Annotated in this window: 101 protein-coding genes, 2 pseudogenes and 1 riboswitch (1 of these 104 running past the window's edge); of the genes and pseudogenes, 32 read left to right on the forward strand and 71 right to left on the reverse strand. The window is 36.6% G+C overall.

The annotated features are described in order from the left end of the window. Window positions 1–359: 359 nt before the first annotated feature. Window positions 360–1,112, reverse strand: a complete 753-nt coding sequence (gene map / locus JUJ52_RS00005; RefSeq protein ID WP_121604844.1) for a type I methionyl aminopeptidase — start codon at window positions 1,110–1,112, stop codon at window positions 360–362. 138 nt (window positions 1,113–1,250) lie between these two features. Here map and JUJ52_RS00010 point away from each other — a divergent pair, with 138 nt between their 5' ends. Beyond that, the gene (locus JUJ52_RS00010) at window positions 1,251–1,976 is read left to right on the forward strand and encodes an ABC transporter ATP-binding protein (protein WP_026680554.1); all 726 of its coding nucleotides are present in this window, start codon (window positions 1,251–1,253) and stop codon (window positions 1,974–1,976) included. Then, on the forward strand, window positions 1,969–3,606 hold the full coding sequence (locus JUJ52_RS00015) for a putative ABC transporter permease subunit (protein WP_205388395.1): 1,638 nt from the start codon (window positions 1,969–1,971) through the stop codon (window positions 3,604–3,606). Before JUJ52_RS00010 ends, JUJ52_RS00015 begins: the two co-directional genes overlap by 8 nt. 160 nt (window positions 3,607–3,766) lie before the next feature. Here JUJ52_RS00015 and JUJ52_RS00020 read toward each other — a convergent pair whose 3' ends face one another. The 8 genes from JUJ52_RS00020 to JUJ52_RS00055 form a co-directional block, all read right to left on the reverse strand. Beyond that, entirely contained in the window at window positions 3,767–3,901 is a 135-nt protein-coding gene (locus tag JUJ52_RS00020) for a YjcZ family sporulation protein (RefSeq protein WP_080668644.1), read from the reverse strand. 88 nt (window positions 3,902–3,989) lie between these two features. Then, on the reverse strand, window positions 3,990–4,748 hold the full coding sequence (locus tag JUJ52_RS00025) for a (S)-benzoin forming benzil reductase (RefSeq protein ID WP_121604842.1): 759 nt from the start codon (window positions 4,746–4,748) through the stop codon (window positions 3,990–3,992). A 74-nt stretch (window positions 4,749–4,822) separates the two neighbouring features. Beyond that, window positions 4,823–6,190 carry a dipeptidase gene (locus tag JUJ52_RS00030; RefSeq protein ID WP_166530912.1) on the reverse strand — a complete coding sequence of 456 codons (1,368 nt, stop codon included), beginning with the start codon at window positions 6,188–6,190 and terminating at the stop codon, window positions 4,823–4,825. A gap of 200 nt (window positions 6,191–6,390) precedes the next feature. Beyond that, entirely contained in the window at window positions 6,391–7,524 is a 1,134-nt protein-coding gene (locus JUJ52_RS00035) for a bifunctional cystathionine gamma-lyase/homocysteine desulfhydrase (protein ID WP_205388394.1), read from the reverse strand. A gap of 61 nt (window positions 7,525–7,585) precedes the next feature. Continuing rightward, complete coding sequence (locus JUJ52_RS00040; protein WP_121604841.1) at window positions 7,586–8,506, reverse strand: PLP-dependent cysteine synthase family protein; 921 nt, start codon at window positions 8,504–8,506, stop codon at window positions 7,586–7,588. A 15-nt stretch (window positions 8,507–8,521) separates the two neighbouring features. Next, window positions 8,522–8,983 carry an S-ribosylhomocysteine lyase gene (locus JUJ52_RS00045; RefSeq protein ID WP_121604840.1) on the reverse strand — a complete coding sequence of 154 codons (462 nt, stop codon included), beginning with the start codon at window positions 8,981–8,983 and terminating at the stop codon, window positions 8,522–8,524. A 13-nt stretch (window positions 8,984–8,996) separates the two neighbouring features. Next, window positions 8,997–9,635, reverse strand: coding sequence for a class I SAM-dependent DNA methyltransferase (locus JUJ52_RS00050; protein ID WP_121604839.1), 639 nt, complete (start codon window positions 9,633–9,635; stop codon window positions 8,997–8,999). Window positions 9,636–9,772: 137 nt separating this feature from the next. Further along, window positions 9,773–10,360 carry a YhcN/YlaJ family sporulation lipoprotein gene (locus tag JUJ52_RS00055; RefSeq protein ID WP_026679650.1) on the reverse strand — a complete coding sequence of 196 codons (588 nt, stop codon included), beginning with the start codon at window positions 10,358–10,360 and terminating at the stop codon, window positions 9,773–9,775. Between the two features lie 161 nt (window positions 10,361–10,521). Here JUJ52_RS00055 and JUJ52_RS00060 point away from each other — a divergent pair, with 161 nt between their 5' ends. Beyond that, the gene (locus tag JUJ52_RS00060; RefSeq protein ID WP_026679649.1) at window positions 10,522–10,758 is read left to right on the forward strand and encodes a YhdB family protein; all 237 of its coding nucleotides are present in this window, start codon (window positions 10,522–10,524) and stop codon (window positions 10,756–10,758) included. A gap of 125 nt (window positions 10,759–10,883) precedes the next feature. Here the strand turns inward: JUJ52_RS00060 and JUJ52_RS00065 are convergent, their stop codons facing one another. From JUJ52_RS00065 to JUJ52_RS00090, 6 genes are all read right to left on the reverse strand, one after another. Continuing rightward, on the reverse strand, window positions 10,884–12,092 hold the full coding sequence (locus tag JUJ52_RS00065) for an anti-sigma factor domain-containing protein (RefSeq protein WP_026679648.1): 1,209 nt from the start codon (window positions 12,090–12,092) through the stop codon (window positions 10,884–10,886). Further along, window positions 12,089–12,817 (reverse strand): RNA polymerase sigma factor SigI, encoded by a 729-nt coding sequence (gene sigI / locus JUJ52_RS00070; protein WP_205388393.1) that lies wholly within the window; start codon window positions 12,815–12,817, stop codon window positions 12,089–12,091. The genes JUJ52_RS00065 and sigI overlap by 4 nt, the downstream gene beginning before the upstream one ends. Window positions 12,818–13,531: 714 nt before the next feature. Continuing rightward, window positions 13,532–14,005: a thioesterase family protein gene (locus JUJ52_RS00075; protein WP_026682758.1), complete on the reverse strand. Its 474-nt coding sequence runs from the start codon at window positions 14,003–14,005 to the stop codon at window positions 13,532–13,534. A gap of 16 nt (window positions 14,006–14,021) precedes the next feature. Next, window positions 14,022–15,005, reverse strand: a complete 984-nt coding sequence (locus tag JUJ52_RS00080; RefSeq protein WP_205388392.1) for a 3-hydroxyacyl-CoA dehydrogenase NAD-binding domain-containing protein — start codon at window positions 15,003–15,005, stop codon at window positions 14,022–14,024. A gap of 6 nt (window positions 15,006–15,011) precedes the next feature. Further along, a complete protein-coding gene (locus tag JUJ52_RS00085) occupies window positions 15,012–15,905 on the reverse strand; it encodes a beta-keto acid cleavage family enzyme (protein WP_121604836.1) in 894 nt (297 codons plus the stop codon). Next, complete coding sequence (locus tag JUJ52_RS00090) at window positions 15,898–16,458, reverse strand: GbsR/MarR family transcriptional regulator (protein WP_205388391.1); 561 nt, start codon at window positions 16,456–16,458, stop codon at window positions 15,898–15,900. Before JUJ52_RS00090 ends, JUJ52_RS00085 begins: the two co-directional genes overlap by 8 nt. Window positions 16,459–16,707: 249 nt before the next feature. On the opposite strand from JUJ52_RS00090, the gene JUJ52_RS00095 reads away from it, so the two are divergent. Beyond that, the gene (locus JUJ52_RS00095) at window positions 16,708–18,300 is read left to right on the forward strand and encodes a BCCT family transporter (protein ID WP_026682761.1); all 1,593 of its coding nucleotides are present in this window, start codon (window positions 16,708–16,710) and stop codon (window positions 18,298–18,300) included. A gap of 461 nt (window positions 18,301–18,761) precedes the next feature. Here JUJ52_RS00095 and JUJ52_RS00100 read toward each other — a convergent pair whose 3' ends face one another. The 4 genes from JUJ52_RS00100 to JUJ52_RS00115 all read right to left on the reverse strand — a co-directional run bounded on the left by JUJ52_RS00100 (window position 18,762) and on the right by JUJ52_RS00115 (window position 24,170). Further along, window positions 18,762–19,487 (reverse strand): PRC-barrel domain-containing protein, encoded by a 726-nt coding sequence (locus JUJ52_RS00100; protein ID WP_205388390.1) that lies wholly within the window; start codon window positions 19,485–19,487, stop codon window positions 18,762–18,764. A gap of 65 nt (window positions 19,488–19,552) precedes the next feature. Continuing rightward, window positions 19,553–20,368 carry a S1 family peptidase gene (locus JUJ52_RS00105; RefSeq protein ID WP_121604834.1) on the reverse strand — a complete coding sequence of 272 codons (816 nt, stop codon included), beginning with the start codon at window positions 20,366–20,368 and terminating at the stop codon, window positions 19,553–19,555. Window positions 20,369–20,391: 23 nt separating this feature from the next. Next, window positions 20,392–22,422, reverse strand: coding sequence for an ABC transporter ATP-binding protein (locus JUJ52_RS00110; protein WP_026682763.1), 2,031 nt, complete (start codon window positions 22,420–22,422; stop codon window positions 20,392–20,394). Beyond that, window positions 22,422–24,170, reverse strand: a complete 1,749-nt coding sequence (locus JUJ52_RS00115) for an ABC transporter ATP-binding protein (RefSeq protein WP_121604832.1) — start codon at window positions 24,168–24,170, stop codon at window positions 22,422–22,424. Before JUJ52_RS00115 ends, JUJ52_RS00110 begins: the two co-directional genes overlap by 1 nt. Window positions 24,171–24,851: 681 nt before the next feature. On the opposite strand from JUJ52_RS00115, the gene JUJ52_RS00120 reads away from it, so the two are divergent. From JUJ52_RS00120 to JUJ52_RS00130, 3 genes are read left to right on the forward strand one after another with little or no spacing between them, the layout of a single operon-like run. Then, window positions 24,852–26,354, forward strand: coding sequence for a spore germination protein (locus JUJ52_RS00120; RefSeq protein WP_026682765.1), 1,503 nt, complete (start codon window positions 24,852–24,854; stop codon window positions 26,352–26,354). A gap of 8 nt (window positions 26,355–26,362) precedes the next feature. After that, complete coding sequence (locus JUJ52_RS00125) at window positions 26,363–27,484, forward strand: GerAB/ArcD/ProY family transporter (protein WP_121604830.1); 1,122 nt, start codon at window positions 26,363–26,365, stop codon at window positions 27,482–27,484. After that, a complete protein-coding gene (locus JUJ52_RS00130) occupies window positions 27,474–28,613 on the forward strand; it encodes a Ger(x)C family spore germination protein (RefSeq protein ID WP_080668752.1) in 1,140 nt (379 codons plus the stop codon). Before JUJ52_RS00125 ends, JUJ52_RS00130 begins: the two co-directional genes overlap by 11 nt. A gap of 81 nt (window positions 28,614–28,694) precedes the next feature. On the opposite strand, the gene JUJ52_RS00135 is transcribed toward JUJ52_RS00130, so the two are convergent. Beyond that, the gene (locus JUJ52_RS00135; RefSeq protein WP_026682767.1) at window positions 28,695–29,771 is read right to left on the reverse strand and encodes an undecaprenyldiphospho-muramoylpentapeptide beta-N-acetylglucosaminyltransferase; all 1,077 of its coding nucleotides are present in this window, start codon (window positions 29,769–29,771) and stop codon (window positions 28,695–28,697) included. Between the two features lie 104 nt (window positions 29,772–29,875). On the opposite strand from JUJ52_RS00135, the gene JUJ52_RS00140 reads away from it, so the two are divergent. After that, window positions 29,876–31,237: an MATE family efflux transporter gene (locus tag JUJ52_RS00140; RefSeq protein ID WP_205388389.1), complete on the forward strand. Its 1,362-nt coding sequence runs from the start codon at window positions 29,876–29,878 to the stop codon at window positions 31,235–31,237. Window positions 31,238–31,530: 293 nt separating this feature from the next. Here the strand turns inward: JUJ52_RS00140 and JUJ52_RS00145 are convergent, their stop codons facing one another. From JUJ52_RS00145 to JUJ52_RS00170, 6 genes are all read right to left on the reverse strand, one after another. Beyond that, window positions 31,531–32,718 (reverse strand): NupC/NupG family nucleoside CNT transporter, encoded by a 1,188-nt coding sequence (locus JUJ52_RS00145; protein ID WP_121604828.1) that lies wholly within the window; start codon window positions 32,716–32,718, stop codon window positions 31,531–31,533. 421 nt (window positions 32,719–33,139) lie between these two features. Next, on the reverse strand, window positions 33,140–33,337 hold the full coding sequence (locus tag JUJ52_RS00150) for a hypothetical protein (RefSeq protein ID WP_121603754.1): 198 nt from the start codon (window positions 33,335–33,337) through the stop codon (window positions 33,140–33,142). A gap of 532 nt (window positions 33,338–33,869) precedes the next feature. Further along, a complete protein-coding gene (gene dacB, locus JUJ52_RS00155) occupies window positions 33,870–35,351 on the reverse strand; it encodes a D-alanyl-D-alanine carboxypeptidase/D-alanyl-D-alanine endopeptidase (RefSeq protein WP_205388488.1) in 1,482 nt (493 codons plus the stop codon). A gap of 162 nt (window positions 35,352–35,513) precedes the next feature. Then, window positions 35,514–37,142 (reverse strand): YndJ family protein, encoded by a 1,629-nt coding sequence (locus JUJ52_RS00160; RefSeq protein WP_226983505.1) that lies wholly within the window; start codon window positions 37,140–37,142, stop codon window positions 35,514–35,516. After that, the gene (locus JUJ52_RS00165; RefSeq protein WP_026682152.1) at window positions 37,129–37,743 is read right to left on the reverse strand and encodes a DUF4166 domain-containing protein; all 615 of its coding nucleotides are present in this window, start codon (window positions 37,741–37,743) and stop codon (window positions 37,129–37,131) included. The genes JUJ52_RS00160 and JUJ52_RS00165 overlap by 14 nt, the downstream gene beginning before the upstream one ends. A gap of 13 nt (window positions 37,744–37,756) precedes the next feature. Continuing rightward, window positions 37,757–38,659: a DoxX-like family protein gene (locus JUJ52_RS00170; protein WP_205388486.1), complete on the reverse strand. Its 903-nt coding sequence runs from the start codon at window positions 38,657–38,659 to the stop codon at window positions 37,757–37,759. A gap of 181 nt (window positions 38,660–38,840) precedes the next feature. Here JUJ52_RS00170 and JUJ52_RS00175 point away from each other — a divergent pair, with 181 nt between their 5' ends. Next, a complete protein-coding gene (locus JUJ52_RS00175; RefSeq protein WP_166529961.1) occupies window positions 38,841–40,091 on the forward strand; it encodes a DNA polymerase IV in 1,251 nt (416 codons plus the stop codon). A gap of 65 nt (window positions 40,092–40,156) precedes the next feature. Here the strand turns inward: JUJ52_RS00175 and JUJ52_RS00180 are convergent, their stop codons facing one another. The 9 genes from JUJ52_RS00180 to yhfZ form a co-directional block, all read right to left on the reverse strand. After that, complete coding sequence (locus tag JUJ52_RS00180; RefSeq protein ID WP_121605008.1) at window positions 40,157–41,089, reverse strand: aldo/keto reductase; 933 nt, start codon at window positions 41,087–41,089, stop codon at window positions 40,157–40,159. A gap of 472 nt (window positions 41,090–41,561) precedes the next feature. After that, a complete protein-coding gene (locus JUJ52_RS00185; RefSeq protein WP_205388485.1) occupies window positions 41,562–42,764 on the reverse strand; it encodes a phosphopentomutase in 1,203 nt (400 codons plus the stop codon). 2 nt (window positions 42,765–42,766) lie between these two features. Next, the gene (locus JUJ52_RS00190) at window positions 42,767–43,927 is read right to left on the reverse strand and encodes an alanine racemase (protein ID WP_205388484.1); all 1,161 of its coding nucleotides are present in this window, start codon (window positions 43,925–43,927) and stop codon (window positions 42,767–42,769) included. Window positions 43,928–43,952: 25 nt separating this feature from the next. After that, complete coding sequence (locus JUJ52_RS00195; protein ID WP_205388483.1) at window positions 43,953–45,077, reverse strand: aminotransferase class V-fold PLP-dependent enzyme; 1,125 nt, start codon at window positions 45,075–45,077, stop codon at window positions 43,953–43,955. Between the two features lies 1 nt (window position 45,078). After that, window positions 45,079–45,993, reverse strand: a complete 915-nt coding sequence (locus JUJ52_RS00200; RefSeq protein WP_026682159.1) for a phosphotriesterase family protein — start codon at window positions 45,991–45,993, stop codon at window positions 45,079–45,081. Between the two features lie 28 nt (window positions 45,994–46,021). After that, window positions 46,022–47,311 (reverse strand): YhfT family protein, encoded by a 1,290-nt coding sequence (locus JUJ52_RS00205; protein WP_121605005.1) that lies wholly within the window; start codon window positions 47,309–47,311, stop codon window positions 46,022–46,024. A gap of 24 nt (window positions 47,312–47,335) precedes the next feature. Next, window positions 47,336–47,695 (reverse strand): DUF2620 domain-containing protein, encoded by a 360-nt coding sequence (locus JUJ52_RS00210; protein WP_205388482.1) that lies wholly within the window; start codon window positions 47,693–47,695, stop codon window positions 47,336–47,338. After that, window positions 47,692–48,072: a PRD domain-containing protein gene (locus JUJ52_RS00215; RefSeq protein WP_026682161.1), complete on the reverse strand. Its 381-nt coding sequence runs from the start codon at window positions 48,070–48,072 to the stop codon at window positions 47,692–47,694. The genes JUJ52_RS00210 and JUJ52_RS00215 overlap by 4 nt, the downstream gene beginning before the upstream one ends. A 61-nt stretch (window positions 48,073–48,133) precedes the next feature. Beyond that, the gene (yhfZ, locus tag JUJ52_RS00220; RefSeq protein ID WP_034679368.1) at window positions 48,134–49,066 is read right to left on the reverse strand and encodes a GntR family transcriptional regulator YhfZ; all 933 of its coding nucleotides are present in this window, start codon (window positions 49,064–49,066) and stop codon (window positions 48,134–48,136) included. 255 nt (window positions 49,067–49,321) lie between these two features. Between yhfZ and JUJ52_RS00225 the strand changes: the two genes are divergently transcribed. Together JUJ52_RS00225 and dpsA are read left to right on the forward strand one after the other, a co-directional pair. After that, on the forward strand, window positions 49,322–50,890 hold the full coding sequence (locus JUJ52_RS00225) for a glycosyltransferase (RefSeq protein ID WP_121605004.1): 1,569 nt from the start codon (window positions 49,322–49,324) through the stop codon (window positions 50,888–50,890). Window positions 50,891–51,370: 480 nt separating this feature from the next. Next, complete coding sequence (gene dpsA, locus JUJ52_RS00230) at window positions 51,371–52,249, forward strand: dipicolinate synthase subunit DpsA (protein ID WP_026682164.1); 879 nt, start codon at window positions 51,371–51,373, stop codon at window positions 52,247–52,249. A 409-nt stretch (window positions 52,250–52,658) separates the two neighbouring features. Here the strand turns inward: dpsA and JUJ52_RS00235 are convergent, their stop codons facing one another. Together JUJ52_RS00235 and JUJ52_RS00240 are read right to left on the reverse strand one after the other, a co-directional pair. Next, window positions 52,659–53,030 (reverse strand): YuzC family spore coat inner layer protein, encoded by a 372-nt coding sequence (locus JUJ52_RS00235; RefSeq protein ID WP_121605003.1) that lies wholly within the window; start codon window positions 53,028–53,030, stop codon window positions 52,659–52,661. Between the two features lie 479 nt (window positions 53,031–53,509). Then, window positions 53,510–54,262 carry an SDR family NAD(P)-dependent oxidoreductase gene (locus JUJ52_RS00240; RefSeq protein WP_026682166.1) on the reverse strand — a complete coding sequence of 251 codons (753 nt, stop codon included), beginning with the start codon at window positions 54,260–54,262 and terminating at the stop codon, window positions 53,510–53,512. Window positions 54,263–54,922: 660 nt separating this feature from the next. Here JUJ52_RS00240 and JUJ52_RS00245 point away from each other — a divergent pair. After that, a complete protein-coding gene (locus tag JUJ52_RS00245) occupies window positions 54,923–55,576 on the forward strand; it encodes a TetR/AcrR family transcriptional regulator (RefSeq protein ID WP_026682167.1) in 654 nt (217 codons plus the stop codon). A gap of 155 nt (window positions 55,577–55,731) precedes the next feature. Here JUJ52_RS00245 and JUJ52_RS00250 read toward each other — a convergent pair whose 3' ends face one another. Beyond that, window positions 55,732–56,796: an isocitrate/isopropylmalate dehydrogenase family protein gene (locus JUJ52_RS00250; RefSeq protein ID WP_205388480.1), complete on the reverse strand. Its 1,065-nt coding sequence runs from the start codon at window positions 56,794–56,796 to the stop codon at window positions 55,732–55,734. 373 nt (window positions 56,797–57,169) lie between these two features. Between JUJ52_RS00250 and JUJ52_RS00255 the strand changes: the two genes are divergently transcribed. Continuing rightward, window positions 57,170–57,439, forward strand: a complete 270-nt coding sequence (locus JUJ52_RS00255; protein WP_026682169.1) for a hypothetical protein — start codon at window positions 57,170–57,172, stop codon at window positions 57,437–57,439. 175 nt (window positions 57,440–57,614) lie between these two features. Here JUJ52_RS00255 and JUJ52_RS00260 read toward each other — a convergent pair whose 3' ends face one another. Next, the gene (locus JUJ52_RS00260; protein WP_166529955.1) at window positions 57,615–58,322 is read right to left on the reverse strand and encodes a class I SAM-dependent methyltransferase; all 708 of its coding nucleotides are present in this window, start codon (window positions 58,320–58,322) and stop codon (window positions 57,615–57,617) included. 130 nt (window positions 58,323–58,452) lie between these two features. Here JUJ52_RS00260 and JUJ52_RS00265 point away from each other — a divergent pair, with 130 nt between their 5' ends. Next, the gene (locus tag JUJ52_RS00265; RefSeq protein WP_026682171.1) at window positions 58,453–59,244 is read left to right on the forward strand and encodes a DUF2268 domain-containing putative Zn-dependent protease; all 792 of its coding nucleotides are present in this window, start codon (window positions 58,453–58,455) and stop codon (window positions 59,242–59,244) included. A gap of 29 nt (window positions 59,245–59,273) precedes the next feature. On the opposite strand, the gene essA is transcribed toward JUJ52_RS00265, so the two are convergent. From essA to JUJ52_RS00300, 7 genes are all read right to left on the reverse strand, one after another. Continuing rightward, window positions 59,274–59,723 (reverse strand): type VII secretion protein EssA, encoded by a 450-nt coding sequence (essA, locus tag JUJ52_RS00270; protein WP_026682172.1) that lies wholly within the window; start codon window positions 59,721–59,723, stop codon window positions 59,274–59,276. Beyond that, on the reverse strand, window positions 59,704–62,535 hold the full coding sequence (gene esaA / locus JUJ52_RS00275) for a type VII secretion protein EsaA (RefSeq protein WP_026682173.1): 2,832 nt from the start codon (window positions 62,533–62,535) through the stop codon (window positions 59,704–59,706). The genes essA and esaA overlap by 20 nt, the downstream gene beginning before the upstream one ends. After that, a complete protein-coding gene (gene essC, locus JUJ52_RS00280; RefSeq protein WP_121605001.1) occupies window positions 62,536–66,939 on the reverse strand; it encodes a type VII secretion protein EssC in 4,404 nt (1,467 codons plus the stop codon). It lies immediately after the preceding gene. 27 nt (window positions 66,940–66,966) lie between these two features. Then, on the reverse strand, window positions 66,967–68,190 hold the full coding sequence (gene essB / locus JUJ52_RS00285; protein ID WP_121605000.1) for a type VII secretion protein EssB: 1,224 nt from the start codon (window positions 68,188–68,190) through the stop codon (window positions 66,967–66,969). Between the two features lie 39 nt (window positions 68,191–68,229). Further along, the gene (gene yukD / locus JUJ52_RS00290) at window positions 68,230–68,469 is read right to left on the reverse strand and encodes an ESX secretion system protein YukD (protein WP_121604999.1); all 240 of its coding nucleotides are present in this window, start codon (window positions 68,467–68,469) and stop codon (window positions 68,230–68,232) included. Between the two features lie 133 nt (window positions 68,470–68,602). Continuing rightward, on the reverse strand, window positions 68,603–68,896 hold the full coding sequence (locus tag JUJ52_RS00295) for a WXG100 family type VII secretion target (protein WP_026682177.1): 294 nt from the start codon (window positions 68,894–68,896) through the stop codon (window positions 68,603–68,605). Between the two features lie 315 nt (window positions 68,897–69,211). Beyond that, window positions 69,212–69,466 carry a hypothetical protein gene (locus JUJ52_RS00300; RefSeq protein ID WP_026682178.1) on the reverse strand — a complete coding sequence of 85 codons (255 nt, stop codon included), beginning with the start codon at window positions 69,464–69,466 and terminating at the stop codon, window positions 69,212–69,214. 209 nt (window positions 69,467–69,675) lie between these two features. On the opposite strand from JUJ52_RS00300, the gene JUJ52_RS00305 reads away from it, so the two are divergent. Next, on the forward strand, window positions 69,676–69,777 hold the full coding sequence (locus JUJ52_RS00305; protein ID WP_080668726.1) for a YjcZ family sporulation protein: 102 nt from the start codon (window positions 69,676–69,678) through the stop codon (window positions 69,775–69,777). 31 nt (window positions 69,778–69,808) lie between these two features. Then, window positions 69,809–69,958, forward strand: a complete 150-nt coding sequence (locus tag JUJ52_RS00310) for a YjcZ family sporulation protein (RefSeq protein ID WP_034679373.1) — start codon at window positions 69,809–69,811, stop codon at window positions 69,956–69,958. Between the two features lie 129 nt (window positions 69,959–70,087). Here the strand turns inward: JUJ52_RS00310 and JUJ52_RS00315 are convergent, their stop codons facing one another. The 4 genes from JUJ52_RS00315 to JUJ52_RS00330 form a co-directional block, all read right to left on the reverse strand. Further along, window positions 70,088–72,814: a UPF0182 family membrane protein gene (locus JUJ52_RS00315; RefSeq protein ID WP_205388479.1), complete on the reverse strand. Its 2,727-nt coding sequence runs from the start codon at window positions 72,812–72,814 to the stop codon at window positions 70,088–70,090. Between the two features lie 139 nt (window positions 72,815–72,953). Next, window positions 72,954–73,436, reverse strand: coding sequence for an SRPBCC family protein (locus JUJ52_RS00320; protein ID WP_205388478.1), 483 nt, complete (start codon window positions 73,434–73,436; stop codon window positions 72,954–72,956). A 10-nt stretch (window positions 73,437–73,446) separates the two neighbouring features. Then, window positions 73,447–73,782 carry an ArsR/SmtB family transcription factor gene (locus JUJ52_RS00325; protein WP_026682180.1) on the reverse strand — a complete coding sequence of 112 codons (336 nt, stop codon included), beginning with the start codon at window positions 73,780–73,782 and terminating at the stop codon, window positions 73,447–73,449. Between the two features lie 13 nt (window positions 73,783–73,795). After that, window positions 73,796–74,194 (reverse strand): VOC family protein, encoded by a 399-nt coding sequence (locus JUJ52_RS00330; protein WP_026682181.1) that lies wholly within the window; start codon window positions 74,192–74,194, stop codon window positions 73,796–73,798. 197 nt (window positions 74,195–74,391) lie between these two features. On the opposite strand from JUJ52_RS00330, the gene spoIIP reads away from it, so the two are divergent. From spoIIP to JUJ52_RS00345, 3 genes are all read left to right on the forward strand, one after another. Next, window positions 74,392–75,519 carry a stage II sporulation protein P gene (spoIIP, locus tag JUJ52_RS00335; protein ID WP_026682182.1) on the forward strand — a complete coding sequence of 376 codons (1,128 nt, stop codon included), beginning with the start codon at window positions 74,392–74,394 and terminating at the stop codon, window positions 75,517–75,519. Between the two features lie 294 nt (window positions 75,520–75,813). Beyond that, window positions 75,814–76,359, forward strand: a complete 546-nt coding sequence (locus JUJ52_RS00340) for an NfeD family protein (RefSeq protein ID WP_205388477.1) — start codon at window positions 75,814–75,816, stop codon at window positions 76,357–76,359. A 59-nt stretch (window positions 76,360–76,418) separates the two neighbouring features. Beyond that, entirely contained in the window at window positions 76,419–77,966 is a 1,548-nt protein-coding gene (locus tag JUJ52_RS00345) for a flotillin lipid rafts scaffold protein FloT (protein WP_121604993.1), read from the forward strand. A gap of 368 nt (window positions 77,967–78,334) precedes the next feature. Here the strand turns inward: JUJ52_RS00345 and JUJ52_RS00350 are convergent, their stop codons facing one another. The 5 genes from JUJ52_RS00350 to JUJ52_RS00370 form a co-directional block, all read right to left on the reverse strand. Beyond that, window positions 78,335–79,048, reverse strand: coding sequence for a class I SAM-dependent methyltransferase (locus JUJ52_RS00350; protein ID WP_026682185.1), 714 nt, complete (start codon window positions 79,046–79,048; stop codon window positions 78,335–78,337). 78 nt (window positions 79,049–79,126) lie between these two features. Then, window positions 79,127–79,684 carry a histidine phosphatase family protein gene (locus JUJ52_RS00355; protein ID WP_121604991.1) on the reverse strand — a complete coding sequence of 186 codons (558 nt, stop codon included), beginning with the start codon at window positions 79,682–79,684 and terminating at the stop codon, window positions 79,127–79,129. Between the two features lie 17 nt (window positions 79,685–79,701). Continuing rightward, window positions 79,702–80,283, reverse strand: a complete 582-nt coding sequence (locus tag JUJ52_RS00360) for a hypothetical protein (protein WP_121604990.1) — start codon at window positions 80,281–80,283, stop codon at window positions 79,702–79,704. 672 nt (window positions 80,284–80,955) lie between these two features. Then, entirely contained in the window at window positions 80,956–81,738 is a 783-nt protein-coding gene (locus JUJ52_RS00365) for a FixH family protein (protein WP_026682187.1), read from the reverse strand. Between the two features lie 32 nt (window positions 81,739–81,770). Then, entirely contained in the window at window positions 81,771–82,358 is a 588-nt protein-coding gene (locus tag JUJ52_RS00370) for a DeoR family transcriptional regulator (protein ID WP_026682188.1), read from the reverse strand. Between the two features lie 251 nt (window positions 82,359–82,609). On the opposite strand from JUJ52_RS00370, the gene JUJ52_RS00375 reads away from it, so the two are divergent. The 5 genes from JUJ52_RS00375 (at window position 82,610) to JUJ52_RS00395 (ending at window position 88,262) form a co-directional block, all read left to right on the forward strand. Further along, entirely contained in the window at window positions 82,610–83,407 is a 798-nt protein-coding gene (locus tag JUJ52_RS00375) for a cytochrome c oxidase assembly protein (RefSeq protein ID WP_121604989.1), read from the forward strand. A gap of 162 nt (window positions 83,408–83,569) precedes the next feature. After that, window positions 83,570–84,436, forward strand: coding sequence for an SDR family oxidoreductase (locus JUJ52_RS00380; protein ID WP_205388476.1), 867 nt, complete (start codon window positions 83,570–83,572; stop codon window positions 84,434–84,436). A gap of 319 nt (window positions 84,437–84,755) precedes the next feature. Next, a complete protein-coding gene (locus JUJ52_RS00385) occupies window positions 84,756–85,688 on the forward strand; it encodes a GerAB/ArcD/ProY family transporter (protein ID WP_205388475.1) in 933 nt (310 codons plus the stop codon). Next, complete coding sequence (locus tag JUJ52_RS00390) at window positions 85,675–87,132, forward strand: spore germination protein (RefSeq protein WP_205388474.1); 1,458 nt, start codon at window positions 85,675–85,677, stop codon at window positions 87,130–87,132. The genes JUJ52_RS00385 and JUJ52_RS00390 overlap by 14 nt, the downstream gene beginning before the upstream one ends. Then, a complete protein-coding gene (locus JUJ52_RS00395) occupies window positions 87,132–88,262 on the forward strand; it encodes a Ger(x)C family spore germination protein (protein WP_121604985.1) in 1,131 nt (376 codons plus the stop codon). The genes JUJ52_RS00390 and JUJ52_RS00395 overlap by 1 nt, the downstream gene beginning before the upstream one ends. A 167-nt stretch (window positions 88,263–88,429) precedes the next feature. Here JUJ52_RS00395 and JUJ52_RS00400 read toward each other — a convergent pair whose 3' ends face one another. Next, window positions 88,430–89,203: an aminoglycoside adenylyltransferase domain-containing protein gene (locus JUJ52_RS00400; RefSeq protein ID WP_205388473.1), complete on the reverse strand. Its 774-nt coding sequence runs from the start codon at window positions 89,201–89,203 to the stop codon at window positions 88,430–88,432. Window positions 89,204–89,302: 99 nt separating this feature from the next. Between JUJ52_RS00400 and JUJ52_RS00405 the strand changes: the two genes are divergently transcribed. Next, window positions 89,303–89,848, forward strand: coding sequence for a GNAT family N-acetyltransferase (locus JUJ52_RS00405; protein WP_026682195.1), 546 nt, complete (start codon window positions 89,303–89,305; stop codon window positions 89,846–89,848). Between the two features lie 164 nt (window positions 89,849–90,012). On the opposite strand, the gene JUJ52_RS00410 is transcribed toward JUJ52_RS00405, so the two are convergent. Then, window positions 90,013–90,786 (reverse strand): class I SAM-dependent methyltransferase, encoded by a 774-nt coding sequence (locus tag JUJ52_RS00410; protein WP_205388472.1) that lies wholly within the window; start codon window positions 90,784–90,786, stop codon window positions 90,013–90,015. 405 nt (window positions 90,787–91,191) lie between these two features. On the opposite strand from JUJ52_RS00410, the pseudogene JUJ52_RS00415 reads away from it, so the two are divergent. Next, window positions 91,192–92,707, forward strand: a pseudogene (locus JUJ52_RS00415) (multicopper oxidase family protein). Window positions 92,708–92,930: 223 nt separating this feature from the next. Here the strand turns inward: JUJ52_RS00415 and JUJ52_RS00420 are convergent. The 3 genes from JUJ52_RS00420 to JUJ52_RS00430 form a co-directional block, all read right to left on the reverse strand. Next, the gene (locus JUJ52_RS00420; protein ID WP_051388383.1) at window positions 92,931–93,614 is read right to left on the reverse strand and encodes a hypothetical protein; all 684 of its coding nucleotides are present in this window, start codon (window positions 93,612–93,614) and stop codon (window positions 92,931–92,933) included. Between the two features lie 83 nt (window positions 93,615–93,697). Continuing rightward, window positions 93,698–95,071, reverse strand: a complete 1,374-nt coding sequence (locus tag JUJ52_RS00425; RefSeq protein ID WP_226983504.1) for an alkaline phosphatase — start codon at window positions 95,069–95,071, stop codon at window positions 93,698–93,700. Between the two features lie 228 nt (window positions 95,072–95,299). Continuing rightward, window positions 95,300–96,553, reverse strand: a complete 1,254-nt coding sequence (locus JUJ52_RS00430; protein WP_121604982.1) for a YeeE/YedE family protein — start codon at window positions 96,551–96,553, stop codon at window positions 95,300–95,302. 369 nt (window positions 96,554–96,922) lie between these two features. Here JUJ52_RS00430 and JUJ52_RS00435 point away from each other — a divergent pair, with 369 nt between their 5' ends. The 3 genes from JUJ52_RS00435 to JUJ52_RS00445 all read left to right on the forward strand — a co-directional run bounded on the left by JUJ52_RS00435 (window position 96,923) and on the right by JUJ52_RS00445 (window position 99,231). Continuing rightward, window positions 96,923–97,060 carry a hypothetical protein gene (locus JUJ52_RS00435; protein WP_162986396.1) on the forward strand — a complete coding sequence of 46 codons (138 nt, stop codon included), beginning with the start codon at window positions 96,923–96,925 and terminating at the stop codon, window positions 97,058–97,060. 522 nt (window positions 97,061–97,582) lie between these two features. Then, on the forward strand, window positions 97,583–98,632 hold the full coding sequence (locus JUJ52_RS00440) for a C45 family autoproteolytic acyltransferase/hydrolase (RefSeq protein ID WP_026682200.1): 1,050 nt from the start codon (window positions 97,583–97,585) through the stop codon (window positions 98,630–98,632). Window positions 98,633–98,712: 80 nt separating this feature from the next. Then, entirely contained in the window at window positions 98,713–99,231 is a 519-nt protein-coding gene (locus JUJ52_RS00445; protein WP_205388470.1) for a spore coat protein, read from the forward strand. A 105-nt stretch (window positions 99,232–99,336) separates the two neighbouring features. Here JUJ52_RS00445 and JUJ52_RS00450 read toward each other — a convergent pair whose 3' ends face one another. The 10 genes and pseudogenes from JUJ52_RS00450 to JUJ52_RS00495 all read right to left on the reverse strand — a co-directional run bounded on the left by JUJ52_RS00450 (window position 99,337) and on the right by JUJ52_RS00495 (window position 110,382). Next, window positions 99,337–100,629: an alpha-L-fucosidase gene (locus JUJ52_RS00450; protein WP_205388469.1), complete on the reverse strand. Its 1,293-nt coding sequence runs from the start codon at window positions 100,627–100,629 to the stop codon at window positions 99,337–99,339. Window positions 100,630–100,641: 12 nt separating this feature from the next. Continuing rightward, a complete protein-coding gene (locus tag JUJ52_RS00455) occupies window positions 100,642–101,331 on the reverse strand; it encodes a copper homeostasis protein CutC (RefSeq protein ID WP_205388468.1) in 690 nt (229 codons plus the stop codon). After that, window positions 101,328–102,694, reverse strand: a pseudogene (locus tag JUJ52_RS23655) (leucyl aminopeptidase family protein). Before JUJ52_RS23655 ends, JUJ52_RS00455 begins: the two are co-directional and overlap by 4 nt. A 77-nt stretch (window positions 102,695–102,771) precedes the next feature. After that, the gene (locus tag JUJ52_RS00465; RefSeq protein WP_026682204.1) at window positions 102,772–103,743 is read right to left on the reverse strand and encodes an ABC transporter ATP-binding protein; all 972 of its coding nucleotides are present in this window, start codon (window positions 103,741–103,743) and stop codon (window positions 102,772–102,774) included. Continuing rightward, window positions 103,743–104,729: an ABC transporter ATP-binding protein gene (locus JUJ52_RS00470; protein WP_205388466.1), complete on the reverse strand. Its 987-nt coding sequence runs from the start codon at window positions 104,727–104,729 to the stop codon at window positions 103,743–103,745. Before JUJ52_RS00470 ends, JUJ52_RS00465 begins: the two co-directional genes overlap by 1 nt. A gap of 16 nt (window positions 104,730–104,745) precedes the next feature. Then, on the reverse strand, window positions 104,746–105,633 hold the full coding sequence (locus JUJ52_RS00475; RefSeq protein ID WP_034679379.1) for an ABC transporter permease: 888 nt from the start codon (window positions 105,631–105,633) through the stop codon (window positions 104,746–104,748). A gap of 23 nt (window positions 105,634–105,656) precedes the next feature. Then, the gene (locus tag JUJ52_RS00480; RefSeq protein WP_166529947.1) at window positions 105,657–106,577 is read right to left on the reverse strand and encodes an ABC transporter permease subunit; all 921 of its coding nucleotides are present in this window, start codon (window positions 106,575–106,577) and stop codon (window positions 105,657–105,659) included. A gap of 55 nt (window positions 106,578–106,632) precedes the next feature. Continuing rightward, the gene (locus tag JUJ52_RS00485; RefSeq protein WP_205388465.1) at window positions 106,633–108,198 is read right to left on the reverse strand and encodes a glutathione ABC transporter substrate-binding protein; all 1,566 of its coding nucleotides are present in this window, start codon (window positions 108,196–108,198) and stop codon (window positions 106,633–106,635) included. A gap of 15 nt (window positions 108,199–108,213) precedes the next feature. After that, window positions 108,214–109,209: an asparaginase gene (locus tag JUJ52_RS00490; protein ID WP_034679381.1), complete on the reverse strand. Its 996-nt coding sequence runs from the start codon at window positions 109,207–109,209 to the stop codon at window positions 108,214–108,216. Between the two features lie 3 nt (window positions 109,210–109,212). Beyond that, window positions 109,213–110,382 (reverse strand): ROK family transcriptional regulator, encoded by a 1,170-nt coding sequence (locus JUJ52_RS00495; protein WP_026682210.1) that lies wholly within the window; start codon window positions 110,380–110,382, stop codon window positions 109,213–109,215. A gap of 342 nt (window positions 110,383–110,724) precedes the next feature. Beyond that, window positions 110,725–110,828, forward strand: a riboswitch (SAM riboswitch). A 75-nt stretch (window positions 110,829–110,903) separates the two neighbouring features. Here JUJ52_RS00495 and JUJ52_RS00500 point away from each other — a divergent pair. From JUJ52_RS00500 to pabB, 3 genes are read left to right on the forward strand one after another with little or no spacing between them, the layout of a single operon-like run. Then, complete coding sequence (locus tag JUJ52_RS00500; RefSeq protein WP_026682211.1) at window positions 110,904–112,019, forward strand: methionine biosynthesis PLP-dependent protein; 1,116 nt, start codon at window positions 110,904–110,906, stop codon at window positions 112,017–112,019. Window positions 112,020–112,072: 53 nt separating this feature from the next. Beyond that, entirely contained in the window at window positions 112,073–112,684 is a 612-nt protein-coding gene (locus JUJ52_RS00505) for an anthranilate synthase component II (protein WP_026682212.1), read from the forward strand. Continuing rightward, window positions 112,650–114,401, forward strand: coding sequence for an aminodeoxychorismate synthase component I (gene pabB, locus JUJ52_RS00510; protein WP_026682213.1), 1,752 nt, complete (start codon window positions 112,650–112,652; stop codon window positions 114,399–114,401). The genes JUJ52_RS00505 and pabB overlap by 35 nt, the downstream gene beginning before the upstream one ends. A gap of 155 nt (window positions 114,402–114,556) precedes the next feature. Here pabB and JUJ52_RS00515 read toward each other — a convergent pair whose 3' ends face one another. Continuing rightward, window positions 114,557–115,343, reverse strand: partial view of a ZIP family metal transporter gene (locus JUJ52_RS00515; protein WP_246484555.1) — the 3' portion only. 26 nt of this gene lie beyond the right edge of the window; 787 of the gene's 813 nt are visible here — the last part of the coding sequence; its start codon lies beyond the right edge, outside the window; its stop codon occupies window positions 114,557–114,559.

A 115,343-nucleotide genomic window follows, 5' to 3' on the forward strand; every position in this document is an offset into this window, starting at 1 on the left:
CTTCTAATTTATTTGTTTTACTACTTGCGTTTGCTGCTCACTCTTATATGTCAGGAACTTCAAACGTGTCCATCTATGGATCTGATTTTCATATGGTCACCATAGAAAATCACTAACCACTTCATTTATCTATAGGTACAGTATCTTCGCATACATTATTGGTGTATCTATCCTATAAAATAAAACTTCAATCCGAGGAGTGTTTTGTTTATCCTCCACTGATTGTTGGTAACTAGGATGTGCCTTAAAGGCCTTGAATTCAATCGGGCATTTACTGGCAGTTGATCCCCATTTATCCATATTGATTTCACTTTATTGCTGGAAATGAGGGTCTTACTGCGGGATAAAAATATAGCACCTTATTTGTCTTGATCTGTAAGCACTAATGGACCATCCTTCGTAATAACAATCGTATGTTCGTATTGTGCTGATCGACCTTCATCAATCGTTCTTGCTGTCCAATTATTACTGTCCATTTGACTATGCCAGCTACCTTCATTAATCATTGGTTCAATCGTAATTACCATACCCTCTTTTAATCTTAATCCTTTATTTGGTAAGCCAAAGTGGGGAATATGTGGGTCTTCATGAAGGGTTGGACCAATACCATGACCAGTAAAGTCGCGAACAACGGAGAAACCTTCGCCTTCTGCATATTGCTGAATAGCGTGGCCGATATCACCTATTCTGTTACCTGCTTGTGCTTGTTCAATACCTTTATCCATGGATTTTTTTGTAACATCCATCAATCGAAGCCCTTTTTCGTCGACATTTCCAACTGCATATGTCCACGCTGAATCAGCAAGACCACCATTTAAATTTACTACCATATCAATTGTTACTATGTCACCATCTTTTAATTTCTCTTCACGTGGGAATCCGTGGCAAATTTCATCGTTTATCGATGCACATATCGCGTAAGGATAACCATTAAACCCTTTTTGTTCAGGAGTCGCACCATGTTTTTTTAAAAATGACTCCGTGAAGTTATTAATTTCCATTGTTGTAATTCCGGGTTTGATTAATTTAGCAATTTCCTTATGACACTTAACAAGAATGTCTCCAGCTGCTTGCATTTTTTCAATTTCACGTTTACTTTTTCTTGTTATCATGAAATACTTCCTCTCTTCTTACAAAATCTCCATAAATTATATGTTAAAATAACCCTATCGTTCATGAATGAACATATCCAACATAAAGTGTACCATAGTTTATTCTATTCATAAAAGCAATTAGAAATGAGGGTAACAATGATAGAAATAACAAATGTTCAAAAAGGTTTTCCAGGAAATAGTCGAGCAATTGAGGATTTAAGTTTGACTATTCCAGATGGAAAAATTGTTGGTTTCCTTGGACCTAATGGTGCTGGAAAGTCAACTACAATTAAAATGATGACTGGAATTTTACCTATTGACAAAGGAAGTATCACTTTAAATGGGATACCAATTGATAAAAATTCCATCGAAGCGAAGAAAACTTTTGGCTATGTACCAGATCAGCCAGATATGTTTTTACGCTTAAAAGGAATTGAATATTTGAATTTTATCGGTGATATTTATAATGTCCCACAAACTATTCGTCAAGAGAGAATTGATACATTGACAAAACAATTTCAAATTCATACGTCACTTCAAGATTATATCCAAACATATTCACATGGAATGAGACAAAAAATAATCGTAACAGGTGTCTTACTGCATGATCCATCTATTTGGATATTGGATGAACCACTGACAGGACTCGACCCAAAATCGGCATATACATTAAAAGATATGATGCGTCAGCATGCGGATAAAGGTAACACTGTGTTTTTTTCAAGTCATGGTCTGGAAGTAGTGGAACAATTATGTGATATGGTTGCTATTATTAATAAAGGAAAACTCCTTTTCTACGGTGACATGAAGCAACTCCATGAAGAATACCAAACAGATCAGTCGTTAGAAGCTGTGTTCTTGGAGTTAACGAATGATGAATAAGACATGGCTTCTAGTAAAGATAATCTTAAAAATGCAATATTCAAAAGCAGGAGCAAACCATTCACAAATATGGCTGTTGGTTCCAATCATTCTTTTTTCTATCCCATTCTTATATTTATATATTACCATTACGAATGCTACCGTATCAGCATTATATCAGACACTACAATCAGTAGGTCAGGAATCGGTCATTTTAGGTCTCTTATTCATAGGTCTTCATACGATCCTATTTATCATGAGCTTAGTAACTATTCTAAATGCATTTTTCTTTACAGAAGACATTAAGTCCTTTATTCCTTTTCCATTTCAGCCATACCAATTGATATTAGGAAAGTCTGCTAATCCGTTTATATATTTATACATTACTTCTGGCTTTCTGTTCATTCCTTGGTTTTATGCGTATGGAAATGTTAGTGAAGCACCTATACATTACTACCTTCAAGGGGTACCTATTTTCTTACTCGTGCCAATGGTTCCATTTACGCTTGCAGCCATCATCTTAATGGTAGCAATGCGATTTATAAACATTTCTAAAAACAAGGATCGCTCTAAAGTTATTACAGGGATACTTACATTGGCGTTTATAATCTTTATCAATGTGATTGTCCGTTTAAATACAGATTCTCAGGCAATGCTTCAACGTTTAACTTATTTGTTAAAGGAAAAAGACGGGCTACTTATTAAGATAACGAATTACTATCCACCTGCTTTTTTACAAACAAAAGCTTTAACAGATGCTAGTACATGGGAGGGATTTATCTACTTTCTCATGACAGTTGTTCTTGCAGTTGGTTGCTTTATGCTCTTTTTATGGATCGGTCAACGTTTTTATATAAAAGGGATGCTAGGATCTGGTGGAGTAGGAAGAAAGCTAACACTTCCCAAGAAAAAATCAGCAAAAAATGTAAAGAAGCAAGCTGTATGGCTATCCTATATTAAAACAGAATTACGAATCATATTTCGTACACCTACCTTTTTAATGCAATGCGTTATTCAGAGCTTATTTGGTCCAGTCTTTCTTCTCATTATATTTATTATGGACTCAGGAACACAAGGTCTTGCTACTCTCATGAACAATTTTTCAGAAAAACAGTCCATTCTAGTATTATTTCTGGCATCTGTTGTTCTAATTGGTTCTAATGCGACTGCGATCTCATCAGTATCAAGGGATGGAAAAAATTGGTTTGTTCAATTTTACTTTCCCCTTTCTATGAAACAGATATTACTTTATAAAATTTCAACTGCTTGGATCATCAACTTAATTACCATTACACTACTTTTAATTGTAGGTATAGGATTATTACAGTTACCCTTAACTTACAGTCTCATCTGGTTATTATTAATGCTGGTCGCTAACTGGTTTACAAGCATGTTAGGAACTTATTTGGATTTTATACAACCAAAATTAAATTGGACAGATGAACAAGAGGTTTTCAAATCTCGGTTAATCGGTTTAACAGCTATATGTATTACATTTGGTATTTTTGGCGCACTTGTGTTAATTTTATGGAACACATCAATTCTAAGCTTCATTCTTACAGTGTTTAGCTTATTATTAGGGCTAATCATTGCAATAATTACAATTGGAATACTTTTCCGTTTAAAGTTACGTCAAACCAATTCATTGTAGTAAAGTAAACAATCTACAAAGTGGATTTTGTTTATCCCCCACTGATGGTTAGTACCACAAGGGTATGACCTAAAAGGCCCTGGAGCCAATTGGACATTTACTGCCAGTTATATGCGGGATAACATAAGTATCCGCCCGTTAAACGGGCGGATACTTATGTTTAGCAGCAGCCGTAACCACCGTAGCCGCCATAGCCACCACCATCTGTATAAGCAGTTCCAATTATAATCAATAATATGAACAATACGACTAATAGCGCAAATCCTCCGCCATATGCAGATCCGCCTTCACTCATTTCATTCGCCTCCTCTTTCACAAGATAATCCATTTTATGCGAAAAAGTGAAATATGGAAGGGGATTTAGGCGATATGGGCGTCTAACTTTAAAGAAAATCACCGATGTTATAAATCTTTCCATTTTCTATCTGATTTTTTTCCAAGATTAATTCCACCAGAATCGCTGCTACGTTCTTGGTACTTCTTAACTGGTTATTTTGTTTGAAGGCTACAAATCTTTCAATATCTGCAAATTCATCCTTCGAGCTCGAACGTATCGATTCTTGCATTTCTGTATCCATTATACCTGGACTAAAAGCAACTATTTTATTTTTACTACCTAGTTGTTCTTGCTCTAGAGCAACAGTTCGTGTATACATGTTTATGCTTGCCTTGGAACTACAATAAGCACTCCATCCATATGTTGGCCTTTCTGCAGCTCCTGATGTCACTGTCAGCCCAATCATGGGAATTCCATTATTGTTTGCATAATCTATAAGAGAATTGGTTAAAGCCATTGGTGCAATCGCATTTACATGGAAGTGGTAGGATAAGTTATTCGCAGCTATCTGGTTCGCTTGATTAACAGGCTGAACAACTGCTGCATTATTTACCAAATAAAGCTCCGTAATACTCCGATGAAGTAAATACTCCTTTAGCTGCGTATTCATCTGCTCCAGTTCATTTATGTTTCCAAGATCACCGTGTAGTTGCGTATAAGTGCTATGATTTTTTTGTGCTACGTTTACTAGAGCTTGAGATGGACTACGAGAAATACCAATAACATGAACCCCATGCTCTAAAAGTAGTCTTGCAATATCCTCACCTAATCCCCGTGATGTTCCCGTCACAATAGCATATTTCATGAATACTCCTCCCTTCCACCATTTCTAGCACATGAAGTGTAAGTAATTCATACGAAACTCCGCTTATACTATTTTTAATATCCCACTTCATTCCAGTAATACATAAGGGTTTCCATTCCTTTATCGAAGCTATCTATTGGAAAACTTTCATTCGGTGAATGAAGTCGATCATCTGGAGTTCCAAATCCTAACAATACAATTGGAAAATTATAGATATCCTCCAGCCATTCTACAACTGGAATTGAGCCTCCCATTCTTACATATATAGTCTCCTTACCGAATGCTTTTGTATAGGCAGTTGCTGCTTTTTTAATTAGCGGATGGTTCGGTTCAACTTTGTACGCCTTTGCAGAGAGCTTTTCTTTTGTTACTTCTACCGTCACTCCTGTTGGGGCCACTTTATTGATATGATCTTCAAGTAGATTCTGTATTCTAACAGGATCTTGTCCAGGTACTAAACGGCAGGTTATTTTCGCAACCGCTGTAGAAGGAATAATCGTTTTCGTACCCTCTCCTTGATATCCACCATAAATTCCATTTATTTCTAATGTTGGTCTTCCCATTGTATGTTCTTTTGCTGTATAACCTTTTTCAGAAATAGTCTGATCAACACCTGTTGCATTCGTATAATCTTCACCAGGAACCTTCTCAATAAGCTCTCTCTCTTCTGACGTTAATGGCTCCACATCATCATAAAAACCTTTCACGGTAACGACTTCTTCTTTATCCTTCATAGAAGAGAGGATATGACTCAAAGCCATAATTGGGTTACGTATGGCTCCGCCATACATTCCCGAGTGTAAATCATGATCAGGACCGGTAACTGTTATTTCAATCCCAGTAAACCCTTTTAATCCATATAGAATAGTTGGTTGGTTTTTAGCTACCATACCTGAATCAGATATTACGGCAAAATCTGCATTAAACTGTTCCTTCTTCTTATGAAGAACTTCATACAAACTCTCACTTCCAATTTCCTCTTCTCCTTCAATACAAACCTTTACATTTAAAGGTAGTTTACCTTCTGTTTTCATATATGCTTCAAATACTGCTAAATGCATAAACACTTGTCCTTTATCGTCGCTTGAACCACGTGCATATAATCTTTCATTCCGTACTTCAGGTTTAAAAGGATCACTATCCCACAATTCAAGGGGATCTGCAGGCTGTACATCATAGTGACCATAAAAAAGAACAGTTGGGGCATTTGGACCAGCTCCATTATATTCAGCGTAAACAAGTGGATGTCCAGCCGTTGCTTGTTTCTCAGCATTTTCAAAACCAATATCTTTTAGATATGTAACAATAAAGTCCGCTGCTTTTTCGATGTCATCTTTATGCGCACTATCTGTACTCACACTTGGAATAGCAAGAAAATCGGTTAGTTTAGCAAGTAGCCTTTCACGGTTATCTTTTAAATAATTCAAAGCCTGTTCACTCATATTTGTTCCTCCATTTGGTAATTTTCTTTATATTTATTTTAGCACATGGAGAGAAGCAACATCCATGAAACGCGAAAGTTTTTCAATAACGAGAAGAATAAAAAGCTCAACACGTCCATATTTATCCACATCGGCTAATTTTATAATTTACTAGACTACAAAAAAGGACGCTGTCCAAGAATGAACGGCATCCCTATGTTCTATTGTAATGCTTGCTCTATATCTTCCAATAAGTCATTAGCGTCTTCAATTCCTACAGAAAGACGAATTAAACCATCTGATATTCCCAACTCAAGTCTTCGCTCTCTAGGAATCGAGGCATGTGTCATTTGGGCTGGAACAGAAACTAAGCTTTCCACCGCACCAAGGCTTTCAGCTAATGTAAAGAACTTAATTCGTTCAATCACTTGCTCAGCCTTTTCCCTACTTCCTACATCAAAGGATATCATACCACCAAAACCACTCGCTTGTTTTTTAGCAATTGCATGACCTGGGTGATTCAGCAAACCCGGATAGTAGATAGCTACTACTTGAGAGTGGCCTTGCAAATAAGCAGCAAGTTTATTTGTATTTGCTTCAATCGCTTCCATACGTAGCGCCATTGTTTTGATACCTCGTAACAGTAACCAGGAATCCTGAGGTCCTAAAACAGCACCAACTGAATTTTGGATGTAATGCGTTCGCTTTGCTAATTCATCGGAATTTACAACGACCAAGCCTGCGACAACATCACTATGTCCCCCTATATATTTCGTAGCACTATGAATTACAATATCTGCACCAAGATCTAAAGGTAATTGCCAATAAGGTGTAGCAAAGGTATTATCAACAATTAATAAAAGATTGTATTTAGAAGCTATTTCAGCCATTTTCTTAAGGTCGGACACTTTTAATAATGGATTCGTCGGTGTTTCAATATACAATGCCTTTGTATTATCCTGAATAGCAGCCTCTACTAGCTCTGGATCGCTCGTATCAATAAATGTATGCTCTAAATGGAATCGATTCAACACATTTGTCATCACTCGATATGAACCACCATACACATCATCCGTCATTAATATGTGGTCTTCCGCTTGAAACAGCATCATTACTGAGGTTATTGCAGCCATTCCTGAGCCAAAAGCAAATCCAGACACACCATTCTCTAAGTCAGCAATTACGGTCTCTAACGCATGTCTAGTGGGATTTCCTGTGCGAGAATATTCGTAACCTCGATGCTTCCCAATCTCATCCTGCTGATAGGTACTCACCTGATAAATTGGAACGGACACCGCTCCAGTTCGTTCATCACCAGTGATCCCCCCATGAATCATTTTTGTCTTTTTTCGCATCGCTATTCTCCTTTACTCTATTCAATCATTCCCCAAGCTTCTGTATGAGGTAAATACATCATTATGATGAAGTATAAATTCCTTTACTTAAATAACGGTCACTTCCATCTGGAAATACGGTTACGATGGTAGAACCTGGTGTCGCCCGTTGTGCCTCCTGAATTGCTGCAAACATTACAGATCCAGATGAACTCCCCACGAGTAATCCCTCCTTTTTAGCTAATTTTGCTACATATTCAAAGGCATGATCATCTGATACGGTATATATTTCGTCAATTAACGTTTTATCCATATAATTTGGAAAGAATTCCATACCAATTCCCTCCGTTCGATGAGATCCAGTCTTCCCCCCAGCAATTATCGATCCTTCTGGTTCAACAATTACTGCTCTTACATTTGGATTCTTCTCTTTAAAATATTTTGAAGAGCCAATAAACGTTCCCGCTGAACCTGCTCCAGCGATAAATGTATCCATATTACCATCTAAATCATTCCAGATTTCCGGTGCTAAAGTTTGATAATAAGTGATCGGGTTAGCAGGATTAGAAAATTGCTGTGGTGAAAAACTATTCGGTATTTCCTTCAACAACGCTCGTGATTTAGCAATAGCACCTTTCATGCCTAGCTCCCTAGGAGTAGTAATAACTGTTGCACCGAGCGCTTGCATAATCGTCTGCTTTTCTTGGCTAAAGTGTTCTGGAACACATAATATTACTGAAAAACCATGTGATATAGCAGCAATCGCTAATCCAATTCCTGTATTACCCGCAGTAGGTTCAATAATGGTATCACCTGGATTCAGAAGCCTTTTGTTCATGGCCTCTTTAATTAATATCTGTCCTAATCGATCCTTTACACTTCCACCTGGATTAAAAAATTCTAACTTTGCAAATAAACGGACCCCACTTGGTAGTGAGAACTGCGTAATTTCAAGTAACGGCGTATTGCCAATTAAGCCTTGAATTGAACGATAAACTGCCATTCATCTCTCCTGCCTTTAAAAAACTTGATGCCACTCATCTCGATGTTCTAACATCTCCTTAGCAATTTCTTTTGCGCCCTCTAAGCTGTGATTCGCCGCCCACCCACATTGTACTTCATTACATGCCGGTACTTCATCAGCTTTTAAGACATCTTGCAATGTTTTCTCAATGGTGTCTAACACCTCATCGTAATTATCGTGGTTCATAATTGCTAAATAAAATCCAGTTTGACAGCCCATCGGACCGATATCAAGAACATTATCCATATGGTTTCGTATATTTTCTGCCATTAAGTGTTCAATGGAGTGTAAACCATCCATTTCCATATGTGCTTTGTTAGGTTGTTTAAATCGAATATCGTATTTATACACTTTATCCCCATTTGTGCCTTCTGTCACTCCTACTAATCGCACATAGGGTGCTTTTACTTTTGTATGATCTAAATTAAAGCTTTCTACATTCATTTTTTTAGTCATGATACCCGCTCCTTTAATTCTTTTTTGCTAAGAGTAACCAAACGAAATCATTCATTTGATGAAATGCTATATTAAAATTATACAGGGTGAATATATTTTTTAAAACTGTTATCGTCGGGTAATACTCACGTTGTAAGTCATCTGCTAAGTCCAGATACCCTTGTCGTTTTGCTTGCTCAATCATCAGTTCCTTCGCTTGATCAGATTGAAATATCGTGTCCCCAAATACAATCCTCCCATCCTTCGGTAGCATTTGTGAAAAGTTAGAAATTGCTACTTCCTTTTCCTTGTCTGTTAGATGATGAAAGGCGTAAGTACTGACAATCGTATTTATACTTTCAGAAATGGCTGGAAAACTTAGAAAATCCCCATCAAGAATTTCTACATCTCCAAGTTTTTCTTTTGCAATTTCTCGCATTGCCAAGGATGGTTCCACCCCAATAAACGAATGTCCTGCCTCTATTAGCTTTTTGGATAAATTACCAGTTCCAACTCCAAATTCAAGAACATTCCCTTCTGAATGTTCAACAACTTCATCTAAAATTTTATCGTAATTGGAAAAAACTGCAGCATATTGCTGATCTACACCAGCTACGCTTAAATCATAGGTGTTTGCCCAATCATCAAATATCGATAAGAACTCTCTTCCCATTTATATTCAACTCCAACCGAGGAATAATTCATAGTAAAACACTATGTATAGTATGAATATATGTAATAGTATACATGATGTGACATATTTTTAAAAGAAAAACGAGTGACTCCTTAAAGAATCACTCGTTTAATGAATTATTGATTTTCTGGAAATAACCTTTCAATCATGTTTCCAAATTGGTCAAAGAACCCTTCTATTGGTTCACCATTATCAACATCATCTGCATAATTTTGTGTTAGGTTAAGAAAATCAGGATTCGTAGAGACATATACATTGTCAATATCTCCGTCAACCGATTGTACAATTTTCTTGATTTTGGACTTTACTTCATCCGTAACTTCATTGCCATTATCTTCATTATTATTTGTGTTGGTATTTTCCATATTTGGGTTATCATTAGCATCTAGTCCTGCAGCTACATAAGCATTATTATCCGTCGTTACGACATATGCGCGATCAATTTCGGCAATTTCATCTGTTATTTTATCAGCAGCCTCTTTTGAGATATCATAACGGTCATTGTTATTCGTTTCTTGATCACGTTCTGAGGTTCTTCTCATCTCATAATCACGTTCACCAGCCATGCCATCACCAGCATTATTATATCTAGTCTGCTCTACATTATCCTCAGCTGCATCTTGATTATTATTATCATCCGTATTTGCACAACCCATCAACACAATACTAAGTACTGCAAAAAGAGTGAAAAACTTTGATTTCATTTAAATACCCTCCTTTGTTTTGTTCTTAGTATGAATCGACGAAGATTTATTATACTTTTTTTTACTACCTTTATCTGGCAGACACACCATTTTTGTTTCAGACAATATATATATTATGCGGGGACACTATGACTAACCCTTACAATTTAAGGAGGGGTAAAATGGACATTCCTGATTACGATAAAGCGTTGTACTACACACTTTGGGGACAATGGGATGATTTACTCGTACTCATGGTACGTACAAAGGATGATTTACTTTCAAAAAAAATTCAGCGATTTCTACATGCTTACCATTATTCAATAGACGAACGTAAAATTATGAATTCCCATGATAACCTGCTTTATTATTTAGACCATGCCATGAAGCATGAGCCATCCATTGCCATGGAACTATAATTTTGTTTCAAAGTGATTACTATGTTAAGCGCGCATAAAAAGAGCTGTCAAATATTTCATGTATCTCATACGTGCATGATATGTGACAGCTCTCTTTTTTTATTTTTCGAACCAAATGCTCCTATTTAATCGTCACCATAACGCTCTTCTCTATCTTGATGTTTTTCATTTTTATGATAATGCTGACCGCTTCTACCCCTTTCTTCATAATCCTCTTCTTTGTAGTCGTTTTCATCTTCATCCTTATCCCGGTGATGATGCCATTCATCATCATCCCAATTACGGTGATTATTCTGATGCTTATCCCTAGGATCATTGTTATTTTTTCGTTGTTTGGACTTGTTTTTTTGTTTATTCTGGTTATGTTTTTTTGGATCCTTCTTATCTTTTTTTTCGTACTTCATTCTTTTTTTGTCTTTGTTATGATTAGCATTATTTTTCTCAACAGATGTTTTCTTTTTTTCGTGTTGTTCAGGGACAGCTCTCTGTTTACTAATATCAGGTGTTATTGGTGCCTGTTCCTTAGAAGTGTTGTTACTTTTAGATGAATTCGTTTCCCCTGAATCTTCAGTAGTGGACTCTGAATGATCGTTTTCCTTTGAATTATAAAATGAATTAATTATAGCTTTATCTTGATCATTCATCATTTTTTCTGAATTAGACGTATCGACCACTTCATCTTTATCTTGGATAGCTTGAGCCATTATTTCATTCATGGATTTATTGGTTTTCTCCGCTTCTTCTCTAATTTTTTCTGGTACGAAAAAGGTTGCAATTTTCCAATCGGAATCACCTTCAGGGAAATAGCCGTCTAAACTGTCCAAAATAGATGTATCTGGATCCTTTAGGCTTACACCTACCAACATATTCTTTTGATTATTTATTAAACCTGTTTCCTCACTTTTATCCATAATCATATGTATAACTTCATCGAGGTTTTTATTTTCATAATTAGTTAATTTATCTAATATTAGTTCAGCATCATCATTAACTGGTCTTATTGATTGAACCAGCATATTTTCAGTTACCTCTAGCTCTATACTAGGGTTAATATCAATACTTACATAAGCATATGTTTTACTCTTCTCCATAACAAAATAAAAAGGTAGCACAAATAAAAGCATGACACTTACTAGAGCAAGCAAACGAAGCGAAGCATTCATTTTATTCCCACCAAAAGAGAACAGTAATCCCTTTTTCGCCTTCATTGGTTTAAATGACACTTCGGTACCTAATTCAGCATTTTTTACCGGTACTGCTTTATAGAAAGCCCCTTCTTCTGTTAATACAATCATATACTTGCGATGCTGTTCCATGATGATCCCTTTTTTCACTGACCCACCCCCTTCAAATAATCTTTAAGGTATAGATAGTCCTCCGTAAGTACAATAAATATAGCTAGAATGTATTTTCTATTACGTTCTAACGTCTTTTTACTGACATCTACTTTTTTAACTAAATCCTTAATTGGCAGCTTCCGTTTGGCTAATACATACTCCTTCATTTGTTGATCCTCATACAAGATTCTTGCGGTACGAATCGCTGACTCACGCGCATCTCTATGCTTAGGAGATACTTCTGTTAATTCAGCTAAGCTCATCTTGTACAGTTTTAATTTTTCTATAAAATCCATTATTTCTTGTTTCCGATACCACGCATCCTGTTCTAATTGATACATTTCTTTAACAGCCAATATTTCTGTTGGATTCTCCATTTGTTCAGCATCATAGGTTTCATCTAAAGATACTGCAACTGGACGTTTTTGTGTATAACGAATATAGTCTATTACCTTTCGCTTGATAACTAATTTTGCAAAAGATAAAAACGAGCTCCCCCTTTCCGGAACATACGATTGTATCGCTTCATTGAAAGCGGAAAGACCAATACTAAATTCATCATCTTTTTTTGGATCAATATACCGTTTACATACCTCAGACACACACTTCGCAATGAAGGGTTGATATGTTTTTAAAAGATAATTTTGTACGTTTTGATCTCCTTGCTGGGCACATATAATCATTTCTTCTAGGGGAGTATCCTTTAATGACTTGCTCATCATCAAACTGAAGCCCCCCCAGCCATTATAGTTTTCGTTCTTTTCAAATCGTTTTTGGGCGTAGGCCTTTTATATTTACGTTTCATTCCATATTCATCATTTATATATATATTATTCACGATGTATTCACCATCTTTATTCAGAGTATCAAAAAAGTCTTTCACAATTTTTCAGATTGTTTCATAGCAGTAGTTGACTGCTTTTTCCATACGTTACGCTATTGTTTATATTTACAAAAGCGGGGCGAGTCCCAAAACCATCAGTTATGTATTAAATATACGTGTATATTCTCATAGCACGAGTTATTATATCTTAACGTAAGGTTTTACAAGTGGCTAGGACAAAACCGTTACATTTTGTTTAAAATAAAATTACTAGCCTATCTCTATTATGTAACATTTTGTTCACATTGTCTTTAATCAATTTTTACCTATGACTTTCTGCTCATATTCAATTTGATTTTTCTTAGAACAAAAGCGGAAGCGCACGAATAGAAACGTAATCACTGGAGCAAGTCAACGCAGATAAAGCAATCACGGTGTGCTTGCGAATCGATGATGACTTAGATTAGGATAATTCGTGAAGTCACCTAGCTTCTGGGAGCTGGAGCTGGACGCAGCTCAACACGCCCAAGTTTGTCCACATGGGAAAATTTTATATTCCTAAACCACAAAAAAACCTCTGGAACTCACCAGAGGTTTTTCTTGCTTCCACCTTTTATTTTTTTCTTCGAATACCGATAACGCGTCCTGCTTCCTTTGGTTTTTCTTCAGGCATACAACTATCTGCGATTTCATCAACATTCGAAAGGATAGCTGTTGGAAACGGTGCAGACTTCCCAGTTGAATGGTCAATCCCCATCAGTAACTGCTCACTTGTCGCAGCTCTTTTTCCGTCTTCACCATATAATTCGAAGAAAGCATGTACACGCTTATTATCATAATCCAACATCTGAAACGATACTTCTATTGGCTCAGCAACATTCATTTCCGCCAAATAACAAACATGTGTCTCTAATGTGAATAATGTATAATTTTCTTGATTACGTACTTCTTCCGTCAGACCTATAGTATACATAAGTTTATCCACAGCTCGGCTAAAAACTCGAACATATTCTGCATCATTCATATGGCCATTATAATCAATCCATTCTTCTCGAACACTATCTTGTAAAATAATCGAGCTTGGCATTAACATTCCCTCATTTCTATATGTCGCCATTAATTGTAGCAGCAGGCCAGTATTTCTTTAATAACTCCTGTAATTCTATTAAAAATTGATCTCTACGTTCTTCTAATTCTTCCATTGTGGTCCCAGCGGTTTGGCTTTCACAGCCAGTTATTACTTTCTCTGTAAGCTCATCCGTTAACTCTGGCGCTACAAGCTTGGTCCATGGTAGCTTTAATGCTGGACCAAACTGTTCAAGAAGATGCTTCATGCCTTCTTTTCCCCCACCCATATGCAAGGTCATGAATGGTCCCATTAATGCCCAGCGTAAACCAGGTCCATATACAATAGAAGCGTCGACCTCATCAGTCGTTGCTATACCGTCATTTACGATATGCAAAGCTTCTCTCCAAATTGCTTCCATTAATCGATCTGCGACATGTCCTTCAATTTCTTTCTTAATGACAAGTGGCTTCATACTCATTTGGTCATAGAAGCTTCTTGCTTTTTCAATAGTAGATCCAACTGTTTTATTACCACCCACTATTTCAACTAAAGGCATTAAATATACAGGATGAAACGGATGTGCAACTATCACTCTTTCAGGATGATACAAACAATCTGCCTGTAATGTACTTGGTAGAATACCTGAAGTACTTGAAGCAATTATAGTAGCTTCTGAAGCATGCTGATCTATTTCTGCAATTACCTTACGTTTTAATGCTTCACGCTCTGGAACATTTTCTTGTACATAGTCTGCAGTTGATACTGCTTTTTGTAGATCCTTCTCGAATGATAAATTAGAGAGTGATGCCCCTGGAGCTAATCCTGTTTCCTTCATTGCCGGCCAAGCTCTATTCACCGCATCCCTTGTCCGTTTTTCTGCTGCTGGATCTGGATCACTTGCTGTAACTCGATATCCATTTGCTAAAAATCTCGTGATCCATCCATTACCAATAACACCAGTTCCAACCACGGTGATATTTTTGATTTTTTTTGTTGATTCTAAAGCTTCTATTGTCATGCTGATTTATTCCCCTTTACTGTATGGGTTTCTTAGTTTTAAATATTCTCGTGCTTCTTGCGGATTCATTACATCATGTCCCAATCCTTGGATTTTTTCAACAGCCTTGTCGACAAGTTGTTCATTCGTTGCTAACTTTCCTTTTTTCAAGTATAAATTATCTTCTAAACCTACTCGTGCATTTCCTCCCTGAACAACAGATTCAGTGACCATTGGCAATTGCATTTTGCCAATACCAAACGCAGCCCATTTTGCATTTTCAGGTAAACGATTTTTCATATATGCTAAAGTTTCTGCGTCTGCGTCTGCTCCCCAAGGAATTCCCAAACAAAATTGATACATCGGATCACCATCAATAAGTCCCTCTTGTAGTAATTGATTAGCAAAGCGAATATGTCCCGTATCAAAGCATTCAAGCTCAGGTTTAACCCCGCTCTCTTTTATTAACTTAGCTTGTTTACGTAGCCAAGTAGCAGGACTAATATAGATTTGATCACCAAAATTAACACTGCCACAATCCAATGTACAGATCTCAGGAAGTAATAATCCAACTGGCTCATGTCGTTCCTCAGGCGTTTGAATATCTGTACCTTTCCCACCTTTTGTCGGGTCTGCTTCACTTGGTAGCCAGTCACCACCTCCACCAGCTGTAAGATTTAGAACAACATCTGTATCAGACTCACGGATTCGTTCAACTACTTCTTGGAATAATTGAACATCGTGACTTAATTTACCAGATTTTGGGTCACGCACATGTATATGTGCAATGGTTGCACCTGCTTTTGCCGCTTTAATCGCTGAATCAGCAATTTCCTTCGGTGTCACAGGAACGTGCGGACTTTTTTCTGCAGTCTCTCCTGCTCCGGTTACTGCACAAGATAGAATTACTTTTCTATTCATATTTATTACCCCCTGCTTGTTTTTTGGGAACATGTTGAAATATTTCGCCACTCTCAAAGAAAGAAATTAATCGTTTGATCCAGTCATAATAATCCATCCACGCTTTTAACTCAATTGTAATTTCAGTTATTAACTGCTCATTTGTATCAGGTAGCTTTTCTACATGATTTAGATCATTCAACTTTTCTTTTAACTTTTGTTCAAAATGGATATGTTTATTGATTGCATTATGCCACGTTGAAGTAAACAGTGACGTGAAAGTTTGATAATAGTCTTGCTCAACCTGATACAAATCTTTTCGAACGCCTTTTTTAAAAACACGTTCTGCGATATTTAAGTCAATCATTTCACGGACAACCTGGCTCATTCTTGTCTTGCTCATACCTGTTTCCGCAGAGAGTTCATCCAAGGTCATTGGCTTGCCCTGCATATAAATAATTCCTAAGACACGTCCAACTGTTGTAGACACTCCAAAAGATTGCATATTATCTGCAATCTTTTCCACAAAGTGTGATTGAATTTCTACTATTCCTTTATTTGATTGTGACGACATATTAACCATCCTTTTTTAATCTTAGGAAACTGTATCATGGCAGAAGAAATTTCGAAACCAAGATTTTTTGTAGCATTATGGAGTATATAAGAGAATATTGAAGCTGACATTATATAAACTTTATAAATAATAAATTTTATAAAGTTTACGTATTATTTGCCGTTTGTTTGCTCTTCCCCTGTTTGCTACGATTAATAAGTCCTTAAAATCGGAAAAAGCATTATAATAAAGAAAGGTTTTGATTCTTATATGAATTTTAAATTAATTGATTGGCCAACGTTTTTAGGGGCACTTGTCATATTATTAGGAGTATCACTTCCACTTATTATTTTCCCTGAGGCTGGAGCTGAAGTTATAAATGAAGCGAACGCATTTATGACAGGTAATTTTGGTATCCTTTATTTACTGTTAGGTTTGGCATCATTTATCTTTTTATTATTTGTGGCCTTCAGTAAGAATGGTAGAATTAAGTTAGGAAATAAAGAAGAGAAAAAGGAATTTAATACCTTTTCTTGGGCTGCCATGTTATTTGCAGCTGGTATCGGATCCAGTATCCTTTACTGGGGTATGATCGAGTGGGCATACTATTATCAAGGACCACCGTTTGGAGTGGAAGCAAAGTCAAAAGAAGCAATCCAGTGGGCATCTTCATACGGTATTTTTCATTGGGGTCCGATTGCATGGGCTATCTATACATTACCTGCATTGCCAATCGCTTACTTCTATTATGTACGTAAAAAGCCAGTCTTAAAAATTAGTGAAGCTGTTAGACCAATACTTGGTAATCTTGTTGATGGACCAGTAGGAGTAATCATTGACATATTATTCATGTTTGGGTTAATGGGAGGTGCTGGCACAACATTAGCGTTAGGAACACCGATGATCGCTGAAGGTATCCATGATCTAACAGGGATCCCGGTGACATTAGGTTTAAAAGCAGGGATTATGTTACTATGTACTTTAATCTTTGCAATTAGCGCTTATTCTGGATTACGTCGAGGAATAAAAATATTAAGTGATATCAATATTTGGCTAACTATTATCTTAATGGCTTTTGTTTTTATATTCGGACCAACCCTTTTTATTAGTGAAACAACTTTCTCAAGCCTCGGAATTCTTGCAGATAACTTCTTCCGAATGGCAACATGGCTAGAACCATTTCGAAATTTTGGTGGTTTTACAGAAACAGGCTTCCCTGAATCTTGGACCGTGTTTTATTGGGCATGGTGGGTTGTTTATGCACCATTTGTAGGTCTATTTGTTGCTCGCATCTCTCGAGGGAGAACGATTAGAGAAATGATTCTCGGTACAATGATTTATGGAACATTTGGTTGTATTCTCTTCTTTGGTATTCTTGGAAACTTTGGTCTCTATTTACAATTATCGGGATCGTTTGATGTCATTGGCTTTATGAATGATAATGGTGCACCTGCTGCAATTATTGCCATTCTTCATCAATTACCAATGGCTGATATGATTGTAGGTTTATTCACTATTCTTGCCGTCATTTTTCTATCGACAACCTTTGATTCTTCTTCCTATATTTTGGCAGCAGTTGTTCAGAAGCGAATTAAAGGAGAGCCTTTACGTTGGAACAGATTATTTTGGGCGTTCACCCTTTGTCTATTACCTCTCGTATTAATGTTTATTGGTGATTTAAAAGCATTACAAACAGCAAGTATTGTTGCTGGATTCCCACTTATTTTGATTATGTTTCTGTTAGCATGGTCATTTATGAAAGCTTCTAACTACGATATGCAAGCATCTAGAGATTTTAAATCTCCCACCATCCACATAAATAGAAAGGAAATAGAGGAAAGATCCAACCAATCAAAATACTAGCCAATTATCATTTCATGAACACAAATAATCTATATAGACTTTATTTTCTATAACTGCTGAGGAATTTTTTCTCGGCAGTTATTTTTATGTAGAGACAATAATAACCATCATAACTTCGCTATAGCAATAAAAGCAAAAACTAGACCAGACAGGCCTCCAAGCAACATACATTTCGCAAGGAGGCTCTAACGTTCGTCGTGAAATTATTCACAAATTGCCCAAGAAAAAACTAGGCGTTTTCTACAAACTGAAGGTGGTGTATCATCATTTCGTTTACATTCAGCAACTGAAATATACGAGACTACAGTTATAAAAGAGAAACAGTACAAATCTCGGAATGGAGCTTCTTTGCTTGCAGGGAAAATAAACATTTCCCAGGGAAGGAGAGTGTACTCCAGTTGTGTTAAAAGAGAGCAGAGTTATTTGAAAGTGCTTTTTCACTCCTCTGAAGGAAGCAATATTCAATTTTGTATTATTTCAAAGCTTTCTAATATGGACGTTTTCGTATAATATTCTTTTTTTAATTTTACATCTGAAAGAGAGGTATTTAAATACATGTCTTTTTCAAACCAGTCCACCTGTTGAATTTTCTCAATTGGAAAAATAAAATAAGCTTCTTCTGTGAATTTCTCACTATTTTGTACAATTACATAGCTTACCTTCCAATAATTAGTATCAACAATTAAATCAGCAATATGACCAATCTTACCGTCATTTGCATGAACCTTAAAACCAATGGTTTCATCTTCACTTCGAAGATTATAAGTTTGCCAGTCACTCACATGATTCTCATAGTTATCTGAACTATCATTTGTTGATCGCGGGAAGGTCATTGGTTGATCTACTACTCCCCAAATCATACTACCTGCCCAGTATCTTGCCCATCCATAGTAACTAATCAGCGAATTTTCATCATCCTTAGTAACTGCATTTTCTTCAGGTATGGTTGGACTATTTCGAATTACTTCTTTATCATGCTTTACTTCTACATGTTTTTCTCGTTCATTTAGAGCTCGAAAGGACGCTGGTGACATAAGCACACGTCTGCCTGGCAACCACTTTCGTGTATCTACAACTGCATAACGAATGGCCCATTTATTATCATCAAAGTAAAGATCCTTAACCTTTCCCATCACTCCATCTGAAGCATGAATTTTATAATTCTTTAATTCAGATGTTAAAAACATTGTAATCGCCTCCTTAGACGTTTACAAATGTATTACCCTTTATAAAAATTAATAAACCAACCGTATTATTGATATTGATAATAATAGTCAATAGGATAAAATAAACCAACCTTACCGTATGAATCATGGTCCAAAGTAGCAAAAATAATCCCAACTACCTTTCCTTCCCTATTTATTACAGGACTACCACTATTACCTCTGTATACGGGAGCTTCAATCATAATGACTTTTTCTTCCCATGAGGTTAATTTAGTATAGCCGATGATTTTCCCTTCATTTGCTATCCCGTTAAATCGTAATGGGTTTCCTATAAACTGAACTTGTTCGTCTTTCTGTACGGAAGCTCGTTTGGCTAAATTTAAATAAGGTACGTTTTCGGCATCCGCATTTAAAATTGCTAAATCAATAGATGGATGCGTTGTTTCTACGGTTGCATTAAATAAACCAAGCTCAGGAAATACCACAGTTACATTTTCTTCTCCTTCAACCACATGATAGTTTGTCAAAATGGTTCCATCAGCTGAAACTGCAAAACCTGTACCTTTTGAATCTTCTGTTTCTATTGTAACAACTGCTTCTTTATACAATTGAATTTCTTCTTGAAGTGATAACCGTGCGGATGTCTTTAAAAACTCTATTGCGGGTATGGAAAATGTGCGTGGTATTAAAGCAATAACATTAAAAAGAAGCACAACTGCAATTAGCCAAAACGCCCACTTTGGAAATGGACGTTTTGGTTCCAATTGCTCCTTTGCTTCTTTTTCCCTGGCCAAAACCTTTTGTCGTTGTTCTTCAACTAAATCAAAAAGCGCTTCATCATCAATTTCTTCATATAGATCTTCATCGATAATATCCTGCTGCTGTTTATCCTTCTGATCCATAATCCACCTCATCGTTACGATATTTATGAAACAACAGACTTTGCTTTGTTCCCTTGCTGCATTTGATACATTTGATAGTAATAACCCTGCTCTATCATTAATTGTTCATGATTACCATGCTCTTTTATCGTACCACGATCAAGTACAAATATGGTATCAGCTTGTTGAATCGTTGACAAACGATGCGCAATAACTAAGGTTGTTCTTCCTGATTTCAAAACTTCTAGCGCCTCTTGAATCATTGTTTCTGTTTCAGTATCAATATTAGCTGTCGCCTCATCAAGAATCAGTATAGCTGGATCGAAAGCCAATGCACGTGCAAATGATATTAATTGTCTTTCCCCCAATGAAAAAGTTGTTCCTCCTTCTGTTACCTTTTCCTCATATTTCCTCGGTAATTTTTCTATAAAACGATCCGCCCCAACTGCTTTTAATGCCTGAATTGCTGCATCAGTAGTTATATTAGGGTCATTCATCGTTACATTAGACAAAATAGTACCAGAAAATAAAAATGGATCCTGTAGGACGATACCCATATGACTACGAACTTGCTGGCGAGACCATTCTTTTGTAGAGATTCCATCAATTGTAATCTTTCCTTTTTGCGGATCATAGAAACGGAATAGTAAATTCATAATTGAACTTTTACCAGAACCGGTATGACCTACAAACGCAGCAGTCTGACCTGCTTTAATTTTAAAGGATAAATCCTTTAATATATAGTCATCATCATTATAAGCAAATGAAACATGATCAAATTCTACATTACCACGATATCGTTTTACTTGGTCATCCATTACTTCCTCTCCATCATAGTCCATTAATTCAAACACTCGATTTCCTGCCACTCTGGCTTGCTCAATTAAAGGAAGCTGATTAACGATATCCGTAACGGGTTCAAAAAGCCGGTTTAGATAATCGACAAATGCATAGAGTAGGCCAATAGATATAACACTAGTAGGCTCTAAAGAAAATGACCCAAAATACCAAATAAATGCTACAAAAGCAAGATTTCGAAAAACAGTAACTAGATTATAAGAGGTTAGTGCACTCAGTTTTACCAGCTTTCGTTGGTAAGTAAAATGGCGCTCATTTAATACCTCGAAGTCCTCCTTTGTTTTCTTTTCTCTGCGAAATGCTTGGATAATGGGCATGCCTTGAATTGCTTCATTAATATTCCCATTGATTTCACTAATAGTTGAACGAATAACAGTATTATATTTCGTACCAAAGTACTTATATACCTTCATCCAACCAATAATTAATGGAATAATTAACAGACATAGAGCAGCAAGCTTTACGTCCAAAATAAATAGTGCTACAAAAATACCAGCCATATAGATGACACTTGTTACAACAATTGATAAAACCCGCTCGTAAAGATCTCGTATCGCTTCCGTATCATTGGTTATTCTTGCCACTATTTTACCAGCTGGTTGATCCACATAGTAATTAATTGGTATACGCTGCGTATGAGCAAATAAGTCGTTTCGCATTTGTTTTACTATTTTATTAGAAGCTTGCTGTAATAGAAAGGTCTGATAAAACTGAAAAAATCCAGCAATGATAAGCAGTATCATATATAGACATAGTAATAATAATATCGGTTTTCGCTCTGGTTTAAAGAATGGATAGATCTCTGATAATGAAAGTTTTTCTCCAGTTACTTCAATCTTTTCTGTTGATGTAGTAATCGTTATCGTTCCTTCATCAACAGATCGTTTTCCTTGTAACGGAACTTCTTCATGAACAAAGTAATACGTAGAACCAATTCCTATGATGGTAGCAGTATCACCCACTACTTCATCTTCGTTCTCCAAGCGGTCTGCTCGTTTATAGAACTTATCCTCATATTCAACCGTATCCGTATCGTCCTTTAAAATGACCTGCTGCCAGTTCCCTTCTACGCCAAGTATATGATCATCAATTACTTTTTTCGCGATTAAAGGACCAGCTAATTCTAAAGATACGGCAATAACTAAACAAATTAAGCCAATAATGATACCCTTCTTAAAGCGAAGTGCATAAGAAAAAAGTCTTCTTTCAGTCGTCATTAGCCAGTTACCTCCTTATCTTCTAGCTGTTGTTGATTATATTGTTCTTGGTACCATCCTTGCTGTTTTACTAATTGCTCATGGTTTCCTTGCTCTATAATCACTCCATCTTCTAACACGATAATATGGTCGGCATGCGTAACAGCAGATAGACGATGTGCTGCAATAAATGTCGTCTTATTTTTTCGTTCTTTACGTAAATGATCAATGATTCTAGCTTCTGTTTTTCCATCTACAGCAGACAATGAATCATCTAAAATTAATATCTCTGGATCTTTAATAAATGCACGCGCTAGTGCCACTCGTTGTTTTTGTCCTCCAGATAATGTAACACCACTTTCTCCAACCTGTGTATCTAACCCATTTGGTAGTTGTTTCATATCGTCAAGAAAATGGGCAAGTTGCATGACTCGAAAGATCTCCTCGTCAGTTGCATCTTCCTTCCCAAACTGTATGTTCTCTCGAATTGTTTTTGAAAACATCATTTGGTCCTGTGGGACATAACCAATCCAAGAACGTATTTGCTCAAGCGAAAGATGTTGTAAATCTTCCCCAGAAACAGTTATTTTTCCTTTCATATCAGGATATTGCCGTAAGAGCAGTTTAAAAATAGTCGTTTTACCTGCCCCTGTCTTACCAACAATACCGATTGTTTCTCCTCTTTGCACGTGTAATGAAACGTCTTTTAGTTGCTCCATTTCCGTATCTGGATAGGAAAACGAAACAGATGAAAAATCAATGGAAGTTACTTCTGATACATGAACAGGCTTCGTCGGATCTTTCACATCTGCTTGGTAATTAAGTGTGTGATTTACACGATCCAAAGATGCATTCCCTCGCTGTAAAACATTAATTAGCTCTCCGACAGCAAACATTGGCCAAATTAACATTCCTAAATAAACATTAAATGTAACTAAGTCACCGAGCGTAAGAATATTTTCAAATACGAGAAACGCTCCGTATCCAAGTCCAATCGTATAAGATAGGCCGACTAAAATTTTCATCGTTGGTTCAAATAACGCATCTATCTTGGCAACTTCTATATTTTTTTCATAAACATCTGTTGTCATGGCTTGAAACCGCTGTGCATCTTGCTTTTCTTGTACAAATGCTCGAAGTACCCTGACACCGCGAATCGACTCTAACACGTCATTGTTCATTTCACCAAAGGCTTCTTGCGCTTTTGTAAATCGAGCATGAATAGCGGCACCATATTTGTTCATGACAATCGCCATAATTGGCAATGGAATTAAGGAAGCAATGGTTAATTTCCAGCTAATCGTGAATCCCATCATAGCTATTATCATTAACATGAATATACTTGAATCAACAAGCGTCAACACACCGAACCCAGCAGTTAAGCTTATCGCTTTAAGATCATTTGTGCTTCTAGCCATTAAGTCTCCTGTACGATATCTCCCAAAAAACGATGGTGTCATGGCTAAGAAATGCTGCATTAAATTGCTCCTCATCCATTTTTCTAAAATAACGGCACCACTAAATAAAGTATAATCCCATAGGTAAGAAATGGCGTAATGAATGACGATTAGCAATAAGTATCCCACGATGATTGCAGTTAGCAATTGTAAGGTAAGTGTTTCAAATTGAATATGATCAATCGTATACCCCGCTATCTTAGGTGGGATTAAACCAATAGCACTAGCAATAATTAAAGCAATAATTGCAAATACATATCGCTTCCAATAATGTTTAAAAAACCAATTTAATTTTCTAAAAACACTAAACATAATAAACACCTTCTTTTCTCTATATATAAGGTCTATAAAAATAATACATTCATTTCCTCTATATTCTCTGTATAACAAGCAAACGGTAAAGCATTCTTTTCCATTGTGCAGATGCCTTTCCATTAATAAGAGTTCGCGATTTATTATAGGGATGTTAAAAAGCTCTAAAATCACTCCTAAAATGAATCAAAACCCAAAGAAAAACACATACGTCCATGACGTATGCGTTCATAAAAAAGGCAAATAGTAATTAAAAAACTTCCCTTTTCAACACAAAAGAGTCACAGACACCTGTGACACCTTTCAAAAGATTAAATAATGCTAACGTTAACCAAAGTTAACAATTTTACATGTTCACGCTTGAGGTCACAGAGAATATAGAATTTTTTGTTGTCAGTTGCTGATTGATTCGCATGGTATGTGACCTCCTTCTTTTTAGATTCTCAATTATTATAGTATTAGCAAAATTTTAAGTCAATATGTTTTTCACAAATTTTTTAAATAATTGTTGGATGCGGAATATAAAGTCGATCTCCCACTCACACATATTAGGTTTCACCTTATTACTTGAAGTGGGGGCCTACTGCCAGTTATATGTGGGATAAATTTAAATCTCAAATCATATTTCCTTCCTTTTCAGACATACTAAGCTTATAGGAACGGAACAATTTGGAGGCAATTATGAGAAGAGCTAAGAAGAAAAAGACAAGTAGTATTTTCCCGAGCAAATTAGAGGATCTACAGGCGATACTTCAGCAAAAATTTGATCATAATTCCGATTTAAACTATACGATCTATAATCATCAAAACCAGCGGATAGCTGTATTTTATATCACCTATCTCATCGACACAAATAAAGTAGAAAACTCTTTACTAAAACCACTTTTAGAGCGTAAAGAAAGCTGGTCCATAACAGCTTTATTAAATAATATTCCATTAAGTTCTGGAAAAACGGTAGACAACTTGGACGATATATTGAAAGGAATCTTATTAGGTGAAGTATTTATTTACATTGAACAAGACTCCACCATTATTTCTTATACCTTGAAAAAAGAAGAAAAGCGCTCACTTTCTAAGGCTGAAACTGAATCCGTGGTACTTGGTCCACAGGTTGCATTTACTGAATCTCTTGCCACAAATATGAATTTAACTCGTAAAGGGATTTTATCGAATGATCTAGTTTTAGAAAAGATTGTTATTGGTGAACGTTCACCAAAGGAAATACGTTTAGCGTACTTAAAATCAATTGCGAACGAAACAGATATTCAAACCATGCGTCAGCGATTAAATGACCTGGAAATTGATGAAATTGAAGATAGTTCAGTCTTAATTCAATTAATCGAGGATTCGTCCGCTAGTATCTTCCCACAATTCTATGAAACCGAATTACCTGACCGCTTTTCTTATTCTATATCCAAAGGTCGCGTTGGCGTTCTCGTTGAAAATAGTCCAACTGGTATAATTGCACCAGTTACTTTATTCAGCTTTTTTGAATCAACGGAGGATCTTTACATGCGTTGGAATATTGGTAGTTTCTTTCGAATTCTCCGTTTTATTGCCATGTTTATTTCTGTATTATTAACTCCTTTTTATGTAGCAGCAGTAACGTATCATTATGAAATTATTCCGATCCCATTATTAATTTCACTTGGGCAATCCCGGGCAAACGTACCCTTTCCTCCTATTTTTGAAGCTTTCTTACTTGAGTTACTCATCGAATTACTGAGAGAGGCAGGAGCGAGATTACCGACAAAAGTTGGACAAACGATGGGTATCGTTGGCGGTGTTGTAGTTGGAACAGCTGCTGTACAGGCTGGTCTTACCAGTAACATTCTAATTATCTTTATTACACTAAGTGCGCTTGCTTCGTTTACAGCTCCAAGTTATCTGATGGGAACGACAATTCGTGTTTTGCGCTTTCCCATGATCGTTCTTGCAGGTGTCTTAGGTATTATTGGAATCATGTTTGGCATCTGCTTTCTGATTATTCATTTACTAAAACTAACATCATTAGGAAGACCATATTTATCGCCTGTGTATCCGCTTAATTGGCAGGACTTAAATAAAACCTTATTTCGCCTGCCTTATAATATGCAAACAAAGCGATTTTCTTCATTCCGTTTAAAAGATCTATACCGTTTTAGTAAAGAAAAAGCGAAGCGCAAAAAAGATATAGATGAGTAGGTGAAAGCGTGAGAGTAAATTTAACTGTAAAACCAAATCTACAGCTACGATCCTTCTACCTATTCTTTATGATTGTCTCTATCCAAATTGGTGTAGGGATTATGGGAGTACCTAGAATTATATTTGCAGAGACAGGTAGGGATTCATGGTTGGCTGTCATTATTGCATTCATCTATATCCTATTTCTTCTCATTGCTATGTTCTTGATTTTAAAGCAGTATCAGAATGCAGATATTTTTGGAATTCAAGTAGATCTATTTGGCACATGGATAGGCAAGCTTCTCGGAGCCATTTATGTTGTATATTTCGGATTATGTCTATTCACTGTTTTGATTACGTATATTGAAGTAGTAACGATTTTTATTTTTCCAGGGTTAAATAATTTTTTGATGGCATTATTATTAATTGCCTTAATTATTTATAGTGTTATGGGAGGTATTCGAGTAGTTGTTGGTGTTTGTTTTCTTTTTTTCATTCTCTCTCATTGGCTTGTCTTATTATTAGCACAACCAATCTGGGAAATGGACTGGTCTCATTTCCAGCCAATGTTTCAATCCTCCTTAACAGAATTACTAAAGGGTGCACGGAGTACCGCTTATACGTTCAGTGGGCTAGAGCTCCTGTTTTTAATCTATCCATTTGTTATAAATAAGAAAAGTGTAAAACTACCTGTATATTTAGGGGCACTCTGGTCTGCCCTACTAGTACTCGCTGCAACAGTTATTGTTACTGGTTTTTTTACACCTGAGGAGATCAGTGCAAGAGAATGGTCTGTCCTCGGTTTGTTCAAAATTCAATCATTCTCTTTTGTAGAACGGTTTGACTATATCGTCGTAACTGCATGGATGATGGTCACCTTACCAAATATGATTCTTTGCTGCTGGGCTATTACCTATGGGCTTAAGCGCTTATATTATTTCCCACAAAAATACTCTCTCTATGTCTTAGCAGCTATACTTGCAGTTGCCAGTATATTTACAAAAGAGCACTATCTTATACAGTTCATCATTAACTTTACTGCACAACTTGGTTTTTGGCTCGTTTATGTGTATCCATTTCTATTGCTTATTCTTGTCATCGTAAAAAAACGAATAAACAAACGGAATGGAGGACTGACTCATGCTAAATAAAGGAATGCTCTTTTCTTTAGCTGCCTCCCTGTTTTTAGTAACAGGATGTATGCAAATGAAACCAATTGAACGATTAGCTATTATTAACGCAAGAGGTGTTGATCTTTCAGGTGAAGATTTAATTGATACTACCTTGGTTATTTTCCAATTTGATACACAGACAAAAGATATTTCTAAAATTGCTTCAGGTACTGGAAAAACAATTAAAGAAGCAAGATACGATGCAAATACGAAAACGAGTTTCTCACTAACTCCCGGGCAGATTCGCCTCGAACTTTATGGAATGGATGTAGCTAAAAAGGGAATTTTCCCCTATTTAAACACATTAGTTCGTGATGCTCGAACATCTGACAGAGTACTATTAGCAATAACAGATACAACTGCCAAAGAAGTAATAACAAAAGGACAAGAGGAAACAAATATAAATGTGGGACTATTTATGAATGGACTAATTAATCAAAAGATCCAAGATGATAGTATACCTAAGACAGAGCTCTATGATTTTACACATGCTTATTTTGAAAAGGGGCAGGACCCCGTACTGCCTATCATCAGCTCAGTTGAAGGAACACCAAAGTTTTCAGGAATAGCTATGTTTCAAAATGATAGCTATGTCGATAGGCTGACGTTGCATGATGCCTTGCTAATTAATTTATTTCAAAAGACCATTCACTCTGCTCCATTTGATATTAGCGTACAATCAGAACCCCTTAAACCTTATTTTCAAAAAAGTCTTTCCGGTCAAAAGGAGGAAGAAATTCATCTAAATGGTAGAATTATTAAAGGAAAAAACAATACACAATTGCTGGATAAAAACCAGTTGCGGTTTCAAACAGACATTACCATTCAGATGAATTTGCTGGAGATGTCTTTAGAACTGGAATTAGAAAATAAAGGTGTCATTGCTAAATTGGAAAAACAAATCGAAAAACAGATCAAGAAGAAATATGAAGCGCTTTTAGAGAAAACACAGGAAATGAAGGCTGACCCATTTGGATATGGCGAAATTTACCGAGAGCATAAAGCTAACGGAGAGTTAGAGAAAAATGAATGGCGTGAGAAATACCCAGATATTGACGTGAATTACAATGTCGATGTAAAAATCGTTGAATACGGAACAATTAGATAGGGTCGAGCTATTTGAACATTTAAATACAGCCACAGATCAAAAATACAGAGCCACTATCCCTTTGTGACAGTGGCTCTACGATTATTTTCCATTCTGTACTTCTGTAAGTATCTCAATAACGCGATCTCGTGCCTCTTCGCTCTTATATTGCTTCATTGTATCGATCATAATTGGTGCAAATTCCTTTAATTGTTCCAGCTCATGTACAAGCGTGTCTTCTGACAACGATTCCTCTTCTAACACTCTTGCATACCGTTTCTCGGCAAAGGATTTTGCATTTATGATCTGATCTCCTCTGCTAGCTTGACGAGATAATGGTATTAGCAGCATCGGCAATTGCAGTGCAAGAAATTCAAAGATAGCATTAGACCCTGCACGCGATAGAACATAGTCACTTATTGCAAAGATATCTTTTAAATCATCTGTAATATATTCAAATTGGACGTAGCCATTTTCTTTTATCTGATGGTCAATTTTACCTTCACCACAAATATGAATGATCTGAAATAATGGTACTAGCTTTGGCAAGCTATCCCGAACGGTTTCATTTATTTTTTGTGATCCTCCGCTTCCGCCCATGATTAATAAGATCGGCTTTTCCTTTGTAAGCCCTGTTAAAGCAAGACCTTTTTCTCTATTCCCTTGAAATAGTTCATCTCGTACTACTGCTCCAACATATTCTGATTTTTTTTCTGGCACATAATTTTTCGTTTCTGAAAATGTTGTTAGTACTTTTTTAGCAAATGGTATAGCTATTTTATTTGCTAGACCAGGTGTATAATCAGACTCATGAACTACTGCCGGTACACCAGTTAGTTTTGCAGCCAGCATGACAGGTACAGATACGAATCCACCCTTGGAAAAAATAACGGATGGCTTGCGTTTCTTAATTATTTTCACTGCTTGCATTGTTCCTTTCAAAACTTTAAATGGATCTTTCAAATTCTCTATCGACATATAACGACGAAGCTTTCCTGTTGAAATAGGATGATAAGTTACACCATCCACTTCTCCTATAAGCTTTCGTTCGATACCATCTTTTGAACCAATATAATCAATGTCCCAGCCTTTATCTCGATAGTACGGAATCAGAGCTAAATTAACAATGACATGCCCTGCAGATCCGCCTCCAGTAAATAGTATTCGTTTATTTTTCATTAGGTGAAAACGTCCTTTCTTCCAAACTGCTCTATAAAACGGTATAATAATTTTTACGCTCCTCTTCTATCCTATTAGAAAATACATGAAAAAGGAAGAGAATTATGTATCAGACAACAACGCTAAAGGAAAAACTAAAATTATTCGCTGTAATATTAATTCCTATACTAATTACCCAAGTGAGTATGTACTTAATGAATATATTTGATACTGTCATGTCAGGTCGTGCTGGTGCAGTAGATCTAGCAGGTGTCGCGATCGGGACGAGCTTATGGGTTCCTATTTTCACTGGTATAAATGGGATTTTACTTGCCATTACTCCCATAATTGCACATCTCACAGGAGCTATCTCTGAAAATAAAGTTACCAATAGTGTACAGCAGGCAATATATTTATCAATTGTTCTTGCCATAATTGTATGTACTATTGGTGGTATATTACTAAACCCTGTTTTAAACCTAATGGAACTCGAAGCTGGGGTTCGACAAACTGCGAAATATTATCTTATTGCCTTAGGGACAGGAGTAATTCCTCTCTTTATCTTTAATACAGTAAGATGCTTTATCGACGCACTAGGGCAAACACGGATATCTATGCTCATTATTCTTATATCCTTGCCGCTTAACTTATTTTTTAACTATATCTTTATTTTTGGTAAATTTGGGATTCCAGCATATGGCGGAATTGGCGCAGGAATTGCAACCTCGATAACCTATTGGCTTGTATCCATTTTGGCACTAGCCGTTATTTATAAAATTACCCCTTTTCGTAAATTTTCTATTTTGACGAATTGGGTAAAACCTTCTGCAAAGGATTGGTGGGAGCAATTAAAAATAGGTATCCCAATTGGTTTTGCCATGTTTTTTGAAACAAGCATTTTCTCTGCTGTAACGCTATTTATGAGTGTATATAGCACCTATACTATCGCCGCCCACCAAGCAGCAATTAATTTCGCATCCTTGCTCTATATGATTCCATTAAGCGTTGGAATGGCGCTGACTATTGCTATAGGTTACGAAATAGGTGCCAAACGATATTTAGATGCACGTACGTATGGATATATCGGTATTAGTGGTGGCATATTTATCGCCCTTTTTGCAGGATTTGTATTATATATTACAAGAGATTGGGTAGCCGCCATGTACAATTCAAATCCTGAAGTTATCCAGCTTACAAAGCAATTTATCTTTTATGCTATCTTCTTCCAGCTCGCTGATGCATTTGGTGCACCCATCCAAGGAGCATTGCGCGGTTATAAAGATGTTAATGTTACGTTAATCATGGCGTTAATCTCCTATTGGATAATTGGTTTACCGGTTGGTTGGATTTTAGCAAACTATACAGTTCTTGAACCTTTTGGCTATTGGGTTGGTATAATTACTGGATTGACTGTGGGAGCTATCGCTCTATTATGGCGTTTACTTTATCTACAACGGAAATTTGTCCATACCTCCCATTTGCATTAGCATGGATGATGAAAGCGAGTCCCAATGTATGAAGTTATTCGGATCGTAGCTCAGTTCATGTTTTGAAATGTGATCATTATTAACCAGCTAACTAGTTAAAGAAAAAAACACGTTACCAAATGGATCTTCGGACTCGTGCTGTTTCACCGGAATCTCGCTTATTTCAGGTGCTAAAATATTTATTCTAATCAAAAAACGAGCGATAATTAATTTCATTCAACTAATCATCGTTCGTTTTTGATTGTTTCTTATTTACATTTGTCTTAGACTCCAATCATCCTACCTATCATATCTTATAAGAATAAGCCGGCAACGGTAGCTGATAAGATCGATGCTAAAGTTGCACCAAGGAGCAATTTTAGCCCGAAGCCAGATACGCTCACAGCTTTCTTTGCATCAATTCCCTTAACAGTTCCAGCAATAATACCGATGGAGGAGAAGTTTGCAAAGCTTGTTAAGAAAACAGAAACGATACCAACGGTTTTCTCTGACAGAGAATCAATCGATGGTTGGAATTGTAACATTGCGACAAATTCATTTGTTACAATTTTTGTTCCCATAATTGATCCAGCTTGGACGACCTCACCTGGAGATATCCCCATCAGAATACCAATAGGAGCTATAATATACCCCAAAATTTGTTGAAGTGTCGCTCCAGAAAAGATTAATTGAATCAGCCAATTTACAAGCTCTAATGAAGCAATAAACGCAATCAACATTGCCGCTACAATTAAAGCTATCTTTCCGCCTTCTAGCGCACCATTCCCCATCGCCTCGAAAATACTTTTATCATTCGTCACATCTTTAATATCCACAACGTCTTCTTCTTTCGGTACTTTAACCGGTGCAATTATTGAAGAAATCATTAATGCGCTTAACATGTTCAAAGGCAGTGCAACTAATACATAGTCATTAGGCAAAATTTGCAAATATGCTCCAACAATCGACGCGGATACAGACCCCATGGCGGAAGCACTTACAATATAAAGCCGATTAGCATTTAAATGATGAAATTGTGAACGAATAGCAATCAATGCTTCAGATTGTCCAAAGAATATACTGTTTACAGCATTAAATGACTCAACCTTTGGAAGCCCTGTCACTTTTGATATTAACCCACCCAAATATTTAATAAGTGGTGGAAGAATACGTAAATATGTTAAAACGGATAACAACGTAGCAAAGAAGATGATTAATAATAGGACATTGAAGAAGAATACGCCGCCTTCCTCTAATACGAATCCACCTACTACGAAATTGATCCCTTCTGTACCGAATTCAATTAATTTATTAAAACCAGCTGAAATTCCTGTAATAATCGTTTGACCAATTTTGGTCTCGAACATAAAAAAGGTGATCAACAGCTGAAAGACTAACATAATGATAATACCTTTATAATTTATATTTTTCTTATCATTAGACATTAAAAATGCTAGTCCCAGGACAACGACGATCGCCAGTAATCCTAGAAGTATTCCCACACTGATTTCCTCCCTATTGTAACTGTTTTCATTATTTCTGATACATAGGTCATTGTACCAAGTTGTCAGACGTCATGCAAGAGATTGTTTTTTCTGTAAATTTAAATATCCTGTTTTATTTGTTCCCCTTTTTAAATAGAAAAAACAAATTATTTTGCTTCTATCCCAAAAACAAAAGCGGAAGCGAGCGACTAGAGCGAAGTAAAGGAATCACAGTGAGCTTGCGAGCTGATGATGACTTAGATTCGTGCAATTCATGAAGCAGCCTAGTTTCTGGACGCGGCTCAACACGCCCATATCTTTCCACACGGGCTAATTTTATAGTTTCTAGACTATTAAAAAAACGGAGCAAAATTAGCTCAGTCCTTATCACTACATGCTCCGATTTACGCTTCCTCTAGTAGTTATTATGGAATAATAGCTACTGCTTGACCACCACTCCGGCTGCCCACTTCCCTTTCCGTGGGGTTTGTCCTTCAGCTAACTTTTTTAGCAAAACCCGCTCAAAAAAGTGGATCTTCAGGTCAAACATTTCCCACAGGAGTTGAAGTGGCCGGCCTTCGCTATTATCAGGCTCTACAACGCTAGCATGAAGTAACACAGCTGCTTTTATACTCACGGATAGCGATTTTCACTTTACCCATTGTAAAAAAGTCAACCTATTACTTATGACAAGAATTGTTGCACCTTCTCATAGCGGAGACTAATTACGTAGACTCCTGCGGGAATAGCGCGAGCCGAAAATCCACTTTGCAACGTGTTCTTCTTTGCAAAGTTAGTTGAGACCGTGTCCGCGGAAAGCGAAGTAATTAGTCGGAGCATTGCCAATATACATCAAACATTTCAAAATAACTACTTGGCTTAACGCAGTCATTGCACTGATTTTATACTTTCTTAACTAAGAACAAAAGCGCAAGTGCCCGATTAGAAACGTAGCTACTGGAGCAAGTCAACGGAGATAAAGGAATCATGGTGTGCTTGCGAGCCGATGGTGACTTATCGTGTAGGGAAATTCGTGAAGTCGCCTCATTTCTGGGCGTTGGAGTTGGACACGGCTCAACAACCCCCTATTTATCCACATGGGCATTTCCTAGACTATAAAAAAGCTATTGCTTTACTACAACAGCTTTTATTTCATTTATTTAGTTGTTTTAATCTGTATCCACTATAATTTCCAATAGTTGATCCTCTATTACCTTTCCCTCCTCTTCATCAATTAGATTGTTAATCATAATGGAGAATATTAGCTTTTCTTTATTGCTTTTTTCAGCATAGCCCGATAATGTACTAACACCGTAAATTGTCCCTGTTTTAGCTTGCACAACTAAATCAGGCATTCGATAACGTAACGTCCCTCCTATTTGCCGATCAGAATCCCCAGCTACTGGAAGTGACTTTATAAAGCTTGGAAACCACGCTTCTTTTTGAACAGCGTATAATAATTGGGTAATTGCGGTTGGTGGTATTAATGTTACATGTGATATTCCTGAACCATCACGAATAAGTAGTTTTTCTTGATTCAAACCAAACCGCTTTAATTGTCTCTTTAGCGCCTCGATTCCTTGCTCCCAGCTTCCTTCTCCGTATACTTTTTTTCCCATTTCCTTTACTAAAATCTCTCCAAGACTGTTGTTACTATGTTTCATAAATGGAATAAGCAGCTCTGCTAACGTCATAGATGAATGCGTGAAAAGCAATTTCGATTTTATAGGTGCCTCACCACTTTTCACTACTCCATGCCATGTTATATTCTGCTTGACTAAAGCCTGCTTAAGTAAGTCCAGTGCATAGCCAGTGGGTTCCCAGACAGCTATCCACTCTTTGATCGGCTCTTTGGCTTTAGGGATTATTCCTGACACTGATACGATATTTGTCCCGTGCTCACGTTCTATGATGAGGTCTTCTTCTTGCTCAGCTTTTACCGTTATTGCTTCATTTTTTATTTCTATATAATTGTTTTTTGGTGACATGGATACTTGTGGCTTTTCACCAATTCCACCTGATTGTATTTCTAAACGGACAGTTCCCGCGTCATAATCCTTGTCTGGAGAAACTGTTAATGCAGATACTTGTGCACCATAATAATAATGCTCATCACTCCAAATCATATCTGGCGAGAGGCGAACTGCATCATACCATGTATCGTCACCGATTATATCTCCAGAAATATGATCAATATCCATTGCTTTTAACTTTGCTGCGAACATGTCAAAGGTTTCTGGCAACAAGGTAGGGTCCCCTTTTCCAACTAAATACAGATTTCCATTCAACCTCCCCTGCTTTATCGTCCCATTAGTACGTAATTCTGTAGAAAATTGATAATCCTTTCCCAAAACGGATAAACTCGTCGCTGCAGTTAACAACTTCATATTAGAGGCAGGTCGAAACCGAGTATTTCCCATATGCTCATAAATTATTTTGCCTGTATCCGCTTGTCGAATACTTACCCCAATTAATCCGCCCTTTAATTTTGGTTCTTTATGGATATATGAATCTAGCTCTTGCTTCATACTATAGCTCTCTCCTTTTCCATTAGCCGCTGTTGCAGTGCAAGACACAGAAGAAGCTATACATACAGTAACGATCAATCCTAAAATAACCAGCCACCCTATACCCTTAGGATGTACAAACATAAGAACACACCTCAAAATAGCTTAAGTTTATGGCCTTATTCATTATTTCCACAAGACTGTCTTTCATTCCTGTTTTTTAAGATTTCGCGCTTCTATATATACAACCTATCCACTCATTTCCTTTATAGCAAACTACAGCATAGTAAATAACGGATGCAAACATTACTCCACCTTTCTCTCAAGTTGTGGTAGATGCTTATGTTCAATACGATAATTAATATGTAAAAATGGTATAGAGAACAGCCACATTCGATGTCTGGCTTTAAGTAAACCTTCCTCTACTTCTTCTACATCAAAGGTTTCTTCAATCGGCAACCTAAATAACCGATTTCTAATCACTAAATAAATACCCGAATCCGCTTTAGTTGTACGTACTTTTTTGCTGGTTAACTGCAAATGCTCTCCTTGTTGATTTAATTCCAAAATTCCAATCATGGATGTACGAGGCAATGGTAAAGCAATATTCATATAAGTACGCTCCCCACTTTGGTGATGGGAATATAACGCTACAAAAACAGTCTCTTGACTGATTTTTCTGACCCATGCTCTTGTATTGCTTCGGCCATCTATATGATCGGCGATCCCGTGTATATCTCCTGTCATTTCGTTACATCTACTGGATAAAGGTAAATTCAATTGCTTTATAAAGCGGCTTATTTGTCGATAGATAATTGCCAGGGGTAGAAACCAGTGATGCCAATATACTTCGGCAAATAATCGATAACTTTTTGTATTTTCATAGAAATCGATAATCGTTTTGGATAACGTCTCTGTATCGATATCATATGCAAATTGTTTCATAGAGTCTATAAGCCCGTTATAACTTTGTTCATCCGTCTTTCCATTTAGAATTGATTCGTCTACTACGACTGATCCTCTGATCTTACTAATTGGAAAGACTATCTCCCTTTGCTTACTTAATGGTGGAGCAACTAACCAGCCTATTGTACCTATTCCTGCAAACAGTATGATATTTATCAAGCCATGAAACAGTATCATGAAGTCAATGGAAATAAAGAATCGCTCTGAAAGATTCCCAAGTGCATATATAAGTGAGAAAAGTATTGAAATTCCTAATGCACTGTATGAAATACGGACAAACCATTTTTGGAACGTGTTTTGGAACGAAGTTTGAAATGATAAGCCAATTAAACCATATATTCCAATGATATAAAGTATGACAGACACGAATTCCAAAATAACCGAGAACGTAATTCCTAACGCGACAACCATAGGTGAAATGATAATAATGGTTGCGACTAATGGATACCATTTCGATTGATGGACTCTTCCTAAAAGCCCGACAGAAACAGGTAATAGAAATGCAGAATAGTGAAAATGATTTGCTGTTAACCATGTAATAATAGGTGAAAAGCCTGTATCAATCTGTGCTTCATGCGCCACAAACCAAGCTCCACCTATAACCATATAAATAAGTCCAATATCAATTAAAAACTCCTCGACATGTACAAAACCTCTATGTAGAAAACGGTTGACCCCAAGGATTGCCAACATGATTGTAAACATGAAATAGATGGTTGCCAGTATTGTATCAATTGGAGAATCTTGTGTTATTTGCAGTACAAAAATGGCTATAGATGCGACAATTCCAAAATATGGATAAAAAGTGGGGATCCAGCCTCTTTGTTCTTTTAAAATGATGTGCAGCATGTATGGCACAAAAATTAATTGTGCTGCAGATAATATTAATAAGTACCAAGAATCTTCTCCATACAAGATAATCAGAATGAATAAGACACTATTCATACAGGCTACTTTAAAAAATGTCATTGCTTTTAAACTCCCCTTCATATGAGAAAACCGTTCCAATTATAGGATTTTTAACCTGAACCTGTATATAGTACACCGCTTTCGTTTCCATATATGTTTCCGTTACAGTAGCCAATCCCTGAAATATTTTGGGTAATGGAATTTCTATAAATGGTAATACGAGTCTCTGTTTTTTAGAATCAATTCGCAATCCTCCTTCTTTCGTTATTGACAGTGCTAAATCGGAATAAAACTTAGCAGGTTCACCTAGATAATCTTGGATAAGGTTTTGTTCGGAATTTAGATACATACGTGCATTAAAAAAGCGCTTTTTATGATTAAAATAAAATACTCTTTCCCAGTGAACCTGTTCGGTTCCATCGCTTGCTATTATTTGCGAATTTACAATTTCAAATGGAATATTCTTTCCAGATTCAGGAAAGAATAATTTATACTTTTTACCTAGCCAAAAGATAGGAAATAACCACATTGGTCCCCCTCTTACACATTTCATCACTCCCGTTGCTTTAAAGATACTATTTCTTTTAAATTCATATCGTCTTTGTAACATAGGGTGAAGATCATAAAATTGGTTTTCTAATACCTTTTTATAAATAGACATTTGCAACTCCTTCTTACTTACGCTTACAGCTTCTTGCTGTAGGAATATTCTTAGTAGTGTGTAACCCTACGATAGAAACCACTAGCAAAGCCAAATTAAACGTTACGGGATTAAATGGATGAAAGAGCTGATCTGGAGTTGTTAAACTGGCTATGATTCCTAATAACGGAAAAATTGCAATTTGTATTATGTATAACCATCTTCTATTTTCGTAGAATAGCCACATCAACCCAAACATAACTTCTATCGCTCCAGTGATCATAATTAGCACAGATGCTTGTTTTACATTGATTGAAAGTGCCGTTTGTACCATTGATAATTCAACAGGATGTTGGTGTATCAACTTAGCAGCTAATCCATGATAGAGCCAAATAAAGCTAAATAACAAGGTGAATAACCAACTACTAAAGAAACGTAAATACTGTGTTGTTGGCATCTCTCCTTCTTCTATCCACCTTTTTAACACAGCAAAACTGATTGCTGTGGCCCATCCCACCAATGGACGAAAAATGAAAAAATCAAACAGTTTACCTAAGTACCCAAACCTTGTTTTATAGTTATATTTTGTAAGAAACAGTGTAGAATCTTGTTGCGGTATGTATTTCCAATACCCTCCACCTTCCTTAATAATGGATACTGTCTGATCTGAACCAAACTGCAGGGAGGATACCTTAGATCCATCCTTTGTATTGGAGCTTCCGGAACTTCTCCCCCAGCCTTTTATTTGTAAACCAAAGCCAATTCTCGTTTTATACGAGAATTTTTGTTGCTGCTTCACTTCATCCTTTGGTAAATACGAGATAGATGAAAAACGTAAATCCCACTTTTCATGTAAGTCCGGTGTTTGTGTGAATTTCCATATTGTTTCTGTATCCGATTGAATGGGTATTTCTACATAAATTGGTTTGTTCTTCATAGTATCACCTCCTCTTATTCTTCCAATATAACATATATTTTTAGGGAATAATCACAATTATCCGGCAAGCATACGATTCGTTTGATAATAAGTACCTATATGTGCATATATTTCCATTGAATAAAATAGGGCTATCAGCATACAATAAGAACAAACGTTCTTTTTTCGGAGGTGGATTAATATGAACTATGCTTCTTATCCACGCAACGATGTACTTTGCATTGATATGCGCTCCTTTTATGCAAGTGTCGAAGCAATTAAATTAGGAAAAGATCCAATGAAGGTCCTGCTTGCAGTTGTAGGGGATCCGAACCGATCAGGAAGTATTGTACTGGCAGCATCGCCAGCTTTAAAGAAAAAATATGGAATTAGCAATGTCAGCCGCTTTTTTGAGCTACCGGATGATCCAGATTTATATATTGTCCGTGCACATATGGCTGATTACTTATATGTGTCTGCTGAAATAACCAAATTAATTAATCAGTATGTGCCTAAGGAAGCTATTCATCCATACTCTGTTGATGAAGTCTGGGTTACCGTTAATGGATTAACAAAATTGTTTGGCAGTCGTTGGGAAGTGGCAAAACGGATGAAGCACGACATCCTTGAATGCTTTGGAATTACGAGCTCTATTGGTATCGGTGATAATAAATTCCTTGCAAAAGTTGTTATGGATCTTCATGCCAAAAAGCAAGGAATTGCGGAATGCAAATATGAGGATGTCGAAGCAAAGTTATGGTCATTTCCGATAGAAGCAATATGGGGAATTGGCAGTAGAATGAAGAATAATTTAAACAAGATGGGGATTGTCACACTGGGACAGCTTGCACGCTATGATTTAAATCACTTAAAAAAACGTTTTGGGGTGATGGGAGAACAGCTTTATTGGCATGCTTGGGGAATCGATTTAAGCCCAGTCCTCGGTGATTTTGTTAAAACGGAACAAAAGGGATTTGGTCATGGTATTTCCTTACTACGTGATTACTCTATGCAAGAAACAGAAGTTTGTCTACTTGACCTTTGTGAAGAAGTATGTCGTAGAGCTCGCACTGCTAACATGGCTGGTAAAACGATTCATCTAGCAATCGGCTATTCTAAAGCTACAGGAGGTGGTTTTTCCCGTTCTCGCTCTATCCAAATCCCGACAAATGTGACGATGGATGTTTACCATGTTTGTATGGATTTGTTTTTACAGTTTTATGATGGAGTAAGCAGCGTTCGTCGTGCCTATGTTACATTAGATAATTTATATAAAAAACAAGAAACACAGCTCAATTTGTTTGAAGACAGGGCAAAGAAAAATGATATTGGTTATACGATGGACGCTATCCGTGCCAAATATGGTTCTACTTCTATTCTCCGTGCCATCAGTTACACAGACGCTGGAATTACCCTAGAAAGAAGCCAAAAAATTGGTGGTCATTACGCTTAAAACAAACTCCCCTTTTTAAAAAGAGCACCATTTGCTTACAGCAAAAAGTGCTCGGAAACTAACAGCTATGCAAATATATCACTAATTTTTTGTACATCTGCTTGCGAAAGAGAAATCTCAGCAGCTCTTTTATTGCTAAGTACTTGATCAGGACGCTTAGCTCCAGGAATAAGAACATTAACCGAAGGCTGTGTCAAATACCAGGCCAGTACAATATGCACTACCTCTTCGCCATATGCTTCAGCTATCATGTTAACCTGTTTTACTTTCGCAAGATTTTCTTCGAATTTCTCACCTTGAAAATTAGGGTTCTGTGCTCGCAAATCAGTGAAAGTACTATTTATATTATATTTCCCAGCTAATAAACCTGATTCTAATGGAAAATAAGGAATGAACGTAATATTTTCTTTTTCGGTATAAGGAAAATATTTCGTTTCCGCATCACGTTTTAATAGATTGTATTCTGCTTGCAGTACGTCAACGTATCCATCTTTATTCGCTTCCTTTAATTGTTCCGGAGAAAAATTAGAAACACCAATGGATCGAATTTTCCCTTCATCTTTTAACTCTTTTAATGCGCCTACAGCTTCATCTTTTGGCGTATCTTCATCTGGAAAATGAATGTAAAATAAATCAATATAGTCTGTTTGCAGACGACGCAAACTATCCTCTACTGATCGTTTTAAAAATGCTGGTGAATTATCCATCACAATATCATCACCGATAAATTTATGTGCACCTTTGGTTGCGATGATAATATCTTCTCGCTTATATTCCTTCATTACTTCACCAATTAGCTCTTCAGAACGCTCTGGTCCATAGATAAAGGCTGTATCTAGCATATTAATCCCATTATTCAGCGCCTTACGCACAACATCCTGGCCCTCACGTTCATCTAACAGATTCGGATAAATATTATGTCCACCAACAGCATTTGTCCCTAGCCCAATTGGGTAGACCGAAATATCAGATTTCCCTAAATACGTTTGCTTAGCCATAAAGTAAAAACTCCTTTCCCGATAGGATTAATGCAATATTAACATGTTTTCTAAATTCAAGATACGATATTGCTTATAGCTTAAAAACAAAGTATGCAATTAGTCATTGCACATAAAATGAAACTTCAATCCGTGGGGGTTACTGCTAGTTATATGTGGGATAAAGCAAAGAGGCTGAGACAAAAGAACGGAAAAACAGCAAAAAACGAACAATAATTAGTTTAAATTAATTATCGTTCGTTTTTTGATTAAAATCATTCGTTGAACATCTAAAACAAGCGAGACTCCAGCGGGAACAGCACGAGTCCGAAGATCCACGTGGTAACGTGTTTTTCTTTACCCAGTTAGCTGAGGCCGTTCCCGCGGAAAGAGCGTATAGTTTCACGGTACGGCAATGCTACTCCTATTGATAATATGATTATTCGTATTTTGAGTAAGAAGTTGTGTTTTGTCCAGCCTCTTTATATGAAATCTATCGGTCTATTATTTCAGATAAGAAGCTTTTTCCTTCTGCCGTTGATGGTAGCTGAAAGAAATCGCAGAATGTAGCACCAACATCAGCCATTGTATCCCGGAGGCCAATATTCGCCTGTTTTACCTTCTTACCAAGAATCAAAATCGGCACATATTCCCTTGTATGATTAGTATGGCCAATTGTTGGATCATTTCCATGGTCAGCCATAACAATTAGCAAATCATCGTCTGCCATTAAAGGGAGAAACGAATCAGATAACCACTTATCAGTTTCATTTAATAGCTGACAATACCAATTAACATCCTCAGCATGTCCTGCCAAGTCTGTTTCCTGTACATTTATGAGAAAAGCTGCGTCTGCTTCTTCCTGTTCATAAACATGACTCACAGTATGGAGGAGATCGGTAGTGTTAACAATCGGATCAGATGGTCCCTCACCATGCAATACATCTGCAGTTTTTCCTAAGCGATGAACCTTCAAACCATGGTGCGCAGCAATCATCGGGAATTGCTGGTCAATTTCAACACCATAGCCCATGTGATACACATTATAGCCCTCTCCATAAACCTTGGCTTTCGGCGTATTCACTCCCCATTGTCCTTTATGCTTTTCTTCTACACAGGACAAAATATGCTCGATCGACGTATATGGTCCACCAAAAGCAATCACTCGAGTAGTATCTACGTTCTCACGGACGACACGACCAAGCTTTTTAACTTCTGAAAAAGGCATCTTCTTGAAATCAGCTGTTACATTAATAATATTTCCATATGCTGATTCTAAATTATCAGCAACAACTGCTGCATCGTTCACTAATAATATGGGACAATCTGCAATTGGATACGTCACACGATATCCAGCGTTCTCTAGTGCAACTTTCATTGTTAAATGAATGTCCTTCATTAGACGCTTATGCGATTTTTTGGGGCAGCTTCCAGCTATTTCTTGATGTCCCAAATACGTATCTGCGCCATGATGAGCTAATTTGGAACGACCATAGGCATTTGGTGGTGGAACTTGATTGTCAACCAAAGCCCCAAGACCTGATTGATACATAAAGGGAATTTGTAAATCATCTTTTTTCACATCACGAATATGCTTATACGTGTTAGCCGTGCAATCAGATGGTTGATAATCAACACAATCATCCATTGCGCCAATTCCAAAGCTGTCAATGACAAGTAATGTCATTTTCGCCATGATCACCACTTCCTTTCTAGATGTACAAGCTCGGGTGTTCCAGACTGTATCCCTTCAACAAGTGCTACATGAGCTCTGGTTACAAATATTTGTGTACGGAAGGAAAAAATAGCTGTATCGCCAATCTTTACTTTAAAACAATCTGGTTTTGCAATGGAACCGTAATAGTCAATAGCTTCTGGGCTACTTTGCCTTGCCGCCACATACTGTTGAAGAATGGATTCTTTGTGACTTCCTACTAAACAGCCTTCCATATTCGATCTCCCATAAAAACCACCAGCAATAACCTGATAATTGTCTTTCGTTTCGTGTGATACTTCAGAAACATAGATCATTGCAGGAATTTCTGGCAACCTCTTAAACGCATGTATTGGTGTTGTCCCTGTTAATCCATGTCCTGGCTCACCATGAGTTACTCCGTGAGCAGCTAGATACGGAATCGTGTCAACACTCGTCCCACTCGGACCATTGACCTGTTTTACTGTAATTCCTTTCTCTTCTAGTAATTGCTTTCCTTTTAATAACGTTGTGAGATTAGCAGTTGCAACCATTTCCTGCTTATTATCCGCTAATTGTAAATTAGGAAAAGTAGTTACACCTATTATCCGAACACCAGGTAAGGTTAGTATTCGATCAAGTTCTCGATGTAGCTCACCTAGTGGAATCCCACCCTCCTGCGATTCATAAATACTGTCTTCAGGGCCAACGACTTTCAATAAAATATCCTGCTTTGTACCAATATCTACTGCTGCATCTGATAATTGTTTTGAACGCTCATATGAAAATATCGTAACAACCTCTGGGCTCCAGCTAAGTATCTCCTTCCACTGATGCTTTCCAGGTTGAACCAAATGTCCAATATTACCTATCGCGATACCGTGATCTGCGAGTACTTTACCTTCATCAAAGTCAACAGCTACTGCTTTTTTTATTCCACTTTCTACGATATAATTTACAACCTCCGGAAATCGGCCTAGCTGCTTACTCATAAAATATAATTCCATTCCATGCTTTTTAGCAGTATCTGCTAACATGCTGGCATTTGCTTTTAGAGCATCTACATCGATAATATACGTATTTGGAGGAATCTCTCCGTTTTGATGTAACGAAAGCCCGGCATATATCAGCTCTGGATTTCTTTGTATTGTTGTATGCAAAAACATGGAAGCACCCCTCCTTCATAAAAATCTAGTTGACCATTTTTATTGCTTTATTTAAGATATGAATAACTGTGGATGCTCCCGATTTCATCGGGTTAATGCGTAATCCATATTGTTTTAAGTGTGGCTGTGCTTCAATAAAACTGCCTGAAACACGATAAATCATTGGAATAATTTCATATTTTGATTCTGCGCCTACTGGATGAGTAGCAGCACCAAGTCCATTACTGTTTTGAATAACTTCTTGCGCAATTGGCTGCTCTAGCTCAACAATGACATTTTTTGATTGCGCATTTGTCATATAGGCTGCTGCAATTCCTTCGATGACGCCCTCATTTAATTGTTTACAAACCTCTTCAACCTGTTCATTCTGCGTTGCTAGTGATACTGGAGCAAATGTCATCATACGTAAAAGTTCCATCGCTTCATATCCCTGTACTTGTCCACCACCAGAATAATTTCGTTGCTGTAGTGTCTCTATACCGTCTTTTTTCCCTACAATTACTCCAATACCTTCTGGCCCAAGCAGCTTGAATCCGGAAAACGTAGAATAATCAGCACCATATTCTACACCAATCCCATAAGCTTTCATCGCACAATAATTATCGTCAACAACGATTGGAAGGTCTGAACGAATATTCTTCACCGTTTGAATAACCTCTTTTAGATGGTAGATATCTGTCGGCTGTTGCCTTGCATGCTGAATATAAAAAAGCTTACAGGATTGATTCTGTTGCACAGCTTCCTTTACAGCATTCAAATCATTGTAATTTATTGATTCTGTCTGAATACCTAGAATACGAATCGTATCCTTCGTCGTTGTATAAACAGGAGCAGTATGAATGAACATGCTATCACCAGCTTCAAGGAGCGTGCTCAGAATGATTCGAATCGCACTTGTACCTGCACCTCGAACGAGAGCAGACTTTTCAGCTTCAAAAAAATCGGCAATAACACGCTCTACCCTTTCCGTTTGTTCTGGTTTCTGATAACGAGGAGCGACACCAAGGTCACCCATAGATAAGAATTGATCACCTGTAAAATATTTACTCATACTATGGGTTAATTTAAATTGAAGCTGTTGAGCCTCCTCAACTGTCAACGTTGGAAGTACAGATGAAGCATATTTTAATTTTTCCGGATTGTAAGCCATATTACCGCTCCTTTACTGAAAATGCATTTGCTGGATTTTTTACAAGCAGGTCTGTAATTACCGTCTCCGTTACACCACGTTTTTTTAATGCAGGGATAAAATCGTTTAACACAAGATCATATCCCGGACCACCAAATTTATGCCAATGGGATTTTCGTGTTAAGTCTGCTGACAAAACAATTTGTTTATGGAAACCTCTCTCAATAAAATCTAATAGAAAGTCCAAACGCTCCTCATCCGGTCTGTAATTATTCTTACCAATCGTATCAAATCCAATATATACACCAGATTGAAGTACGTCTAAAACCTCTTCCTTATTAGGATTTAAATCCTGATGACCAATGATTATTTGTTCCTTCGGTAATCCCAATGCAAAAAACATGTCCACTTGCTTACTACCTAGCGTCCCTAAAGATGTATGGGTGGAAATCGGTAAGCCTGTCTCTAGACCAGCCATGCCAGCTCCAATAATGAGCTCTTTTTCCACTGGTTTTATCTCATTAACACTTGTCCCTACCTCCCCGATAATTCCAGGAAGAACACCTGTATCCTCAATTCCTTCTTTACTTTCTTTTATGAAATGAGTAGCAAATTGTTCACGATCCCACCCCTGGGCAAATTCAGGTATGAATGGATCTTTATAAAAACCAGTACATGTAACAATGTGTACACCAGATGCTTCACTTAAACGAACTAGCCTTTTGACATCTCTTCCCATTCCATCATTCGTCAGTTCTATCAAGGATCGTCCACCTGCTTGATAAAAATAAGCAAGTTCTTCCATCATCCCTTGTTCATCATCCAAAATTGTATCTGGATCCCCTTTTACTCTAGATAAGTCAATGGAGAGGTGCTCATGCGCCGCACAAACACCAAATGCTTCTTTCTCAATTTTTCCCTTTACAGTCTGTATCATTTGCTAATCACTCCTATGCTGTTTGTACTTAAGATACTGACATAATTCCTAGTAGTACCAATATGTTTGCAATAACACCAACTGCGATTGCTCCAACAGGCCCAACCGCCATTCGGACGATTGGTCTTCCAGCAACCTCATTCAATAAATAGAAGCCTGCGATAAAGAAGAATCCAAAACCAGGTGCAATGATATTTGCTGCATTTGCCCCTCCAATTAATAAGGCAACTTCTAATAATTTTGTCATTGCACTACGAATATTTTCCCCTGAGTTCCTTACACCAGGGTATTTGTCTAAGAACTTAGCAATCGAACTTAATAACATTACTTCTAAAAAGATAACAATAGCCCCAACAATTACTGCCACCCAAACATTTGGTACGAATAGACCAACTACAAATATCAAGGTGAATCCAACAGGACTGTAGACACCAGTAGCTATTGCTGTACTGGCAACTAAAGGAATGAAACCAATGGCTCTAGCTGCAGCAGCAATTCCAGCATCTGTTTGCTTTCCTTCAGCTAATAGATTAAGAGAAATTGGGTCTCCGGCCATTAGTAATAGATTCGTCGCACCAGCAATTAGTGCACCAATAATCATAAAGAAGACAACATTCTTTTTAATTGATTTAACTTTCTCACTGAATATGGATGCTAAGTCAACAGATGAACCTTCTTCCGCCTTTTCCCTCATAGCAAAAGCAAATAAGAAAATCATACCAGCGATAAGAGCCATACCCTCTTGATTTAACGTGATCACGTTATCACCGATACTTAGGAAGCCACTATCATTGACAAACACCGCTAGCTGCCTAACTAGTGCCGCTACAATAAACGTAACAATCCCTTTCTTAACACTAAATTGCATCGCAACTGCTAATGCTGGGAAAGCCATAAATGTTACAACTACTGGTGTTCCTACCTCTCCCATCGGTTCAAGGAAGTTAACAGGTAAGTATTCAAATAGCTTTACAAAGCCTTCCAATCCCATCAATAGTCCCCAACCATATAAACCACCAATTACTGCGGCAACGGGTGTACCCCACTTATTCTTCGGTGTCATCAAGCCAATAATATCTGTTCCAAGTAAAATACTATGAATCAAAATAATACTTGCTGTAATGGTAAAAGGTATTCCAAATCCTACTACTAAACCAAAACTCATGGCAAATGCCGTTAGCCCTAGCTCTCTACGCTTCAATCGTCCCTCTAAATGCTCCGATACAATTGGCCGTAACCCATCATTGAAAACGGCTATGTTCATGTTGGCTAGTACAGCGGCAATTGCCCCAATCAAAATTACAAATATCATTTCCATCTAATAGTCCCCCTTTATTTGTGATTATCCTTTATTTTTTAAAGCTTGAAGGATCATAGGAACCGCTGCTTCCATATGATCACCAGTAAAACCGAAAGCTATTTTCCCCTCTTTTACAGCCTCTGCTACTCTGGAAGCGTCAGGCTTCTTCCCTGGCATAGACACCGTTTCACATTTATCTTTTCCTATCATCGCAATTGCCATTGCAAGTGCACCGCCACCACCAGTATGGCAAGCACCTAAATAATAATCGGCTTGACCTGTTTTCATGGCCATTGCTGCATCTAAATCTGACTTCACAACAGTCTCAACAGCGGGATCCACATCTTTAATTAACGCTTCAATCGCTTTTTTCTCTACTTGTCCACCTATAACAATTTTCATTTTTTATTTCCTCCTTTATTCATAGCTAATACGTTTGTATAATGCATGTATAAAAATTCCTTTTCTTCCTGAGGAAGCTCTTTCTCCCAGCTCTGTTGTACCTTATTCACATGTCTTTCTGCATCTAGATAATAAGCAGATTGCTTCACTTCTTCCATAATAGCAGGAGATGGGGCCTCAAGAGCTTCACCTCTTTCAATTCTTGTCAATGCAGAAGGTAAGTGAGTAAATAACATTTCTGCCTGATCCACCTCTTCTAGCTCTAATTCATTCACTAATTCTTGAAAAGCAGCTAAAGTAATATGACATGCTTCTTTCGTTATTACCTCCCCTAAGACTAAAATGTGGAGTCTATCTTCTAATTCAGCTACATTCATACATATACCCCCTAGATAAAATACAGTTTTCTGTATATTGATGATAAAAAACTGCCTCACACTAATAGTGTGGGAGCTTTTCCTTATTCACAACCTGTTGCTGAATTCGTAGTATTTTTTCTTTATCCAGCTTTGTAATGTATTCCTTTACATCTTTTCGATCTTTTTCAATAAGAATGACCGAAGTAGATGCATTTTTCACGACTTGCCGTGTAGACGCTGACTGAAATTCGCCTACTTGGAAGGTTTCTCTTGCTCGATTTTCATCAGCATTCCAAACTGCTGCATCGAGATCTCCCTTTAAAAGCATTTCAAAGAGCTGCATATAGTTAACAGGTATTAACTCAACATCAAGGCCTCTGCATTCCATGAGTGTAATTTTCGATTGATCTATTGAAGTATAATCTATCCCGACACGCATACCATCTTTTATTTTTTGTTCACCATGGTTAGAAAAAAAGATTTGGTGTGCTGTAACATACGTATGGGCTCCAAAATTCAGCGCTATCTCTAGATTCTCATCCTCAGAAACTTCTTGTTCAGCTGCAAGCTGGGACATAATTACAAAATCAGACCTTCTTGCCTTTAACGACTCAAGCCGTTGTTTAGATCCTCTCATGTAAGCAAGGTCGATATGATTTAACATCGCTTCCGATGCCTCAATTAATCCTGTTGCCAACCCTTCATACTTAGGTGAATATGGCAGCGGCATAGCACCTATTAACGAGCCAACACCTGCTATTTCTTTCAGTAATACAACATCTTTCTTTCGTAAAAACGTTCCAAGATGTCCCCTTGCTTCCAAATGAATAGCGTGCAAGTTTTCTAAAACCTTTAAAGCACCTTGAACGGTTCCATTTCCAATCTCTAATGTTTTCGCTAAGTCGCTTACTCTAGGAATTCTATCCCCCTCTTGAATATGCAGCATTTTTCCAGCTATCTCTTTTGCCGCTAAACCATTTTTTGAAAATAAACTTTCCCAAATTCTGCTCATATCGACTCCTTCATAATATACAAAATATTGTATATTGCAATTATACCGCTTACATAAATGAATTGCAATAATAATTTTATTGATTTTGTTAATGTTTTCACCCTAATATCGATTGCCATACAGACAGGATGGTTTTGCCTTGCTGTCCACTCTACATTACCTAAAAAACAGCAAACAATGAACATTTGATGAACGGATCGATATAATACTACAAGGATTATTTTGTTACGCGCATACAAGGAGGTACTATTTCGGATGAAACAACACAGTGTCTTAATCGGGTCACCCATTCATCAGGAATACCCTATTCTAAAAGAATTTTTAACATCTTTATCTGAGCTGAAGCAAACAAATATTACTATCCATTATATGTTCGTTGATGATAATACTGATAAAGCTTCAAAGCAACTATTGAGGAACTTCGCTCAAGATAATGAAGGCAGTACAGAAATTATTGCTCCCTCTCCCTATGACCATCAGGGGTATTCTCGTAATGGTAATACGCATATTTGGAATCATCAAGCTATCTGGAAAGTAGCTGAATTTAAGAATCAAATTATCAAACAGGCAAGGGATAAAGGGTATGATTATTTATTCTTAATTGATTCAGACCTTCTTATTCATCCAAACACCATTGAATATTTAATTCGAATAGACAAGAACATTATTTCTACCATCTTTTGGACAAAATGGCAGATAAACGCAGACCCACTTCCACAAGTATGGGTTCAAGATGAATATACTTTATATCACGCTACACATGGAGAACGATTATCAGATGAAGAAAAAAAACGCAGAACTATGGAATTCATTAATCAATTAAAGGTGCCTGGAACGTATGAAGTTGGTGGATTAGGTGCATGTACGTTACTTAGTGCACACGCATTAAATACTGGTGTAAACTTTAGTCCAATTCCGAATCTTTCTTTTTGGGGGGAGGATCGTCACTTTTGTATTAGAGCACAGGCATTAGGATTATCATTATATGTTGACACACACTATCCAGCTTACCATATTTACCGTAGCTCGGATCTTGAAGCTGTAGAGGATTACAAGGACGATAATCAAGAACGTATCTCTCCTCTAGAAGTATCTGATATCTTAGCTAAGCGTATTAGTAAAGACAATAACAATAAAATAACATTATCCATGATTATGAAAAATGAAGCCTCACGATATTTAAAAAAAGTATTACTTCAGCATAGGGACTTCATTGATTCGGCGGTTATTATTGATGATGGCAGTGAGGACAATAGTATAGAGGTGTGTAAACAAATTTTAGCTGGCATTCCGACGCATATCGTCCAAAACAAAAGATCTACATTTGCAAATGAAGTAGAACTAAGAAAACAACAATGGGAGGAAACAATAAAAACAAAACCAGACTGGATTTTGAATCTAGATGCTGATGAACTGTTAGAAGATAAAGCGACAAATGAGATTCGTGAATTAATCAATCAATCGGATATCGATCTCTATAGCTTCAGACTCTATGATATGTGGGATGAAGAACATTATAGAGATGATAATTACTGGCAATCCCATTTGTGCTATCGGCCATTTTTATTACGATATCAACCAAACTTTGATTATCAATGGAAGAAGAAAAGGTTTCATTGTGGTAGATTTCCTGCGAATATTTATCATCTGCCAAATGCAATTTCCCGACTACGAATTAAACATTTTGGCTGGACAAATGCTAAGGAGCGTCAGCAAAAATATAACCGATATTTAGAGCTTGATCCAGATAGTGAATTTGGCTGGAACGAACAATATCAATCTATTTTAGATGCGCACCCTAGATTAATTAAATGGCAAGACTAGTCAACTGAGCCATAGAGTCTCAATCTATCAAATTGGGACTTTTTTTATAGTCTAGGAAATCATAACATTTTCCCCATATGGATAAATATCGGCGCGTTAAGCCACTTCCAGCTTCAGCGCCCAGAAACGAGGCGACTTCACAAATCACCTTACGATAAGTCATCATTGGCTCGCAAGCTCACCGTGATTCCTTTACCTCCGTTGACTCGCTCCAATCGTTACGTTTCTAATCGGACGCTTATGCTTTTGTACTTAAGTTGGTCTTCTTTTGTGATCTAACTACTTTATTCAAACCCTCGTATACTTATATTCTCCTCATAATAAGAAAATTGTCATAAGAGACAAGCAATGTATTGTAAAATAAAAAAGTGAGTTTTGTTTGCTCCATCGTTTCTTATTTATGTTATGCAATATTATTCTTTAATAAAGTAATCAGCTCTTGTACGAATGAATGTATTTACCTGAAGGGAGATGTTTTATTTGCAAAATAATTTACATGTATTGATAATGGGTGGAGATGCTCGATATCTACATGTGATCCGCATGTTAGCGCAGGAAAACATAACCGTCTACGTGATTGGATATGATCATATTCATTTTAATGAAATAAATGTTCAGCATGTCGAGTTAGAAAGTATTGACCACTCCATTTTAAATGCTATTATACTTCCTGTTGCTGGTACTGATACAAAAGGAAAAGTAGAAGTAACTTATTCAGACAAGTCAATATATTTAACCGAACAGCTTTTATCTTGTACACCATCAAATTGTGTTATTTACACCGGTACTTCCAATAATTACTTAGATCATGCAACAGCTGCTACGAATCGTAAATTAGTTAAACTCTTTGCTCGTGATGATATTGCTATTTATAATTCTATTCCAACCGCTGAAGGTGCACTTAAAATAGCCATAGAAGAAACAGATGTAACAATACATGGCTCTAATGTTAGTATACTTGGATTTGGAAGAGTAGGCATGACGGTCGCAAGATTATTTCAATCGGTTGGTGCACATGTATCTGTCGCAGTTAGAAGCTCCACCGCAATCGCTCGCATTACAGAGATGGGCTTTACGCCCGTTCAGTTGCGTGATTTAAAGCAAGCAATTGAAACAATGGATATTTGTATTAATACCATACCAGATAACGTAGTTGATAAAACCATCATTTCAGCAATGAAGCCAAGTATGTTTATCATTGATTTAGCATCAAAACCCGGAGGAACAGACTTTAACTTTGCAGCAAAACAGGGTATTAAAGCTTCGCATGCACTTGGTCTACCAGGTAAGGTTGCATCAAAGTCCGCTGGGATAATCATTGCTAATGTTTTATTGAGCTTATTAGAAGAAAGAGCTTAACAATTGTACCATATTACAATGATCACCTTTACGATTCGTATTAAATACTCACGGTTGAAGCGATCGTTTCGTTCATCATGAACTATGAAGCAAATGAGATAGAGACAAAAGTAATCTATATATGGAACAACTAGAAATGATGGTTTGTGTAACTAACTCGCTCCAGAAATATCTTCGCTTTCCACGAGCGAATGGTGAGTCTCTCCTCTTACTGACGCACTTTGGCAGCTCACTGCTACCTTTCCTTTGGAAAGATAAGGAAGGCTTGTAGCAACGTTACTCCACGTAGAAAAAGAGCGCTCTTCTTTCCAAGGAGTCTACGTATATTTCTGGTGATAGAATAGTGTATTGTTCATCATTAGACCTTAAAATGCTGTTTTAAATATGTCCCAACCTCATCCTCATTTCTTTATCTCCATCTCAGGAATATCGTAATTTTGCAACAGTCCCGATTAGAATGAACCGTTTTTTTACTGAAATTTAAACGCAATTCATCTGGCGTAAACCCAACCTCGATGGTAGAAGTAATATTTAATGATTGAATTAAGCGCTTCACTTCTTCATGATCAGACTGTTGAGCAGCACTCATTATCTGCCTATCAAATTCTTTTGAGGTAGATAACTTATTCAGAACGACACGTACGTCATTCATAAGCCTTACCGTTTCATTTGCTGATTCATAGAAAAACTCTATATTAACAGGAGGAAGTTGCTCCCGAACCGGTATATACACAGGATATAAGGTGGTGGGATAATAACTCGGAACATAATAATACATCATACTTCAGCCCCTTTCACAAGGAGATTTACCTATATACTCTTTATATGCAGTAAGTTTCATTTTTGGGACCTCCTTTTATGGAAAGAAAAAGAGAGCAACCTATACTTCAGAAAATTATTTATGTCATTCATACAGGTTTCTACTAGCGGTATCTTGTTAACTTCCATATAGACGAACTACCACTAGTTCCTTTCAAATACGACAATCAAAAAATTTCGCCTTTTAAAGGATACAGTTCAAACTTTACCTGAGTAAACAACATTCTATGAGGAGAATATTTTACATGCTACTACGCTTAAACCACTTGAAAAAGCACTAGATCAAACGAGTAGTTAATAAAAGCTAAAGCCGCCCCCAGGTAGATTTTTTACTCTAACAGGGGGGCGATACCTTTATGAATGCGGTCGGCTTTTTTGTTCTAAACGATTTGTAATAATTTTAATAAACTTTCTGCATAGCACTTTTCTACGTTACGCACCTTATTTTGCAACCACGCCACCATCGACTGGTAATTCCACCCCTGTGATATGATAGGCAGCATCTGATGCTAAGAACAACACAGCTTCTGCTACCTCGATTGGCTTACCTAATTGCGGCAATGCAGTTTGTGCAAGGAACCATTGCTTCATATCTTCTCGTTCAAAGAATTCCTCACTCATCGGTGTCTTTATAAATCCTGGATGAACAGAATTCACGCGAATATTGTCTTTTCCATAATCAACGGCAGCAGCTTTCGTTAACATACGTACTCCACCCTTAGATGCGGTGTAAGCACCAGCACCTGAACTACCAGTCAATCCTGCAATGGAAGAAATATTTATGATCGATCCACCTTTATTTTCACGCATATGCGGAATAGCTAATTTTATACCAAGAAATGTACTAGTTAAATTAATATTAATAATTTGATTCCAGCGTGCAAGCGTCAATTCTTCCATTGGTTCTGGCTGAGAAATTCCAGCATTATTTACAAGAATATCTAATTTTCCATGCGTATCAATGGTCGTTTGCATAACACTCTTCCAATCATCCTCTGAGGTAACATCATGTGCTAAAGCTAGAGCCTCACCACCAGCTGCTTTTATTTCATCAACTACCTCTTGAACAGCATTCACTTGAATATCTGTTGCAACTACTTTTGCACCTTCTTTTGCAAAAAGCAATGCTTCTTCTTTTCCCATACCACTACCAGATCCTGTTATAATTGCAACTTTATTTGTAAGCCTTGTCATGCTAATTAGCCCCTTTCAATTTGTGAATTAATCATAATGATAGTTTTACTATCATTATGATATTATCATTATAGTATTGTTTAAGAAATAGTTCCAATAGAATTGCTCAAAAACGATTCAAATTGACGAATATGAATTAGTTTGCTAGGATTTTTAGATGATATTCATTTATAATTATCATCTTTTCCGAATTTTTTATCCCACATATATTGGTAAATGGGGGATAAACACCCCCCAACTGATTGAAGTTTCACTTTATCCCGCATATAACTGGCAGTAAGACCCCAATTTAAGCAATAAAGCGAAACCAATATGGATAAGTGGGGGATCAACTGCCAGTAAATGTCCGATTGGTTCAAAGGCCTTTAGGTCATACCCTTGTGGTACTAACAATCAGTGGGGGATAACCCCCCCTCCAACTGATTGAAGTTTCACTTTATCCCGCATATAACTGGCAGTAAGATCCCAATTTAAGCAATAAAGCGAAACTAATATGGATAAGTGAGGTATCAACTGCCAGTAAATGTCCGATTGGTTCAAAGGCCTTTAGGTCATACCCTTGTGGTACTAACAATCAGTGGGGGATAACCCCCCCTCCAACTGATTGAAGTTTCACTTTATATACATAAAACTTTTATCATTTAAAAAGGAGAAAGACCAATGAATCCGCAGGATAGATGGAAACAAGAAAGAATGGAAGGGAAAATGAAGCGAAGAAATAGTATTATCCTAGCTGCAGAAAAAGTATTTGCTAAAAAAGGTTTTGACAATACGACCATGCAGGAAATTGCCGATGAAGAAAATATTGGAATTGCTACTGTCTTCCGATACTTTCCTAAAAAGGAGAAGCTAATTGTAGCAGTAGCGATTAATATTGTGGAAAAATATATACCTATTTTTCAATCTATTGCTGATATGAATGGTAGTTGTTTAGATAAAATGGAAAGAATGTTTGATTTCTTTATCTCAGAAATAAATGAAGAGAAACTGGAAAATATGCAGCTTCTTGAGGTTTTTAAAAGTTATGCTTCTCTACAAACAGAGCCGTTGGAAGATATTGAAGCATATAATAGGTCGCAAAATAAAATATCAGTGATACTTGCATCCATTATAGAAGATGGGAAACAAGATGGATCTATACGATCTGACATCGATATAAAAAAGGTTCTAACCACTATTACGAATTCGTTTGGGCTCTTTTCTAGAAAGCTGTTGCTTTATGAACGAATCCCTATGCTTAAAGGAGATTTAGAGGCTGAAGAACAATTAAAAATCCTAAAAAATATTTTTATCGATTACTTACAACCAAGCTAACAAACGAAGGAGACTAGTACAGTCGTATTTTACTAAAGAAAATCAGAATGGCTGCAAATGTTCTCAACTAGCATTTGCAGCCATCCGTTTTTTTCTGGTTTTAAATTATTTATTGCGATTTTGATAAATGTTATTCAGCGTTGCTCGCCCTTTTCTTACAAGCTTTTTAAGATCGTACAAACAGAATCTCCTACTTCCGTAGTTGACGCCGTCCCTCCCATATCGGCAGTTAAATTAACCTTGTTAATGAATAAGGCTTCAATAGTTGTTATTACCTTATCATGGATATCCTTTCTACCTAATTGTTCATACAAAAGTGCCAACGACCAGATTTGAGCAATCGGGTTCGCAATACCTTTTCCAGCAATATCTGGAGCTGAACCATGAACCGGCTCAAACATAGAAGGAAACTCACCTCCAGGATTTATGTTTGCAGAAGGGGTTATCCCTAAACCTCCTACAATTGCAGATCCTAAATCAGAAAGGATATCACCAAATAAATTCGTTGCTAATACGACTTGAAAATCTTGAGGACGCTGTACAAAGTATGCAGCCAATGCATCTATATAATATTTTTCATATGAAATATCTAGATATTCCCCAGCAACACCCTCTATAATTCTGTCCCAAAATTTCATAGAGTGAATAATCGCATTTGATTTAGTTGCATTCGTAACCTTTGTTAAATTTTGCTTTTGCGCATAGGAAAATGCGAATTCTGCTATTTGTGTAACACCTTGTTTTGTCATTATATTATTTTGGATCGCCAATTCCCTGTGTTCTCCCGCAAACATTATTCCTCCAGCATTAGAGTATTCTCCTTCTGCGTTTTCTCTTATTAGCACAAAATCAATCGGTTTAGTGGATTGGTTACGTATCGGAGTATCCATACCTTTAAGTAATTTAATTGGTCGAAAGTTAACATACTGTTGAAATGATTTTCGAATTGGCATAATTAGTTCCCATAATGTAACATCATCTGGTACTCTTTCATCTCCGATTGCTCCGAAAAGAATCGCATCATATTCCTTAAGCTGCTTTAATCCATTTTCTGGCATCATACGACTGGTTTGTAAATAATAATCCGAATTCCAATTAAATATATCATATGTAATATGAATTGATTCTTTGGTATTAATAATTTCCAATACTTTTAACGCTTCATTCATCACTTCAACACCGATTCCATCACCAGGAATAACAGCTATTTTATAGTCCATATACTGTCCCCTTTCCTTTACAGCCTCTTTGTTAACGTATATGAAAATGAAGGTAGTAAATATGCTACTAAGCGAAACACCAAAGGATCAGAAAACGATACATGAATGAAGGTACTACAATTATCTAAGGTGCATCATCATGATATAAAAAAGTTGACCTTTCATTATTGTAAGGCTAACGTCACATAAATACATAGGTAATACTTCCTTTAGATACTATAATCAAAATTGTAATACTAAACAGTAGGGAGGTTAATCATCATGAAACAATTTATTTCGATATTCATAACGATATTGGAAACTTTTATTAATGGAAAACAGGTTGCTATGAAAATTAATAATGAGTAGCTTTTCATTTAGGAGGGATTGCTCGGTGAAAATAATTGCTGGATTAAGTATAGCAATCATTTTCGTTACCATTTTAACTGGAAGTCAAGGTAACGAAATAGATAATTACCCAAATGATATGATTTTTAATGATCACCATTTCAATAAAACTGGTCCATTTAACATAATAGAAGATGGAGATAAATCATTTCTAATTTTTAATGAGAATATATCTAATAACGACATAAAGAAACGATTAATCGAAAAACTTACAATCGATACTTCTAACCATATGAACAAAGTTGATCCATCATAAAAATCAGTACGTGTTCAACAATACTCTTCACTTAATTAAACTTGCCTTTCTTTATTAGCTCTTTTAGCGTGTACATGTTATCAGGGACATCAAAATGATGCTCTGATATTATACATACTAGCAGATACAAGGCCACATCCTGGATAGTACTAGGAAGTCCCATAATAAACTAGCCTTATAATTTACATCTAAATACTCTAAATCCTAGTTTTTCTTTGAACCTTTCCATTAATTCTTCATGTAAAACTAATACTTCAAACGTATCTTCATCAACCTTTTCAGATAGATCGAAATCATTTGTATCCTCTAATGTCATTTCTTCCTTTTTTAACTTCGGTTTTTCCACCCGCACGTGATGAAACCCTTCTCGGTACAATTGTTGCTTCCATGCTTCTTCTGTTTGTATTTCCGTAAATCCATAAAATGATGTTAGCATCCTCTTTTCATGATCCCTTAATGTGCGTTCACATACTATTTCTATCGCAATAAAGACTCCACCTGGCTTTAAGATACGAGTGATTTCTGAAAGGGCACGAGTAATTTCTGTAAAGGAAATAACAGATTCTGAAATAACCATATCGTATTCCTCTGATTTCAGTGGCAGCTGCGTGATATCTGCTTTCATGGTTTGAACTGGAAGCTTGCGCAGCTTAAATCGATTTATCGCTTTATCCACCATCATTTGATTATAATCTACGGCAGTAACGGCACATTGGTAAAACCCTGCAAGATATGCCGCCGTTTGACCAGTCCCACATCCTACATCCAAAATCACTGTTGATTCATTAATGCTTTCCTTTTTCAACAGCTCTTTTGTCAACTTCAATCCCCCTGGATGTGCACCTCCAACTCCAAGTTCGGCTAATCCTTCAAGATAATTCACGTTAAAGTCCTCCTTTCATTGTCAGACTATGACAATACAACAATTTCGGTCACAAAAATACATATAGTCTGGAAACGTCTATAAAAAAAGCGCATATGCTATCAAAATAATGATGTAAGGGTGGGGAAAAATGGGAGTTATACGGACAGATCAATGGTTGTTAAAGCACTATAAAACCCCTTTGAAAATCACGGAAAAGATGGAGGATTATTTTGAGCATGCTTACGCTGATGAAATATATGCCCACTTAACCCAATTCGGTATGTACCTGCCACCACTACAAAAACAACGAGTCAGGCAACTTATAAAAAAACAAGTTTGGCAAACCGTAGAGGAAGACTATCAACAGCTAAAAAGACTCTGGAATGGCCCTAGTGTTCCTATTTTCATTTTCCCATCTGATACCACCAACCGTAAGTTAAAAGATGATTATAATAGTAAGGCTGGGCTAACTTTTAAAGATAAACTTTTTTTATTTTTATCCGACACAAATACACCAAATGAAATAAAAGCATTACTTACGCATGAATATAATCATGCCTGTCGATTAACGAACTATTCCAAGGAAGAAGCAGATTATACTTTACTAGACACGATTATTTTAGAGGGGTTGGCAGAAAATGCTGTACGTGAACGGCTAGGTGAAAAATATACAGCATTCTATACAAGTAAATATTCAGATGATATGTTAAACGTTTTTTGGGAAAAACATATTCTACCTCATAACCAACTATCAAAAAAAAGTAGAAAACATCATCACATCCTTTATGGACTTCAATTTTATCCATTCATGATGGGTTATTCCGTTGGCAATTATCTAGTTAAAAAATACCTGGAAAAACATCGAGCTACTAGTCAGGAATTGCTAACATTAACTAGTGAAAAGATAGCAGAGCTAGATAATGTTGATATTAGGGGTTGAGTCGATTAAATAAATACAATCCCATAAAATTAATTATGGGATTGCTTGTACTTTGGAATAATCAGCAAAAACATTGCAGCAATAATAATGACCACAGTAACTATCAATACAGTTAAGATATTGGACGGACTTTCCGTTGGCTGTATCTCTTGTTTTCGGATAGTATTTCGATCTTGCTTTGAAAAAAGTGCTAATTGATCTGCTTTTGCTATAATCGTATTTGCTTCTAGTCGAGAAATTTGGAATAATTGCTCCCTTAACTGCATACTATCTGTTTGATCCTGCTTTTGGAATGTTAAATGTTTTTGTTCCTCTGGTAATTCTCCTCTTTTGCTTACATCATTTTGATATGATTTTTTTATTTCTATTTCCTTTTCTTTGTATTCATTAGGTTCCGGTGTATCGCTTCCTTCAGCAAAAACGGGACTACACCAGAAATAAGCTACTAGAACGAGTAAACTAAAGTGCTTCTTCTTCATCCTCATCCACCTTAGACTTATTTTTAAACTGCTGAATCGTGTAAATAAGAGCTGACATGAGTAACGATATTAAGGCTAGTATGAACATAGCTAAATAGGTGGATTCGCCTGTACCATATTGTAAAGAAATATATACATCCGTTATCGGATTATTAAATCGAAACTCCGGTACAATTAGATCTACTAAAGGTGAAATAAAAAACACGATCATCATCATACTTGTTATCCAACCGACAAATTGGCCAATAAATAATCCCCCACGAACTATGTTTGCACAGGTAACCAACAACAATATAGTAAATAGCGACCATTGCATAGCTCTAGCATTATCTAATGAATACATGTTCAATCCATAAATACTAATAATCAACCCTACAGCTATATTTAAGAGCAAGAACAGTCCGCCTTGAACAAGATAGGATGTATTGGAATAGTAATTACTTAAAAAACCAATTAATAAACCACTTAATAAAATAATGATAAACATTATTACTGGTGGAATCCTATCTTCTGTTTCTGCTTTTACTTGACCATTCAGCTGTCCTTCCACTTGTACAGGATTTGATAAATAATTGAAAACAAGTGGATTTACTTGTCCATCCACAATTGTATTTCCTAGGATATCATAGATTTCATTCCGTACCTTTTCAGATGAAGCAACGTTTTGTGACCATTTATTATTTAATTCATCTGATTGCTGCTGAACCGTATTTACTTGTTCCTGTAGCTCTTCTGTGGAGGAAGTTATTTGATTTTGGTTTTCATTTAGTTTATTTAACAGTTCAGCCATATGCTCTAAATCAGACATGGTACCTTGCTGAATTTCGACCATCATTTCTCCATCTAATTGTTCTAGGACAGGAGATATCTTCCATTCAAAGGTATGATCGTTAATTTTCTGTAGTTTCTCTGTAATATTAGCTGAACCAAGCTCCATTTCTTCTATAATACTTTTAATATTTGTTTTTCCTTGATTCAGTTTATCATTATAAGAAGCAAATAAATCTTCTGTGTTTTTAATTAATTCACTAAGACCTATCCTTTCTTCTCCTACTGATTTTGATGAATTAATAGCGTTTAAATTCTTGCCAAATACATCATTGAGTTTTGTATAATAATTTGAATTTAAAGTAGTTAATGTATGTAATTCCTTCTCAAAAACGCTCAAAATGTCATTATTTACTTTTTTCTTTTGATTTAATGTATTCATGTAGACTGATAACTCTTCTGAATACACAATTAAAGAAATAAGTGGTTTATTATCCAATTTTAATTTTTCAAACTCACCCTTTAAAAACTCCCTTCTTTCATCAGATATTTCTTTACTTACTAATATTTTGTTTTGTTTCTCTTCAATGTTATTAACTAATTTCAAAATGGGCTCTTCTATCTGATCCATCAGTTTTTTATAAGTTTTATTCCATTCATTGACGTGTTCTTCCCATACATCAATAATTTCATTAGGATTTGGATTGTTAGATTGCAATTCTACTAAAGCATTTAACTCCGTATCTAATTTTGCGAAGTTATTGACTATATTATTCCAGTCAGCCTTATCTTCTTTAGGAATTTCCGGCTCTTCCTCACTTGCGGCTGAAAACTGATCAATAGCCTTACCCAACTCTGCCATATGTTCACTCAGTTTTGCTAAATCAATTGTAATAACTTCATTCACATTAGGAGCTGTTGGAATATCAATGATATCTCTTTTTAAACCTTTTAAATTACGTATAGCTTTGTCTAGTTTAGTATTTGGTTCGTTTAAAAATTTATCTTTATACGTATTTATTTTTAATAAAAGTAATTCATATTTTTTTGCTTGTATTTCATTCCACTTATCCACATAGTTTCTACCGTGTACTACATTATTCTTTAAATGTTCAAAATTACCCAATAATTGATTTCTATTTTCTTTAAATAGCACCGATTGCTGCTTAAACTGTTCTTCAATTGAAGTTATACTTTCTTCAAGAGCCTGATGATATCTCGTCAATCCTTCATGAAATGCCTCTTGGTTTTCATCTAGATATATTTCTAATAAACGCTGTTGTTTCTTTTGCGTTTCTTTATATTCATTTAATGCTTTGGCAAAGGACTTCATTTTGTTTTCGACTTTTTCAGCAGTATGAACATTGCTTGATGATATCTCATCAACTTGACTCGTATCCTTTAATATGTTTTTCAAGTTAGATTTATGTACATCTATTTCATACGCTAATGTTTTTGACGAAGGTGTATAGAAGGAATACATTGCATCTTGAAAAGCAATTTCTTTTTCAACAATTAAATCAAACTGATCCCGAATATGATTGACCTGCTGAGAAACATAATTCCAATATAACGATATCATTTCTTGATTAATTATATTTTTAGCATTCGCCATTTGCCTATGGATTCGTTGTCGTTCCTTCGCTTCCAAATTAGGCTGAATTACATAATGAAGTGATGCCTTTGTCGGCTGATTCTCTTTAAAGGTCATTATATTTTTGGAGTAATTGGAAGGGATATACATAATCGCATCGTAATTTTTATTAGCAAGCCCCTGCTCTGCTGTACTTCGATTAACTACGGTCCATGAGTAATCCTCCTGATCTTTTAATAGGATAGGTATTTCATGCCCAAGATTAATCGACTGTAATTCACTTTCATATCCAGTATCTTCATTAACAATTGCCACACTTCGAATACTTGACTCTTCTTCCAGAATAATTCTAGGTTGACTATCCACATAACGAAATAATAGAAGTGGTAATAGTAATATAATTAGTACCTTCATGCTTAACCCTATGGATGCTTTCATTCCCTTGTCCATTTAATAGGTCACCCCTTCAAGGTCATAGCGTGGAATCTGAATTTTTATTGGGTTACCGTTTTTTACATAATAGCCAAAACCTGCTTTAATTTCTTGTTCATTACGTGTATATGGTAATGAAAGCAAGTTTTGCTCAGATTTTTTCATGAGTAAGATTGCTTGTTTCACTTGTTTGACTTCATTTGTAAATGGATCAAACCCTTTGGAAAATTCATTCGCACCACCAGAGACGATAACACTAAACCCAAGATGACTATTATGCTTCATAAAATTTGCTAATTTTGTTTGGAGCATAGTATCCAATTTCTGCTGAAAATTACTCATTCCGTCAATCATAAGTATATATGGAGAAAATAAGATTTTTGCTGTTTTTCTTTCCATCAAAGCTTCCCTATATGTTTGCTCTCGACGTTCAAACTCTCGTTCAATTTCTTTCAACCATGTTATTAATTCTTCCTTCGTTTCCATATAATTAACGGAATCTTCCTCTACATAGTTTGCTAATGAATGATTAATAGAATCAAATAATCCAATTATAGCTTTCTCCTTCATTCGATGGATAATAACTTTGCACACATTTGATTTACCTTTTTGTGTATCGCCAAGAATCAGGCAATGTCGATTTGTTTGCCAGTCCAGATACACAGGTTTTACATTTGCTTCATCCAAGCCAATTGCCGGGGTTTGTCCAGACAATTGAACATCTGAACGATTAAGAAATGATTGATATGATAACTTATGTGGTAACATCGGAATCGACTTTGGCTTCGGAGCATCTACATAGGTTTTATTTAGTAGTTGAATTATTCCTTTAATGCCTGTTAATACCTCAACATCACTTTCGCCACTTGAAGGCAGATAAATTTGCGCAAGAAATGGCTCTTCATTCTTAATATAAACTCTTCCAGGAATTGCCTCTGTTTCATATGCGGTCTTTCCAAGGATCGCATATTTATCCGACGTATCCATCAAGTAATGCACAATTTTTGTTTTCAGATTACTCATCAACGCATGCTTTACCGCGTTGGTTCGTGAAGCAGTCAGAATTGTATAAATACCAAGCGATTGACCATCTCTAGCAATTTGGATAAAGCGATTGTCTATTTCCTGCAATTCTTCTTTTACTAAATCATAGTTATCAATCACGATAAAGATAATTGGTAACTCCTCTTCTACTAAAGCATTATACATTTTAATATTACTAACTTCCTGATCCCTAAATAACTGCTTTCGCTCTTCCATCTGTGCTGACATAAAAGTGAAGAACTTCTCAATCTTTCTATGGTCATCTGACCGAAAATAATCTCCAGTTTGTGGCAGTTGTTGTAGTGGTAGAAGTGCTCCATTTCCAAAATCAAAAATATAATAGTTCATCTTTTCAGGGCTATTCTTCATTGAGAAACGAAGTAAAAATGTAAGTATTGTCGTTGATTTCCCATAGCCTGAAGAGCCGAAAATACCAATGTTTCCATCGTCCATGACACGATAAAGATAACTAGTCTGTCTTTGTTGATCAGGTTCATCTACCAAACCTATCTCGTACGCATTATCTGCTACAATGTTGTCCTCTGTTTTTGTAATTCTCTGTGGGAGAGGAGGTAGCCAAGGACTTTGTAATTTGCGGATTTGCAATTCCTCTTGCACCTTGGAGATTTCCTCTACCACTGCATCTATTTCCGTTTTCTTATGCCTTGCTCCACTTTCTTCTGTTGAAACCTCTGATAAAGGAATAAGACCTAAGTCTGTAACCAACGCAACTTCATCCTCCGTACCAAACGCATCCTTTGTATATGGTCCCCCACTCCACGCGGATTGAAAAAGTTCATATACCTCATTATTTCCCACTTGTAAATATCCTCGTCCAGTGGTTGTGATTTTTGACGCATCACCATTCTTCAGAACCTCTTTGCTATCACTTTCCTCTTGAACTTTTAAAGCAATCTTGAACCGTGCATTGCTCCAAATTTGGTCATCAATAATACCACCAGGTTTTTGCGTAGCAAGAATTAAGTGTACTCCCAAACTTCTTCCAATTCGTGCAGCACTAACTAATTCTCTAATAAATTCCGGTTCTTCTCTCTTTAGCTCTGCAAATTCATCAGAGATTAAAAAGAGATGCGGCATTGGTTCCACGGCATCCCCTCGCTTATATAGAAGCATATAATCATGAATATGATTTACTTCATGGAGATCAAATAAACGCTGCCGTCTTCTCAATTCACTTTTAATTGAAGCAAGTGCTCGTTTACTAAAATTATTACTCCCTTCAATGTTTGTGATTGTACCTAATAAATGCGGAATGTGTTTAAATGGCTGAGCCATCCCACCACCCTTATAATCTATTAATAGAAAAGCTACCTCGTAAGGATGAAAATGAACAGCTAAAGATAAAATATAGGTTTGTAGAAATTCACTTTTTCCTGAGCCCGTTGTACCAGCTAACAAACCATGTGGTCCATGTGCTTTTTCATGTAGGTTTAATAATACGTGATCATCTTTTCCTTTAAGACCAACTGGTACAGCAAGTGATTTGGCGGACTGATTCTCTCGCCACTTATTGGCAATGTCTAAACAACGAATATCTGCTGATTGAAATAATTGTAAGAAGGTTACTTTCTCTGGAATTGAATTGTTCATCCCTAATTGATGATCCAAAGATCTCAGCGTTCGCGCAAAGGTTTCATTATCCTGTTTTTGATGCCCGTCAAGTTTAAATGGTATATGTACGGCTTTTTGATGTTGAATCAAGATATCTCCTTGCTGATCATCAATGTATCTTACCAAGGTGTGTATATGCTCCGATAAGCTTTCTTTCGTATCTGCTGCAAAAATAGTTGAGATGCCAATTGAAGCGTGTTCACCTTCTAAATATTCTAATATAGCATGTTCAGAAATTAACTGACGGTTCGTAATGATAAACACAAAATGCGGAGAAAAGGTTATTTTACCCTTTTCTTCGTCTAAATCTCGTTCCTTTAACATTTCATAAATGGAAGAAAGTAGTTGATCACGTGTCTGTTCATTATAAATGAATCCTTTAGCGTATGTATGTGGTAACTGAAAATGTGGCAACCATTTCATCCACTCCCATTGCTTATACTCTTCCTCATGAAATATAGTTACAAATCGAATATCATGATAGCTTTGGGAAAAACTTAATTGACCAACAATTTGCTGAATTTCCTTCTTTACGATTGAATCTTTACCAACCATTCCCATTGAACCTTGGGATAGATCAATAACTAATGGTACATTATTGACATACTTATAATGGGCAACAAGCTCCTGTGATTTTTCCAATAAATCATCCATTTCTTGGTTGGACATATCACTTCGTTGGACAGAAACATCGTAGGTAGATGGCACTCTTGCTCTACCAATACGAAACCGCAAAAAGTCATTACTTACTAATGTTCGTTCCCAGATACGATCACTAATTTCTTTTGTCAAATACTTCATGCGTTCAAATGAAGGGAAATGATAATAAAGTACCTCACGCTGTTTATTCGATAACTGGTAAAGTTCTTCACGCTTATTTTTTAAATAGCGTGTATATAACCTTTTTCGCTTTTCCTGCTTCTTAAGCTGATTTTTCTTTTCTTTAAAATATTGTACAGTAGAAGTTATTAGCGATGTACCAAACATTGCTAGAGAAATCAAAATAAAAATACCTCGTGGACGTAACAAGGCTACAACCCCCATAACAATAAGCATCATGAGCGGAGGTAAAATAATTAGCCAGATTCCTCGTCTTTCATCATCAATTTCCTCAGAAGGAAACGAAAAAGCAACTTTATCATCGGGCATTTCATAAATCATACGAGGTGTTCTACGAAACGATGGATACTTTTCCTTCATAACCGATGTTGGCTCTTTCATTTCTGTTAATTCTATAGAAAATTGATTATGCGCGTAAACGGTTAAGATATCGTTTTTCTTAATAGAAAAGAATATATATTGATGTAACAATTTATCGCCATACTGTATGGGTGTTACTCCTTTGACAATTTCACCATTTCGAAAAACAGAATCGTTAGTAGGTTGTAATATCCACGAACCATCATGCCTTACTAAGGAAAAATCACGTATGATCAGCTCCGAATGGTTGCCAATGTAATAATCTTTTTCTTGATACTCCTGGTATCGATAAACAAGCTTTATCATTTGATTGTTTATGTTTAATTCATGCGGCTTGTCGGGTTCAATTTCACCTTTAAAATGCCCGCCATGAAATACTTCCAACTTTTGAACGCCCGTTTTACGAATTAAGATCTTTGATGAGTCTAAGGAGATGGATTGAATCGTAATTGTGTCGCTTAAACTATTCCCTATTAAAATATCTTGTAATCCGCTAAGTGATTGGTATTGATAGGACCCATTATAAAATAACCACAGATGCTCCATAAGATCACCTCCTGTTGTAAACTGTGTTTAATCGCCATTGTTTGATTTCGCTTCTTCATCAATTGGTGGTTCGTCTTGCCCTGAGCTACCCTCCTGGACTTGATCCATTGTTTCTTGATAGTCATCTATTTCTCGTTCAATTTTATTTAGTCTTTCCTCTCTTTCATCTCCACTAAGCTCTTGATCTATTTTTAATGCTTCACGTTGTTTTAATAGACCATACACGATTAAATCTCGGTCCTCCAATAACCTAGCGGTGTCAATTGCTTCTTGATAGTTACCACGTCCAATATTAATCCAATAAGAGAAATATCGCTCATCAGACTGTAAAGTAATGGTATTTTGAACATTTTGTTTTTGATTTTCTGTTAATGATTCATTGACAATGTAAGAGGAAGCAAGCTGATATTTCACTCCATAAGGCATAGATGCTTCATCATAGTTTTCAAGCGTTGTTACCACAGAACTATACTGTTCTTCCATAAATGACCGGTTACTATCTATATAAGCGTTTGTCTGCGGGATTTTGAAAAACAGTGCAAATAAACTATAGAAAAGCGTTGGGATTAATAATAGAGATACAGCGATCAAAGTGTAGCGTTGTACTTTCCATTTTTTTGCTGGCACATGTAATACAGACTGCTCATCTTTCTCTTTATTTTGTAATTGATGAGTGATAATCGACTGTAACTGTTCAAAAGTTTCTGCATCCATAATTTGCTTTGCAATTGGCGACAGATCAAGTGTTTCATGGTGTTTTACATAGGAAGCGAAATCAATTTTATTATCTGCTATCTCCGCAATAACTGCCCTAACTTCTCTCCATAACCTTTCATCATTATCTTCATAAGGTGGTATGCTTTCACTTACACCATAATGTAAAAAATGGGGATTCAATCCATAGTCAAACAATATATTCTCAGGACAAACAATAATTTTTAATCGTTTTAAGGCATGTTTTTGTATATGTTGAACTAAGTTATATGCAAACTGCCACTGTGCCTGTTCACTCTTGGAGTATAGTTTATGAAAAGCATGATAAGATTTAGGTGGCGACAGATAGATTTTTAATTCGTCTTCCGTTCGAACTATTTCTTTACGGATCTCTTGATTAATGGACTTTAACCATTCAATTTCTAATTGATCGTTAAGTTTTACTTTTGCACGGTGAAAACTGATTTCTATTTTTCCATGTTCATACGAAATAGCTGCGTCTGTTTGTTTCTCTAAATATGTAAGCTCCTCAGACATTTCTTTGCTCCTTTAAACTATCAATTCCATCTAGTATCTTTATAGGATTTCGATACAGTCTCCTGTTGTAATGCCACATGCTTGTAAGGTTAACCCACCATTATAAACACGTTCCTTATTTTTTACGCGTATCCAATGTCCTTCTCTTGGTTTTCCTTCTATTTGTTTCGCCTGCCATGTGATATCAATCAGCTGTTTAATCATAAATTGATCAGATAATCGCAGTTCTATATTTTCTTGATGATAGCGTTCAATATTAACCGTGACATATATATACATGTTTTTCTCCCCTATTATTTTCTATTTCGTAAAAAATAGTGCCGGCAATTTACATACTGCGGCACTATGACAAACTTACTATTTCTGTTATTATCCGCATAAAAAAGAAACAAAATAACTACAACTTAGAGTCTTATTTACGCATTTGACTAGCAATAGTTGCATCCGTATCATGGAGTGTTTGTGCCGTTGAAGCTAATTGTCTCTGCACATCCTCTAACAATTCAACCATTTGCATGAATGAAGGACGTAATTCTTCATATTGTCCCGCAAACGCATCTTTTGCATTACCTTCCCAGATTTCCTCTAATTTTTCCATTAGCCCATCCAAATTACCCACAATATTTAGTACATTTCCGCTTTCCATACCATACTGTTGAGCAATAGTTGCTAATTCTTCAGGACTTATACGCATCATGCCAGACATACAAACTTCCTCCAACTTTAATATCTATCGTTCTTTAGTGCCATTATAAAAGAAAATATTGGTAGTAGCTACCACTTAAATAGAATCTTTTCAAAAATAAGTATTTATAACCATGAAATTGAATGCCTTTAAAGTCTCTTACCACTCATAAGTACTATAATACTAGATGTTGACATTACTAATTTCCTACAAAACTATAATAGTTAACCCAAAATTTGCTGGATCAATGATAGAACCTAATAATCCGAAATGATTCAACTGAAATCGTTCGAATTATTAGGTGAATAAAATACGTTTGTCTCATCCTTTCTCTTACTACCAGAAGAAAAATGGCAATACCGCCAACGTTGCAATGGCTCCAAGTGCGACACCAAATCCGAAACCATAACCCGGTCCATAAAATCCAATTCCAAATCCGCCTAAGCCTTGCTGACCAAGTGGTCGTAAATATACTCGATTGGAGCTAACACGGTCAATTATCCCTCGATGAACTCTCCCATTGTGTGTTTTAATTTCGACAGCTTTACCTTTATGTCGTTGACAAACGGAATAGTAATGTGATCCTGACATATCATTCACCCCCCATTTGTAGTACAGATACAACATTTTATGTATAAAATATTGCATTGTAAAAGACAGATGTATCAGGTGAATAGCGGAAATAAAGAGATTTTCCAGAGAAATAGCGCCCAAATTCTGATGATCTGGGTGATAACCTATATCAATTCTTATCTGTGCTCATACATTATTAATGTAAACGGACTGGAGGTGTTAGCAACATGGGTGAAGCAGTAGGCGGATATGGCTACGGCAGTGGCTTTGCTTTAATTGTAGTCTTATTTATCCTGTTGATTATCGTAGGTGCAGCTTACGTTTGTTAATAGGCTATATAAATTAGTAGGAGGGGTTTAAATGGGATTCGGTTATGGATCTAGTTGTGGCTGCGGAGGCTATGGTTATGGAGCTCCAGCAGGTGGTGGATATGGTTACGGTGTTGGCGGATTTGCCTTGATTGTAGTCTTATTCATTCTTCTTATTATCGTTGGCGCAGCTTGGTTGTAATACCTTTCTTATAAAAAATTAGTTTTTTGGTGTTCTTCGTTATTTCAGTATAAAAGAACAACCTATACAATCAGGGCGCTATCATAGCGCCCTGACTTCCTTTTTCTATAAAAGAATATAAAGTTTAACTTATTTTACGTCATCTAACTTATTCTCAATGCTTGTCATTATTTTTGCTGCCTCTTCCCAATTTCCAGCCGATAATGCCGCTTGATAAGCATCAAACAACTCTACTATTTCTTGCAGTTTTTGTTCAGAAGAATCAGTAATCCCTTCACCTTCCTTGGATTTTTTATCATTTTGACCTTCTTCCACTACCCGATTTGGACCAATATATTGAAGTATCTTATCCAATGCTTTATCAAAGGTTGCTTCCATAACAATATGGTCATCATATGCCATTACAATTTGCTTCACTTCAGGTAAAGAAGTAGCATTTGAGGATTCAATATAAATTGGCTCTACATACAACATTGTATCTTCAATCGGAATTGCTAATAGGTTTCCTCGAATGACTTCTGATCCTCCCTGCGACCATAAATTCAATTTTTGGGAAATGGTGCTATCTTGATTAATTCTATTCTCGATTTGTTGTGGCCCATAGCTGTTTTTCTGCTTAGGGAAACGATACACAAGCATTTCTCCATAGTTTTCTCCATCGTTTCGTACACCCATCCACGCAATCATATTTTGCCGATTCTTTGGAGTATATGGCATCATAAGCATGAACTCTTCTTCTTCATACTCTGGCAATTTCATCGTGATATAATAGGGCTCTATTTCAATATCTTCATTGTAATATTTCTCCGTTGGAAATTGCCAATAATCCTCCCTGTTGTAAAATACTTCTAAATTAGTCATATGATATGTTCCATACATTTTTGCTTGAATGGTAAATAATCTTTCTGGATATCGAAAATGCGAACGAACGTCTTCTGGTATTTCCTCTGTAAATAGATCTGGAAACATCTTCGCATATGTTTGTAATAATGGATCTTCTTTATCAACCATATAAAAATTAACTTCTCCAGTATACGCGTCAATTACTACTTTTACTGCATTCCGAATATAATTTTCATTTCCTACATGTGGTTTGGCATACGGATAATTTTCCGCAGTTATATAAGCATCAATCATCCATGCAAGACTACCATTCTCTCTCACAAAAATATAGGGATCCTTGTCGTATTGAAAGAATGGAGCAATCCGTTCAACACGATCCATAATATTTCTCGTTTGTAAAATCTGACTTTCACTTGTTATCTGGTCAGAAACAAACATACGAAATGATCCTTCTTGTAACGAAAATAGAAGTCGATTGATTCCAGATAAAGAGATACCGCTATTGGCAGCAAATCGATTGGATACATTCTCATCGCCGGAAGGATAATCAAATTCATCCTTCTTACTATTCACGATGACATTATCGTAATCTTGTTCCCCAAAATAAATTTGCGGACGAGTAATATCTATATCTCCTTTTGGAGGAAGGTTTTTCACCATATACTCAGGCTGACCTTGTTCGGTAACTTGATTTACCTGACTCATAGCAACACCATAACCATGTGTATACCGGAGTTTTTGATTTACCCATGTTTTAGCCTGTGAAGGTAAGTCTACCGTACTCAATTCCCTCGCTCCGATAAACACTTGCTGGTACTCCCCGTTAATCTCATACCGATCAATGTCGATATTATTAAATTTATAGTAAGTCCTAAATGTTTGTAATTGATTATAAATATCTAGTAATGGTCTTGAATCATTGACTCTGACATTGTCTAGCGTTAACTTATTCCTATCAACCATTGCTTCAGTCAATGATTGATTAGCTGGATGCTCTCGCTCATCAATTCTTTCTAATTGATAGGCTGCTCTGGTATATTCCAAATTATGCTTTAGATATGGTGACTCCTTAGAGAATTCGTTTGGAGACACAATAAATTGTTGAACACCGACAGAAGCTAACTGCGCTACAATGACGAGCCCTAGATAACCAGCTATGGGGATTATCATCTGATAATATTTCCGACGATATAAAGCACTAACCATCCATACTGTTCCAATTACAGCAGTACCAGCTAAAATATAAGATGCCGGAATGTTTACGAGTTTATCAGTATAACTTAACCCATGTACAGCACTTTCTTGAAACAAATTAACTTGATTGGTTAACATGGATTCATAAGGCTGCAATAAATGGTGACTTGCCAAAAGAAGTCCGATCATACCTAATGTAATCCCCATATGAAGCTGTGCTGAACGGCTCATTTGATATAAATGAAAAAAGGAATAGAAACCAATCTCAATTACTAAATAGAAAATACTTAACCCTAGTAAAATGTATACAATCATTTTAATGAATGGCAAGACAAACATATAAAAGGAAATATCCATGTTAAAATACGGGTCATTTAATCCAAATGAGGATTGATTTACCATTTTCAGTAAAGGCTCCCACCCTATTCCTTGTACAATCATACTACCTACCGCACCGAATACAAGTGATATGGACGCCATTAATAATCTGCTCTGCTTCAGGTTTTCGATCATCGATGGTAGCTGATTATCGTGGAAATGACTAAGGTAGGAATTTCTTATCCATGAAATAGTAATATATGTAAGTATAAAGAAGAGGATAAATCCAAGAATACCGAGTATGACTTTACTGCCAATAATGGTTGTAAAAATACTACCAAATTGAAGTGAATCCATCCATATATAGTCAATAATCCATTGAAAGCTTATTAAACCAAGCGATAGGAGGATAATGATTATACCAAGAAATATCGCAAATCCAGTCCCAACACGTCTCCACTTTTTTGATTTTACTGTTTCCTTTTGTTCGTTATATTCCAAGCGCTAACCCCCTGAGAAAACTATTTCTTATATTGTAGCAAACTTCACAAGCACTATCTTCTTTTACGTGAATAATTGCTAAATGTTTCATTATTTTTATGCTAAAGCAAAAAAAGCACAAGTCCAAAAAGACTTCGTGCTATTTATCCCTAGCTACTTGTTGTTCAAGGCTGATAAACATGAGATTCCATCCATGTTTATACTGCTCTTTATATGATTTTTTCTCCTTCTCCATATCCTCAGCTTCCCAGCCTATCTCATGTGGAATATTTATAAATTGCGTGAATATCATTTCACAACCAGACTCAACTTCTTTCAGCTCTACCTTAATTTTATCCACTGATTCACTAAATTGCGGCATCTGAAATGTAAATACAATTTTTTTCGGCTCTTCAATCTCTAAGTACTTACCTATCGCTCGATAGTCCTTACCATCCCGGTGATCAACAATTTCCCATGTCCCACCGACAACTGAATGATTTGTACATACTTTATTTGACCCAGAAGTAGTAAACAGCCATCTTTTCATACAGTTTGGATCAAGCCAAGCATCGAATACCCTTTCTGGCCGTACAGAAAATTGACGCTTCATTTGTAATGTAACTTGTGATTCACTCGCCATTTCTCCCCTCCTAACACTCATCGTTATTTAGTTCTATTTCCAATTTATCAAATTGACTGTTCCACAGGTCCTCATAGAAACGCAGCCATTCTCTAGCTACAGAAAGTCCTTCTAACTGAATACTACAGCTATGAATACGGCCTTTGACATGACGATTTACTAACCCTGCCTTTTCCAATACCTTGATATGCTTGGAAATAGCTGCCAAAGAAATAGGAAAAGGTTTAGATAACTCCGATATGGTACAAGGATGGGCTGCTATTAAACGTATTATCTTCCGTCGAGTAGGATCAGCCAATGCGTGAAAAACATGATCTAATTTTGCTTCCTGCTGCTTAACGACCATCGTAATCCCTCATTCATTTACTATTTAAGTTTAGTTGCCAAGATACCCCAAATTTATCGTCTATCCAAGCAAACTTCTCACTAAACGGATAGCTGTCAAGTGGCATAAGCACTTGCCCTTCCTTAGAAAGTTCGTGAAAAGCATTCTCTATTTCTTGGTTTGACTCACACGCTACAAACAAAGAGATACCAGGTGTAAAAGACCATTCATGTTTAACAACACTATCACTACACATAAACGTTTGATCATTAATGATAAAAGTCGCTTGATGTACAGTTCCTTCTCTGCCAACTTCGCCCTTTCCATAGCGTATAATTTCCTTAATTTCTGATTGTCTAAATATAGACGTATAAATATTCATTGCCTCTTCTGCATTACCTGAAAATGTTAAAAAGGGAGTTACTTTTCCCATGTTTCCTTCATTCCTTTCTTTATTATTTAACCAATTAGTTAAATAATAAAGAATAGCCATCAAATAGTCAACCGAATGGTTAAACATTATTTTTTACACCTTAAATAGTGATTTTGATACCTTTTTTGAATTATAGTTCTATTAAAAACGATATCTAGCATAGAATCTAGAAAGAATAGGAAAGGCTGATTTCTATCATGAATCTAAAAAACACACTACTAACATCGGTTATTAGTACAGTCATATTACTTCTGCTTGTGGCTTTTATGACTCTACCAAAAATTCATGCTGATCTCTTTCATGTACCATTGATAAGTAAAATCACGGAGTCAACTATTTTTTCAGATGCCTTGCTTTTTATAATGAGTACGGAAATACCTCAATTGGATAATCATTTGGAGGAAAATGGTATGGAAACTCCAAAGTTTTCACGATTACTTTTTGAAGGAACATCAGGGATTACACCTAACAATTTTAACAGCCTGCTAAACCTAGAGTTGCCGGGATTAACTGCTTATTCCAATAATATTTATACGGCAGGAGCAGACAAAAATAGCACAAATATACCAATGGAATCTCCACCTCCTGATTTTGAAGATTTGCTAAAGGAAGATTCAAATAATAAAAAAACGGAGCAACCCAACGAGGAAAGTGATGATAAAGATAACGCGGAAATATTTATCTATCATAGTCATAGTTGGGAAGCTTTCCTACCTTTATTAGGAGATTCAAAGAAAAAACCTAGTGATGCATCAAGTACCGATAATAGTAAAAATATTGTAATGGTGGGCTCTTTATTAACAGAGCAATTAGAAAAACAGGGAATAACTACATTTCACGATACAACGAATGTAACAGCAGAATTACACAAAAAAGGGTGGGATTATTATGATTCGTATAAATATTCACGTCAAACCATCGAAGAAGTAATGGCATCCAACAATCATGTAAATTATCTAATCGATATTCATCGTGATGCACAACGAAAAGAAAAAACTACTATTAATGTTCATGGAAAAAATTACGCCAAACTCTATTTCATTGTAGGGGTAGAACACAAGAAATACAAAGAAAACTTAAAATTTGTTGAAGCATTAAACGATCGTCTAAAAGAAAAATATCCAGGAATTAGTCGCGGTATCTATTTAAAAGATAAGTCAGAAGGAAATGGTATTTATAACCAAGATCTCTCTGCAAAATCTATTCTAATTGAGGTCGGCGGCGTCGATAATAACAAGGAAGAACTTAGCAATACAACAGAAGCATTAGCTGAAGTTATCAGTGATTATCATATGAATGCAGAAAAGGTAAATGCTGACGGTTAGTAGAAATGTATTTTCTATAAGGGCTCTTCACGTTTCTCAGGCTATCGAAAATCTCGATAGCCTATTTTTGCAGGTTTTCCTACTTTTCTATCCCTTAGCATCTCGCTTAAAAGCAAAGGAAGATTTCTTCAATAGAAACAAGCGTTCCTCCATCTATTTTTATCAAGCGATATATCTAATAATTCCCGCTACATATTTTATAATTTAATAAAATTACGAAACTTTTCCCTATTTTACTACGTATTACTATTAAAGAAAAAGTTGCATAACAACTTTATGAAGGATGTGATTCGAATGTCCCTATTTGGTGCACCAATTGAGACAGTCTATTTATATGTACTTATCATAGCAGGACTCTTAACTGTTCTTTACATTTTTTTCGGAGACTTTCTCGAGGGGATTGGTGAAATTTTTCCATTCATAAATCCCGTGCTCATCTTAGCATTTATTACTTTTTTTTCAGCAGCAGGATATATCCTAGAGTCCACTACTACATTATCTAGTCTTTTTATTATAGGTTTATCTCTAGTTATAAGTCTTATTTTAGATACACTATTAAATATTTTTATTCTTATTCCCTTATCTACAGCTGAGGAATCGTTAAGTTACACAGAAGAATCGTTAATTGGAAGAGTTGGTAAAATCATTATTCCAATTCCTGATGAAGGATATGGGGAAGTTGTTATTGAAAGTAAAAGCGGAATGATATCAAAACCTGCAACACAATATACAACAAAAGGTATGCATGAAGGCACTCAAGTATTAGTACTTGAGGTGAAAAATGGTGTGCTCTATGTAGAACCTTATGAAGATGAATTGGAAGTCTATGAATCTGATTAACCCTACAAATCCAATTTGGAATTGTACGTTAATAATATACATGTTGGAGGAGGAAATTTATGTTTGAAGGATTTTGGATTGTTATCGGAGTTGCGGTTTTCTTATTATTAGCATTAATTGGAGTCTTTATCACAAAATACCGAACCGCTGGTCCAGACGAAGCATTAATCGTAACTGGGAGCTACCTAGGTGGGAAAAATGTTCATGTAGATGAATCAGGTAATAAGATTAAGATCATTCGAGGAGGGGGTGCCTTTGTACTACCTGTTTTCCAACAGGCGGAACCACTCAGCTTGCTTTCTAGTAAATTAGAAGTAACCACACCAGAAGTTTATACTGAACAGGGAGTTCCTGTTATGGCAGATGGGACAGCAATTATTAAAATCGGTGGATCGATTGGAGAGATTGCAACTGCCGCAGAACAGTTTTTAGGCAAATCAAAAGAAGACAGAGAAAATGAAGCACGAGAGGTCTTAGAAGGACACTTGCGCTCCATTCTCGGGTCAATGACTGTCGAAGAAATTTACAAAAACCGTGATAAATTCTCACAGGAAGTACAGCGTGTTGCATCTCAAGATTTAGCAAAAATGGGCTTAATCATTGTCTCATTTACTATAAAGGATGTTAAGGATAAAAATGGTTATCTTGAATCACTTGGTAAGCCCAGAATTGCGCAAGTAAAGAGAGATGCTGATATAGCTACAGCAGAAGCGGATAAGGAAACACGTATAAAACGCGCTGAAGCAGCGAAAGACGCGAAAAAGGCTGAATTAGAAAGATCTACAGAAATCGCCGAGGCAGAAAAAGTGAATCAATTGAAAACTGCTGATTATCGTAGAGAACAGGATATTGCAAAAGCCCGAGCTGACCAAGCCTATGATTTAGAAACAGCCCGAGCAAAGCAGGAAGTAACCGAACATGAAATGGAAATAAAAATCATTGAACGTCAAAAGCAAATTGAATTGGAAGAAAAAGAAATTCAAAGACGAGAAAGACAATATGATTCTGAGGTTAAGAAGAAAGCAGACGCAGATCGTTATGCGGTAGAGCAATCAGCTATCGCCGATAAGACAAAACAAATAGCTGAGGCAGAAGCAAATCAATACCGAATTGAAGCTGAAGCCAGAGCAGATGCAGAGCGTGTAAGGGTTGATGGTCTTGCCAAGGCTGAATCTCAACGAGCACAAGGAGAATCTGAAGCAGAGGTCATCCGACTTACTGGATTAGCAGAGGCTGAGGCAAAACGTGAAATTGCAGAGGCATTTGAACAATATGGTCAAGCAGCCATATTAGATATGATAATGAAAATGCTACCAGAATATGCAAAAGAAATTGCCGCTCCACTTTCAAATATTGATAAGCTTACGGTTGTAGATACTGGAAGCAGTGGAAGTGACGGTGGTGCTAATAAGGTATCTGGATATGCTACAAACTTAATGGCAAGCTTGCAGGAATCCCTCAAAGCTTCCTCAGGTATTGATGTAAAAGAGCTATTAGAAAATATAACCGGAAAAAACAATCTTTCAGATAATACTGACTTCGAACAAATAAGGTATAGAAAAAATGACACCGAACAACAATTAGCAGAGATAGATCACAATAAGTAATCATGTAGATATACTTAATGGATAGGAGCTTTCGCTGTTCAAAGATGGGACAAAATTAACATAATTAACCCATGAGCCAAACGATAAGATACCAACCCCCGGAAGTTAGAGAGAAAATCTAATTTATGGAAGCGATGTATCGTTGCTGAAGCCTTATCCGCAGAAAGCGTAGTATTTTGTTCGACTGATGAAAGAACCTGGTTTGTGTAAACAAAGGGGGCAGAACAAACCTTGATCAGTGGGGATTTTGTTTATTCCCCACTGATTGAAGTTTCACTTTATTGCTTGAACTGGCAGTCTTACTGCCAGTTATATACAAGATAAAACACATTTGTCTCAGCCCACTAATTTTAGTGTGTGTTTATTTCTCATCTTTTATCGTTTCGTGCCTTTACGATTAAGAAATGTGGTTGCTTCATTAATGTTTCATAACCTGTTGGATTCTGTTCTTTAAACTTTCGTGTTGGTTGGGGTTCAATTACTTGTTCAAGTGAGAAATAAGAAAGTGTATCGTTTAAAATAGATTGCATTGGCCTACTATATGAGTAAACATCGACGGATACCCCCGCTTTTTTCCATCTATCCTTCATTAGTTCTACTTTAAAATAATTAGTCATATGGTCTAATAAGAATTTCATCTGTGGGTGATGTACAGAAAATAATAGTAAGCCAGATGGTTTTAATATACGTTTAAATTCAACGAAGGTCTTGTGCCAATCTTTTAAGTAGTGAAGCGTTAAAGAACTAACAATGATATCATAGGAATTATCCGTAAATGGAAGTACTTCTTCTAAATCAACACAATAAGCCTGTATTGTTTCTCCCATTCTTCTCTTTGTAGCAGCTACCATTTTGGGGCTGAGATCAACTGCTGTTAGCCTCCCCCCTCTTTTCACCAATTGTTCTGTATACCAACCCGCTGCACAGCCTGCATCCAAAACTGATTTCCCTGTTAAATCCTCAGGTACTTGCTTCAGCATAGCTGGTCTTTCATATTGGCTATTGTATAAGCTTACTTTGTCAACCTCTTGTTCATACGCGTAGGATAATTGATCAAACGATTGTTTTATTTTGGATTTCATTAGCACTACCCCTTTCATAACAGCCCAATGTTATAGTTAACGCGAAAAATGGAAACTATCCTTGCTTGTTTATATGAACTAGTCTACGTCAATTTTTTGTATTTCTTGAAGCTCTTTCTCCCTAAAAACGAGCTTGTAGATTGCTGGCATTTCAAGCTTTTCCCAAAACGAAAAATCATAGCGACGATCAAAATAGTTCATGATGAGTACCATAATATTTCCATGTGTTCCAATTACAATATTCTCATTCTGATGAATTTCCAATAGTTCAAAAATGGACTTAACTCCTCTATGTTGTGCCTCATAATTGGACTCACCACCTGTGAAAGCAAAATCATAATTGCCCCAAACCTTGGTAATGGCTGTTTGAAAATCCTTTACCGGTTTATCTGACAAAATCCGCTCTTTAACATTTTCAATCAGACCTATCGTTTTGTCCAACTGTCTAGCCGTCCCTTCAATAGTTTGAATAGCTCGTCGATAAGGGCTCGAATAGACATGGTGAATGTTTTCTTTTGTGAGTTTATCTGTTACTTGACTAGCAGCAATTACACCTTGTGCTGATAAGGTTCTATTGTACTCATCAGGTGTATACGTTGAATGAGCATGCCTTACCAAATAAATTGTTGTTACCATCAACTATCCTCCTTCCCTCATTTAGATTTCCAATTGCCATTAGCTTCTATCGTATTATCTAACACAGTTTGAATACGCTTCTTCATTTGCAAAGGTAAATTTTCTTCGATTGCAGCTAATAGAATACTAGGATAACAGATACCATTACCCAGGAAATAATTTTCTAATTGTTTTACTTTTCGCTCTCTTCCCGGGATTAACTGGTAGAGGATAAACCAATCCTCTAATTTACAAAAAGGAACCTTTTTACCCTTGATTTGATGCTCAACAATAGAATTTTTGGTGAATGCATACGTATATACCCCATCTGAATGCCCGATCTTAAATTCACTCATTACATCTACTTCTAGCTGATCCACACAAAATTTAAAGAAATACGTAGTTAAAAAGGGATGTTTCTTTTGTACGTCCTTTTCTGTCCCAATACATCTCATAGCCCCCGTGAAAAGCTGTACCTCATTATCAGGAATGATTAAGTCTAAATCATGGACTTCATCTACAATGCCGTATTGATATAAAAGTTGGGAACCCCCAATCCCCCATGTCCCTTTTGTTGCATTTAAAGTGTCGGTTATGTACATTACTAATGAAGAAATCATTCTGCACGCCTCCTCTTCGACTTATTATACCGAATCCATAATACTCTGACAAAAGAAACTCAACGCGTAACGTTTTATTTACGCTAAATTGATAGTAGTCCTCGAATAAGTAGGTATCATCCTAGACGTGTACACAAAATTAAGACATTGAAAAACCGTTATACGTCGTGTATGAGAAGGATCGAAAAAACAGGTCGATGAAACGGCGAGCGGCTTTCTAATGAAGGTAAGTAGATCTACAGAACACGGAAGATTGTCTTCCCCTATATAAGATGGCGTTAGATAAGGGGGATTCTTTTCCGTATAAAGACAGAGAATACTGGAGACTTCCGCATTCGTCCCACACACACAACAAAAGCGCAAGCACCCGATTAGAAACGTAGAGAGTTAACGGAGATAAAGGAATCACGGTGTGGTTGCGCGCGAACCGATGATGGCGTATCGTAGGGCAATTCGCGAGACTGCCTAGTTTCTAGACGCTGGAGCTTGACGCGGTTCAACACTCCCATAGTTATCCATAGTGCTCAAATTTTATAGTTTCCTAGACAACAAAAAAAGCTTGTAGAAAACATAAAGGTTCTCTACAAGCTGCAAGGAACGTTCCTCTATGAACATTCCTTTTTCCATTTCATAATATGTGAACAAATTCACCATGTAATTGTTACCCATTCTTTATTTAGCTACTTCTATTTGATATTCCTCGTGTTCGTGTAAACCTTCATCATTTTCAACATGGATGATAGCATGATAAGTACCCTGTTCCCCAAAAGAATGGTTTGCAGTATATTCACCAGCCTTTTTCTCTTCTGCATCTACCCATTCATGTTTTTCTTCGCCTTCTTTCCATACCTCATAGCGCACAGCTGCTTGTTCAAGTGCTTGTTCATCCATCTGTAGATGAACGGTCATTTCCACATCCTGATCTATTTTTACATTTTCTAGTTTATTAAAGTGCATGGAGAATCCTTCTGCATGTGTACCATGATCGTGCTCTCCTGAGTCATGTTCATGATTTTCAGCCTCCTGCTCCTCATGACTTTTGCCATCTCCAACTATTATTGCTTTTTTCGGCATGGTATGAAGCGCCCTTGCGGTAGTATGAGCATACATTTCATATTCTCCGTCGTGATCAAATGTTGTTTCTGCAGTGTATGTACCATCTTGATTGTTTGTAGATTCAACTTTAATACTGTCATCTTTTTTGTCTTTTTCCCAGATTTCGAAAACCACTTCTTCGGCATCTGTAACCTTTTCATCACCATAAGTCACTGTTGCTTTTAATTCCACCGGATCACCAGGATCAACTGTTTCAGGTACTTCAAAATCTACATTTAATGACTTAACCTCTTCATCTTCAGCCTTTTTTGTCGTATCATCTTTTTCATTCTCGCCACAAGCGGCAAGAACCATCATCAAAATCATTCCTAAAATCAGCAACAAATATTTCTTGTGCATCTGACATTCTCCTCTTTTAATGGACTCAAAGACTAGTGCTTCCCACCACAAGTTGTATTACCATTCATTTTTTCAAATAAAGCTTTTTTAGCTGCTTGGAAGGCATATACTTCCCCTCCAAAACCCTTGACAAATTTTTCGGCATGCTCTTTCCATTCAAAAGTTAAAACCTGCGGTTGACAGCATCCCATATGTAATGTTGTATCCATTACAAACCAAGCTGAGGGTGCACTTATAGTTGTCTGTCTAAAAAAGTCTGGGCAAATCGCTTGAATTACCTTATCTCCCAATTGTTGATGTCGCAATAATCCGCAGTGAGCACAGCAGGCCATTTCGATTTTATCATTAGATAAGATTAAACGATAAGCTAGCCTATCATTATTTTTCCGGCTACAAAATACACAAGCATCATGACTAGTGTTCGTTTCCTGATGCTCCGTATGTACTAAAGAAATTCCTCCAAATGTTTTCTTAACAATCCCCTGATCTAATAGTCCCTTCACATCACGATGTATTGTCATTTCTGAGACACCAAATGTTTTACTTAATTCAGCTATTTTTAGATTCTTTTTTTCATAGATAAGTTTTTTTATGCGATTTTGACGCTCCAACGGCAGCATTATTTACCTCCCCCCTTACATAACATCATTTAACATCTTATAACAAAATATATCATGTGTAATCGGAATCATCAATGTAATTTCTTTGAATTATTTGTGAATAATTTATGTACTTTATGAATAGAATTATCTATTAGTCAATTCACGAATTCATTGCAAACTTAACACATTCTACTATAGTTTTCCTTCCTTTATCTGTGAGTATTTGTTAATTTATAATAAATGCCTTACGAATCTAAAGGAGAGATAAAATGAGTATCGAGATGTTACTTGTTGGCCAGCAGTGGAATATACCATTATTATGCGCACTCATATTAATAGTCATTGGATATATTCTATTATTCATAAAGAAAAGGTTAACAATAAATACGAAGTCTCAGCCTATATTATTAATCTTCTCCCTATGCCTCTTCTATCTAACCATAGGTAGTCCATTATCAGCAATTAGCCATTTTAACTTTAGTTTTCATATGATTCAAATGAGTATCGTCTATTTTATTATCCCGCCGTTGTTTATACGAAGTAGTCCTAAACTACACGTCCGTACTAGGAATAGCTTTTTAGGTATCCAAATTCGACTAAACATGAAATTGCTAACGATATCAGCACTTCTCCTTTTTGCTATCTTATTTTTTCTGTATCACTTACCTGTTGTCATGCAGTTTATATTCAAATACCCTATGATTCGTATACCATATTTAGTTGCACTTTTCATTTTAGCTTTTTTCATGTGGTGGCCATTAGCTAGTACCAAAGCTAAGATTTACTTTGACCAAAAGCAAAAGCGGAAATTCGTATTATTAAGTGCTATGATCCTAATGCCTGCATGTATGATATTTATTATTAGTGCATTATTTAATGGGATGCATCATCCATTTCTAAATCATGTTATCACCCAACTATGTATTCCTCCAACAGTGGAGCAAACAAGTGTGGTACCTTTCTCTTTCGATACACGCATAGATCAAGGAATCGCAGGATTTTCGATGCTTGGAATTCACAAAATTGGGTTAAAGTTGTCCACTCATTTGAATAAGCACTGTAGTTAATCAAATCCCATCGCTTCATTGTTGCCCTACCATCTCTGCTTAAACCTATGGAACTGGTTTTCCTAACAATGTCGGTCTCTCTACAATTTCGAACAATGTTGACATTAGGTGTCATATTTAACCGTTACACTAACAGTATATCAATTTGAAAGGAGTAATAAGATGGGAAATTTGACAGGGAAAGTTGCCATTGTTGCTGGCGGAACAAGAGGAGCAGGACGTGGTATTGCTATCCAGTTAGGGGAAGCAGGAGCTACAGTTTATGTAACAGGAAGGACTACGAATAACCATACTTCACCTATGCAACGATCAGAAACTATCGAGCAAACAGCAGCGTTAGTTAGCCAAGCGGGTGGCTGCGGCATCGCTGTTAAAACTGATCATACAAAGGAAAAACAAGTCAAATCCTTATTTCAAAGAATTGAACATGAACAGGGTCAACTGGACATTCTTGTGAATGACATTTGGGGCGGAGATCCGTTAACAGAATGGGGGAAAACTATAGGAGATCATGATTTGTCCGATGGGTTACAGTTGCTGCAACAAGCAGTACAATCACATATTATTACTTCACATTATGCTATTCCACTATTAAAGAAAGCATCTCAAGGAATAATGATCGAAATCACTGATGGGACAGATTATTCCTATCGAGGGAACTTCTATTATAGTCTAGCTAAGATCTCAAACATTCATATGGCACAAGCGATGGCCACTGACTTAAAGGAAGATTCGATTATAGCACTGGCTGTTACTCCAGGGTTTCTGCGCTCCGAGGCAATGCTAGATTTATTTCAGGTTACGGAAGATAATTGGCAGGATGGTGTTAAAAGCGATAAACACTTTATAGCATCTGAAACACCTTTTTACATCGGTAAAGCGATTAGGCATTTAGCAACAGATCCTGATGTTGGTCGTTTTTCGGGTAAAACACTATCTACCTGGCAATTATCCGATATTTACAATTTTACGGACAGGGATGGCAGTAAACCACATTGGGGTAACTATTATCATAAGCATATAAAATGATAAGGGGAAACTTCAATCAATGGAAGTATTACTGCCAGTTATATGCGGATAAAAATGCCAAGCTAGTAGTTAACTACTGGTTTGGCATTTTAGCATGAATAAACTTTGCTAATATCCTCACAATATGATTATCATCATTAACACGGGTTGGGGGATTATAGATGGGTAATATTACAATTTCACAATTAATGGCTATTTTCTTGTTAAGCACAGGCTTAAGCAACCATGTTATTGTGATACCAATCTTAATTAACGCGACTGGCCGAGACGCTTGGATTAGTGTGCTAATTGGTTATAGCCTCCTTCTAGCCCTTTCCCATTGTTCCTTTATGTTACAAAGCAGTTTCAAGATCAATCGCTATTTCAATGGTTATCTTCTACCTATTCTAAAACGCTAAGTTATGGTATTGCTGTTTTAATTGTTATATTTCTTCTAATTATGGGCTGGATAACCTTAAAGGAAACCGTTATGTGGACAGATGAAACGTATTTGTTTTTTACACCAATCCTTGTTATCACCTTGTTTACTTTAGGCGCATCGCTCTATATATCTTATTGTAAGCTAAACGTTATTGGTATCTGCGCAGGCGTTCTGCTACCTCTAGTAATTCTTTTCGGTATGTTCGTAGCAATTGGTACTATTCCCGATAAAAACTACCGACTTGTGGCACCAGTACTGGTTGAAAATGGATGGGGAGACGTCCTCCACGGTGCTTTGTTCGCATTTGGTTCCGTTATTGAATTATTTTTATTGTATTTACTTCAACATCAGGTTACAAAATCAATCCAATTCAAGCATTTAGTTTTTCTTATCTTATTTTTATCTATCTTAACTACCGGCCCCTTACTTGGGACAATAGCTACTTTTGGCGTTGAAGAGGCAGCAAAAATTCGTTATCCAGCCTTTTTTCAATGGAGAATTGTTGGTATTGGAAACTATTTTAACCATCTGGATTTTTTATCTATTTACCAATGGTTATCTGGCGCTTTTATCCGTTTAGCTATCATCTTATATCTCATTACCCAAGCCTTTAACATTACTAATAAAAAGAAACGGCTATTTATACAAGCTTTTATCTGCTTCATCTATTTACTGTTTATGTTAGCCCCTATTTCGGATGAGGCATTTTTGAAGTTTTTATCTAACTATTATTACTTGGGAAGCAGTATCTTTGGTGTTGTAATCACTTGCACGATCGCACTCCTGATTAAATTATCGAAGAATAGGATGTCTATACATGCGAAAAAATAAAAAGCAATCAAAAGAAAACTATATACGAGACTTATTTCGAGATTCTTCGGATGTCTCCATTGAAAACCATCTCTTATATAATCCAAAGCAAAAAGAACCGATGTTAGTGATTTACTGCAACGGTATGATTGAACATAGTTTATTAATAAACAGTATTTTACCTGAAATACAAGAAAATTATTATCATAATGGTCTAAAGGGTGTAGAACATATAAACTGCTCAAAAAAAATAAAGTGGTCTAAAGATGAGGTCAATATCGGTCAAACCCTTCCAGAAAAAATATTTAACGGCTATTCAGCATTCATAATATCAGACCATATTTATTTCTTTGATACTTCGAATCCACCAAAGCGTTCACCTGAAGAGTCGAATGCAGAAGTATCTTTACGTGGACCTAGAGATGCATTTATTGAGGACATAAGCTCTAACGTAGCACTAGTTCGCAAGCGCTTAAAGACCAACTCGCTTACTTCAAAATCATTTGTAATCGGAAAAAGAAGTAATACGAAGGTAGAATTAGTTTATTTTAGCGATATCCAAAATAAAGATATGATAAATGAAGTTACAAAAAGGCTCAATCATATAGATATTGATATCTTGTTAAGTGATAATCAGTTATTAGGTATTCTTGGTGAATCTCATTATTCCTTATTTCCCCTTATGCAATCAATATCTCATCCAGATGGTGTTGTAAGTAGCTTAGCAAGAGGTAGGTTCGCCATTTTTATTGATAATGTACCAAATGTAATTATTGCTCCTGGCAACTTAGGATTATTTTTAAATACTTCTGAGGATGAGCATACACCGTATTATTATGCTACGTTTGAATTGTTTCTTAGACTTGTTGGGTTTATGGTGTCTATCTTCTTACCAGCTTTTTGGGTATCGCTATCTGCTTATAATGTTGACCAGATACCATTTCCACTATTAGCTACAATTGCTGCTTCAAGATTAGGTATTCCATTCAATACGACAGTAGAGTTACTCTTAATGCTTGGATTATTTGAATTATTTAGAGAAGCAGGAGTAAGATTACCGAAACCAGTTGGTCAAACCGTAGCCGTAGTAGGTGGTCTCATCGTAGGAGATGCAGCCATTCGTGCCGGTTTAACCTCTCCAACGATGCTAGTTATTTCATCTATTACGGCAGTTGCTACGTTTACATTAGGAAATCAGGCACTCTTTGGCACTGTTTCCATAATTAGAATCGGATCGATTCTTCTATCATCCTTATTTGGTATGTTTGGATTTTTCATTAGTGTTTTCCTTACACTTGGCTACCTTGCAAAACTCGAATCATTTGGTGTTCCTTATTTAAGCCCAGTTTCTCCTTTCTCTAAAAAAGATTTTGTGAAAGCCGTCGTAAAAGACCCTGTTGTTAAACAAAATGAACGAGCATTAATTTTGGATACGAATGATGCAGACAGGCAGGCTGATAAATAATGAAGCGTATCAAAAAATTACTTTTAATTAGTTTCTTATTACTTGTTTTAAGTGGTTGTTGGGATGAAAAAGAAATTGGCGAGGTTAATTACGCAACCGCTATGGCAATTGACTATCAAGATGAAAACTATATTATTTATGTGCAAATTTTAGACTTTTCCAATGTAGCAAAGCAAGATGTTAATAAACCCGCTCAGCAAGTTCCTCTTTACATTGGTAGGGCTAAAGGGAAAACAGTTAATGATGCTGTTAATAATTTATATCATACGTCACAGCAAATGATTAATTGGGCACATGTTGGTGCTGTTATTTATACGCAATCTGTAATTGAGAAAGGAGTTACGCGTGCGGAGCAGTCATTACGAAAAAACGGGCAATTTCGTTACACTCCTTGGATGTTTGGAACAAAAGAATCGATTGACGATATCCTAAGTGCTACAGGATTTTTTCAACTACCACCTGTCTACACCATTTTATATAAGCCCACGGATACGTATACTATTAACTCCTACATTAGGCCGATCCGCATGCATAAATTTGTTTCCATCTACAAAGAGCCTGGAGGAACGGCATTATTACCTGCTCTTTCTATCGATGAAACAGATTGGAAGGAATCTGTCGTAGAACCTAAGCCTAAAAAGACATTAAAGGTGAATGGTGTATTTCCCATTCATAATGGGAAGGGCAAGGAATGGTTATCCCATGATGAACTACCAGGACTTCGCTGGACCAATAATGATACGAAAAATACAACAATAGATGTTGTAGAAGATGATCAAATTAAAGGAACAGTTCGAATTATGAAGCCCCATGTGGAATTTAGTGTAGAGAAAAAGGGAAGCGATTTTCAATTTTCCATCCATGTGAAAGCTGTAGGGTCACTTTCTGACATGGAGGAGCAACTTTCAGTCAAGAAAATTGAAAAATTAGTAAAGAAACAAATAAAAAAAGAAATAACCGAAACATACTTAAATGGTATTAATAAAGGAGTTGACGTATATAACATTAAGAATAAGCTATTCCATCAACGAGTTAAACCAAAAGATTTAGCCAAGTATCCATTAAAAGCTGAATCACTTCATAAGATTACGGTTGATTTCCATCTAGAGACAAAGGGAGTATATGAATAAGGTAAGCCAATGATAATGTATTGCTATTGCTATTTTAACGAAGTTAAAAAACTGTAATCTATTGGGAAGTGTTTATGTTGTATAATATTTTTTAATTGCTCTCCATAAGCACTCCCGCTTGTATATGCCTTTTCTTTGTATTTCTTTTCTACATTAGTGGTAAGCATTTACGTTATGTTCTCCAATTGTCTATCAATAGCACGAAGCATATATGCAGCAAATAACTGTAATGCAGAAACATCCCATGCATGTTTTTGCTTATTTAAAGAATAATCAGCTAAGGAATGAGCTACTACCATATGTAAATCCTCTCTTTCATCAGCTAGCTGTTCTAACATCCATTCACCTGCTTCTTGCTTAGACGATACAACACTTTCCCTCAAGTAATAAAGTACACGACATAAATTCAGACTATAATAAACAGGTGCGTTACGAATTTCAATATAGGCATCTTCGATATCCTTCATAATGGAAGAAAGGTATATTGTATGATCAATGGCAGGAAAAGCTAGCTGCTTAGCTTCACCAAATAATGTAACTCCTCGTTCAAGGGTTACGACAATGTGCGCTGCTAAATCATAGTCTTTACCATTAGCACATAGGTAGTTTTCATTCTGTAAATAATAATGTTTATGGTCCATGGAATAATGTAATTCAAAAGGAGTTGGATATAAAAAAGGGTATAAGGTGGATTGCAACATCATACTCATTTCTATACGTACAGCAAACCTATCTTCTAAGTCGATCAATTGTTTAATTATATGCTTCTTTTCATCCAACGATAGTTGTTTTCCCACAAGAACTAATAGATCTATATCGCTATGAAGCGGATTATAACACCCCATAGCTAACGAACCATGTAAATAAATACCATCTAGTTTTTCCCCTAAACATGTTTGGAAAGCATGAACAATGTTTTGCAACGTTTCATCCATATTCATAAAGATCTCCCCCTAACTGCCATCCATTCCGTTACAATAGAAGTAGTTAAAGCTTAGCATGCAGAGCATGTTAGGTAAATAGGAAAGGAGAAAGCGACTATGTTTTATCATCAGCTGAGCCCTGAAGCAGGTTTACAATTGTTAGAACACCGTCATGCAAACCAATTATTTTATTTAACCGATCAATCAAGAAATCATCTTCGAAAATGGCTACCATGGATTGATCAAACACAGACTGTCGAACATTCCTTAGCCTTCATTGACAGTGCACTGAAACAGTTCAGCAATAATACGGGGTTACACTTAGGAATATGGTATAAGGGAGAATTAGCTGGAGTGATTGGCCTTCATCATATTGATTGGGGAAATCGCTCTACATCAATTGGTTACTGGCTAGGGGAAAAGTTTCAAGGAAAAGGATTAATTACAAGTGCATGCAAAGCTATAATCAACTATTGCTTCTTAGAGTTACAATTAAATAGAATCGAAGTTCGGGTAGCAACGAAGAATATTAGAAGTGCCGCTATTCCGCAGCGACTTGGTTTTCATAGAGAAGGACAATTAAGAAAAGCAGAGTGGCTGTATGATACATATGTGGATCATTATGTATATAGTTTGATTAAAGATGATCTCTCGTCTCATTAACTATATAACCTTTTGTCCGTAAGCCGGCTGTTCTTTATAATTAATTGTGTTATTAGGCAGAAGGAAACGATACATTTCCTTCTACGGAGTATAAGCATGCATATTGGATAATTCTAAAAGAATCGGTGAGAACGTTCATCGATTCTTTTATGAGTATATATTATTTATTTTACTGCCTTCCAGATCGTCCAATAATCTACTTCCGTAATTTCTCCTGCTGTTTTTAAAGTTGTATTTAAATAGGATATAAATTTTTCAATTTCTTGATCAGACAGTTGATAAAGAATACTTTTCCCATTTCTTCTTCTAATATCCGTAAATAAAAGTTCTTTAGAAGGGTATATTTTTCTAGTTTCCTTCAATTGTAGCTCTTCGATATCTTTAAATCCCGCATCTTTTAATGAATTTATAATCACATCACTCGAGAATCGTCTTTTTTCTTCATAATTAATTAACCGGGGAAATAGCGAATATAACCACCCTCTAATATGTTTAGTATCGCCATCTCTCAAGCAATCGCCTATCGTCCTATCTTGAATAAGGTACACTCCATCTTTTTGTAAAATTCGATATGCCTCACGAAAGCAAGCCGGTAAATCCTTCAAATGATGAATGAGCGCTCTTTGTAGAACGAGGTCAACGCTACTTTCTTGTAAACCTGTACTATACGCATTACCTTTTTTAAATGATAGTTGTGAATAATTCTGACAATTCTGCTTGGCAGCTGTTAACATTACATCTGAAAAATCAATACCAATAACGGTGGGTATGCCCATTTCTGCCAACGCTTTGGCATAAATTCCGCCACCACAACCAATATCAGCAGCACGAATACGTGAAGCAGGTTGATTCATTAAAGTTGTTACAATATTTATCCATGAAGAATCTGCTTCTCTCGTTGCATACATCTCTTTGTGCTCTAACTCATGAAAATTCATAGTAAACAGCTCCTTATCATCTGCATGTTAATTCAATTGTAGCGTAATAGTCACGATAAATATAATCGTATATTTCTATTTAAATATATAAGAGATAATAATCACCATGCATGTAAATGTGTATATAGAGAGTGTGAAACTTCAATCCGTGGAAGGGCGTTTATCCCCCACGGATTGGTAGTACCACAAGGGTATGACCTAAAGTCCTTTAAACCAATCGGACATTTACTGGCAGTTGATCCACACTTACCCATATTGCATTCACTATTGCTTGATGTGAGGATTTTACTGCCAGTTATATGCGGGATAAAATGAAAATGACGAATTAGGAAGAACGCCCAACCTTTACACCATTACTTTACATCTACTGTATTATCACCCAAATTTTGCGAAGGGGGTTCTTATTTGAAGCTAACAAAATTTGTTGATAAATTGCCTATTATGAAATCAATAAAAGGATTATTCTTATTTAGAAATAAGGATGGAAGAATTCAGACAAAAACTACATCGTGATTTAAGACCGACAACATTATGGGGATATAACAGACAATTTCCTGGACCTACGATTGATACTGATCAAGGTAATCAAATGCATATTAAGTGGATAAACAACCTTCCTGATAAACATTTACTGCCAGTTGATAAATCCATTCATCATTTAGCTCATCAACCAGAAGTTCGAACAGTAACTCATTTACACGGTAGTGTAACTACCCCAGAAAGTGATGGTTACCCTGAAGCTTGGTTTACAAAGGATTTTAAGAAAGTAGGGCCTGCATTCCAACAGCAAGTGTATCATTATCCAAACAAACAGCGTGCTACAACACTTTGGTATCATGACCATGCTATGGGGATTACGAGATTAAATGTGTATGCAGGACTTGCCGGAATGTACATTATTCGAGGTACTCAGGAGAGAGAAATGAATATTCCAAACGATCCTTATGAAATTCCACTCATTATCATGGATCGTACCACTAATGAAGATGGATCTCTTTACTATCCAGCACAGCCTAATAATCCCACTACGAACACACCAAATCCATCTATTTCACCTGCATTTATTGGTGATAAAATACTCGTTAATGGTAAAATATGGCCGTATTTTGAAGTAGAACCAAGGAAATATCGTTTTCGGATTCTTAACGCGTCGAATACAAGGGGATATCAATTATACCTTAGTTCTGGTGCCCCCCTATATCAAATTGGTTCAGACGGAGGTTTTCTCCCCAATACGGTTAAGGCAAATACGATAAATATCGAGCCAGCTGAACGTGTTGATGTAATTGTTGATTTCAGCAAGTATAAAGAGAACTCTATTATTTTGAAAAATGACCTTGGACCCAATGCTGATCCAGATGATGAAACAAACGAGATCATGCAATTTAGAGTGCAACTACCACTAAAACAACGAGACCATACTATTATTCCAACCTACTTATCAACCATACCCTCTCTCAAACAAAATAAAATTAAAGCGGTTCGTAATCTAAAACTCATAGGATTAAATGATGACTATGGGCGACCACTGCTACTATTAGATAATAAAAAGTGGGGAGATCCAATTACTGAGACACCAGAATTAGGCTCAACAGAAATCTGGTCAATCATAAATGTTACCGGTTTCAGCCACCCTATCCATATACACCTTGTTCAATTTCAATTATTAGATAGGAGAGCTTTTGATTTGGCGCACTATAATAAGGATGGAAGGATTATCTACACGGACTCACCTGCTCCTCCTCAGCCAAACGAAAAAGGATGGAAAGATACAATTTCAGCTCCCTCAGCACAGATTACAAGAGTAATAAGTAAATTCGCACCTTATACTGGAAAATACGTTTGGCATTGCCATATTTTAGAGCATGAGGACTATGATATGATGCGGCCATTTAAAGTAATAGATCCTAACAACCAATAGGACGCTTAGAAAACCAGCATATTAATCTATGAAAAAACAAACAGGTTGAAAATAGTTCGTGCTACGAAGCTGCTGGGAAAATATTCTTTGCTATCCATGGTAGATAGTGAGCCTTCTTGCGCTAACGTACGAAGAAGGCTCACGAATTCTTTCTACGTTGGAATACCCGTGAATATCTTGAAATTGTCTTACTGCCTGTTAACGTGAGGTAAGCATAGATAATTTAAAACGCCAGTTCCACTTTCTTTCCCTTTTCTATTGCTTGTTGTTTATTGTCTTCATACACATCACTTGTCGTTATTGAAATGGAGTTTAACTGTTCTGGATCTGATTTCTCAAGAATATATGCAAGTTCACCTGTTTTCACCTGTCCAGGTGATAGCTTTCCATGAAGTTCTTGTAGATAAAAATCATCTTCAAAACCCTTTAGTTCCCCTTCACTCGTCTCCAATACCGATACAGGTGCAACATTAATCGTTTGTTCACTTTTGTTCTGAATCTTTACTTGTAGCTTCAAGTAATTAAATCTATCTTCATGATGAGTGAATTGATGGAAGTAATCTATCAAATGAAGAGCAGGTCTATATTCCATCACCTTCAAATTCTTATATGTGAGCTCAATTGGTCCAATTTCTAGTCTTTTACTATCGTCTGTGCTTGCTACTAAAGTAACCTTGCCATCTTCATCTTCATATGTATCACCAATTTCTTTCAATGACCTCGTATCAGGTGCCTGTGGATTATTTATATATTGATCAACTTCTTTCTCTTCCTCTTTTATTGCTTGCATCCCTTTTCCTTTTTGTTCAGAATTTACAGCACCATTTTCTGCTTCCGCGTTTTCATCATGCCTAGCACAACCAAATACAACTAGAATAGCTATCAGCATAAGTAACCATTTAATCATTAATCTAAGCCCCTCCTGCCTCCATTTATGTAAATGATCCCGCTGCTTAAGTAACGGGATCATGGTATACATAGTTATTTAGGTTATGGCTTGGCGCTTCGAATATTTTTTAATATATCCATCACCTTGTGCCCAACCTCATGGTTATCATTTAAGCCAATAAACTGATCTGCCTGTGGACCATAAGCATATACATTTACATCTACACCATCATGTCCGCCAGTTGTCCATCCAGTACCAGAACGCACATCAAAAATTCGTTCAATCGCATTATCAATTTCTGTTGTATCGTCAGTTTCAACCGCTTTTTTTACAGATTCTATTTCTTCCGCTGTTAGATCCAAGTCAATATATTGATCCAAAACCTCTTTAACATCCTTGCCGTCACTAATCTCAGCTGCCATAAAATCAGGAGTACGTTTAGCTGCTCTCAAGGGTGTTGGATCCCATTTATATTCTCCATCGACCCCCATCACTAAACCACCAGTAGAATGGTCAGCAGTAGTGATTACTAACGTCTGCTTGTCTTTTTCTGCAAAATCAATCGCTCTTTCATAAGCTTTCTCAAAGTCTTTCATTTCACTCATCGCACCAACGATATCATTATCATGACCCGCCCAATCTATTTGACTGCCTTCTACCATTAAAAAGAAACCATCTTTGTTTGTGCTCAAGCGATCTATTGCTGTATCCGTCATTTCTTCTAGAGATGGCTGCTCTTGTGGTCGATCAATTGCTTTATCTAGCCCAACCGGAGCAAACAAACCTAAGATTTGCTTATTCGTATCAGCTACTAATTCTTCTCTTGTATTTACATAGCTATATCCGGCATCTTGAAATTCTTCTGCTAGATTGCGATCCTTTCTTTCAAAATAGGAGATACCCCCTCCTAAAATAACATCCACTTTATGCTTACCATCTACTTTTTCATCTATATAATCATCAGCAATATCATTATAATTATGACGTGACTTATCATGAGCTCCAAAAGAGGCTGGAGTAGCATGATTTACTTGTGATGTAGAAACAAGTCCTGTTCTTTTTCCTCTATCTTTTGCTTCTTCTAATACTGTCTTTACTTCATTCTTTTTCATATTAACGGCAATTGCACCATTATATGTTTTAATCCCAGAGGATAACGAAGTTGCAGCTGCCGCTGAATCTGTAATACTCTCTTCTGAATCCCAAGAATAGGTTTGCTGCATTCCCACTAAATGCTGATCAAAAGCAGTTTCCTCCAGATAAGGCGATGGATTATTCTTAAATGACCGATATGCTGTATTGTATGTTGGCCCCATGCCGTCTCCTATCATAAAGATGACATTTTTGACTTTTGCTTGACTAGGATAATGCCTCTTCGCTTCCACCTCTTGACCTGCAGCTATAAAACTACCAAGTACTAAAGAAGTGATAACTGTTAAGGTTAGTAATCTTTTCCCACACCTTTTGTTGATCAAAACAATTCCTCCTCATTTGTATTTGGACTCCATTACAGATTTTACAGAGAAACTATTAATCTATGGTTAAGAGTATATAAGAATAGAGTAAAAATAAAAGGGAAAAAATTCCTGGTCAAAAAGCCACATCACTTTAAGTTTTCTTCTAAGTTCTCTTCAGAAAACAACAAACTGCCGCTTGTAGTGATATCCTATCAAGCGACAGTTTTTAATTTTTACACCATTCATTTAGCAAAAGGAATCCTTTGATTTTGGGACTGATAATCCAAATAATGGTCGAAGGTATAGGGCTAAAAATGTACCAGCTAATGCTAAGATCCCCCAGACATAACCGTGTAGGCTAAAAGAAGCTATCCCTCCAAAATAAGCGCCAATATTACAGCCAAATGCAAGGCGAGCTCCATAGCCCATTAATAGCCCTCCAAGCATAGAAGCTACTACGTTTTTGAAGTTTAATTTTGTAAATTTAAGTAACCCACCAGCTGCTGAGGCAAGAAACGCACCAAGAATAACACCTAAATTTAGTACAGTGGTAGAGTCTGTGAATATAGACGATTCTAGTACCTGAGCATTTGCTCCCTGCCAATAGCCCCAACTAGCAACGTCGACACCAAAGAATTGTGCTACCTTAGAACCCCATAGCGCAAATGCTGATGTAATTCCCCATGGAGCTCCACGCGTAAGTAGAGTAAGAGCATTTAATATAGCTAATATGCTAGCTGCTACAAATAATGGCCAAGAACCTCGTAAGATACGTTTCCAACCGTTTGTTGAAGGAACAGGTGCCATCTTAGGTGCTTTTCTTTTTCTTTCCACTTTAAACGTAATCCAAGCGATTAATCCAAATAATGCAATGGATACAATCCAAGCACCACCATACCCAAGTCCTGTTGAGGTTGCTAATGAAATAGGTTCAAAAGCTGGTAATTCTTCTGTCCAAAACAGGAGATGCTTCGCTCCAATGGTGGAACCGATAATAAAGAAAAGTAAGGTTACAAACATGACGGATCGTCCCCCACCAACAGCATATAATGTTCCTGAAGCACAACCACCACCAAGTTGCATCCCTATTCCAAACATGAAGGCGCCTACTAATAGACTTATACCTACTGGTGATACGTAGCCAGCGACTTCTCCACCAAAGAAGGAATGACCAAACGCTAAAATAGGTGCAAATAATGTCACTGCAATTGCTAGCATGAGCATATGTGAACGTAGTGCTTGCCCATTACCTACTGACATAAATCTTCTAAAAGCGGAAGTAAAGCCAAAACGCGCATGGAATAACGTATAACCAAGCAATAGCCCGATTATTAACAGTAACGGCTGAGTAATAGGTTGCTTAGCGAATAAGTAGATTAGCAGAATCGCTCCTACCAGTATCCCCCCAATAATTAAAGAAATTTGTGGTTTATTTAACTTCGTTGTATTTTTAGGAATTGGATCTTTTACTTCTCTGATTGGTTGAATCTTTGTCGACATCCAAAACACCCTTTTCTGATGAAATTAGTCAGATTTATTTCATTATGATAACTGCTATGCAGATTACTGTCAATAATTCGCTATGCATATTGGTCCGAATTTAACGGAGAAGATCTGGATAATAGACCTATTTATTGGTACGATCGAAATAATGAACCTCCATGTAGTAACAGCTTCTCAAATGGCAAAACGTTTATATCACACGAAGAGATTCACTAGCTTTGACTAGAGGAAAAAGCTTAAAAATTAATTCAACATAGTATAATAAAGCGTTATTACGTTATCGTTATCGTTATTTCGTATAGTGATACATAATTTTTTATGCTTTGGGCATCGCTAAACTATCTAAACGAATAAGGAGGTTTTTACATGTCTGAGGAAAACAAAAATCGCAATAAAGATAAGAATAAGCAAAATAACAGAAACAAACATAATAAACAACAGGATCACGTAGAATTTGCAAGCGAGAATGAATTTAATACAATTGAACAGAAAAAACGAAAGTAAATAGAAAAATCGCTATCTGTGGCCGTGACGCAAGAATTTTTAAGCGATGAATAACCCAAACTTCATCTGAATATTTTAGATAAGGTTGGGTTTTTGTTTTGGATCTCGGTAGTTTATTCATCGCTTAGTCAAAATGCTTCGCTTTCCTGTAGGATCTTCAGTCGTACTTTTGCCGTAAGATAAGGAAGCCTTCAGAAGCGATACATCGCAGGCAGAAAAGCGCTCTTCTTTTTCAAGGAGTCTACGTATTTTGACTGCGCATCGTATGAACATTTTTTATCGTTCGGCTTTTGGTTTAGCTATTTTAGTTTCGTCCCAGCCTCCTTCTGTTTGTATCATCCTGTAATACGTCAATAGAACTAATTTACTTACGAAATGAATATTTTAGGCTGAAATTACAGCATATCCTTTTGTCCATCTCCAGTTTAAATACGGTGCATATTTATATCTATTTTATAAGATATAAAGTACACTCAACATGCATGATTAATGCGCTATTTATCCAGTAAAGGAGATACGAAAATGAAGACCGTCTTTAGTGACGTTGTAGAATACCGCGGTAGCCATTATGACTTCGGGTATTATCAAGGTGAAATTCTTAAACAAACACCTATTTTAGTTAATCGAAAAAAACAGTGGGAATCACAGAAGCGACGCCATTTCATTATTCAACTTGATACAGTGAAAGAAATGCTCCTTTATTTTGCACCTGGAATATGGGATGAGCTACAAGGTTTAGCCGATGCGTTACAACTGACGATCAAGGAAGCCGTCCAAGATTTTGGTGGCTACTATTTGGAATTTATTAGAAGTGGCTGTTCTATTTTCACAGGATCACATTATATGATTCGCAACTATGATAATGACCCTTCTACTTATGAGGGGCGTTATGTTATGTATCAGCCAAATGATAATGGCTACGCTACCATAGGACCAACTATGCAAATTACTGGGCGCACAGATGGAATTAATGAGAAAGGTCTTGCTATGGGTTATAATTTCATTAATCGAAAAAAATCTGCAGATGGTTTTCTTTGTAATATGATTGGCAGAATTGTGTTAGAAAGCTGCGCTAATCTGGAAGAGGCAATAACATTACTAAAAGAAATACCGCACCGCCACTCCTTTAGTTATGTTTTAATGGATGGGCTCGGGAAGTCCAGCATTGTTGAAGCATCTCCGCGAGCAGTCGCAATACGACAATCCAATATTTGTACAAACCACTTTGAGCACTTAGTAGAAGAGAACCGTTATCGAATGGATGACTCATATCAACGTTATGAAGCAATCTATTCACAGCAGCAGCATGCTGTTGATCCTTATCATGCCTTTCGAATGTTAAATGATACTGATAAAGGCGTGTTTTCTAAGAAATATGGAGCATGGGCAGGAACATTACATACCGCTGCTTATTTTTCTAATGATTTAAAAGCATGGTTTGCGCTTGGCGGAGACAGAAAACCGCTTATTATAGATTTTCAAAAATGGCTGTATGGAAAAGACCTAAACGCAAAGCGAATTAAAGGAGAACTCGATGCCAAAGATCCCTTTGTAAATATGGAATATCTATAGCTATGAAAATGGGACATTGTACATAATCTCGTTCCCTATCATATGGTATAGCATAAAGACGATATGGATGGAGGTATGCAATGGAACGTTTACCAGCTATTGATCTTGGATTAATGTCTGAACATTTAGCTGCACACGAAGGGGAACTTTGTAAATTAAACATGTACTTTGCCATCGCTAATAGTAGCCAGTTAAAAAATATTCTTAAGCTACAATCAAATATGATGTATGCTCATGTTTTAGTAATGCTTGCATTAATAAATCCTTATCACCAGCAGCCAGTTAAATTACCATCAATGGATAATACCCATTCTGATCAAAATGTAAAACATAGTACAGCCACTAAAAATGATAAATGGATTGCCACTGAAGCCCATACTTCAGCAAAAAGTATGGCAAATGATAATTTTATATCTGCTCTGATGATGCAAGACCAACATGTAAGAGATATTCATGTAGAAATGGCTTTACAACAGCTAAAAATACAAGAAAACTATGAAGATTTTTTAAAGAATATGGGGTGGACATTTGTTCCCTACACCACCAGTGAGGAACAATTAAACACATATTATCATTTCGAACAACTTTTTAATAGGTAACGAAAGATTGCGAGAACAAAATTTTAATTATTGAAAAAATAATTCGCAAAATAAAAACCTGTTTGCAAAAAGCAACAGGTTTTTATATAGAAAGAGCGAATTCTCCTATTCACCTAGACAAACCTCGATTACCGGTACAGTTACTTTAGGTTTTATAACAGGTAACTCCAACACTGTCTCGTTTTTAGCAACTACAGGCATATCATGATGGAATATGTTCGAATCTTGATAAACTACTACAGGTACCTCACTATGATCATGAAGAAATCTAGCATATTTCACATTGCCTAAATTTTTCAGATGAATCGTACGAAACGGCCACGAGAATATATGAATAAACAAACGATTCCCCTTTTGAGTAAGTCTACAATCCTGCGGACATTCCATATAGCTTGCACCTGTACCATAAATAGCATCGTGATGATCATTTATCCATGTTTGCAACGCATTCAAAATATCCGTGGAGGCTGAGTCAAAATTCCCCCTTGCTGTAGGTCCAAAATTTAACAGTAAATTACCATCCTTCGAGACGGTATCGATCAAAAGCTTTATGAGCATTTCTGCGGATTTATAATGTAAATTAGTTGGATTGTAACACCAGGTGCCATTTAACGTTTGACATGCTTCCCAAATACGTTTCTTCCCATTATCTGTATATAATGGTTCTGTTGGTTGATATTGCTCTGGTGTATACACTCCTCGATCTAGCCCTAATCGATTATTAAATAGAATATGAGGCTGATAGTTAAGAATCATATTCTCCAATTTTTCAGCTTGCCAATCAGCTGGTCCTTTGCCCTTTGACCAACCCCAATCTCGATCATCGTAGGAAAAATCAAACCAAAAATAATCAATTCTACCATACTTAGTAACAAGCTCTTCTATTTGATTATATAAATACGTTTGATATACAACCATATCTCTTTCTCTCGATCGCTCAGCCTCATCATCACGTTGTGGATGTAGTCCATCAATTGTATAATGTTCATGATGCCAATCAATAAGTGAATGATAAAAACCAATTTTTATATTTTCGTTACGACATGCCGCTACAAATTCAGCTACGATATCTTTCCCATAGGCTGTATTCGTAATTTTATAATCTGTATACGCGCTATCCCATAAACAAAAGCCATCGTGATGCTTCGTTGTTAATACAATGTACTTCATCCCACTTTGTTTTGCCTGAGCAACCCACTCATATGGATCCGCTAAATCTGGATTAAATTGATTTGCAAGCTTTTCATATTCTTTTTTTGCTATTTTATCTTGTGTCATTACCCATTCGTCTTTTGCTTTTAGTGCATATAATCCCCAATGTATAAACATACCAAAACGATCTTGAAGAAACCATGATGGATCCCCGTATCTGTCTGGCCAATCCAACGTAGATGTCATTCATTTTCCTCCCTACTCTTTTACTATTTGTTTTATTTGCTCCATACTTGCTTTATCAAATCCATACTTAAAATCATTGTCTATTCTTACAGCTTTACCAAAATGATAATTATCAGCCTGTACGGCATCATGTATCTCATTGATATTATATGGCGTTAAACCTGAACCAGGCATAATTTTTGGTCCATTCAAATCTGCTTCCATTTCAACCAATTTTTTTAGCATTTCTTTACCGTTATCGCAATTAGCTGCTCCACCTGACGTTAATACCCTTTTCACATTCTTATAATTGTTCAGCGTGCGGTATGCATCGGTTAACGAAGCTGTTTCATCAAAGGCTCTATGAAATGTAATATCCAAACTAGAATCAATGGTAATTACTTTCTCAAGTATAGTCGTATCCACTTTGTTATCTTCCGTTAACGCACCGAACACTATTCTATTTCCTCCTAAATCCAGTAATTGTTCAATATCAGCACAAATTATTTCCATATCATTGTTTGAATAACAAAAATGATAGCTATGCGGACGTATCATTACTTGGACAGGGATGGATACACTGTTTAACACCTGTTTGATCGTACCGTAGCTGGGAGTCAGTCCTCCTTCATTTATAGCTGATACTAACTCTAATCGATCAGCACCTAATGCTTCTGCTTGGATTGCTTCTATACCGTTATTTACTATTACTTCAAGTTTCATGTCTTATTACCAACCTCTTCTAGAATTAATTCTGTTAACAGGCGTACGCCAAAGCCAGATGCTCCAGAAACATAATAACCTATTTCTCTCCATGGTCTAACTGTATTTGCCATATCTATATGAATCCATTTTTTCTCCTCTTGAATAAAGTTGTTCAGGTACAACGCTGCAGTAATCGCACCGCCGAATTTCGAAGAGCTCATATTCGAAAAATCAGCAGTATTGCTTTGTAAATAATACTGATAATCATTAATAACCGGCATTGGCCACACGTGATCACCAGTTTTGTCACCTAATTCTTTATACTTCCAAAGCTCATTTTCTCGATTACTAAATATACCTGCTACCTTTAGCCCAAGCGCTTGGCCGATGGTACCAGTAAGTGTAGCAATATCAATGATTGTATCTGCACCTAAGTCTTGAACATATAAGATTCCATCTGCTACTATTAGTCTTCCTTCTGCATCTGTATTTCCTACTTCAACAGTAAGCCCATTTCTGTACTTTATCACATCAGAAGGTAAAAAAGCATCTTTACCACAAACATTTTCCACGATCGGTACTGCAGCAGTTACATGAACAGGGCTCTCCATATCAGCTAATAGTTTCATTGCTCCAATGACAGCAGCTGCCCCCCCATATCCATTTTCATTTCCCCAATATCACTTGCAATCTTACTATTTGTTCCCCCAGAATCAAAAGTAACTCCCTTTCCAACTAACCCTATATGTGATGCGTTACTATTCTTTAAAGTGAGAACAGCAAACTTTGGCGAACGAGAACTTCCTTTACCTACTATTGCAGTTGCCTCTAATCCATGCTTTAATAAATCCTCTTCTGATTCTAATATTTCCACATGGACGGGTGAATCATGAAAGATCGATCTAATTTTCTTAACATATGTATTTGGGGTTAATTTATTCGCAGGTTCATTACATAAATCTCTAGCAATACAGACGGCATTGGCACGTACTCTTGCAACTTCAGCGTAATACTCGTAAGCTTGTGTTCCCAGTTGCAGAGAGACTTCATGCTCTGGTTCACGCATTTGATAGGTGAGGAATGAATACCCAGCTAAATACCACCCCTCCATAAATGAGACGACAATGTCTTTATTCGAATATGAGGTATAATGCTTAAACAGCCTATCAAAGTTTATGGATACACTTGTAATATCATAGGTGTCAATTGCCTTTCTAGTTTCTCCCCCTAAAAAACGGATGTCTTCCATAGTTTTCTCCGTCTTATTCATACCTACAGTTAAATAAAACGTATTATTCACTTGAATTAAATGCGTTCGTCCATAAAATATCATTTGTTTTTGAATAATGAATGGGGCTTTTTCATCCAGATTTTCGATCATAACAACATTTATATTCAACACAAAAACTCCTTTTACTCCACAATAAATTTACCTTCCATTTTCCTGCTCCATTCCGTTTAATCAAATAGATGACAAGCAACTTGCTGCTCTTGTTCAATTTGTTTTAATTCTGGCACTTTTTGTTTACAAATATCCATCGCCAACGGACATCTTGTATGAAATTTGCAGCCTACTGGAGGATTGGAGGCGCTTGGAATTTCTCCCTCCAACATGATAGGTTCCCTTTTTTCTTTTGGATCTGGCTTTGGTATGGATGACAATAATGCTTGTGTATAGGGATGCTTGGGATCTGCAAATATTTGCTTCTTCGTGGCAATCTCTACTAAGCTTCCTAAATACATAACACCAACTCGATCGCTGATATGCTCTACAACACCTAAATCGTGTGAGATAAATAAATACGTAAGCCCAAACTCCTCCTGCAGATCTTTCATCAGATTAAGAATTTGCGATTGAATGGAGACATCTAGTGCTGACACAGGCTCATCCGCAATAATTAGCTCTGGTTTCAGAATGAGAGAACGAGCTATGCCTATTCTTTGACGTTGCCCGCCACTGAATTCATGTGGATATTTTGACAAATGAAATTCACTAATTCCACACTTTTCAAGTAAATCTTTTACTAGTATTTCTTTTTCTTGCTTTGACATTTTTGGATAATGAATCGTTAAAGGTTCCATTAATATATCTTTAACCTTCATTCTTGGACTAAGGGAAGCGTACGGATCCTGAAAGACCATTTGCATCGGTTTTCGATATCGCTTCCATAATTTTTCCGATATATTTGCTACGTTCGTTCCCTGAAAATTTATTTCTCCGGTATCAGCTTTTATCAATCCATTAATAAGTCGGCCAGTCGTAGATTTACCACAACCAGATTCACCTACCAACCCAAATGTTTCCCCCTTTTTAATAAAAAACGATACATCATCTACTGCCTTGACATACTTTTTTTCAACAAACCATTTCTTAGAAAGAGGAAAGTATTTCTTAACATGCTTTACATTTAATAAAATCTCGTTATTCATTATATGTTCACCTCTTTCTGCTGGTCATGATAGAGCCAGCATCGACAAGAATGTCCTTTTTCCTCTAATAAATTTGGTTCCTCCCTTGTACAAATGTCCATAACATCATTACACCTTGCAGCAAATTTGCAGCCTATTGGCATATTTTTTGGATTAGGTACCGTACCTGGAATAGAATACAAGCGTTGATTTCCACTGCCAATTTTAGGAACAGCGTCGATTAATCCCTTTGTATAAGGATGCTTGGGGCTAGCAAATAACGCCTCAACTGTCGAATCCTCTACAACTCTTCCAGCATACATGACAATCACTCGATCACATACTTCCGCGACAACCCCCAAATCATGTGTAATCATTAGTATCCCCATATCGCTTTTTTGCTGAATATCTTTCATTAGATTCAATATTTGAGCCTGAATGGTTACGTCTAATGCCGTTGTTGGTTCATCTGCTATCAGTAAGGACGGTTCACATGAGATGGCCATCGCAATCATCACGCGCTGCCTCATGCCTCCAGACAATTGATGCGGATACTCAGTCATCAGGTCACTTGCACGCGGTATGCCGACAGATTTTAATATATTTATTGCATGTTCATGTGCTTGTTGCTTTGATAGTTTTAGATGTAATTGAATAGATTCTCTTAATTGTTTACCAATTTTCAATACCGGATTTAACGAAGTCATCGGTTCCTGAAAAATCATGGATAACTCCTTTCCACGATACTTTTTCATTTGCTTTTCCGGCAATTGCGTCAAATTTTCCCCTTTATATATAATTTCTCCGTTAATTATTTCACCTGGCGTATCATGTAATAGTCGCATAATGGATAAGGATGTAACGCTCTTTCCGCACCCTGATTCTCCCACTATTCCAACTATTTCACCTTTATTCACATGAAAACTAATTCCATGAACAACAGTTTGCAGCCTGCCTTCATTTCGAAAAGCTGTTTGTAAATTATTCACTTGAAGTAGGCGTTCCATTATACCCCTCCTTTCATTAATCCTTTGTCTTTGGATCCAATACATCACGAAGTCCGTCACCCAATACGTTGAATGCAAGTACGGTAAGAAAAATAATCAACCCAGGAAAGAAGACTAAATGAAATGCTGAATCAATATAATCTCGAGATTTACTCAGCATTGCACCCCAATCAGGTGATGATGGCTCTGCACCCAGTCCTAGAAAACTTAAGCTAGCTGCTGCTAGAATAGCGGTACCTACCTTCATCGTGAAATAAACAATAATTGTTGGAATAGTTTCCGGAAAAATATGCTTCCATATAATACGGCGATTGCTGGCTCCAATAGATCTTGTAGCTTCTACAAACAGCATTTCCTTCGACTCCAACGTTGCACTTCTTACGATTCGAGCAAACGATGGGATACTAAAAAAGGACACGGCTATAACAACATTTTTTAAACCTGGTCCTAAAATGGCTACAATCCCAATTGCCAAAATCAGATCTGGAAAAGCAAATAATACATCACATATTCGCATAATTAAACGATCCATCCATTTACCAAAATAACCACTTATTAAGCCAAGCACTGTCCCTACTATGGCTCCTAATAAAACTGCAGAAATACTTACTGTTAACGAAATTCTTGCTCCTACCGCAAGTCTGCTTAAGATATCTCTCCCAAATGCATCCGTTCCAAATAGATGCTGTAATGATGGTGATTCTAGTAATTTATTATAATCTGGAGCAGCAGGATCATAGGGGACAACATAGGGACCAATTATCATAACAATAACTAAAAATCCAATAAAAAATAGGGAAAACAGCGCTGGCTTCTTTTTACGAAATTCTTTCCAAAAGCTGTATAGACGTCCTTGCCTTTGCTTATCTAACTGTTCCTGTGTTATAGCTTCTGTTTGTATCATACGTACCATATCCCTCCAATCACTTACTCATATCGAATTTTCGGATTCAAAAAGCTATAAATGATATCAACAAGCAGATTCACCAAAATAAACTGTAAGGAAAAAAGTAAAATTTCCGCTTGTACTACTGGGTAATCTCGTATTTGGATGGAATCGATTAGTAATCTACCTAGTCCAGGAAAACTAAAAACGGTTTCTACTACTACTGAACCGCCTAATAAAAATCCAAACTGTAGACCAGCAATTGTTACCACAGGAATCAGAGAATTTTTTAACGCATGCCCAAATATAATTGCATTACCGCCTAGCCCTTTTGCTCTACCTGTTCGGATATAATCTTGTTTCAAGGTATTTACCAATGAAGACCGCGTAAATCTAGCAATCATAGCCATAATTCCTGCACCTAACGCAAACGATGGCATGAGATAACTTTGCCAGCCATCAGCCCCCCCTGTCGGAAGCAGCCCCAATTGTACAGAGAATAGTTGAATAAGAACTAGCCCCACCCAAAAGTTAGGAAGGGAAATACCAGATACTGCTGTAAGCATCCCTAAATAATCCGGCCACTTATTTCGAAAAACAGCAGAAATAATCCCTAATAAAATTCCGACGACAAGTGCCCATCCAATACTCAGAAAGGTCAAACCAAGCGTAGGCATAATTCTTTCTCCTATTAATTCACTGACAGGAGCACCAGACTGGATTGAATAACCTAAATCACCAGATAAAAGACTTTTAAGATAATCAAAATATTGAACGAATAGAGGTTTTTCTAAGCCCAAACTTTCACGAATCTGCTGTACCTCTTCATATGTTGCTTCTTTACCAGCAATTAATCGAGCTGGATCACCAGGTATTAAATGAATAAACATAAAGATAACAAATGAGACGACAAGGACAAGTGGTATTAGTCCAAGCACTCGTTTAATTATGTATTGCCACATATGCTTTAACACCTCCAATAAAGGGAGCTGATAACAACCAGCTCCCGCAGCCTATTTATTTGAATTGCGCGTTTTTAATGCTCACAGAACCGTCAGGTAAAACATAAACACCTTCAAGGTTTTTACGGTGACCTGATAGAATCGTATCTGTTGCTAAAAAGATCCAAGGTGCTTCACGATAAACAGTACTTTGAATATTGGCATAAATTTCCTCCTGTTCATCAATATTGGAAGTTTCATTTGCTACATGAATCCATGTATTTACATCGCTGTTGTTGTAATATGCTGTATTTGCGCCATTTGGTGGGAAGTATTCACTACTAAACAACGAGCGAGTTGCTCCATCAGCATCTCCAGATGAAGGAGACCAGCTTACATACCACATTTGTACCTTTGCATCCTTTGGTGTTTCTGGCGTGTATATTTCATCAGATAGCGTCCCCTCTTCCATTGACTTAATCGTTACATCAATGCCAATCTCGGCCAGCTGTTGTTTAATAAATTCCATGCCTTGAAGTGTTTCTGAGCTTGTATTCCCCCAGATCTCTGCCTCAAACCCATTCTCATAGCCTGCTTCAGTCAATAAGTCCTTCGCTTTTTCTAAATTGAATTCATATGGTTCTTGCTTTGTATAGTATTGTGTTTCCGTTGACATGGTTGAGTCTAATATATTGCCATACCCATTCTTTACTACTTTTATATATGCATCCTTATTCACTGCATAATTCATTGCTTTTCGCACTTTTTCATTATTAAATGGTTCCTTAAATGTATTAATAGAAACGTATCTGGCTATTGTAGATGGTGTTTTTTCAATCACAACGTCGCTATTCGATTCTAATTCTTTTATATCTTGTTGAGGAACAGGATAAATAAAATCCGCCTCTCCTGTTTTTAACATAGCAGCTCTAGAGCCGTTTTCCGGGACCGGCTTAAATGTAACCTTCTCTGCATCGGAATTGGCAGCATTCCAATAATCATTATATTTTTCTAAAACAAGTGAGTCTCCTTGATTCCATTCAATAAATTTAAAGGGCCCTGTCCCAACAGGATGTAACGCGATGTCTTTTTCATCATCCTCAAGTGCTTTTGGACTTATAAAAGGCACCATTGCAAATTTATTTAACATGGCACTGAATGGTTGATTTAATATAAACGCAACTTCATACTCATTTATAACTTCAAGTTTTTCCACATACTGAAGGTTTCTTTTAGCACGTAAATCATTATCCTCATCTATAATACGCTCATAATTAGCTTTTACTGCGTCAGCATTAAAAGGTTCTCCATCATGAAATGTCACGTCTTTTCTTAACTGAAATGTATAGGTTAAAGCATCATCACTCACTTGATAATCTTCAGCTAGAACAGGTTCAATCTCCATATGTTCATTAAAACCTACTAGCCCTTCATACATTGCTCTTGTACCAAAAATTGAAACGGTATCTCCAGCATTTTGCGGATCCAATGTAACAAAATTTTGATCAATTGCAATGGTTAATTCCTTATCACCTTCACCTTTATTTCCTTGATCATTATCACTATTTGCATCTGAAGAACACGCTGATACAACTACTATTATTCCTAGTAATATCATTAGACGTATCCATTTATTTGTCATCGATTGCTCCCCCTCTTATAATCGAATTTTTGTTTCTCCAACCACTTTCCCATTATCATTGAAGATTTCGTTTGATCGAATATTAAGCAAACGATCAATCGTTTCTTTATTATGATAATTTAACTTTTGTAGTAGCTTAGCTACTAATAGTGGCCAAATTAATTCAGAACCAGTTAACACCTTTAAGGAAATGCTTATTTTTTCTCTCTTTAACGCCAAGCAATAGACTCCTTGAGCTCCTCCTTTTGCAATAATATTTTCATCCTCAAGCAGAGCTGTACAAATAAAGTTATGTGAAGCGACAATTCTAGGGTGTTTGTTCATAACTTCTCCTATTCTTTTTACAGCCGTTGCAACCCGACTATCATGTATCATCGAAGGCTGAATGAACTTTAAGAATGAAATAGCCATGTTTTTTAGCGGAACGCTATGAACAGGAACTCCACAACCATCAATTGCGGTTTTCATTTCTTTCTTCGGGGTTTCCGACAAATCTGCTACATAGTTTAAAACTTCTTGTTGAAGCGGATGACCCAACCATTCATAGTTTGATAGATCATAGTTTTTCTCTCTGGAATAAGCAAGAAACCCCAAATGCTTACCGGAACAATTATGCAAAAGTTTACGTTTAGGTAAATGCTCCCAGATATAGGAAATCTTTGGTTGTTCATTTAAGGGATAGCTCTGTTGGCAGACCAGCATGTCTTCTGACAATTGCAGTTTATTCATTAAACGTTCTAAAGCCTCTTGATGATAGGATTCACCTCTTTGAGATGCCGTAAATAAAGCTGCTTCTTCGGTTGTTAAATCATACTTTTCCATAATATCTGTGGTGAATAAGGGAATTGCTTGTAATGGTTTCATCGCTGACCGATAAAAAACGGACTGCTTTACATCACCGTATTCATAAAGTATTTCCTTCTTTTCATTTAAAACACAAATCAATCCCTGATGAACATTTTCTAATGTTCCTCCTCTATATTCTTCAGCAATAATAGGTGTTGATATCATAGGTTAAACCCCACTCTTTTCATGAATATTTTTTATAAAATGCTGTAGTACAATCATGGCAGCTCCTATCACAACGCCATCTTCTCCCGTTTTTGTAGTGCGTAATTGAAATGTCTTCATGACAGGTGCCCACATCTGATTCTCACACTTTTCAATAATTTGATCTTTAATTTGCGGAAACCTTTCAATTAAACTACCAGCAAGAACGACGGAATCTGGATTGTATACGCAAACAACATTATTAATCGTAATTGCTGCATAGGTAATTGCTTTATCAACTATATTTCTTGCCCACTTTTCTCCATTTTCATATTCAATGATTAAGGCCTGAATATTTTCAATCTCTTTTGTTTTAGATGCTTCATCTAACAAAAACTTTTCAGCAATATACGTTTGGAGACAGCCAAAATTCCCACATGGACAATAAATTCCATAAGGATCAACGATAGTATGTCCGATTTCTCCTGAGAAGTTTCCTTCACCTCGATAGATTTCTCCTTTCTTTATTAACGCAGAACCTACCCCACTACCAAAACCAATCATTGCCATATACGCTTTTTTTGGTTCAGGATCACTAATATACTCAGCAAGCGCTTTCAATTTTAATTCATTGTCCACGAATACGGTAAAGCCTACTTTCTCTTCAACCATCTCTTGTAAAGGGATATTTTTCCAATCAAATTGCGCAGATAATTTCACCTCACCTTTGTCATTCTCAATAAGTCCTGGTAAGCCAATACAAACTCCAGCAATTTGATCCGATGTAAGATTTTCGTCGTCAATCATTTGTAATATATGGTCTGCTATAAATTGAACTGTTGCCACTGGATCTATTGATTGATAGTCAAAGTACTTCAGAATGGTTAACTTTCCTATAAAATTCATTAAACCGATCCGAATAACTTTCTGGTCAATTTCAACACCAATTGAGAATACAGAATGTTCATTTGGAATAAAATAAGTGGCCTTCCTGCCAATTCCTTCGCTAGACATATTCATCTCTCTTATTAGCTTATTTTCTTGTAATGATGCAACAATTCGAGAAGCAGAAGTAGGACTCATCGACGTTTGTTTGGCAATTTCGGCACGTGAGATCGGACCTTGATTAAGAATTATTTCTAAGACTAAACTTCTATTTTCTTTTTTTAAAAAATCTTGATTCTTAATTTTCATTTGATCACCTATTAACATCATGTAATTAATAACCAGAATTAAATGGCTTTTTCCATTGATTTTTTACTATTTATTATATTTTTCCAGTATTTAACCAAATAGTTTCTCCTGTGAAGTTATTAATAGTATAGATTAGCGAGAAAAATTAGTCAACTAATTTTTAGAATGTTTTAACTAATTTATTTCTTGCGATATTTCGTATCTGCTTTTATTTTCCACTTATCTTCAGATGAAACCATGTTATCTAAATGCTGTAAACTGTACATTGGAGTAAATCCCTAAGTTTCCCTTGACAAATAGCAAAAACAACTGTAATCTATTTTAAAAATTACATAAACTATTTTCTTATCCAGAGAGGTGGAGGGACTGGCCCTTTGAAGCCTCGGCAACAGACTTATAAAGAGAACTGTGCCAATTCCAGATGCTCGAAAGCATGCAGATAGGAAGAGTAACCGAATGATGTAAGCCTCTTCTTATTTAATTAGAAGAGGCTTTTTTCATCGAATGAAGGGATGGATATTATGTCACGAAGAAGCATTGAAACAGAATTAGTACAATTAGGAAATAAGAGTGATAAAGCTACTGGAGCAGTTAGCGCACCTATTTATTTGTCAACTGCCTACCAGCACCACGGACTGGGACAATCATCAGGCTATGATTACTCAAGAACGAAAAATCCTACAAGAACCTTACTAGAGGAAGGAATCGCTAAATTGGAATCCGCTGACAGTGGGTATGCTTGCAGTTCTGGAATGGCAGCCATTCAATTAGTATTCTCTCTTTTTAATGCTGGGGATGAACTCATTGTAACGAGTGATGTATACGGAGGAACGTACCGATTATTAGAGCATTACGCCGCTGCATATCAAATTCAGACAACATATACAGATTTCAAGAATGACGGAGAAACGCGGCGACTGATATCCTCGAAAACAAGAGCAATCTTTATTGAAACACCTACAAATCCCCTAATGCAAGAGATAGATATTGTAAAAGTTGCGGAATTAGCGCACCAATATAATGTACTATTAATTGTTGACAATACTTTTCTGACCCCGCTACTTCAACGGCCAATTGAGTCAGGGGCTGATATCGTCATTCATAGTGGCACGAAATACATTGGTGGTCATAACGATGTACTCGCTGGATTAGTAGTGGCAAAAGGTAAATCCTTGTCTGAAAAATTAGCCAATTACCACAATGCTTCAGGTGCTGTGCTATCACCTTTTGACTCTTGGCTATTAATTCGAGGATTAAAAACACTTGCGCTTCGGGTGGAAAAACATGAAGCCAATGCAAAGCTTATCGTATCCTTTTTGCAAGAGCATCCAATGGTTGATAATGTTCTATATCCAGGAAGAGGTGGTATGTTATCTTTTCGCTTACGAAAAAGTAAATGGATAGATCCTTTCCTTCAAAGTTTGAAGCTTATCATTTTTGCTGAAAGTTTAGGAGGGGTGGAAAGTTTTATTACTTATCCAGCAACACAAACTCACGCTGACATACCTAGAGATGAAAGAATAAAGCGTGGTGTTGACGACCAACTGCTACGGTTTTCAGTTGGAATTGAACAACCAAATGAATTAATAGAGGATTTAAAACAAGCATTAATTGAAGTGGATACATATGCTTATTAACCTACATTTGCTATAATAACGCATGAAGTGTTTATAAGAGAGTAGGTAACTACATGATATTAGTCATCGATAATTATGATTCATTCACATTTAATCTTGTACAATATATGAAGCAGCTAAACCAGCAAGTATATGTCGCTCGCAATGATGAAATCTCAATAGCAGACATTAAACGATTAAACCCATCTAGCATATTGCTCTCTCCTGGACCTGGAAACCCGGCTTCTGCAGGTATATGTCTAGAGATTGTAAGAAAACTGTATACGCTATATCCAATAATTGGAATTTGTTTAGGGCATCAAACGATTGCTCAAGCCTTTGGTGCTAGTATTGTAAAAGCCAAACAACCAATGCATGGTAAGGTTTCAATGATTACCCATGATCATAAAGGTATATTCAAAAAGCTTAAAAATCCGTTAGCTGTCACAAGGTATCATTCACTTATTGTTCAGGAGGCTACCCTACCTTCTTGCTTTGAAATAAGCGCAAAATCAGTTACAGGTGAGATTATGGCAATTCGCCATAAAACTTATCCAATAGAAGGAATTCAAGCTCATCCTGAAGCAATACTATCCGAACAAGGGCTACAGTTATTAGAGAACTTTTTCACACGAAAGGTTGGACAAATAGATGCATTCGCCAAAAAAACCACTCCTATTCTTTGACTTTGCCAATCATTTAGGTAATAAACAGCCCATGACCTTTAAAGATCCCATTACTATTATAACCACTACAAAGTTAGAAGAAGTAATACCTTGTATGCAATCTATTCAACAGTATATCGAAGCTGGTTACTATGCAGCTGGATACCTTGCATATGAAGCAGCGCCTGCCTTTGATCCGGCTCAGCAAGTAAACAACTGTAGTACCTTGCCACTATTGTGGTTCGGTATTTTCGCTCAGCCATCAGATGAAATAATGGCTGATACTAAAGCCTTTCATTTAACAGAGTGGAAACCTACAACTTCCCTTGAAGATTATCAACAAAATTTGAAAATGATAAAGCAACATATCGAGAACGGAGACACCTATCAGGTTAATTACACAGTCCGGCTACAGAGCCAATTTAACGGTGATACTCGAAGTTATTTTCAACAATTGGCACAAGCGCAATCAGCTAATTATGCAGCCTATCTGGACATTGGAGACCATTCGATTCTGTCTGCATCCCCTGAATTATTTTTCCATTTAAGGGATGGCAAGATAACGACAAAACCAATGAAAGGTACCGTTAAACGAGGCAATTCACAGCAGGAGGATAAGCAACTTGCAGATTGGCTTTACCATTCTGATAAAAACAGAGCAGAGAATGTAATGATCGTAGATTTATTACGAAATGATTTAGGGTTAATTGCAAAACCTGGTACTGTTAAGGTTCCGAAGCTTTTTGCAATTGAACGTTATCCAACCGTTTTTCAGATGACATCTACTGTAGAAGCTGAAGTTGATAGTGATATTACTACCATTTTTAGAGCATTATTCCCTTGCGGCTCGATTACTGGAGCACCTAAGATTAACACGATGAAAATAATTAATCAGCTAGAAGATTCGGCAAGAGAGGTATACTGTGGAACAGTAGGTTATATTACCCCGGAAAAAGAGGCAATTTTTAATGTACCGATACGTACTGTCCTAGTAAATAATACAACCGGTAATGCACTATACGGGGTAGGCGGTGGTATTACTTGGGATTCGACTGATGATGAAGAATATACCGAGATTTTAACGAAAGCATTATTTCTTAGTAAGGCTCAATCATCAGTGGAACTTTTAGAAACTATTTCCCTTATAGATAGTGAATATTATCTAATCGATTACCATATGAACAGATTAGAAAAATCTGCAGCATACTTTTCAATACCACTTCATCGGGACAAGCTTTATAAACTACTGGTAGAAACCGCCAATCAACATAGTATCGGTTCCTTTAGAGTACGATTGGTTATTTCTAACCTAGGAGATATAACCATATCTGCTGAGAAGGATGTAACGACGTTGCCTGCTTCTCCTGCTAAGGTGGAGCTTGCGAAATACCCAATTAACAAGAAGGATGTCTTTTATTATCATAAGACAACCCATCGATCCATATATCAGGTTTTCCTTAATGAATTCCCTGAAGCTTTTGATGTGCTTTTGTGGAATGAACAGCGCGAGTTAACTGAATTTACAATCGGAAATTTAGTTGTTGAAATAAATGGTGGTCTTTATACACCCCCCCTTGAATGTGGCTTATTACCGGGGACATTTCGTCAAAAACTTTTAGATGATAACATTATTTCAGAACGAAAAATTAGAATAGAAGAAATTAAAAATTGCGCAAATATATGGTTGATTAATAGTATACGTAAATGGGTACCAGTTGTGGTTCACATAAAGGATTAGTGGACATGCACAAACAAGGCAAATATGGTAGATATAGTATGGCTAAAAAAAAGAACCTGCTAGCCATTTAGTTAAGGCTGAGGCGCCGATAATAGAGGCTTTCAGCCACAGAGCAAACCACCAGTTCTAACTACTCTGGTGGTTTTGATTTGGAATTAACCAAGGGCCACATCTAAAATCATCATTATAGTAAAACCAATCATTAAACTCATGGAAGCAAGGTCTTTGTTCCCTTCCTCCTGCGAACCAGGAATTACTTCTTCTGCTACCACAAATATCATTGCCCCGGCTGCAAAGCTCAGAGCATATGGTAACAATGGTTGAATAAAGGTAACAGCAACTGCACCAATTATTCCTGCAATCGGTTCCACCATACCTGAAAATTGCCCGTACATAAAGCTCTTCCTTCTTGACATACCTTCTCTGCGAAGTGGCATAGAAACAGCTAAACCTTCCGGGAAGTTTTGAATACCAATACCTATTGCTAGAGCAATTGCACCTGTGATAGTCGATGTTGATAAATCTGCTGCAATTGCCCCAAATGCAACCCCTACTGCTAAGCCTTCTGGAATATTATGCAACGTAATTGCCAAAACTAAAAGCGTACTTCGCTTTTTTCTAGTGGGATGTATGCCTTCCGCATCCTTCATTGGAGAGGTTGGATGTAAATGTGGCAGTACTTTATCAATGCTCCAAAGAAATAGCCCTCCTAGCATAAATCCAACAGCTGCTGGAATCCATGCAATTGTTCCGCTAGCTTCTGCCATATCCAATGCAGGCGAAAGAAGGGACCAAAAACTAGCCGCTATCATTACTCCTCCTGCAAATCCGAGCATAGCATCCATCAGTCGTTGATTAAAGTTCTTTGTAGTGAAGACTAGCGCCGCACCAAGTGCTGTCATTCCCCAAGTAAATAATGTCGCAATTGTAGCTTGTACTACT

The organism is Virgibacillus sp. AGTR (genome assembly GCF_016919725.2).
GTDB classification, from domain to species: domain Bacteria; phylum Bacillota; class Bacilli; order Bacillales; family Amphibacillaceae; genus Virgibacillus; species Virgibacillus salarius.

Bases quoted from the DNA above. Each gene is read 5' to 3' on its own strand.
- map (WP_121604844.1), bottom strand. From the start codon at position 1,112: ATGATAACAAGAAAAAGTAAACGTGAAATTGAAAAAATGCAAGCAGCT.
- JUJ52_RS00010 (WP_026680554.1), top strand. From the start codon at position 1,251: ATGATAGAAATAACAAATGTTCAAAAAGGTTTTCCAGGAAATAGTCGA.
- JUJ52_RS00015 (WP_205388395.1), top strand. From the start codon at position 1,969: ATGAATAAGACATGGCTTCTAGTAAAGATAATCTTAAAAATGCAATAT.
- JUJ52_RS00020 (WP_080668644.1), bottom strand. From the start codon at position 3,901: ATGAGTGAAGGCGGATCTGCATATGGCGGAGGATTTGCGCTATTAGTC.
- JUJ52_RS00025 (WP_121604842.1), bottom strand. From the start codon at position 4,748: ATGAAATATGCTATTGTGACGGGAACATCACGGGGATTAGGTGAGGAT.
- JUJ52_RS00030 (WP_166530912.1), bottom strand. From the start codon at position 6,190: ATGAGTGAACAGGCTTTGAATTATTTAAAAGATAACCGTGAAAGGCTA.
- JUJ52_RS00035 (WP_205388394.1), bottom strand. From the start codon at position 7,524: ATGCGAAAAAAGACAAAAATGATTCATGGGGGGATCACTGGTGATGAA.
- JUJ52_RS00040 (WP_121604841.1), bottom strand. From the start codon at position 8,506: ATGGCAGTTTATCGTTCAATTCAAGGCTTAATTGGCAATACGCCGTTA.
- JUJ52_RS00045 (WP_121604840.1), bottom strand. From the start codon at position 8,983: ATGACTAAAAAAATGAATGTAGAAAGCTTTAATTTAGATCATACAAAA.
- JUJ52_RS00050 (WP_121604839.1), bottom strand. From the start codon at position 9,635: ATGGGAAGAGAGTTCTTATCGATATTTGATGATTGGGCAAACACCTAT.
- JUJ52_RS00055 (WP_026679650.1), bottom strand. From the start codon at position 10,360: ATGAAATCAAAGTTTTTCACTCTTTTTGCAGTACTTAGTATTGTGTTG.
- JUJ52_RS00060 (WP_026679649.1), top strand. From the start codon at position 10,522: ATGGACATTCCTGATTACGATAAAGCGTTGTACTACACACTTTGGGGA.
- sigI (WP_205388393.1), bottom strand. From the start codon at position 12,817: ATGATGAGCAAGTCATTAAAGGATACTCCCCTAGAAGAAATGATTATA.
- JUJ52_RS00075 (WP_026682758.1), bottom strand. From the start codon at position 14,005: ATGCCAAGCTCGATTATTTTACAAGATAGTGTTCGAGAAGAATGGATT.
- JUJ52_RS00080 (WP_205388392.1), bottom strand. From the start codon at position 15,005: ATGACAATAGAAGCTTTAGAATCAACAAAAAAAATCAAAAATATCACC.
- JUJ52_RS00085 (WP_121604836.1), bottom strand. From the start codon at position 15,905: ATGAATAGAAAAGTAATTCTATCTTGTGCAGTAACCGGAGCAGGAGAG.
- JUJ52_RS00090 (WP_205388391.1), bottom strand. From the start codon at position 16,458: ATGTCGTCACAATCAAATAAAGGAATAGTAGAAATTCAATCACACTTT.
- JUJ52_RS00095 (WP_026682761.1), top strand. From the start codon at position 16,708: ATGAATTTTAAATTAATTGATTGGCCAACGTTTTTAGGGGCACTTGTC.
- JUJ52_RS00100 (WP_205388390.1), bottom strand. From the start codon at position 19,487: ATGTTTTTAACATCTGAATTAAAGAATTATAAAATTCATGCTTCAGAT.
- JUJ52_RS00105 (WP_121604834.1), bottom strand. From the start codon at position 20,368: ATGGATCAGAAGGATAAACAGCAGCAGGATATTATCGATGAAGATCTA.
- JUJ52_RS00110 (WP_026682763.1), bottom strand. From the start codon at position 22,422: ATGACGACTGAAAGAAGACTTTTTTCTTATGCACTTCGCTTTAAGAAG.
- JUJ52_RS00115 (WP_121604832.1), bottom strand. From the start codon at position 24,170: ATGTTTAGTGTTTTTAGAAAATTAAATTGGTTTTTTAAACATTATTGG.
- JUJ52_RS00120 (WP_026682765.1), top strand. From the start codon at position 24,852: ATGAGAAGAGCTAAGAAGAAAAAGACAAGTAGTATTTTCCCGAGCAAA.
- JUJ52_RS00130 (WP_080668752.1), top strand. From the start codon at position 27,474: ATGCTAAATAAAGGAATGCTCTTTTCTTTAGCTGCCTCCCTGTTTTTA.
- JUJ52_RS00135 (WP_026682767.1), bottom strand. From the start codon at position 29,771: ATGAAAAATAAACGAATACTATTTACTGGAGGCGGATCTGCAGGGCAT.
- JUJ52_RS00140 (WP_205388389.1), top strand. From the start codon at position 29,876: ATGTATCAGACAACAACGCTAAAGGAAAAACTAAAATTATTCGCTGTA.
- dacB (WP_205388488.1), bottom strand. From the start codon at position 35,351: ATGTTTGTACATCCTAAGGGTATAGGGTGGCTGGTTATTTTAGGATTG.
- JUJ52_RS00160 (WP_226983505.1), bottom strand. From the start codon at position 37,142: ATGACATTTTTTAAAGTAGCCTGTATGAATAGTGTCTTATTCATTCTG.
- JUJ52_RS00165 (WP_026682152.1), bottom strand. From the start codon at position 37,743: ATGTCTATTTATAAAAAGGTATTAGAAAACCAATTTTATGATCTTCAC.
- JUJ52_RS00170 (WP_205388486.1), bottom strand. From the start codon at position 38,659: ATGAAGAACAAACCAATTTATGTAGAAATACCCATTCAATCGGATACA.
- JUJ52_RS00175 (WP_166529961.1), top strand. From the start codon at position 38,841: ATGAACTATGCTTCTTATCCACGCAACGATGTACTTTGCATTGATATG.
- JUJ52_RS00180 (WP_121605008.1), bottom strand. From the start codon at position 41,089: ATGGCTAAGCAAACGTATTTAGGGAAATCTGATATTTCGGTCTACCCA.
- JUJ52_RS00185 (WP_205388485.1), bottom strand. From the start codon at position 42,764: ATGGCGAAAATGACATTACTTGTCATTGACAGCTTTGGAATTGGCGCA.
- JUJ52_RS00190 (WP_205388484.1), bottom strand. From the start codon at position 43,927: ATGTTTTTGCATACAACAATACAAAGAAATCCAGAGCTGATATATGCC.
- JUJ52_RS00195 (WP_205388483.1), bottom strand. From the start codon at position 45,077: ATGGCTTACAATCCGGAAAAATTAAAATATGCTTCATCTGTACTTCCA.
- JUJ52_RS00200 (WP_026682159.1), bottom strand. From the start codon at position 45,993: ATGATACAGACTGTAAAGGGAAAAATTGAGAAAGAAGCATTTGGTGTT.
- JUJ52_RS00205 (WP_121605005.1), bottom strand. From the start codon at position 47,311: ATGGAAATGATATTTGTAATTTTGATTGGGGCAATTGCCGCTGTACTA.
- JUJ52_RS00210 (WP_205388482.1), bottom strand. From the start codon at position 47,695: ATGAAAATTGTTATAGGTGGACAAGTAGAGAAAAAAGCGATTGAAGCG.
- JUJ52_RS00215 (WP_026682161.1), bottom strand. From the start codon at position 48,072: ATGAATGTAGCTGAATTAGAAGATAGACTCCACATTTTAGTCTTAGGG.
- yhfZ (WP_034679368.1), bottom strand. From the start codon at position 49,066: ATGAGCAGAATTTGGGAAAGTTTATTTTCAAAAAATGGTTTAGCGGCA.
- JUJ52_RS00225 (WP_121605004.1), top strand. From the start codon at position 49,322: ATGAAACAACACAGTGTCTTAATCGGGTCACCCATTCATCAGGAATAC.
- JUJ52_RS00235 (WP_121605003.1), bottom strand. From the start codon at position 53,030: ATGATGTATTATTATGTTCCGAGTTATTATCCCACCACCTTATATCCT.
- JUJ52_RS00240 (WP_026682166.1), bottom strand. From the start codon at position 54,262: ATGACAAGGCTTACAAATAAAGTTGCAATTATAACAGGATCTGGTAGT.
- JUJ52_RS00245 (WP_026682167.1), top strand. From the start codon at position 54,923: ATGAATCCGCAGGATAGATGGAAACAAGAAAGAATGGAAGGGAAAATG.
- JUJ52_RS00250 (WP_205388480.1), bottom strand. From the start codon at position 56,796: ATGGACTATAAAATAGCTGTTATTCCTGGTGATGGAATCGGTGTTGAA.
- JUJ52_RS00265 (WP_026682171.1), top strand. From the start codon at position 58,453: ATGGGAGTTATACGGACAGATCAATGGTTGTTAAAGCACTATAAAACC.
- essA (WP_026682172.1), bottom strand. From the start codon at position 59,723: ATGAAGAAGAAGCACTTTAGTTTACTCGTTCTAGTAGCTTATTTCTGG.
- esaA (WP_026682173.1), bottom strand. From the start codon at position 62,535: ATGGACAAGGGAATGAAAGCATCCATAGGGTTAAGCATGAAGGTACTA.
- essC (WP_121605001.1), bottom strand. From the start codon at position 66,939: ATGGAGCATCTGTGGTTATTTTATAATGGGTCCTATCAATACCAATCA.
- essB (WP_121605000.1), bottom strand. From the start codon at position 68,190: ATGTCTGAGGAGCTTACATATTTAGAGAAACAAACAGACGCAGCTATT.
- yukD (WP_121604999.1), bottom strand. From the start codon at position 68,469: ATGTATATATATGTCACGGTTAATATTGAACGCTATCATCAAGAAAAT.
- JUJ52_RS00295 (WP_026682177.1), bottom strand. From the start codon at position 68,896: ATGTCTGGCATGATGCGTATAAGTCCTGAAGAATTAGCAACTATTGCT.
- JUJ52_RS00300 (WP_026682178.1), bottom strand. From the start codon at position 69,466: ATGTCAGGATCACATTACTATTCCGTTTGTCAACGACATAAAGGTAAA.
- JUJ52_RS00305 (WP_080668726.1), top strand. From the start codon at position 69,676: ATGGGTGAAGCAGTAGGCGGATATGGCTACGGCAGTGGCTTTGCTTTA.
- JUJ52_RS00310 (WP_034679373.1), top strand. From the start codon at position 69,809: ATGGGATTCGGTTATGGATCTAGTTGTGGCTGCGGAGGCTATGGTTAT.
- JUJ52_RS00320 (WP_205388478.1), bottom strand. From the start codon at position 73,436: ATGGCGAGTGAATCACAAGTTACATTACAAATGAAGCGTCAATTTTCT.
- JUJ52_RS00325 (WP_026682180.1), bottom strand. From the start codon at position 73,782: ATGGTCGTTAAGCAGCAGGAAGCAAAATTAGATCATGTTTTTCACGCA.
- JUJ52_RS00330 (WP_026682181.1), bottom strand. From the start codon at position 74,194: ATGGGAAAAGTAACTCCCTTTTTAACATTTTCAGGTAATGCAGAAGAG.
- spoIIP (WP_026682182.1), top strand. From the start codon at position 74,392: ATGAATCTAAAAAACACACTACTAACATCGGTTATTAGTACAGTCATA.
- JUJ52_RS00340 (WP_205388477.1), top strand. From the start codon at position 75,814: ATGTCCCTATTTGGTGCACCAATTGAGACAGTCTATTTATATGTACTT.
- JUJ52_RS00345 (WP_121604993.1), top strand. From the start codon at position 76,419: ATGTTTGAAGGATTTTGGATTGTTATCGGAGTTGCGGTTTTCTTATTA.
- JUJ52_RS00350 (WP_026682185.1), bottom strand. From the start codon at position 79,048: ATGAAATCCAAAATAAAACAATCGTTTGATCAATTATCCTACGCGTAT.
- JUJ52_RS00355 (WP_121604991.1), bottom strand. From the start codon at position 79,684: ATGGTAACAACAATTTATTTGGTAAGGCATGCTCATTCAACGTATACA.
- JUJ52_RS00360 (WP_121604990.1), bottom strand. From the start codon at position 80,283: ATGATTTCTTCATTAGTAATGTACATAACCGACACTTTAAATGCAACA.
- JUJ52_RS00365 (WP_026682187.1), bottom strand. From the start codon at position 81,738: ATGCACAAGAAATATTTGTTGCTGATTTTAGGAATGATTTTGATGATG.
- JUJ52_RS00370 (WP_026682188.1), bottom strand. From the start codon at position 82,358: ATGCTGCCGTTGGAGCGTCAAAATCGCATAAAAAAACTTATCTATGAA.
- JUJ52_RS00375 (WP_121604989.1), top strand. From the start codon at position 82,610: ATGAGTATCGAGATGTTACTTGTTGGCCAGCAGTGGAATATACCATTA.
- JUJ52_RS00380 (WP_205388476.1), top strand. From the start codon at position 83,570: ATGGGAAATTTGACAGGGAAAGTTGCCATTGTTGCTGGCGGAACAAGA.
- JUJ52_RS00390 (WP_205388474.1), top strand. From the start codon at position 85,675: ATGCGAAAAAATAAAAAGCAATCAAAAGAAAACTATATACGAGACTTA.
- JUJ52_RS00395 (WP_121604985.1), top strand. From the start codon at position 87,132: ATGAAGCGTATCAAAAAATTACTTTTAATTAGTTTCTTATTACTTGTT.
- JUJ52_RS00400 (WP_205388473.1), bottom strand. From the start codon at position 89,203: ATGAATATGGATGAAACGTTGCAAAACATTGTTCATGCTTTCCAAACA.
- JUJ52_RS00405 (WP_026682195.1), top strand. From the start codon at position 89,303: ATGTTTTATCATCAGCTGAGCCCTGAAGCAGGTTTACAATTGTTAGAA.
- JUJ52_RS00410 (WP_205388472.1), bottom strand. From the start codon at position 90,786: ATGAATTTTCATGAGTTAGAGCACAAAGAGATGTATGCAACGAGAGAA.
- JUJ52_RS00420 (WP_051388383.1), bottom strand. From the start codon at position 93,614: ATGATTAAATGGTTACTTATGCTGATAGCTATTCTAGTTGTATTTGGT.
- JUJ52_RS00430 (WP_121604982.1), bottom strand. From the start codon at position 96,553: ATGTCGACAAAGATTCAACCAATCAGAGAAGTAAAAGATCCAATTCCT.
- JUJ52_RS00435 (WP_162986396.1), top strand. From the start codon at position 96,923: ATGTCTGAGGAAAACAAAAATCGCAATAAAGATAAGAATAAGCAAAAT.
- JUJ52_RS00440 (WP_026682200.1), top strand. From the start codon at position 97,583: ATGAAGACCGTCTTTAGTGACGTTGTAGAATACCGCGGTAGCCATTAT.
- JUJ52_RS00445 (WP_205388470.1), top strand. From the start codon at position 98,713: ATGGAACGTTTACCAGCTATTGATCTTGGATTAATGTCTGAACATTTA.
- JUJ52_RS00450 (WP_205388469.1), bottom strand. From the start codon at position 100,629: ATGACATCTACGTTGGATTGGCCAGACAGATACGGGGATCCATCATGG.
- JUJ52_RS00455 (WP_205388468.1), bottom strand. From the start codon at position 101,331: ATGAAACTTGAAGTAATAGTAAATAACGGTATAGAAGCAATCCAAGCA.
- JUJ52_RS00465 (WP_026682204.1), bottom strand. From the start codon at position 103,743: ATGAATAACGAGATTTTATTAAATGTAAAGCATGTTAAGAAATACTTT.
- JUJ52_RS00470 (WP_205388466.1), bottom strand. From the start codon at position 104,729: ATGGAACGCCTACTTCAAGTGAATAATTTACAAACAGCTTTTCGAAAT.
- JUJ52_RS00475 (WP_034679379.1), bottom strand. From the start codon at position 105,633: ATGATACAAACAGAAGCTATAACACAGGAACAGTTAGATAAGCAAAGG.
- JUJ52_RS00480 (WP_166529947.1), bottom strand. From the start codon at position 106,577: ATGTGGCAATACATAATTAAACGAGTGCTTGGACTAATACCACTTGTC.
- JUJ52_RS00485 (WP_205388465.1), bottom strand. From the start codon at position 108,198: ATGACAAATAAATGGATACGTCTAATGATATTACTAGGAATAATAGTA.
- JUJ52_RS00490 (WP_034679381.1), bottom strand. From the start codon at position 109,209: ATGATATCAACACCTATTATTGCTGAAGAATATAGAGGAGGAACATTA.
- JUJ52_RS00495 (WP_026682210.1), bottom strand. From the start codon at position 110,382: ATGAAAATTAAGAATCAAGATTTTTTAAAAAAAGAAAATAGAAGTTTA.
- JUJ52_RS00500 (WP_026682211.1), top strand. From the start codon at position 110,904: ATGTCACGAAGAAGCATTGAAACAGAATTAGTACAATTAGGAAATAAG.
- JUJ52_RS00505 (WP_026682212.1), top strand. From the start codon at position 112,073: ATGATATTAGTCATCGATAATTATGATTCATTCACATTTAATCTTGTA.
- pabB (WP_026682213.1), top strand. From the start codon at position 112,650: ATGCATTCGCCAAAAAAACCACTCCTATTCTTTGACTTTGCCAATCAT.